The sequence below is a fragment of the Mesorhizobium sp. M0894 genome (assembly GCF_040319725.1).
Lineage (GTDB): Bacteria > Pseudomonadota > Alphaproteobacteria > Rhizobiales > Rhizobiaceae > Mesorhizobium.
On record NZ_JAMYOG010000001.1, the window covers coordinates 389,056 to 502,629 of the forward strand.

The 113,574-nt window shown below is 63.4% G+C and carries 104 protein-coding genes, 2 tRNA genes and 1 pseudogene (2 of these 107 cut by a window edge); 53 read left to right on the forward strand and 54 right to left on the reverse strand.

Features of this window, described 5'->3' with window-relative positions; translation table 11 throughout:
* A protein-coding gene (locus tag NKH91_RS01930; RefSeq protein WP_023720205.1) for a cation diffusion facilitator family transporter crosses the window boundary here: on the reverse strand, positions 1-700 show its 5' portion. The gene continues 284 nt to the left of window position 1, outside the view; the window shows 700 of its 984 coding nt (coding positions 1-700); it begins with the start codon at positions 698-700; the stop codon falls past the left edge of the window.
* Positions 701-713: 13 nt separating this feature from the next.
* Positions 714-1,400, reverse strand: coding sequence for a GNAT family N-acetyltransferase (locus NKH91_RS01935; RefSeq protein ID WP_023720204.1), 687 nt, complete (start codon positions 1,398-1,400; stop codon positions 714-716).
* 83 nt (positions 1,401-1,483) lie between these two features.
* Between NKH91_RS01935 and NKH91_RS01940 the strand changes: the two genes are divergently transcribed.
* Both NKH91_RS01940 and NKH91_RS01945 read left to right on the forward strand, forming a co-directional pair.
* Complete coding sequence (locus tag NKH91_RS01940) at positions 1,484-2,668, forward strand: pyridoxal phosphate-dependent aminotransferase (protein WP_023720203.1); 1,185 nt, start codon at positions 1,484-1,486, stop codon at positions 2,666-2,668.
* A 28-nt stretch (positions 2,669-2,696) separates the two neighbouring features.
* A complete protein-coding gene (locus tag NKH91_RS01945) occupies positions 2,697-3,077 on the forward strand; it encodes a YciI family protein (protein WP_023720202.1) in 381 nt (126 codons plus the stop codon).
* Positions 3,078-3,179: 102 nt separating this feature from the next.
* Here NKH91_RS01945 and NKH91_RS01950 read toward each other — a convergent pair whose 3' ends face one another.
* Positions 3,180-3,935, reverse strand: a complete 756-nt coding sequence (locus NKH91_RS01950) for an SDR family oxidoreductase (RefSeq protein ID WP_352845592.1) — start codon at positions 3,933-3,935, stop codon at positions 3,180-3,182.
* Between the two features lie 223 nt (positions 3,936-4,158).
* On the reverse strand, positions 4,159-4,905 hold the full coding sequence (locus NKH91_RS01955; RefSeq protein ID WP_352845590.1) for a tellurite resistance TerB family protein: 747 nt from the start codon (positions 4,903-4,905) through the stop codon (positions 4,159-4,161).
* Between the two features lie 277 nt (positions 4,906-5,182).
* On the opposite strand from NKH91_RS01955, the gene NKH91_RS01960 reads away from it, so the two are divergent.
* Positions 5,183-5,542 carry a YybH family protein gene (locus NKH91_RS01960; RefSeq protein WP_023720199.1) on the forward strand — a complete coding sequence of 120 codons (360 nt, stop codon included), beginning with the start codon at positions 5,183-5,185 and terminating at the stop codon, positions 5,540-5,542.
* Positions 5,543-5,564: 22 nt separating this feature from the next.
* Here the strand turns inward: NKH91_RS01960 and trhO are convergent, their stop codons facing one another.
* Complete coding sequence (gene trhO / locus NKH91_RS01965) at positions 5,565-6,485, reverse strand: oxygen-dependent tRNA uridine(34) hydroxylase TrhO (protein ID WP_352481954.1); 921 nt, start codon at positions 6,483-6,485, stop codon at positions 5,565-5,567.
* Between the two features lie 169 nt (positions 6,486-6,654).
* On the opposite strand from trhO, the gene NKH91_RS01970 reads away from it, so the two are divergent.
* Positions 6,655-7,293 (forward strand): 2-dehydro-3-deoxy-phosphogluconate aldolase, encoded by a 639-nt coding sequence (locus NKH91_RS01970; RefSeq protein ID WP_352481952.1) that lies wholly within the window; start codon positions 6,655-6,657, stop codon positions 7,291-7,293.
* Between the two features lie 42 nt (positions 7,294-7,335).
* Here the strand turns inward: NKH91_RS01970 and NKH91_RS01975 are convergent.
* The 3 genes from NKH91_RS01975 to NKH91_RS01985 form a co-directional block, all read right to left on the reverse strand.
* Positions 7,336-7,409 (reverse strand) — tRNA-Gln (locus NKH91_RS01975).
* A gap of 104 nt (positions 7,410-7,513) precedes the next feature.
* Positions 7,514-9,364: a peptidoglycan L,D-endopeptidase MepK gene (locus NKH91_RS01980; RefSeq protein WP_352884557.1), complete on the reverse strand. Its 1,851-nt coding sequence runs from the start codon at positions 9,362-9,364 to the stop codon at positions 7,514-7,516.
* 359 nt (positions 9,365-9,723) lie between these two features.
* The gene (locus NKH91_RS01985) at positions 9,724-11,286 is read right to left on the reverse strand and encodes a sigma-54-dependent transcriptional regulator (RefSeq protein ID WP_352845588.1); all 1,563 of its coding nucleotides are present in this window, start codon (positions 11,284-11,286) and stop codon (positions 9,724-9,726) included.
* 152 nt (positions 11,287-11,438) lie between these two features.
* On the opposite strand from NKH91_RS01985, the gene NKH91_RS01990 reads away from it, so the two are divergent.
* The 6 genes from NKH91_RS01990 to NKH91_RS02015 all read left to right on the forward strand — a co-directional run bounded on the left by NKH91_RS01990 (position 11,439) and on the right by NKH91_RS02015 (position 17,636).
* Entirely contained in the window at positions 11,439-13,274 is a 1,836-nt protein-coding gene (locus NKH91_RS01990) for a M3 family oligoendopeptidase (RefSeq protein ID WP_352845587.1), read from the forward strand.
* A gap of 391 nt (positions 13,275-13,665) precedes the next feature.
* Positions 13,666-14,475, forward strand: a complete 810-nt coding sequence (locus NKH91_RS01995) for a helix-hairpin-helix domain-containing protein (RefSeq protein WP_352884556.1) — start codon at positions 13,666-13,668, stop codon at positions 14,473-14,475.
* 158 nt (positions 14,476-14,633) lie between these two features.
* Complete coding sequence (locus NKH91_RS02000; RefSeq protein ID WP_031194349.1) at positions 14,634-15,785, forward strand: aminodeoxychorismate synthase component I; 1,152 nt, start codon at positions 14,634-14,636, stop codon at positions 15,783-15,785.
* Positions 15,734-16,396, forward strand: coding sequence for an aminotransferase class IV family protein (locus NKH91_RS02005; protein ID WP_352494712.1), 663 nt, complete (start codon positions 15,734-15,736; stop codon positions 16,394-16,396). The genes NKH91_RS02000 and NKH91_RS02005 overlap by 52 nt, the downstream gene beginning before the upstream one ends.
* A 17-nt stretch (positions 16,397-16,413) precedes the next feature.
* Positions 16,414-16,701, forward strand: a complete 288-nt coding sequence (locus NKH91_RS02010) for a YciI family protein (RefSeq protein ID WP_023720190.1) — start codon at positions 16,414-16,416, stop codon at positions 16,699-16,701.
* Positions 16,698-17,636 carry a heme-dependent oxidative N-demethylase family protein gene (locus tag NKH91_RS02015; RefSeq protein WP_352481946.1) on the forward strand — a complete coding sequence of 313 codons (939 nt, stop codon included), beginning with the start codon at positions 16,698-16,700 and terminating at the stop codon, positions 17,634-17,636. Before NKH91_RS02010 ends, NKH91_RS02015 begins: the two co-directional genes overlap by 4 nt.
* A 98-nt stretch (positions 17,637-17,734) precedes the next feature.
* Here the strand turns inward: NKH91_RS02015 and NKH91_RS02020 are convergent, their stop codons facing one another.
* Entirely contained in the window at positions 17,735-18,178 is a 444-nt protein-coding gene (locus NKH91_RS02020; RefSeq protein WP_031194347.1) for a DUF6640 family protein, read from the reverse strand.
* 15 nt (positions 18,179-18,193) lie between these two features.
* Entirely contained in the window at positions 18,194-18,520 is a 327-nt protein-coding gene (locus tag NKH91_RS02025) for a MoaF-related domain-containing protein (protein ID WP_156948115.1), read from the reverse strand.
* Positions 18,521-18,715: 195 nt separating this feature from the next.
* Here NKH91_RS02025 and NKH91_RS02030 point away from each other — a divergent pair, with 195 nt between their 5' ends.
* From NKH91_RS02030 to NKH91_RS02065, 8 genes are all read left to right on the forward strand, one after another.
* Entirely contained in the window at positions 18,716-19,765 is a 1,050-nt protein-coding gene (locus tag NKH91_RS02030) for a LacI family DNA-binding transcriptional regulator (protein WP_352494711.1), read from the forward strand.
* 158 nt (positions 19,766-19,923) lie between these two features.
* A complete protein-coding gene (locus NKH91_RS02035) occupies positions 19,924-21,162 on the forward strand; it encodes a hypothetical protein (protein WP_352845584.1) in 1,239 nt (412 codons plus the stop codon).
* Positions 21,163-21,284: 122 nt separating this feature from the next.
* Entirely contained in the window at positions 21,285-22,730 is a 1,446-nt protein-coding gene (locus NKH91_RS02040) for a homospermidine synthase (RefSeq protein WP_023720184.1), read from the forward strand.
* Between the two features lie 187 nt (positions 22,731-22,917).
* Positions 22,918-23,292: an outer membrane lipoprotein Omp10 gene (gene omp10, locus NKH91_RS02045; RefSeq protein ID WP_023720183.1), complete on the forward strand. Its 375-nt coding sequence runs from the start codon at positions 22,918-22,920 to the stop codon at positions 23,290-23,292.
* Positions 23,293-23,595: 303 nt separating this feature from the next.
* The gene (locus tag NKH91_RS02050; protein ID WP_352845583.1) at positions 23,596-25,731 is read left to right on the forward strand and encodes a 5'-nucleotidase C-terminal domain-containing protein; all 2,136 of its coding nucleotides are present in this window, start codon (positions 23,596-23,598) and stop codon (positions 25,729-25,731) included.
* 151 nt (positions 25,732-25,882) lie between these two features.
* Positions 25,883-26,947, forward strand: coding sequence for a ferrochelatase (gene hemH, locus NKH91_RS02055; RefSeq protein WP_352845582.1), 1,065 nt, complete (start codon positions 25,883-25,885; stop codon positions 26,945-26,947).
* A gap of 129 nt (positions 26,948-27,076) precedes the next feature.
* Positions 27,077-28,024 carry an SPFH domain-containing protein gene (locus tag NKH91_RS02060; RefSeq protein ID WP_352845580.1) on the forward strand — a complete coding sequence of 316 codons (948 nt, stop codon included), beginning with the start codon at positions 27,077-27,079 and terminating at the stop codon, positions 28,022-28,024.
* A 4-nt stretch (positions 28,025-28,028) separates the two neighbouring features.
* Complete coding sequence (locus NKH91_RS02065) at positions 28,029-28,493, forward strand: NfeD family protein (protein WP_023719097.1); 465 nt, start codon at positions 28,029-28,031, stop codon at positions 28,491-28,493.
* A 7-nt stretch (positions 28,494-28,500) separates the two neighbouring features.
* Here the strand turns inward: NKH91_RS02065 and NKH91_RS02070 are convergent, their stop codons facing one another.
* Positions 28,501-29,502 (reverse strand): KpsF/GutQ family sugar-phosphate isomerase, encoded by a 1,002-nt coding sequence (locus NKH91_RS02070; RefSeq protein WP_023719096.1) that lies wholly within the window; start codon positions 29,500-29,502, stop codon positions 28,501-28,503.
* Positions 29,503-29,652: 150 nt separating this feature from the next.
* Here NKH91_RS02070 and NKH91_RS02075 point away from each other — a divergent pair, with 150 nt between their 5' ends.
* Positions 29,653-31,404, forward strand: a complete 1,752-nt coding sequence (locus NKH91_RS02075) for an outer membrane beta-barrel protein (RefSeq protein WP_352845579.1) — start codon at positions 29,653-29,655, stop codon at positions 31,402-31,404.
* Positions 31,405-31,533: 129 nt separating this feature from the next.
* Here NKH91_RS02075 and galU read toward each other — a convergent pair whose 3' ends face one another.
* Positions 31,534-32,439: a UTP--glucose-1-phosphate uridylyltransferase GalU gene (gene galU / locus NKH91_RS02080; RefSeq protein WP_023719094.1), complete on the reverse strand. Its 906-nt coding sequence runs from the start codon at positions 32,437-32,439 to the stop codon at positions 31,534-31,536.
* A gap of 207 nt (positions 32,440-32,646) precedes the next feature.
* Here galU and NKH91_RS02085 point away from each other — a divergent pair, with 207 nt between their 5' ends.
* The gene (locus NKH91_RS02085) at positions 32,647-33,873 is read left to right on the forward strand and encodes a lytic murein transglycosylase (protein WP_023719093.1); all 1,227 of its coding nucleotides are present in this window, start codon (positions 32,647-32,649) and stop codon (positions 33,871-33,873) included.
* A 26-nt stretch (positions 33,874-33,899) separates the two neighbouring features.
* Positions 33,900-35,150, forward strand: coding sequence for an SGNH/GDSL hydrolase family protein (locus tag NKH91_RS02090; RefSeq protein WP_352950945.1), 1,251 nt, complete (start codon positions 33,900-33,902; stop codon positions 35,148-35,150).
* A gap of 36 nt (positions 35,151-35,186) precedes the next feature.
* Here NKH91_RS02090 and NKH91_RS02095 read toward each other — a convergent pair whose 3' ends face one another.
* Entirely contained in the window at positions 35,187-36,641 is a 1,455-nt protein-coding gene (locus NKH91_RS02095; protein WP_023719091.1) for a glutamate synthase subunit beta, read from the reverse strand.
* A gap of 143 nt (positions 36,642-36,784) precedes the next feature.
* Positions 36,785-41,515 (reverse strand): glutamate synthase large subunit, encoded by a 4,731-nt coding sequence (gene gltB / locus NKH91_RS02100; RefSeq protein ID WP_352845576.1) that lies wholly within the window; start codon positions 41,513-41,515, stop codon positions 36,785-36,787.
* 475 nt (positions 41,516-41,990) lie between these two features.
* Here gltB and NKH91_RS02105 point away from each other — a divergent pair, with 475 nt between their 5' ends.
* Positions 41,991-43,043, forward strand: coding sequence for a threonine aldolase family protein (locus NKH91_RS02105; RefSeq protein WP_352845575.1), 1,053 nt, complete (start codon positions 41,991-41,993; stop codon positions 43,041-43,043).
* A 93-nt stretch (positions 43,044-43,136) separates the two neighbouring features.
* Here NKH91_RS02105 and NKH91_RS02110 read toward each other — a convergent pair whose 3' ends face one another.
* The gene (locus NKH91_RS02110) at positions 43,137-43,601 is read right to left on the reverse strand and encodes an Hsp20 family protein (protein WP_023675381.1); all 465 of its coding nucleotides are present in this window, start codon (positions 43,599-43,601) and stop codon (positions 43,137-43,139) included.
* Positions 43,602-44,077: 476 nt separating this feature from the next.
* Between NKH91_RS02110 and NKH91_RS02115 the strand changes: the two genes are divergently transcribed.
* Together NKH91_RS02115 and NKH91_RS02120 are read left to right on the forward strand one after the other, a co-directional pair.
* Positions 44,078-45,052, forward strand: a complete 975-nt coding sequence (locus tag NKH91_RS02115) for an alpha/beta fold hydrolase (protein ID WP_352845573.1) — start codon at positions 44,078-44,080, stop codon at positions 45,050-45,052.
* Positions 45,053-45,196: 144 nt separating this feature from the next.
* Positions 45,197-45,655: a styrene oxide isomerase gene (locus NKH91_RS02120; protein WP_023719087.1), complete on the forward strand. Its 459-nt coding sequence runs from the start codon at positions 45,197-45,199 to the stop codon at positions 45,653-45,655.
* A 151-nt stretch (positions 45,656-45,806) separates the two neighbouring features.
* Here NKH91_RS02120 and hisN read toward each other — a convergent pair whose 3' ends face one another.
* Both hisN and NKH91_RS02130 read right to left on the reverse strand, forming a co-directional pair.
* Positions 45,807-46,580 carry a histidinol-phosphatase gene (hisN, locus tag NKH91_RS02125; RefSeq protein WP_352640187.1) on the reverse strand — a complete coding sequence of 258 codons (774 nt, stop codon included), beginning with the start codon at positions 46,578-46,580 and terminating at the stop codon, positions 45,807-45,809.
* Positions 46,581-46,938: 358 nt separating this feature from the next.
* A complete protein-coding gene (locus NKH91_RS02130) occupies positions 46,939-47,880 on the reverse strand; it encodes an N-formylglutamate amidohydrolase (protein WP_023719085.1) in 942 nt (313 codons plus the stop codon).
* A gap of 153 nt (positions 47,881-48,033) precedes the next feature.
* On the opposite strand from NKH91_RS02130, the gene cpdR reads away from it, so the two are divergent.
* Together cpdR and NKH91_RS02140 are read left to right on the forward strand one after the other, a co-directional pair.
* Positions 48,034-48,396, forward strand: coding sequence for a cell cycle two-component system response regulator CpdR (gene cpdR, locus NKH91_RS02135; protein WP_006199474.1), 363 nt, complete (start codon positions 48,034-48,036; stop codon positions 48,394-48,396).
* Positions 48,397-48,499: 103 nt separating this feature from the next.
* A tRNA-Val gene (locus NKH91_RS02140) sits at positions 48,500-48,574 on the forward strand.
* A gap of 92 nt (positions 48,575-48,666) precedes the next feature.
* Here NKH91_RS02140 and fcl read toward each other — a convergent pair.
* Together fcl and NKH91_RS02150 are read right to left on the reverse strand one after the other, a co-directional pair.
* Complete coding sequence (gene fcl, locus NKH91_RS02145; protein WP_352845572.1) at positions 48,667-49,629, reverse strand: GDP-L-fucose synthase; 963 nt, start codon at positions 49,627-49,629, stop codon at positions 48,667-48,669.
* Positions 49,630-49,792: 163 nt separating this feature from the next.
* A complete protein-coding gene (locus NKH91_RS02150) occupies positions 49,793-50,947 on the reverse strand; it encodes a dihydrodipicolinate synthase family protein (RefSeq protein ID WP_352845571.1) in 1,155 nt (384 codons plus the stop codon).
* Between the two features lie 244 nt (positions 50,948-51,191).
* Between NKH91_RS02150 and NKH91_RS02155 the strand changes: the two genes are divergently transcribed.
* From NKH91_RS02155 to NKH91_RS02215, 13 genes are all read left to right on the forward strand, one after another.
* Positions 51,192-52,247 carry a LacI family DNA-binding transcriptional regulator gene (locus tag NKH91_RS02155; RefSeq protein WP_352845570.1) on the forward strand — a complete coding sequence of 352 codons (1,056 nt, stop codon included), beginning with the start codon at positions 51,192-51,194 and terminating at the stop codon, positions 52,245-52,247.
* A complete protein-coding gene (locus tag NKH91_RS02160; RefSeq protein WP_352845569.1) occupies positions 52,244-53,260 on the forward strand; it encodes a Gfo/Idh/MocA family protein in 1,017 nt (338 codons plus the stop codon). Before NKH91_RS02155 ends, NKH91_RS02160 begins: the two co-directional genes overlap by 4 nt.
* Positions 53,257-54,858 carry an acyl CoA:acetate/3-ketoacid CoA transferase gene (locus tag NKH91_RS02165; protein ID WP_352845568.1) on the forward strand — a complete coding sequence of 534 codons (1,602 nt, stop codon included), beginning with the start codon at positions 53,257-53,259 and terminating at the stop codon, positions 54,856-54,858. Before NKH91_RS02160 ends, NKH91_RS02165 begins: the two co-directional genes overlap by 4 nt.
* Positions 54,851-55,627 (forward strand): enoyl-CoA hydratase/isomerase family protein, encoded by a 777-nt coding sequence (locus NKH91_RS02170; protein WP_352845567.1) that lies wholly within the window; start codon positions 54,851-54,853, stop codon positions 55,625-55,627. Before NKH91_RS02165 ends, NKH91_RS02170 begins: the two co-directional genes overlap by 8 nt.
* A 25-nt stretch (positions 55,628-55,652) precedes the next feature.
* Complete coding sequence (locus NKH91_RS02175) at positions 55,653-57,164, forward strand: aldehyde dehydrogenase family protein (RefSeq protein ID WP_352845566.1); 1,512 nt, start codon at positions 55,653-55,655, stop codon at positions 57,162-57,164.
* A gap of 59 nt (positions 57,165-57,223) precedes the next feature.
* Positions 57,224-58,477, forward strand: a complete 1,254-nt coding sequence (locus NKH91_RS02180) for an ABC transporter substrate-binding protein (RefSeq protein ID WP_352524643.1) — start codon at positions 57,224-57,226, stop codon at positions 58,475-58,477.
* 152 nt (positions 58,478-58,629) lie between these two features.
* Positions 58,630-59,589 (forward strand): carbohydrate ABC transporter permease, encoded by a 960-nt coding sequence (locus NKH91_RS02185; protein WP_352524644.1) that lies wholly within the window; start codon positions 58,630-58,632, stop codon positions 59,587-59,589.
* Positions 59,586-60,530 (forward strand): carbohydrate ABC transporter permease, encoded by a 945-nt coding sequence (locus NKH91_RS02190; protein WP_023719057.1) that lies wholly within the window; start codon positions 59,586-59,588, stop codon positions 60,528-60,530. Before NKH91_RS02185 ends, NKH91_RS02190 begins: the two co-directional genes overlap by 4 nt.
* A 4-nt stretch (positions 60,531-60,534) precedes the next feature.
* Positions 60,535-61,650, forward strand: a complete 1,116-nt coding sequence (locus NKH91_RS02195; RefSeq protein WP_352845565.1) for an ABC transporter ATP-binding protein — start codon at positions 60,535-60,537, stop codon at positions 61,648-61,650.
* A 5-nt stretch (positions 61,651-61,655) separates the two neighbouring features.
* Positions 61,656-63,170: a GMC oxidoreductase gene (locus NKH91_RS02200; protein WP_352481921.1), complete on the forward strand. Its 1,515-nt coding sequence runs from the start codon at positions 61,656-61,658 to the stop codon at positions 63,168-63,170.
* Positions 63,167-63,928: a 3-ketoacyl-ACP reductase gene (locus tag NKH91_RS02205; RefSeq protein WP_352856968.1), complete on the forward strand. Its 762-nt coding sequence runs from the start codon at positions 63,167-63,169 to the stop codon at positions 63,926-63,928. Before NKH91_RS02200 ends, NKH91_RS02205 begins: the two co-directional genes overlap by 4 nt.
* Positions 63,929-63,957: 29 nt before the next feature.
* Positions 63,958-65,586: a GMC family oxidoreductase gene (locus tag NKH91_RS02210; protein ID WP_352845562.1), complete on the forward strand. Its 1,629-nt coding sequence runs from the start codon at positions 63,958-63,960 to the stop codon at positions 65,584-65,586.
* Positions 65,587-65,596: 10 nt separating this feature from the next.
* Positions 65,597-65,908, forward strand: a complete 312-nt coding sequence (locus NKH91_RS02215; protein WP_352845560.1) for a Dabb family protein — start codon at positions 65,597-65,599, stop codon at positions 65,906-65,908.
* Here NKH91_RS02215 and NKH91_RS02220 read toward each other — a convergent pair whose 3' ends face one another.
* The 17 genes from NKH91_RS02220 to NKH91_RS02300 form a co-directional block, all read right to left on the reverse strand.
* Complete coding sequence (locus NKH91_RS02220; protein WP_352845559.1) at positions 65,909-66,754, reverse strand: EamA family transporter; 846 nt, start codon at positions 66,752-66,754, stop codon at positions 65,909-65,911.
* Between the two features lie 7 nt (positions 66,755-66,761).
* Entirely contained in the window at positions 66,762-67,676 is a 915-nt protein-coding gene (locus tag NKH91_RS02225) for an endonuclease/exonuclease/phosphatase family protein (RefSeq protein ID WP_352845557.1), read from the reverse strand.
* A gap of 89 nt (positions 67,677-67,765) precedes the next feature.
* On the reverse strand, positions 67,766-69,316 hold the full coding sequence (locus NKH91_RS02230) for a cation:proton antiporter (RefSeq protein ID WP_352845555.1): 1,551 nt from the start codon (positions 69,314-69,316) through the stop codon (positions 67,766-67,768).
* Positions 69,317-69,384: 68 nt separating this feature from the next.
* Positions 69,385-70,557 carry a glycosyltransferase family 4 protein gene (locus NKH91_RS02235; protein WP_023719048.1) on the reverse strand — a complete coding sequence of 391 codons (1,173 nt, stop codon included), beginning with the start codon at positions 70,555-70,557 and terminating at the stop codon, positions 69,385-69,387.
* 17 nt (positions 70,558-70,574) lie between these two features.
* Complete coding sequence (locus tag NKH91_RS02240) at positions 70,575-71,234, reverse strand: NAD-dependent epimerase/dehydratase family protein (protein ID WP_352845553.1); 660 nt, start codon at positions 71,232-71,234, stop codon at positions 70,575-70,577.
* 2 nt (positions 71,235-71,236) lie between these two features.
* Entirely contained in the window at positions 71,237-72,028 is a 792-nt protein-coding gene (locus NKH91_RS02245; RefSeq protein ID WP_352845551.1) for a class I SAM-dependent methyltransferase, read from the reverse strand.
* Positions 71,964-72,350 (reverse strand): class I SAM-dependent methyltransferase, encoded by a 387-nt coding sequence (locus NKH91_RS02250; RefSeq protein ID WP_352845550.1) that lies wholly within the window; start codon positions 72,348-72,350, stop codon positions 71,964-71,966. The genes NKH91_RS02245 and NKH91_RS02250 overlap by 65 nt, the downstream gene beginning before the upstream one ends.
* Before the next feature lie 342 nt (positions 72,351-72,692).
* The gene (locus NKH91_RS02255; protein ID WP_023675358.1) at positions 72,693-73,757 is read right to left on the reverse strand and encodes an ABC transporter ATP-binding protein; all 1,065 of its coding nucleotides are present in this window, start codon (positions 73,755-73,757) and stop codon (positions 72,693-72,695) included.
* A gap of 16 nt (positions 73,758-73,773) precedes the next feature.
* Complete coding sequence (locus NKH91_RS02260) at positions 73,774-74,565, reverse strand: ABC transporter permease (RefSeq protein ID WP_352845548.1); 792 nt, start codon at positions 74,563-74,565, stop codon at positions 73,774-73,776.
* The gene (locus NKH91_RS02265; protein ID WP_352845547.1) at positions 74,562-75,476 is read right to left on the reverse strand and encodes an ABC transporter permease; all 915 of its coding nucleotides are present in this window, start codon (positions 75,474-75,476) and stop codon (positions 74,562-74,564) included. The genes NKH91_RS02260 and NKH91_RS02265 overlap by 4 nt, the downstream gene beginning before the upstream one ends.
* A 64-nt stretch (positions 75,477-75,540) precedes the next feature.
* Positions 75,541-76,647 (reverse strand): ABC transporter substrate-binding protein, encoded by a 1,107-nt coding sequence (locus NKH91_RS02270; RefSeq protein WP_352845546.1) that lies wholly within the window; start codon positions 76,645-76,647, stop codon positions 75,541-75,543.
* Between the two features lie 243 nt (positions 76,648-76,890).
* Complete coding sequence (locus tag NKH91_RS02275) at positions 76,891-78,063, reverse strand: iron-containing alcohol dehydrogenase (RefSeq protein ID WP_023719041.1); 1,173 nt, start codon at positions 78,061-78,063, stop codon at positions 76,891-76,893.
* A gap of 38 nt (positions 78,064-78,101) precedes the next feature.
* Positions 78,102-78,593: a DUF2569 domain-containing protein gene (locus NKH91_RS02280; RefSeq protein WP_352845545.1), complete on the reverse strand. Its 492-nt coding sequence runs from the start codon at positions 78,591-78,593 to the stop codon at positions 78,102-78,104.
* Positions 78,594-78,635: 42 nt separating this feature from the next.
* Positions 78,636-80,024, reverse strand: coding sequence for an aldehyde dehydrogenase family protein (locus NKH91_RS02285; protein ID WP_352845544.1), 1,389 nt, complete (start codon positions 80,022-80,024; stop codon positions 78,636-78,638).
* A 137-nt stretch (positions 80,025-80,161) separates the two neighbouring features.
* Positions 80,162-81,532, reverse strand: a complete 1,371-nt coding sequence (locus NKH91_RS02290; protein ID WP_352845543.1) for a glutamine synthetase family protein — start codon at positions 81,530-81,532, stop codon at positions 80,162-80,164.
* A gap of 119 nt (positions 81,533-81,651) precedes the next feature.
* Positions 81,652-83,208, reverse strand: a complete 1,557-nt coding sequence (locus tag NKH91_RS02295) for an amino acid permease (protein ID WP_352845542.1) — start codon at positions 83,206-83,208, stop codon at positions 81,652-81,654.
* Between the two features lie 22 nt (positions 83,209-83,230).
* Positions 83,231-84,055, reverse strand: coding sequence for an N-formylglutamate amidohydrolase (locus tag NKH91_RS02300; RefSeq protein WP_352845541.1), 825 nt, complete (start codon positions 84,053-84,055; stop codon positions 83,231-83,233).
* A 145-nt stretch (positions 84,056-84,200) separates the two neighbouring features.
* Between NKH91_RS02300 and NKH91_RS02305 the strand changes: the two genes are divergently transcribed.
* Positions 84,201-85,028, forward strand: coding sequence for a MurR/RpiR family transcriptional regulator (locus NKH91_RS02305; RefSeq protein WP_023719035.1), 828 nt, complete (start codon positions 84,201-84,203; stop codon positions 85,026-85,028).
* 34 nt (positions 85,029-85,062) lie between these two features.
* Here the strand turns inward: NKH91_RS02305 and NKH91_RS02310 are convergent, their stop codons facing one another.
* Positions 85,063-85,206 (reverse strand): hypothetical protein, encoded by a 144-nt coding sequence (locus tag NKH91_RS02310; protein WP_352484631.1) that lies wholly within the window; start codon positions 85,204-85,206, stop codon positions 85,063-85,065.
* A 338-nt stretch (positions 85,207-85,544) separates the two neighbouring features.
* On the opposite strand from NKH91_RS02310, the gene NKH91_RS02315 reads away from it, so the two are divergent.
* A complete protein-coding gene (locus NKH91_RS02315; protein WP_352845540.1) occupies positions 85,545-86,360 on the forward strand; it encodes an SDR family oxidoreductase in 816 nt (271 codons plus the stop codon).
* Positions 86,361-86,399: 39 nt separating this feature from the next.
* Positions 86,400-86,894 (forward strand): MaoC family dehydratase, encoded by a 495-nt coding sequence (locus tag NKH91_RS02320; protein ID WP_352845730.1) that lies wholly within the window; start codon positions 86,400-86,402, stop codon positions 86,892-86,894.
* A gap of 27 nt (positions 86,895-86,921) precedes the next feature.
* Here NKH91_RS02320 and NKH91_RS02325 read toward each other — a convergent pair whose 3' ends face one another.
* Complete coding sequence (locus tag NKH91_RS02325) at positions 86,922-87,623, reverse strand: hypothetical protein (protein WP_352845539.1); 702 nt, start codon at positions 87,621-87,623, stop codon at positions 86,922-86,924.
* A gap of 198 nt (positions 87,624-87,821) precedes the next feature.
* On the opposite strand from NKH91_RS02325, the gene NKH91_RS02330 reads away from it, so the two are divergent.
* Positions 87,822-88,463, forward strand: coding sequence for a TetR/AcrR family transcriptional regulator (locus NKH91_RS02330; RefSeq protein ID WP_352845538.1), 642 nt, complete (start codon positions 87,822-87,824; stop codon positions 88,461-88,463).
* 184 nt (positions 88,464-88,647) lie between these two features.
* Positions 88,648-88,887, forward strand: a complete 240-nt coding sequence (locus tag NKH91_RS02335; protein WP_352845537.1) for a DUF680 domain-containing protein — start codon at positions 88,648-88,650, stop codon at positions 88,885-88,887.
* Between the two features lie 99 nt (positions 88,888-88,986).
* On the opposite strand, the gene NKH91_RS02340 is transcribed toward NKH91_RS02335, so the two are convergent.
* The 7 genes from NKH91_RS02340 to NKH91_RS02370 all read right to left on the reverse strand — a co-directional run bounded on the left by NKH91_RS02340 (position 88,987) and on the right by NKH91_RS02370 (position 95,678).
* Positions 88,987-89,211, reverse strand: a complete 225-nt coding sequence (locus NKH91_RS02340; RefSeq protein ID WP_352845535.1) for a hypothetical protein — start codon at positions 89,209-89,211, stop codon at positions 88,987-88,989.
* A 53-nt stretch (positions 89,212-89,264) separates the two neighbouring features.
* On the reverse strand, positions 89,265-89,843 hold the full coding sequence (locus tag NKH91_RS02345) for a sarcosine oxidase subunit gamma (RefSeq protein ID WP_352845533.1): 579 nt from the start codon (positions 89,841-89,843) through the stop codon (positions 89,265-89,267).
* Positions 89,836-92,829, reverse strand: a complete 2,994-nt coding sequence (locus NKH91_RS02350) for a sarcosine oxidase subunit alpha (protein WP_352845531.1) — start codon at positions 92,827-92,829, stop codon at positions 89,836-89,838. Before NKH91_RS02350 ends, NKH91_RS02345 begins: the two co-directional genes overlap by 8 nt.
* A complete protein-coding gene (locus NKH91_RS02355) occupies positions 92,826-93,122 on the reverse strand; it encodes a sarcosine oxidase subunit delta (RefSeq protein ID WP_352884547.1) in 297 nt (98 codons plus the stop codon). Before NKH91_RS02355 ends, NKH91_RS02350 begins: the two co-directional genes overlap by 4 nt.
* 8 nt (positions 93,123-93,130) lie before the next feature.
* On the reverse strand, positions 93,131-93,553 hold the full coding sequence (locus tag NKH91_RS02360) for a hypothetical protein (RefSeq protein WP_023719024.1): 423 nt from the start codon (positions 93,551-93,553) through the stop codon (positions 93,131-93,133).
* Positions 93,553-94,806: a sarcosine oxidase subunit beta gene (locus NKH91_RS02365; RefSeq protein ID WP_352494681.1), complete on the reverse strand. Its 1,254-nt coding sequence runs from the start codon at positions 94,804-94,806 to the stop codon at positions 93,553-93,555. The genes NKH91_RS02360 and NKH91_RS02365 overlap by 1 nt, the downstream gene beginning before the upstream one ends.
* 128 nt (positions 94,807-94,934) lie before the next feature.
* On the reverse strand, positions 94,935-95,678 hold the full coding sequence (locus NKH91_RS02370) for a hypothetical protein (protein ID WP_352845529.1): 744 nt from the start codon (positions 95,676-95,678) through the stop codon (positions 94,935-94,937).
* Positions 95,679-95,869: 191 nt separating this feature from the next.
* Between NKH91_RS02370 and NKH91_RS02375 the strand changes: the two genes are divergently transcribed.
* The 6 genes and pseudogenes from NKH91_RS02375 (at position 95,870) to NKH91_RS02400 (ending at position 101,164) form a co-directional block, all read left to right on the forward strand.
* On the forward strand, positions 95,870-96,628 hold the full coding sequence (locus NKH91_RS02375) for an SDR family oxidoreductase (protein ID WP_352494680.1): 759 nt from the start codon (positions 95,870-95,872) through the stop codon (positions 96,626-96,628).
* Between the two features lie 109 nt (positions 96,629-96,737).
* Entirely contained in the window at positions 96,738-97,136 is a 399-nt protein-coding gene (locus tag NKH91_RS02380) for an SET domain-containing protein (protein ID WP_352845527.1), read from the forward strand.
* Positions 97,137-97,400: 264 nt separating this feature from the next.
* Positions 97,401-97,673: a 30S ribosomal protein S21 gene (gene rpsU / locus NKH91_RS02385; RefSeq protein ID WP_023675331.1), complete on the forward strand. Its 273-nt coding sequence runs from the start codon at positions 97,401-97,403 to the stop codon at positions 97,671-97,673.
* Between the two features lie 161 nt (positions 97,674-97,834).
* Entirely contained in the window at positions 97,835-98,680 is an 846-nt protein-coding gene (locus NKH91_RS02390; protein ID WP_352791346.1) for a tetratricopeptide repeat protein, read from the forward strand.
* Positions 98,681-98,816: 136 nt separating this feature from the next.
* Positions 98,817-99,290 (forward strand): DUF992 domain-containing protein, encoded by a 474-nt coding sequence (locus NKH91_RS02395; RefSeq protein WP_023719019.1) that lies wholly within the window; start codon positions 98,817-98,819, stop codon positions 99,288-99,290.
* Between the two features lie 407 nt (positions 99,291-99,697).
* Positions 99,698-101,164 (forward strand): annotated as a pseudogene (locus tag NKH91_RS02400) (MFS transporter).
* An 18-nt stretch (positions 101,165-101,182) separates the two neighbouring features.
* On the opposite strand, the gene coaBC reads toward NKH91_RS02400, so the two are convergent.
* From coaBC to ubiE, 3 genes are all read right to left on the reverse strand, one after another.
* Positions 101,183-102,646, reverse strand: coding sequence for a bifunctional phosphopantothenoylcysteine decarboxylase/phosphopantothenate--cysteine ligase CoaBC (gene coaBC / locus NKH91_RS02405; RefSeq protein ID WP_352845525.1), 1,464 nt, complete (start codon positions 102,644-102,646; stop codon positions 101,183-101,185).
* A gap of 66 nt (positions 102,647-102,712) precedes the next feature.
* Entirely contained in the window at positions 102,713-104,287 is a 1,575-nt protein-coding gene (gene ubiB / locus NKH91_RS02410; RefSeq protein WP_352845523.1) for a 2-polyprenylphenol 6-hydroxylase, read from the reverse strand.
* A 70-nt stretch (positions 104,288-104,357) separates the two neighbouring features.
* Positions 104,358-105,134 (reverse strand): bifunctional demethylmenaquinone methyltransferase/2-methoxy-6-polyprenyl-1,4-benzoquinol methylase UbiE, encoded by a 777-nt coding sequence (gene ubiE / locus NKH91_RS02415; protein ID WP_352484649.1) that lies wholly within the window; start codon positions 105,132-105,134, stop codon positions 104,358-104,360.
* 167 nt (positions 105,135-105,301) lie between these two features.
* Here ubiE and NKH91_RS02420 point away from each other — a divergent pair, with 167 nt between their 5' ends.
* The 3 genes from NKH91_RS02420 (at position 105,302) to NKH91_RS02430 (ending at position 107,703) form a co-directional block, all read left to right on the forward strand.
* Positions 105,302-106,276 (forward strand): adenosine deaminase, encoded by a 975-nt coding sequence (locus NKH91_RS02420; protein WP_023719012.1) that lies wholly within the window; start codon positions 105,302-105,304, stop codon positions 106,274-106,276.
* A 136-nt stretch (positions 106,277-106,412) separates the two neighbouring features.
* Positions 106,413-107,042: a uracil phosphoribosyltransferase gene (gene upp / locus NKH91_RS02425; RefSeq protein WP_023675320.1), complete on the forward strand. Its 630-nt coding sequence runs from the start codon at positions 106,413-106,415 to the stop codon at positions 107,040-107,042.
* 100 nt (positions 107,043-107,142) lie between these two features.
* On the forward strand, positions 107,143-107,703 hold the full coding sequence (locus NKH91_RS02430; RefSeq protein WP_023719011.1) for a TIGR02281 family clan AA aspartic protease: 561 nt from the start codon (positions 107,143-107,145) through the stop codon (positions 107,701-107,703).
* Between the two features lie 3 nt (positions 107,704-107,706).
* Here the strand turns inward: NKH91_RS02430 and deoA are convergent, their stop codons facing one another.
* The 6 genes in view from deoA to NKH91_RS02460 are tightly spaced (at most 6 nt apart) and all read right to left on the reverse strand, a layout consistent with a single transcriptional unit that may run on beyond the window.
* Positions 107,707-109,023: a thymidine phosphorylase gene (gene deoA, locus NKH91_RS02435; RefSeq protein WP_352845521.1), complete on the reverse strand. Its 1,317-nt coding sequence runs from the start codon at positions 109,021-109,023 to the stop codon at positions 107,707-107,709.
* On the reverse strand, positions 109,023-109,841 hold the full coding sequence (locus tag NKH91_RS02440; RefSeq protein WP_352884545.1) for a purine-nucleoside phosphorylase: 819 nt from the start codon (positions 109,839-109,841) through the stop codon (positions 109,023-109,025). The genes deoA and NKH91_RS02440 overlap by 1 nt, the downstream gene beginning before the upstream one ends.
* Positions 109,838-110,230, reverse strand: a complete 393-nt coding sequence (cdd, locus tag NKH91_RS02445) for a cytidine deaminase (protein WP_023719008.1) — start codon at positions 110,228-110,230, stop codon at positions 109,838-109,840. Before cdd ends, NKH91_RS02440 begins: the two co-directional genes overlap by 4 nt.
* Positions 110,231-110,236: 6 nt before the next feature.
* A complete protein-coding gene (locus tag NKH91_RS02450) occupies positions 110,237-111,208 on the reverse strand; it encodes an ABC transporter permease (RefSeq protein WP_352484652.1) in 972 nt (323 codons plus the stop codon).
* 1 nt (position 111,209) lies between these two features.
* Positions 111,210-112,349, reverse strand: coding sequence for an ABC transporter permease (locus NKH91_RS02455; RefSeq protein WP_352484653.1), 1,140 nt, complete (start codon positions 112,347-112,349; stop codon positions 111,210-111,212).
* Positions 112,346-113,574, reverse strand: the 3' portion of a protein-coding gene (locus NKH91_RS02460) for an ABC transporter ATP-binding protein (RefSeq protein WP_352845519.1). The gene runs 304 nt beyond the window's last position; 1,229 of the gene's 1,533 nt are visible here — the last part of the coding sequence; its start codon lies off the right edge, out of view; its stop codon occupies positions 112,346-112,348. The genes NKH91_RS02455 and NKH91_RS02460 overlap by 4 nt, the downstream gene beginning before the upstream one ends.

A 113,574-nucleotide genomic window follows, 5' to 3' on the forward strand; every position in this document is an offset into this window, starting at 1 on the left:
CGATCAGGTCGCGGTCGAGGCTTGCCGGCACGCCTTCGAGCAGGACGTGGGCAGCCTCGCGCATCAGCGACCATGCCGTGGACAGGATCAGCAGCGCGACAAGGACCGATAGGATCGGATCAATAGGCGTCCAGCCCGTCGCCAGGATTATCAGCGCCGCGATGATCGCCGCGGCCGAGCCAAGCAGGTCGCCGAGCACGTGCAGGATGGCGCCGCGCATGTTCAAGCTGTCACGGTCGCCGCCATGCAGCACGAAGAAAGAGCCGATGTTGACCGCAAGGCCGGCAATCGCAACGACCAGCATCGGCCCACCGAGCACGGGCTCAGGCGTCAGCAAACGCCCCCAGGCCTCATAGACGATCCACAGCGCAATGGCGAAGATGGCGATGCCGTTGGTGTAGGCGACCAGTGTCTTGACCCGGCCGAAGCCGTAGGTGAGGCGCACGGTCCCCGGTCGGCTCGCAAGATGAAAGGCATACCAGGCAAGGCCGAGCGCAATGCAGTCGGCAAGCATGTGGCCGGCATCCGCCAGCAGCGCCAGCGATCCCGTCAGGAGACCGCCAAGCGCTTCGACGACCATGAAGCCGGCGGTCAGGCAAGCCGCGATCAGCACGCGCTTCTTGTCGGTCGAGCCATGCACATGCCCGGCACCGTGACTGTGGTCGTGGCCCTGCGCGGCATGGTCGTGGGTATGCGCCATCTATGAGCTCCTGCTACGCGCCAAACTCGGCGCGGAAATCCTCGAGCCGCCGCTTCTGCTGGCCATCGCTGTCGAAATTGGCCGGATCGAGCCACGCCTCATAGGCTCTGCGCAGATCAGGCCATTCCTTATCGATGATCGAATACCACGCGGTATCGCGGTTTTCGCCCTTGACCACAAGATGCTGACGGAAAACGCCCTCGAACTTGAAGCCGAAACGTTCCGCCGCGCGCTTCGACGGCTCGTTGCGATTGTTGCATTTCCATTCGTAGCGGCGGTAGCCAAGCTCGTCGAAGACGTACTTCATGAACAGGAACTGCGCTTCCGTCGCCGCCGGCTTGCGCGAGATCAGCGGTCCCCAATAGATGTTGCCGATCTCGATCACGCCATAGGCCGGATCGATGCGCATCAGCGTCTGGCGCCCGGCGACCTTGCCGCTGGCCTTGTCGATGACCGTGAAGAACAGCGGGTCATCGCTGGCTTCGGCCTTGTCCAGCCATGGCTGGAAGGCGGCGCGGGTCTGCGGCGGGTCGTCGAACAGCCAGGCGAAGCGGCCGCCGGCATCGACCACTGACGAGGCCTCGAACAGGCCGTCGCCGTGCTTTTCGGCGTTGAGCGGCTCCAGCCTGACAGTGCGCCCCTCCAGCAACTTGCGTTCGGGCCGCGGGCGCGGTTGCCAATTCTTGAGATTTTCCGACACCGAAAACTCCAATCCGTTTGACTTTTGCGGGCGGACGCTCACAAAAACGCACGCTCGCTGAAAGAACCACACGGACGGGAAAAATGCTCCACACGATTTCGGCCTTCGACCGCCTCGGCGAGGAAAATGCGTTCGCAGTGCTGGCGCGTGCCACTGCACTTGCCCACCAGGGCCGCGACATTGTCAATCTCGGCATCGGCCAGCCCGACTTCAAGACGCCGCAGCATATCGTCGAGGCCGCGATCAAGGCGCTACGCGATGGCCATCACGGCTATACGCCGGCCAACGGCCTGCTGGCGACGCGCGAAGCGGTGGTACGCCGCACGCTGGCCACCACCGGCGTCGAAGTCTCGCCGGAAGCGGTGATGATCCTGCCCGGCGGCAAGCCGACCATGTTCGCGGCGATCCTGATGTTTGGCGAGCCGGGTGCCGAAATTCTCTATCCCGATCCCGGCTTTCCGATCTACCGCTCGATGATCGAGTTCACCGGTGCTGCCCCCATCCCGGTGCCGATGCGCGAGGAGAACGGCTTTGCCTTTTCGGCCGCGGAGACCTTGGCGCTGATCACGCCGAAGACCAGGCTGCTGATCCTCAACTCGCCGGCCAATCCGACCGGCGGCGTCACACCGCGCGCCGAGATCGAGAAGCTGGTCAAGGGCCTGGAAGCGCACCCGGATGTCGCCATCCTTTCCGACGAGATCTACGACGTGATGACCTATGACGGCGAGACGCATTGTTCGCTGCTCGCTTTCCCCGAAATCCGCGACCGGCTGATCGTGCTCAACGGCTGGTCGAAGACCTGGGCAATGACCGGCTGGCGCATGGGCTGGTCGATCTGGCCGAACGGCGACAAGGGCGCGCATCTCTACGATAAGGTGCGCAAGCTGGCGGTCAATTGCTGGTCCTGCGTCAACGCGCCGAGCCAGTATGCCGGCATAGCCGCCATCGACGGCCCGCAGGACGATGTCGACACGATGATGCGCGCCTTCGACCGCCGCAGAAAGGTCGTGGTCGAGGGGTTGAATGCCTTGCCCGGTGTTTCCTGCATTACGCCGAAAGGCGCCTTCTATGCCTTCCCCAATGTTTCCAAGACCGGCTGGAAGGCCAAGAAGCTCGCCTCGGCGCTGCTCGAGGATGCCGGCGTGGCGCTGATCGGCGGCCCCGATTTCGGTATTCTCGGCGAAGGCTATGTCAGGCTATCCTACGCCAATTCCGAAGAGAACATCCTGCGCGCGCTGGAGCGGATCGAGACGTTTCTGACGAAGTGAGGCCACGATCGACGAAAGGAGACGCCAGATGTTCTATGCCATTCTAGCCTATCACGAGGAAGAAGCGATTACGGCGCTGACGCCGGAGCAGGATTCGGCGCTGATGACCGATCTTCTCCAGATCAACGATCGGCTTTACCGGCAAGGCACCCTCGGACCGGCGGCGCGGCTCGGCGCGACACAAGACGCCTGCACCTTGCGCGGGCCAGGCACCGGAATGGTTGTTGACGGCCCCTTCGCCGAGACCAAGGAACAATTGCTGGGACTCTATGTTGTCGACTGCGCCAACCGTGACGCCGCTGTCGACATTGCGCGCGACCTTCGCCGCGTCAATCCGACCGCCGTCTACGAAATCCGCCCGATTTCGCTGTATCTTCCCGGCGTGCCGCTTCCCGTCACGCGGCCCTAATGCATGTCGCGCAAAAGTGTGCAGCGGTTTGTGATAACGACATGCATAAACAAGAACCTAAAGCGCGTCGCATGAGGCCGGTCGAACGCGACCGGGCTGAGACTAGCCGCGGCCGACAAACGGCATCTTGGTCGCCATCACGGTCATGAACAGCACGTTGGCGTCGAGCGGCAGGCTGGCCATGTGAAGGACGGCATCGGCGACGCGCTCGACATCCATCACCGCTTCGGCGGCAATGGTGCCGTTGGCTTGCGGCACGCCGACCGTCATCGCTTGCGCCATGTCGGTCAGCGCGTTGCCGATGTCGATTTGACCGCAAGCAATGTCGAAGGGCCTGCCGTCCAGCGCCAGCGTCTTGGTCAGCCCGGTGATGGCGTGCTTGGTCGCCGTATAGGGCACCGAGCCCGGCCGTGGCGCATAGGCCGATACCGAGCCGTTGTTGATGATGCGGCCGCCCATCGGCTGCTGCCTGCGCATGGCGCCGAACGCGCCGCGAGCACACAGGAACGAGCCGGTGAGATTGACCCCGACGATGTCGTTCCACACCTCGACCGGGATATCGTCGATCAATGTCGATTTGTAGCTCGTGCCGGCATTGTTGAAGAGCAGGTCGACGCGCCCGAAGGCCGCTGCCACCGTCTCGAACAGATCGTCGACCTGATCGGCCTTGCTGATGTCGCAGGCGACCGCCAATGCCTTGGCCTGTGTCGGCCCGGCGGCGGCGATCGCATCCTCCAGCACCGGCTTGCGGCGACCGCAGAAGACCGTATTCCAGCCGGCCTTGAGCAGCGCCGTGGCGACGCTTTTGCCGATGCCCGTACCGGCGCCGGTGACGATGGCGGTTTTATAGTCGCTCATGGCTGTACTCCCTGAAAGGGATGAGGCATCGCAAATGACGGGAACCATGGCAAGCCGGCCCAAGGCCTGTGCTCGCAAAAAGGGCGGCCATTGGCGACCGCCCCTGATCCGAACCGGGCTTGGGAGGAGGAAAGCCGATCCGACTGCCTGAAATCATGCGCTCACCGGATTAACGAGAGCTAACGCGAATGCCGCCGAGCGCTCCGAGGCTCTCCCCTTCAAGCTACCAGCGCGAACCGTTCACCGGCTTGGCCGTGCTGCCCGCTGCCGGCACCTTCGCCGCCGTCACCGTCGCCTCGACATGGTCGACCAGCGCGTCCGGCAGGCCGAGGCGGCCAGCAAGCAGGTCGAGATAGCCGCGTTCGGCCCGCGTGTCCGGATCGATGGCAAGACGCGAGGCGGTGTAGAGTTCCAGCTTTTGCGCATCGGTCTTGGCGCCGGCGATCAGCACATCCAGATCGAGCGGCGCGTCCAGTTCCGACATCAGGAATTTCTCCGCTTCGGCGCCGACGCCGGCGAGGCTGAGCTTGCCGGCGATCTTCTGCCGCTCTTCGTCATCGACATGACCGTCGGCCTTCGCCGCCGAGATCATCGCCCTGACCAGCGTCAGCGTGAATTCGTCTTCGCCCTGCGGCGCTTGCGACGGATGGAAGGCGGTATCGGCCGGCGGCGGCAGCAATTCCGGTTCACCGGCGGCTTGCGTTTCGGCCGGCGCGTTGCCGCTCTTGTAGTTCTGGTAAGCCTTGTAGGCGAGGCCGCCGATCGCGGCCAGGCCGCCGAGCTTCACCGCCGCACCGGTGACCTGACGGCCTGGGCCGGTTCCGAGCAGCACCGCGGCCAGCGCACCGGCGGCAAGCGGATTGTCCTTGGCCATCTGCACCGCCTGCCCCGCCTTGTCACGGACGGTCGATCCGGTACCGGGAACTTGCGAGCCGAGCAGGTCGTCGAGGAGCTTCTTGGGATCGAACATCTATGCCTCCAGAATTGGCCCGGCCGAAGGTGCGCGGGCAGGTTTGCACGTCGAAGACCTAGGTCCCGCAGTTTGACATTACAATGACGCGGTGCATCCTTTTGCCCGCTGCCACGCGTGACCTCGCACCGACATCTGCTGGGACTTCACACGGAAATCAAACTGCTTCAGCCTCCTTCCGCACCCTAAAAACATGCAGTGCTGTGGACCTTGGAAGTGTCGAAACCAGCCCCGACTTCGAGTAATGTCGCGGCATGTCGCTTGCGAGGAGCCTGGCATGACCGATGAGACTGACCGCCAGCCGGCACGCGATCCCCAGGAACTGGAGCGCCTGCTGATTTCACGGCAATGGGTCGGAGACATTGACGGCATGGCCGCGCTTTTTGAGCCGCATGCAGTCATCGACAGCGGTGGCGGACAACTGACGTTCGGCCGCGAAGCCATCCAAACGCTGTTCGCGGAGATCACCGCAACCGGCCGAAAATTTCAGTCCGGAGATCAGCGTCCGGCTGTCATCAATGGCGACCTCGCGCTCACCTCGACCCGGCTTCCCGACGGCACGATCACCACCGAGGTCGCACGCCGGCAGAACGACGGGACATGGCTGTGGGTCATCGATCGCTTCTCTGTTGCTTAACGTGAAGTTGCTTGACGTGAAGCTAACTTCCGATGTGACGATCGCCGCGCGCTTGCGCCAGCTCGACCTGGCGCTGGCGCTCGGCATAGCGGGCGCGATCCTCCTCCGAGCGGGCATCGAAGCAATGCGGGCATGAAACGCCGGTTGCATATTCCAGCGACAGCCGGTCTTCTGCGGCTAGCGGATGCCGGCAGGCGCGGCAGAGTTCGGCCTCGCCTTCGACCAACCCGTGCGATACCGAAACGCGCTCGTCGAACACGAAGCATTCGCCTTGCCAGAGGCTCTGTTCGGCGGGCACGTCTTCGAGATACTTCAGAATGCCGCCCTTGAGGTGGAAAACGTCCTCGAAGCCAAGCGACTTCACATAGGCCGTCGCCTTCTCGCAGCGTATGCCGCCGGTGCAGAACATGGCGACCTTGCGCCCCTCGAGCTCATGCCGATGCTGCTCGACCCAGGCCGGGAATTCGCGAAAGCTGGCAGTGGCGGGATCGACAGCGCCCTTGAAGGTGCCGAGCGATACCTCGTAGGCGTTGCGCGTATCGATGACGATGGTGCCTGCATCCGAGATCAATGCGTTCCAGTCGGCCGGCGCGACATAGGTGCCTGCACCTGCCGCCGGGTCGATATTGTCCACGCCCATGGTGACGATCTCGCGCTTCAACCGCACCTTCATGCGGTGGAACGGCATCGCTGCGGCGCTGCTGTATTTGATCTCGAGGCCGGCGAGACCTTCGATGGATTCGAGATGACCGATGAGCGCCGCGATTGCCGCTTCACTGCCGGCGACCGTGCCGTTGATGCCCTCACGCGCCAAAAGCAGCGTGCCTTTGATGCCGCGTGCGCAGCAGAAGGCGGCGAGCGGCGCGCGCAGCGCCTCGAAGGTGTCGAGCCGGGCGAAGCGGTAAAGCGCGGCAACACGGAAGGCTTGGCCGGACAGTGTCATCTCCAAGCCACTAAACGCTCACGACAGCCGGATCAAGGCAGAGCCGGGAGCGGTCTGCCCGCGACGGGTTTCGAACACCACGCGTGACATCGCGACACGCCGCGTTTCGTGGACAGAAAAACCGCCTTCTGCTAACCGGTCGACTTGATCAACAGAGGAGAGACGACGAATGCCCAGCACGACCGAAAAGCTCCTGTCGCTCCTCAACGGCCAGCCGGTCATACCGGTGCTGAAGATCGCCAATCCCGCCGACGCGGTGCCGCTGGCCCGGGCGTTGGCCCGCGGCGGCCTGCCGGCGATCGAGATTACGCTGCGCACCGCCGACGCGCTGGAGGCGATCCGCCGGGTGGCGGGCGAGGTCGAAGACGCCGTCGTCGGCGCCGGCACCATCCTGGACGCCCGCCAGTTCGGCGAGGCGGCGGCCGCCGGTTCGAAGTTCATCGTCAGCCCCGGCATCACCCGCGAGCTTCTCGCGGCAGCCAAGGACAGCGAAGTGCCGTTGCTGCCCGGTGCCATCACGCCGGGAGAGGTCATGGCCGCGCGCGAAGCCGGCCTGCGCTTTCTGAAATTCTTCCCGGCCGAACAGTCGGGCGGCATCGCCTCGCTCAAGGCCTTCGCCTCGCCGCTCGCCGACGTGAAATTCTGCCCGACCGGCGGTATCACCGGCCAGAATGCCGCCGACTATCTCAGCCTGCCCAACGTCATCTGCGTCGGCGGTTCCTGGGTGGCGCCGGACGATCTGGTCAAGGCCGGCAAATGGGACGAGATCGAAGCCTTGGCGCGCGCCGCGAGCAAGCTCGGGCGCTAGCATCGCCGCCGATCTGGCCTGCTGCCGATCTGGTTCGCCGGCTGGTTCCCGCTCATGGGCTCGAACCACGATTCACGCCTTCAAAGGGCGCTGTCCTACCATTAGACGAAGCGGGAGAATGCTGACCTTGGTTAGCATCCCGGCACGAAGGAAGCCAGTGCCGGCGGTGGCGGCAGCCGCGCCGGTTGCCAGCGCGGCCTCTACGATATTTGCCCAGCTGTTATTCGGTCTGGAAGCGGGCCACCGACATGAACTTGACGGCCTTGCCGGTGAACCGGTTGGCGTCGGCCATCTCGTTGCCCGGCTGGAAGCCGACGGTATAGACCTCGCTCGGTGCCGTACGGACGAAGTCGTAAGCATAGCGCGGCGCCGTTGTCGCGTCTGAAACGGTCGCGACATACTCGCCGCTGTGCAGCGCCCAACGGGCAGCCTGCGGCGCGGCAGCGACCACCACCGGCTTGGGGCCGGGTTTCAGGTCGCGGGCGGTGGCCCTGGGTTCCTTGCGTGTGGTCTTCACGCCCGCGCCGATGACGGCCGTCGGGTCGGAGCCGGCCGGGCGGGCAACGATGGCCTTGCGCGGCGACGCCCCGTCGCTCGATGCGTCGTCACTCGCCGGTTCCTCGAACACCGGTGCTTGCTCGGAAAGCGAAGCGACTTTGTATTCGTCGGTCGCGCTGACCCGTTCCAGAACGGCCTTGACCTCGTCGGGCTGCGAACTGTCGGGCCGCGCCGACGGCAATACCGAGAATGCATCGGTGGCGGTGTTGCTCCGCTCGGCCGCACTCGCGAGCGCCAGCAATACTTGCTTGTCCTGCGGCGCAAGACCAGCCGACGAAAGATCGGCCGGCAGCGAATGATCGGGCCGCCAACTCGGCACGGGAATGTTGTTTGTCGCGACCTGCACCGGGCCGGCCGTAGCCGACGCGTCTGCCATGCCGAACGGAACACTTGCCGACGCCACACTTGCCGGCGCTTGCGCGGTTGCCACCGCCTGTTCGGTGGATGCAGTCGCATCCGCCACGCCGAACGGAACGTTTTCAGGCGGCTGGGCACCGATGTCGGCCTTCGGGCGCGGAGCAAAATCGGGCAGCGGAATGCTGCGCGCCGGCAATGCCGCGATGATCGTCTCCGGCGTGTCGTTCTCCGGTTCAGGCGCAGGCGCCGGAGCATCGGCGACTTCCGGAATCTCGGCACGCTTGGCATCTCGAGGCGCCACGATGGCGATGCCAGGCAGATTGCTGCTCTTGGCCGACGGCGCTGGCTTCACGTTACGGGGCTTTGGCGCTGGCTCGGCCATCGCCACATCGGCGCTGTCGTCCGCCTCGTCGTCGCCGCCGCCGAAGAAGGCTGCCAGGAAGCCGCGGGATTTTTTGCCACCGCCGCTTGCGCTGGCCAGTTCGATGGCCGGCGCGCCGGCGCCCTTACGGGCCTTGTAGGAGGCGAGCGCCTGTTGATAACCGGGCAGCGGCTTGCCGTCGCTCGGCACATGCAGCGTCTTGCCGTTGGGGAACACGCGCGCCAGTTCCTGGCGGCTGATGCCGGGCCAGTGGCGCACATTGCCGACATCCATGTGCACGAAGGGCGAGCCGGAGCTGGGATAATAGCCGACGCCGCCGCCCTGCATCCTGAGGCCGATGTCGCGCAGCTTCTTCAGCGGCACACCGGGAATGTAGAAATCCATCGCCCTGCCGAGCATGTGCTGGCTCTTCTCGGCGACGCCCCTACTGCGGCTGCGCAGCATCGAATTCGTCGACGGCGAACGATAACCGCAGACGACCTGGATATAGTCGGTGGCGCCGCTCTCCCGATAGGCTTCCCAGACCAGGTCCAGCAGGCGCGGATCCATCTTGGTCGGCTCGTTGCGACGCCAGTCGCGCAGGATGATGTTGATCTTTCGCAAGCCCGCTTGATCGTAGCGGCCGTTGCGCTTGTAGACGATCTCCGCCTTTTCATGCGTGTGGAGATGATAGAGCTTCAGCGAACGTGTCTCGGCGCCGGCGCCGGTTGCCGCCGCTGCAAGGAACCCGACGGCAACAATCACCGCTGCCAGCCATCTCGGCCAGACGCTCATGTGATAATGCCGCCCGTTTTTGTGTCGTTCGATTCTGTTCAAATCAAAAGGCCTTGCAGGCTGCCGTTTTGTCCCCGGATTTGACCAAACGGATGCGTTAGATGTGCATCCGAATATCGATCCTAATGGTTAATCATCGCTTATTGAAGCCGAAATGCGGTAACACCGTGGCGATATCCCGCCAAAAATATTGCGCAGGATATCTTGGTAAACCGCTGGTTTAGATCATGTTTTGGCGCCAGCTCGAAACACGATCTGTTACCGTCCGCCTTAATACGTGAACATTGCGGCGAACACGTCATTACGAGACTCAGTTGCCTGGAATGATGTCCGGATGAGAACCGGCTTGGCCCTGTGACTCAGGAAGCGAGCCTCTCGACACGGCCGGTCTCCGGGTCGATGCCGTATTCCTTGAGCTTGCGGTAGAGCGTCGACCGGCCGATGCCGAGGCGGCGGGCGACCTCGCTCATCTGGCCGTTGTAGTGGTCGATGGCGAGCTTGATCATTTCGAGCTCGACATCGGCCAGCGCACGCACATTGCCGCGCTCGTCGAGCGCCCGCAGCGTGCCGAAGCGGGGTCTGGCCGGCGCGTCGGGCTCGGCCGCGGCGGCGCCGACGGCGGCCGGGACGTTATCACGCGGCAGGCTGCCCGAAGCCAATCCGGAAGCTGGCCACCCTGAAGCTGGCCCCCCTGAAGCTGGCGAGGCGATATCCGCATCGAGATTGACTGTGCCCTCGACCTGCGCCCGGATCTGCGGGAACTCTTCTTCGGTCAGCATGTCGCCCTCGGCGAGCACCGAAGCCCGGAAGACGGCATTTTCGAGCTGCCTTATATTGCCCGGCCAGTCATAGGCCTGCAGCATGGCGAGCGCCGCAGCCGAGATGCCTCGCAGACGGTGTCGCGGATCGGCGGGCGCCATCTTCTCCATGAAGTGCTCGACCAGATGGGGAATGTCGTCGCGACGGTCGCGCAATGGCGGCACGAAGATCGGATAGACGTTCAGACGATAGAACAGATCCTCGCGGAACTTGCCGTCCTTTACCTGCTGCAGCAGGTTGCGATGGGTTGCCGAGATCAGCCTGATGTCGACCCTGACGGTCGAGCGCCCGCCTACCGGATCGACCTCGCCGTCCTGTACGGCGCGCAACAGCTTGACCTGCACGTCGAGCGGCAGGTCGCCGATTTCGTCGAGGAACAGCGTGCCCGAATGCGCTTCGACGAACTTGCCGGTGTGTTTTTCGGTGGCGCCGGTGAACGAGCCCTTTTCGTGACCGAACAGGATCGATTCGACCAGATTGTCGGGGATGGCGCCGCAATTGACGGTGACGAAGGGTTTCGAGCGGCGGTCGCCGCTGCCCTGGATGGCGCGCGCCACCAGTTCCTTGCCGACGCCGGATTCACCCTCGATCAGGATCGGAATGTTGGACGCCGCCGCCTTGCGGCCGAGCCGGATCACCCGATCCATCGCCGGACTGTGAGTGATCATGTCCTTGAACGTCAGATGGCCGCCGCGCTGCCGTGACGAGCGCTTCACTTCGCCTTCGAGCGCTTCGACCTTGAGGGCGTTGCCGATCGACGCCTGCAGCCTGTCGGGAGAGGCCGGCTTGACGACGAAGTCGAAGGCGCCGTGACGCATTGCCGAAACGACGGTTTCGATGCCGCCCTGGGCGGTCTGCACGATGACGGGAATGTGGATGCCGCGCTCGCGCATTGCCTTCAGCACGCCGATGCCATCGAGGCCCGGCATCATCAGGTCGAGGATGACCACCGAGACGTCGCGCGCATTGGGCCCGTCGACAACATCGAGACCGGCCTCGCCGCCATCGGCGACGATCGCGGTGTGGCCGAATTTCGTCACCGCCGCCTCGAGCAGCCTGCGCTGCACCGGATCGTCATCGACTATGAGTATGGAAGCTGCCATGACTGATCCGACCGTGCCCGCCCGAGAATGCGCCCTATGGATCATCTTGGCACAGGGTTCTAAATAAGCTTTCAAAAAACCCGGTGAATGAATTCCTTAGGATTTGACCGGCTTCTCGTTTCCTCGAATTTTCGTGTTTGGAAGGATCGGCAATGCGCATGGTTTTTGCTCGAAAGCTGGCGGCGGCGTCCGGTCAGGGCGTGGCGGAGCTTGGCGACCTGCCGGAATGGAATCTGGCCGATCTCTATTCGGGCATGGAAGCGCCCGAGTTGAAGCGCGACATCGCCAAGGCCGCCGCCGATGCCATCGCCTTCGAGAGCCGTTGGAAAGGCACGCTCGCCGCCGAGGCCGGGCGTGGCAGCGCCGGCAGGCTGGGCGAGGCGCTCCAGGCCTATGAAGCGCTGGAGGAGCTGATCGGCCGGATCGTCTCCTATGCCGGGCTTGTCTATGCCGGCAACACGTCGGATCCGCAGCGCGCCAAGCTCTATGGCGACATCCAGGAAAAGATGACCGATGCCAGCGCGCACCTGCTGTTTTTCGCGCTCGAGCTGAACCTCATCGACGATGGCGCGATCGAAAACGCACTCGCCGCCGATCCGGCCTTCGCCCACTACCGGCCCTGGGTGCTCGATCTGCGCAAGGACAAGCCCTATCAGCTCGAAGACCGCATCGAGCAACTCTTCCACGAAAAGTCGATCACCGGGCGCGGGGCCTGGAACCGCCTGTTCGACGAGACGATGACCGATTTGCGCTTCGGCGTCGACGGCGAGGAGTTGACGCTTGAGCCGGCGCTCAATCGCCTGCAGGACGCCGACGGCGAGGTGCGCCGCCGGGCGTCCGAAGCGCTGGCCGCAACTTTCCGCAAGAATTTGCGCGTCTTCACGCTGATTACCAACACGCTGGCCAAGGACAAGGAGATCTCCGACCGCTGGCGGGGCTTCGAGGACATTGCCGATTCCCGCCATCTCGCCAACCGCGTCGAACGCAGCGTGGTGGACGCACTCGCCGCGGCGGTTCGCGACGCCTATCCGCGCCTGTCGCATCGCTATTATGCGATGAAGGCGCGCTGGCTCGGCATGGACGTGATGAACCATTGGGACCGAAACGCGCCCCTGCCGGAGACCCCGCAGGCGGTCATCGGCTGGGACGAGGCCAAGAACACCGTGCTTTCCGCCTATCAGCGCTTTTCACCCGACATGGCGGAGATCGCCAGAACTTTCTTCGACCGCAACTGGATCGATGCACCGGTGAGACCCGGCAAGTCGCCTGGTGCCTTCGCCCATCCGACCGTGCCTTCGGCGCATCCTTATGTGTTGCTCAACTACATGGGCAAGCCGCGCGACGTGATGACGCTGGCGCACGAGCTCGGCCACGGCGTGCACCAGGTGCTGGCCGGCGGCCAGGGCGCCCTGATGGCGTCGACGCCGCTGACGCTGGCCGAAACCGCATCGGTGTTCGGCGAAATGCTGACCTTTCGCTCGCTGCTCGAGCAGACCACCGACAAGCGCGAACGCAAGGCCATGCTCGCCCAGAAGGTCGAGGACATGATCAACACGGTCGTGCGCCAGGTCGCCTTCTACGAGTTCGAGCGCAAGGTGCATGCCGAGCGCAAGAGCGGCGAATTGACCTCCGACAAGCTCGGCCAATTCTGGCTGGAAGTGCAGGCGGAAAGCCTCGGGCCGGCGATCAAGCTACGCGAGGGGTACGAGGTTTTCTGGACCTATATCCCGCACTTCATCCACTCGCCTTTCTACGTCTATGCCTATGCATTCGGCGATTGCCTGGTGAACTCGCTCTACGCGGTCTACCAGAACGCCGAGCGCGGCTTTCAGGAGAAATATTTTGCCATGCTGCGCGCCGGCGGCACCAAGCATCATTCCGAGCTTCTGGCGCCGTTCGGCCTTGACGCGGCCGACCCTGCCTTCTGGCAGATCGGGCTTGGTGTGATCAGCGGACTGATCGACGAGCTGGAAGCACTGGACAAGTGATGCGCAACACTGGGTGATGCGCAACACCGGGTGACCGGGTTTTCCAGAACAGTTTAGCTGCAATGCATATTGGCGATGGTTCTATTCTTGTCTTGGATATTTGTTCTTAAATAACTTTCCATGGAAGTTTTCCGTTAGATTCCCGTAAGCTGTATGATAGCGTCCGCCCTCAAGCTCAGCCGGGCACGAATGGATCCGGTCGGAAAGTCCCGACCGGTCATGGCGCGTCGGCGGATGCGACAACGGTTGTTGGCCAGGGGCAAACCGGTCGCCGACAGCTCGATCGAAGCCGGCTGTTCTGCAAATTGCGGAACCACCATCGAATGGTCCTTCGCCGAGGTCATGGCTCCACAGGCCAGGGCGGACGGATCGGACTGGAGAGAGAAAGACAATGGGCACTTTTTTCTACATGCTCCTGGCGTTCCTGGTAGGTGTGTTGGTTGGCTGGTTCATTTGGGGACGCCTGCGTGGCGAACTCGACAGTTTGCGCGGCGATCTCGACCGCACGCGCAGCGAACGCGACAGATTGCGGGCCGATAGCGACCGTCTGACCGGTGAGTTGGATGCATGCGGCCGCGCCCGCGCCGACCTCGAGCGGCGGCTGGGCGAGGCGCCGGCCGCCAAGGCGCCAGCCGCGAAGGCGGCAACAGCCAAGGCGCCAGCCGCCAAGGCCGGCGCGACCAAGGCGGCGATGCAGGCACCGTCAACCCTGATGTCGACATCCGCGCCGGCCAAACCGGCGCCGAAGAAATCTGCAACGGCCAAGGCTGCGACCGCGCCACGCGCAAGTGCGGCGAAAACGGCAACGCCGAAGCCGGCTGCATCGAAAGCGAGCGCCGCACCCAAGACTGCGCCAGCGGCAAAAAAGACTGCGCCAGCGGCAAGCAAGGCTGCGCCGGCGGCAAAGAAAGCCGCGACCGGCAACGCAACGACCGCAGCGGCGGGCAAAGCCAACGATCTGCGTCGCCTGATCGGCATCGGCCCGACCAACGAGCGGCTGCTCAAAGGGCTTGGGGTCACGACCTATGCCCAGATCGCCGCCTGGACGCCCGACGATGTCAGGCGGATCGAGGCGACGTTGAATTTCGACGGCCGCATCGAACGTGAACGCTGGATCGAGCAGGCGAAACTGCTTGCCGCCGGCGACGAAAAGGAATTTGCGCGCCGCTTCCCGACCGCGGGGGAAGCCAGCAACACCTGATCCATCGCAAGGCGGCATTTGGAACAAGGCGGCGCTCTCAGGCGCCGCTTTTGTTTTTGCCCCGCCGCGCCTTTGCGTCTTGAGACGCCGTTCCCTCGATTGCGCACGGTCGAGCCCCCATATAGATCGATCGCTGGTGACCGCAGCATCCGAGCCTTATGTCCCTGCCCCTGCCCTTTGCAATTTTCCGGAACGACGAGACCGCGCGTCAGCTCGTTTTCGACCGGCCGGCCGAGATCATCTCGGCGCATGGCGAGGCGGACTTTTTGCCGGCGCTTGAAGCCGCGCAGGCTGCACATGATGGCGGCAAATGGCTGGCCGGCTATTTCTCCTACGAGGCCGGCTACCTGCTCGAGCCCAAGCTCGTTCCGCTGCTGCCAGCCGGCCGCCGCGCCCCGCTTTTCTGCCTCGGCGTGTTCGACCCGCCGGTCGAAGAGACGGTCGCGCCAGGCGATCTGCCGGCTAGCAACGGCCCAATCTTCGACCCCAAGGCAGCCTGGTCCTCGGACGACTACGCCAAACGCTTTGCCAGGCTGCATGACCACATCCGCAAGGGCGACTGCTACCAGGGCAATCTGACCTTTCCGGTCCACGCGCAATGGTCGGGCGATCCGCTGGACGCCTTCAACGCGCTGACCGAACGCCAGCCGGTGAAGTATGGGGCGCTGGTCGCGCTTGGCGATCCGATCGTCTTGTCGCGTTCGCCGGAACTGTTCTTCGAGGTCGACGCGGAAGGGATGATCGAGACGCATCCGATGAAAGGCACTGCGCCGCGCGGCGCCACCAAGGCGGAGGACGATCGCCTGAAAGCGTTCTTGCGCAACGACGAGAAGAACCAGGCCGAGAACCGGATGATCGTCGATCTCCTGCGCAACGACATCTCACTGATCAGCGAGGTTGGCACGCTCGATGTGCCGGAGCTTTTCCGCATCGAGAGCTACCCGACGGTCCACCAGATGGTGAGCCGCGTGCGGGCGAAACTTTTGCCCGGCCTCGCCATCCGCCAGATTTTCGCCGCGCTGTTCCCCTGCGGTTCGATCACCGGCGCGCCGAAGATCCGTGCCATGGAGATCCTGCGCGAGCTGGAAGGTGGCCCGCGCGATGTCTATTGCGGCGCCATAGGCTGGATCGCCCCCGGCGGCCGGATGCGCTTTTCGGTGGCGATCCGCACCATCTCGCTCTTTGCCAATGGCGAGGCAGTCTACAATGTCGGCGGTGGCGTCGTCTTCGATTCGACAGCCGAAGAGGAGTACCAGGAGTGTCTGCTGAAAGCCCGTTTCGCGACGGGAACACTGCCGATCTCGAACTGATCGAAACAATGCGCTGGGAACCCGGCTCGGGTTTCCTCCGTTTCGACCGCCATCTCGCGCGGCTTTACGGCTCGGCAGACGAACTCGGCTTCGGCTGCGACCCGCAACGGGTCGGTGAAGCGCTGATGAATGCGGTCGGCCGCCAGCACATTGCGTTGCGCACTCGCCTCGTCCTGTCGCGCAAGGGCGATGTAGCGGTTTCGGTGCAGCCCTACGCGCCGCTCGCCGCAGACAAGGTCTGGACCGTGCAGCTGGCGCGCGTGCGGCTTGATTCGAGCGATATGCTGCTGCGCCACAAGACCAGCCGCCGACAAATCTATACGCGCGCCCGCGCCGAATATCTCGCCGGCCGGGCCGACGAGGTGCTGCTCGCCAATGAGCGCGGCGAAATCTGCGAGGGCACGATCACCAATGTCTTTGCCGAATTCGGCGACGGCGTGCTGGCCACGCCGCGGCTCGATTGCGGCCTGCTGCCTGGCGTCCTGCGCGGCGAACTGCTGGATCAAGGCCGCGCCCGCGAAGCAATCTACACATGGAGCGAACTGAAATCGGCCAAGGCGCTGTTCGTCGGCAACTCGCTGCGCGGATTGATCCCGGCGCGGCTGGGCTGAAGCATCGGGAGACAACAATGTTCGTGGTTTCGCTGAAGTATACGGTGCCGCTGACCGAGATCGACAGCCTGCAGCAAGCGCATGTCGAGTGGCTGAAGGCCTGTTATGCGGAAGGCATTTTTGTCGCCTCCGGGCCGAAGCGGCCGAGGACCGGCGGCATCATCATCGCGCGCGGTCCACGCGACGTGCTCGATGCCAGACTGGCGGACGATCCCTTCGCCAAGGCAGGCGCCGCCGATTACGAAATCACCGAATTCACGGCGAGAATGGCCGCTGCCGCACTGGAAGCCTACAAAGAAGCATGAGTTTCCGCCCACCGACCCACACACCCTATGACGGCTCGTCGAAACTGTTCACCATCGGGCTGAAGCCGCTCAATCTAGATAGATGGATCGAGATCGACGAATATCTGCTGCCCTATCTTGCCGAGAAACGCCGGCTTTATGCCGAAATTCCAGACAAGGTTTTTGTCGAGGAGCAAGCCACACGCGACGCCCAACGCGAAGTGCTCGATCTGCTCGGTGCGCATCTGGCGGCGAACTTTCCTGGGACCCACAGGCGTACCGACAACGGGATCGTGGTGATCGGCGGCACCGACAGTCTTGTAGGCTCAGGCACCGCAGCTTCTTTCAGCGATGCGCCGCTTGTCGCGGCCTCGTTGCTCGTCCAGGAGGATTTGATCCTGATGCGCCGCGACGAGAGCGGCTGGCGTCTGGCGGCCGGCTCGCTCTGCTTCCCCTCGTCATGGTCGCTGACCGAAAAATTCGGCAAGCCGCTGCAGCAGATCCACGCGCCGGTACCGGGTTTCGGTCCAGGCACACGCCCGGCCGATCTCATCAACCGCATGTTCGACGGCCTCCAGGGCCAAGCCGTCGAGCGCTACAACTGGTCGATCCAGGCGGGCGACGCGCTCTACCATCCGCTCTCCAATGTCGAACGCATCGACCGCGCCAGCAGTCGCCCGTCGAGATTCCCGGACGGTGACATCGACGCCCATGCCTTTATCCGCGTCGAGCGGCAGACGCTGAGAAAGCTCCCCGTTTCGGGCGACGTACTCTTCACCATCCGCATCCATCTCGACCCGCTCGCCGTGCTGGAGCGCCACCGCGACCGTGCGGCGCTCGCAGCGTCCTTGGCCGAACAACTTCTGGCGCTGGACGAGGCCCAGCTCGACTACAAGGGGATGACCGCCGATCGTGACCGGCTGGTCGCGTGGCTTAGGGCGCTGGCGCTGTCCTAGAGCAGTTCATCGTTTCACGGAAACGCCGAACCGCTCCACCTCTTTGCTCTTGCGCAATTCCGGACGGAAAGCCGTCTCACACTTTTCCCGGAATTGCCCTAAATCGCAGCCAGGCCCAGCAGCAGGATCGCCGACATCGCGGTAAAGACGGTGACGTTGACATCCCACCGCCAGCCCGCCGGTCCAAACGGCGGCCGGAACGGCGGGTAGCCGTTCTCGTCATACAGCACGCCACCATAGATCGGCCGCGAGAGCATGGCCGCGAAGAATGCCCCATACATGGCCGCGGCCAATCCGCCGGCGAGATAGAGCCGCTCGGCTTCGAGTTGCCCCTTGATCCAGATGAGTCCGAGGGCAATCAGCGCCACCCCGGTATAGCTCAGCACCTGCCAGACGACGTGAAACCGGGCATGGGGAGTCCACAGTGGATTGGTGGCGTGGGTGGCGTTCAAGTCGGCTTTGATCGTCGCTACACCGTAACCCACGGTCGCGACGCTCAGCAGAATTCGAGCAAGCAGATGACTGTCATAAGCGAGTTCCATCGCATTTTCCTCCCCTCACGCCGGAACGGCTTGAATGGCGCCCTGAGCACAGAAGAGCTGCCCATCGGCCAGCCGCGCATAATTATGGACGATCCGGTTCTCGTGATCCTGCAACTGCACAATGAAGTTGCCGCTCTGCTCCGTCCAACTCGCGAGCACGAGATTCGGACGCACGCTGGTCAGGCCGACCTTGACCACCTCGTCGATTTCAGTGGTCCCGATCGACGCCTGGATATGCAATTCCTGCGGCGAAAGAAACGTCAGCCGCGGTACGAAGGGGCCGAAAACGCAGTCGAAAGTCTTGCCTACGAGCGAGGCTGGAAAAGCATCGGTTTCTGCCATCATCCTCTCCTTGGGCATTGGCCGCTGCGACCATGCCATGTGACGATTCTCGGTGTCTCAGTCGCAGAAACACCCTCAGTATATGCTCTTGGAGCGCTCCAAGGAGCACGATCCCCCTATTTTGGTTTTGAGTCAATAAAATTCTTGGAGCGCTCCAAAAAATGGTCTACCTCAGGGAAAACGAGTGAACCGCCAATGCCCACCCTAGCCGATGTCGGCAAGGCTGCCGGAGTTTCCCGGGGGACTGTCTCCAACGTCTTCAACCGGCCGGAGCTGGTCAGGCCCGAATTGCGCGAGCGCGTCGAAGCGGCCGCGCGAGCGCTCGGGTTTGGCGGCCCCGATCCGAAAGGACGATTGCTGCGGGACGGCAAGTTCAATGCCATCGGGTTCATGCCGCCTGGCGCCTACGCCATCTCCGAAGTGATGAGAAGCCCATACGGCCGCGAGCTGGTGCTCGGCGTTTCGCTCGCCTGCGACGAGGCTGGAACGACGCTCAGCCTTGTAAACGGCACCGACAACACGCGCTTCGCCAGCATCCGCGATGCCCTGGTTGACGGCTTTATCCTTGGTCACAGCGCCGACATTGGTCTCATAATTTCGGTCCAGAGACGCCGTCTGCCCTTCGTCATTCTCGAAAGCGACGCAGGTCCCGACATCAATTCGATAAAGATCGACGGCAGGAGTGGCGCGGTTGCTGCCGTCCGGCACTTGACCGGGCTGGGGCACCGGCATTTTGCCATCCTTTCGGTGCGCCGGTCTCCCGGCCCGCCGATTGTCCACATGCCCGGAAAGGCAACGCGCCCGCTTCTGGCCGGCTTCCCGCTCGACGATGAAAGGCTCGACGGTTTCAAACAGGGTTTGGCGGAGGCGAATTTGTCGATCGACGATGTCCCGATCATCGAGACGATCCCGGGCGAGCCATCTGCCGGAGCAGTGGTGTTCGACAGGGCGCCTGAAGCAACCGCGATCCTGACCATGTCGGACTGGCAGGCGATCACGATCCTGGACGAGGCGGTTCGCCGCGGCATAGACGTGCCGGGCCACGTGTCGGTCGTCGGCTTCGATGGCACCGCTGAATCCGCACGCACCACGCCTCCGATGACCACTGTCGCACAAGACGTGATCGGAAAAGGCCGGCTTGCCGCCCGAATGGTCCTTGACAATGAAGCCCCCCGCCAAGTCGTTCTGCCGGTAGAACTGGTGGTTCGAGCCTCCACAGCCGCGCCGAGGACAAAAACCCGCTGAAACGGGCGGATGCGCCATCCGCACCAGGGGCGGCGCTCGCCGCGTCTTTTCGCTGAGCAGCCTCAGGTGCGGGACGAGGCACAACTTGACTATAAGGGCCTGACAGCCGACCGTGACTGCTGGCGCAAGACAGCTGTAACTTGCGGCTTGGGGGAAAAATGATCCAGCATCTTAGCAGGCCGGTCACGTTAATGGCCGCGATCCTGGTACTGTCGACAGCAGCCGAGGCGGAGCCGGTGACTTATGCCGGCAAGCTTGGAAAGAGCGATATCGTCGTCGAATTCACCGGCGACCCCGCCGCGCCCGGCGGCCCGCTGGCCGGCCGCTATTTCTACCGCTCGAAGGGCGTCGACATCCCGCTGCAGGCCTGGTCTCAAAAGGGCAGCAAGTTCGAACTGGCCGAGGAGGAGGCATGCGGCGCCGACAATTGCGATGACGGAAAGGCTGCGCCGATTGCCGCCGTCTGGCGCCTGGCCTCATCCAGTAACGGCAAAACCCTTGAAGGCAGCTGGAACGGAAAGAGCGCGCTGCCGCTCAGATTGGAACGGGTCGCAAGTCGGCAGGTGACCGAGAACGAGCCCAGCAGCCCGCTCGATCTCTACGATTTCAGCTTCATGAAGTTCTTCGGCAATGACACGCCGCTCACCATGGAAACGTCCCCTTATGACTATCTGCGGGTGGACACTCAGCTCGATAACGGCAAGACGACTGGTTGGCCGGACGCAACCTACCGCTATGTCGTCGACCCCCGCACCAAATTTGCCACGCCGCGCATTGTCGAACTGTCCGGCGACATTCCAATCGAGGCCGCGAACGCTCTGCTGCAAGACAGGCACTGGCGCGCCAACATCGGCGCACTGGGCTGCGTGGCGGCGCAATATGCCGGTTTCAACGAAGGCGGGCCGATTGACGGTGTGAACGGCGGCACACTCGGTGGCTATGAGGACAGCACATTCGAAGTGACCTCGCTGACTCCGCGGCTGATGAGCTGGCGGGAGTCCGGCAGCATCTTCTGCGGCGGAGCGCATCCGACCAACTATTCGGACGCCTACATCATGGATGTGCGGCGCGGCGTCCTGCTCGGCCTTCAGGACATTTTCTTGGATACGATAGATGGCAAGCCCGGTCCTTCCCTCGCCTCCTTCGTCAAGCAGCGGCGCAAGAAACCGAGCGATCAGACCGATATTGATCACGAAGCCGAATGCGGCATCGACGATCTGATCGACGAAAATTTGGCTGCCAGCCTCTGGCGCGAGGGCGACAAGCAGGTTCTGGTGTTCGGGCTCCAGACCCTGCCGCATGCCATCCAGGCCTGCGCCGACGATTTGCTGGAACTGCCGATCTCCGAGGCACGTGCCCTCTTCAAGCCGGAGTTTGCAAGTCTGGTCGAGCCGTAGCCGGGATGGCGCGGCGTAACGCCGGCCGTCCGATTTTCGCTTTATTGTGACAATGATCTATGGTTTGTCGCGCCGCGGCCAAGCCGCTGTTCCGAAGCGTTTTTTGAGGGAGTAATCGATAAATGGTGAATGAAAACTGGCCCGTTTACGGTGAGATCACCGGCCCTGTGGTGATGATCGGCTTCGGCTCGATCGGACGGGGAACGCTGCCGCTGATCGAGCGCCATTTCAAATTCGACAAGTCGCGCATGACGGTCATCGACCCGCGCGACACCGACCGCAAATTGCTCGACGAGCGCGGCATCACCTTCATGCAGGACGCAGTGACCAAGAAGAACTACAAGAAGCTGCTGACACCGCTTTTGACCAATGGCGGCGGCCAGGGCTTTTGCGTCAACCTGTCGGTCGACACTTCCTCGCTCGAACTCATGAAGCTCTGCCGCAAGCTTGGCGTCCTCTATATCGACACGGTGGTCGAGCCCTGGCTCGGCTTTTATTTCGACGAAAAGGCCGACAATGCCTCACGCACCAACTATGCGCTGCGCGAGACGGTGCGTACTGAAATCGCGAAGAACCCAGGCGGCACCACGGCGATCTCGTGCTGCGGCGCCAATCCGGGCATGGTCTCGTGGTTCGTCAAGCAGGCGCTGGTCAACCTCGCCACAGATCTTGGCCTCGATTTCTCGGAGCCCGCGCAGCACGATCGCGAAGGCTGGGCCAGGCTGATGAAGAAAGCCGGCGTCAAGGGCATCCATATCGCCGAGCGCGACACCCAGCGCACCAAGAAACCCAAGCCGATGAACGTGTTCTGGAACACCTGGTCGGTCGAAGGCTTCATTTCGGAAGGCCTGCAGCCGGCCGAGCTCGGTTGGGGCACGCATGAGACGTGGATGCCGAAGAACGCCAAAAAACACAAGAACGGCTCGAAGGCCGCGATCTTTCTGGAGCAGCCCGGCGCCAACACGCGCGTGCGCACATGGTGCCCGACGCCCGGTCAGCAATACGGCTTCCTGGTGACGCATAATGAGGCGATTTCAATTGCCGATTTCTTCACCTTGCGCGGCAAGAAGGGCAAGGTGCAGTACCGGCCGACCTGCCATTACGCCTATCATCCCTGCAACGACGCCGTGCTGTCACTGCACGAGATGTTCGGTGCCGCCGGCGAGGCTCAGCCCGTGCATCACGTGCTCGACGAAAACGAACTGGTCGATGGCATCGACGAACTCGGCGTGCTGCTCTACGGTCACGCCAAGAACGCCTACTGGTACGGCTCGCAGTTGTCGCTGGCCGAGGCGCGCAAGCTGGCGCCCTACCAGAACGCCACCGGCATGCAGGTCACGTCGGCGGTGCTGGCCGGCATGGTTTGGGCGCTGGAAAATCCCGAGGCCGGCATCGTCGAAGCCGACGAGATGGATTACAAGCGCTGCCTCGACGTGCAGAACCCATATCTCGGGCCGGTCAGGAGCTATTATACCGACTGGACACCGCTCGACAATCGACCTGGTCTGTTTTCCGAGGACCTCGACACCAAAGACCCGTGGCAATTCCGCAACATCCTCGTTCGATAGCAGCGTTGCGTCGACACTCCGCCAGCTTGCAATCGCCCGGAAATCGGGCGATTGAAGAGGAGCGGCCTAGAGCGACGTGCGTCCATTTGGACGCACAAAGTACGCTCTAGCACTTTGAATGTGAGCATCGTGCTTTCCGAAAATCGGATCGATTTTCGGGCCGATGCGAGAGGAGAGGATTTTGAAGATGACGATCGCGCAAAGACTGCTTTCGGCTGGCATTGCCGCGGCCGCTACGGTCGCGTTGGCGGCCTGCACCACAACCGGCCCAGGCGAGCCGCCGGTGATCACGGCCAAAGGGGTTGAAGGCTCCTGGATCGACGCGCAGGGCACGGGCTTGTCCACCTTCAAGGGCGGCAGCTTCGCGACCGTCGCAACCGACACCGGCCAGAAGCTTGCCGATGGCAGCTACACCATGACCGGCGGCACCTCGGTCGAGATCCATGGCACTTCGCTGATCCGCCAGACGCCGATCAGCTTCAACTGCCTGATGGTCTCCACAAGCCAGCTCAATTGCACCAGCGCGAGCGGGCAGAATTTTGTGCTGACCAGGCGCACCTGAAATCCGATTCCGAATTGACTTTGCAAAAGGGCGGCGGCTTCAAGCCGCCGCTTTTTACGCCGGCAAAGCCTTTTTACGCCGGCAAAGCTGATGCCGATTTCCGCTTGCATCGACTGAAACGCGATGTGAACATGGCCCGAGAGGGCTGTTACATCCCAGTCAAACAAGAGCTTTAAACGCGTCTGCGCATGACCCCGAAAATCGGAGTCGATTTTCGGAAAGGATCATGCGCAAAATAAAATTGGTACTTTGCGCGTCCCAAATGACGCGCGGCGCTGTACTCAAGTTATCCGGGAGACGAGAATGAAGAAGATCGCTGCCATCGCCGCGCTGTCGGCATCGGCGCTTGGCCTGTCGGCAGGCGTATCCTTTGCCGACTACACGCTGAACATCCTGCACATCAACGACTGGCACAGCCGCATCGAGAGCAACAACAAGTATGAATCGACCTGCTCGGCCGAGGAGGAGACCAAGGGCGAATGCGTCGGCGGCGCCGGCCGCCTGGTCACCGCGATCGCGCAGGAGCGCAAGAAGCTGCAAGGCCAGAACGTGCTGCTGCTCAGCGCCGGCGACAATTTCCAGGGCTCGCTCTTCTACACGACCTACAAGGGCAAGACCGAAGGCGAATTCCTCAACCAGATGAAATTCGATGCCGAGGTGGTCGGCAACCATGAGTTCGACGATGGCGAGTCGGCGCTGGCGCCGTTCCTCGACATGATCCAGTTTCCGGTGCTCGGCGCCAATGTGAAGGCCAATGCGCAATCCAAGCTCGGCGACCGCGTCAAGCCGTCGATCGTGGTCGAGGTCGGCGGCCAGAAGATCGGCATCGTCGGCGCGGTCACCAACGACACGCCGGAGCTTGCCACGCCTGGCCCGAACATCGCCATCGAGGACGACGTCAAGTCGATCACCGCCGAGGTCGAGAAACTGAAGCGAGAGGGCGTCAACAAGATCATCGCGGTCACCCATATCGGCTACAAGCGAGAACGCGACGTGATCGCCAAGATCCCGGGCGTCGACGTGGTGGTCGGCGGCCACAGCCACTCGCTGCTGTCCAACACCGACCCCAAGGCGGAAGGCCCTTATCCGACGATGGTCGACAATCCGGACGGCTACAAAGTGCCGGTCGTGCAGGCGGCGTCCTATTCGAAATATCTCGGCGAGTTCAAGGTCGTCTTCGACGACAATGGCGTCGTCAAAGAGGCAAGCGGCGATCCCATTCATCTCGACAAATCGATCACGCCCGACCCCGCCGTGCTTGCCCGCATCAAGGAACTCGGCGCCCCGATCGAGGCTTTGAAGAACAAGGAAGTCGCCGAGACCACCAAGGCGATCGACGGCAGCCGCGAAAACTGCCGCGCCCGCGAATGCGAGATGGGCAATCTGGTCTCCGACGCCGTCCTCGACCGGGTCAAGGGCCAAGGTGTCGAGATCGTCATCTCGAATGGCGGCGGCTTGCGCGCCTCGATCGACCAAGGCACCGTCACCATGGGCGAGGTTCTCACTGTGCTGCCGTTTCAGAACACGCTGGCGACCTTCCAGATCACCGGCAAGGATCTGGTTGCCGGCCTCGAAAGCGGCCTCAGCCAGGTCGAGGACGGCGCCGGGCGCTTCCCGCAGGTTGCCGGCCTGAAATATGCGTTCGACAAATCGGCGCCGCCTAATGGACGCGTCAAATCGGTCGAGGTCATGGAAGGCGGCGCCTGGACGCCGATCAAACCGGACAAGGACTATCTGGTCGCCACCAACAACTATGTCCGCCAGGGCGGTGACGGCTACAAGGTATTCGCCGAGAAGGCCAAGAACGCCTATGATTACGGCCCGGGGCTGGAACAGGTCGTCGCCGATTACCTCGGCGCGCACCGGCCCTATACGCCGAAGCTCGACGGCCGCATCACCGAGATCGCCGCGACCGGAGCCCCGGCCGCGGAACCAGCCAACCCGGCCGAACCGCCAAAACCTGCTGAGGCAGCGCCGATAAAGCCTGCTGAGCCGGCAATGCCCGAAATGCCGGCCGGCTCCGGCGACATTTCCAAAACACCACCGGCCGTCCCGGCTGAAACCGCGCCGGCGGCCCCCGCACCCGCCGAGCCGGCCCAGCCGGCGGCACCTGCGGCTCCGGCCACACCGGCTCCGGCGACCCCTGCTCCGGCTGTGCCGGCCAAACCGGCCGAGACGGCGCCTGCCCCGATTCAGCCGGCCCCGAGTCAGCCAGCCCCAAGTGAGCCGGCAAAACCTGCCGAGCCCGCCAAGCCGGCTGAGCCGGCACCGGCCGAAAGCAGCCATGTAATCGTCGCCGGCGATACCTATTGGGATCTCGCGGTGAAGGCCTATGGCGACGGCACCAAATGGAAAATGATCTTCGATGCCAACAAAGCCTACGAGCCACGCCGGCTGCCGGTCGGCGCAACCTTGACTATCCCGGCGGCCTCGAAGTAATCCGGCCGCAGGAACGCAATGCACCCGCCCGGCAAACCGGGCGGGTGCTGCATTTCTGGGATAAGGTGCGGCCAGACGCTGCATTTGAAAACCGGCGCGGCATCGCTACCTTCGCCGCGGCACCGCTGGTTTCGCGGTGTTGGAGAACCCCATGACGCTTGCCAACCCTGCTGAAAGCAAAGCCGAAACGACCGCCGGCGCGCTCCCGGCAGGACACCCTCCGGTCGGGACAGGCAAGGTCGGTGTCATGCTGATCAATCTCGGCACCCCGGACGGCACCGACTTCAAGCCGATGTGGCGCTATCTCAGGGAATTCCTGTCCGATCCGCGCGTCATCGAACTCAACAAGGCGGTCTGGTATCCGATCCTCTACGGCCTGGTCCTCACCACCCGGCCGAAGAAGTCGGGCGCCAACTATGCCAGGATATGGAACCGGGAGCGCAACGAGTCGCCGCTGCGCACCTATACCCGTGCCCAGTCCGAGAAACTCGGGCTTGCGCTCGGCGATTTATCCCATGTGATCGTCGATTGGGCGATGCGCTACGGCAACCCTTCGACCGAGAGCGTGGCCAACAGACTGGTCGAGCAAGGCTGCGACCGCATCCTGTCTTTCCCGCTCTATCCGCAATATTCGGCGACGACGACTGCGACCGCCAACGACCAGTTGTTTCGCGCGCTGATGAAGATGCGCCGCGCCCCGGCCATTCGCAGCGTGCCCCCCTATTACAACGAGCCGGCCTATATCGAGGGGCTCGCCCGTTCGATCGAAGGGCATCTGGCGAGCCTCGACTTCGATCCGGAAATCGTCATCGCCTCCTATCACGGTATTCCGAAATCCTACTCCGACAAGGGCGATCCCTACCAGGCGCATTGCCTGGAGACGACGCGGCTGCTGCGCGAAAAGCTCGGCTGGGATGAGAACAAGCTGATTACCACCTTCCAGTCGCGCTTCGGCGCGCAGGAATGGCTGCAGCCCTACACCGACAAGACGGTCGAAAGACTGGGACGCGAAGGCGTGAAATCGATCGCCATCGTCAATCCGGGCTTTTCCGTCGACTGCATCGAGACGCTGGACGAGATCGGCAGGGAAGCGGCCGAGACCTTCCACCATGCCGGCGGCGAAAAGTTCGCACACATCCCTTGCCTCAACGACAGTGCAGAGGGCATGGCGGTGATCGAGGCAATGGTGCGGCGCGAGCTGTCCGGCTGGGCCTGAATGGATCCCGCAGTCCATGCACCCGCAATCCGAGATCACCTGATTGTAACATTGCTGAAACACACTTAAGTGTTTGGTGGAATCGGCCGCGTGGCAATGTCCAACATGGCCTTTGAGGGGAGAGCCAAAATGGGTTTCAGTGGTTTCGATATCGCGCTTCTTGTTCTTGTCGCCCTTGTCGTGCTGGTGCTTTTCAAGGGCATCCGGACAATTCCGCAAGGCTATAATTATACCGTCGAACGCTTTGGCCGTTACACCAGGACATTGAGCCCGGGCCTCAACCTCATCGTGCCCTTCGTCGACCGTATCGGCGCCAAGATGAACATGATGGAGCAGGTGCTCGACGTTCCGACCCAGGAGATCATCACCCGCGACAACGCCACCGTGGCCGTCGACGGCGTTGCCTTCTATCAGGTGCTCAACGCGGCGCAGGCCGCCTACCAGGTCGCCGGCCTGCAGAACGCTATCCTCAATTTGACGATGACCAACATCCGCACCGTGATGGGCTCGATGGACCTCGACGAGCTGTTGTCGAACCGCGACGCCATCAACGAGCGCCTGCTGCGCGTCGTTGATGAGGCCGCGCACCCCTGGGGTATCAAGATCACCCGCGTCGAGATCAAGGACATCAACCCGCCGGCCAATCTCGTCGAATCGATGGGCCGCCAGATGATGGCCGAGCGCAACAAGCGCGCCCAGATCCTCGCCGCCGAAGGCCTCAAACAATCGCAGATCCTGGAGGCCGAGGGCCGCAAGGAAGCCGCCTTCCGCGATGCCGAGGCGCGCGAGCGCTCGGCCGAGGCTGAAGCACGCGCCACGCAGGTAGTGTCGGAGGCGATTTCCAAGGGTGACGTGCAGGCGCTCAACTACTTTGTCGCGCTGAAATACACCGAAGCGCTGACCAGGATCGGTGCAGCGACAAACAGCAAACTCGTGCTGATGCCGATAGAGGCTTCCTCACTGATCGGCACGCTCGGCGGCATTGGTGAAATCGCCAGGGAAGTTTTCAAGGGCGAAGGCACCGCCAGTCCAGCACGACAGGCCCGCCCGCCCGTGGTTCGTCCCAGCGAGACGTGAGGCCATGTTCGATCGCATCATTTCCGAACTCGGTCCGTGGAGCTGGATGGTCCTCGGCTTCGTCCTGCTGGTGATGGAGGTCGTCGCGCCGGGCATTTTCATGCTGTGGATCGGCATTGCCGCGCTGTTGATCGGCGTCGTCTCGCTGCTCATCTGGGACGCCGGTTTCTGGAGCTGGCAGGTCCAGGTCCTCGCCTTCCTCGCACTGTCGCTGGTCTCGGCCTATGTCGGCAAGCGGCTGGTGGGCGGGCGGCATGAGGAAACCGACCAGCCGCTGCTCAACCGGCGCGGCGCGCAGATGGTCGGCCGGACGGCGACCCTTGCCGAGCCGATCAAGGATGGGCGCGGCCGCATCAAGCTCGGCGACACGTTGTGGCGCGTCTCCGGCCCTGACCTGCCGGCCGGCACGCAGGTGCGCGTGACCGGTGCTGCCGACACCGATCTGGAACTGACGGTCGAGGCAGTCTAGAAGCCCGCTAGGCAGCACCGATGCGCAGCAGGTCGTGCAGATGGACGAGCCCGATCGGCCGCCTGCCTTCGACCACCATCAGGCTGGTAATGGCAGAATCGTTGATCGTCTGCAGCGCCGTCGCAACCAGTGTGTCGGGCGCCGCCATTTTTGGCTCTCTGGTCATCACCTGATCCACGCTCATGGCCAGAAGATCGCTGCCGATATGGCGCCTGATGTCGCCATCGGTGATGATGCCGATCAGCTTGCCGTCCGCCGAAGTGACCGCCACGCAGCCAAACCCCTTGCGCGACAATTCGAGGATCGCCTCGCGCATGCCGGTGCCGGACGACACCAGAGGCAGCCTGTCGCCGACATGCATGATCTCGCGGATCTGCGTCAGGTTGGCTCCGAGCTGGCCGCCGGGATGGAACGTGCGGAAATGGTCCGGGGTGAAGCCGCGCGCCTCGAGCAACGCGATGGCCAGCGCATCGCCCATCACCATTTGCAGCAGCGTCGAGGTCGTCGGCGCAAGGCCGTGCGGACAGGCTTCCGGGGCTCGCGGCAGCAGAAGCACCACGTCGGCCGCACGCGCCAGAGCCGATTTTTCGCCGGCGGTGACCGCGACCAGCGGGATCGAGAAGCGCCTGGAATAGGCGATGATGCCCTTGAGCTCGAGGCTTTCCCCCGACCACGACAGGGCGATGATGGCGTCGTTCCGAGCGATCATGCCGAGGTCGCCGTGATTGGCTTCGGCAGGGTGGACGAAGAAGGCCGGCGTGCCGGTCGAAGCGAGCGTTGCGGCGATCTTCGAGCCGATATGGCCGCTTTTGCCGACCCCGGTGACGATGACGCGGCCATCGATCTGCGACACCATGTCGACCGCCCGTGCGAACGGCTCGGCCAGCCCGTTTTCGAGCGCGTCTGCCAGTGCCGCGACGCCGGCCTGCTCTGTCGCCACCGTTCTCAGCGCCGAGGCAATCGCGGCCTGCTCGTCGAGCGGCTTCCTGTCTGGGGATTTCACGTCCATGGACGATGCGATTAGCGCTTCGGCGCGCGCCTGTCCAACGGAATTGCCGCCCAGAACACCTTGGCGGGCGATCCCTCAACGCTCCGTTAACCATCCCCATTTACGGTTTCGTAAGTATGGCGCGCGTGCGCCGCGCAAGCAGTGGTGCCGATGTCCGGGTTTCAGCCTCAAAACAAAATAGGACGAAAGGGCAACGCGGTTTGCGCTTTGCTGCTGGCAACCAGTGTCCTTGCGTTGTCGCGTCCGGCACTGCTTTGCGCCCAGGAAATCGAGCTGCGCGGTGAGGTTTCGGAATCGACAATCCTGGACGACCAGCAGTACAGGATCAGGCAGTTGGGCATGGCTGCTGCAACCGCCAACGACGATACGCCGCTGCCTACCTATCGTCCGGCCAGCCCGGGGGCCTTGCCTGACGACGGCACGGGCGAGGCGGCGGCCACAACCGGCGGCACTTTCGATCCACCAGCGGCCAGCGACGACCCGTTTGCCGACCCTGCTCCGCCGCCACGACGGCGGCCGAGCGCAACGCAACGCGCCGTCGAAGAAGGCAAGGCCAAAGATGAGGCCGTGGACAACAAGAAGAGCAAGAGAGGCGCCACTGCGACTGCAGCGACGCCGACGACCGACGACACCGACACCGCCGCCATAGACGAGCAGGATACGGCCAACCGCCGTGCGGTGACCATCGATTCCGCCGAAAGGCTCAAGCTCGACCCCGGCGCCGAGCGCACCGAAGCCATCGAAGGCCAGGACAAGAAGAACGAGGACGACCCGTTCGCCGCCACCGGCATCCAGCTCGGCTCCTTCGTGATCCGGCCGACGCTCGAGCAAGGCCTGACGTATTCAACAAACGCCGATTCGAGCAGCCTCGGCAAGCCGGCATTGCTGTCGGAAACGACGCTGCGCTTCAACGCCGTCTCCGACTGGCGGGAGAATTCGGCGACGATTGAGGGCTATGGCATCTTCCGCGAGACGTTGTCCGGCTATGACGTTCACGAGGCGCAAGGCCGCGTCGACGGCACGCTCAACATCGATCTCGACAATGATCTGCGCGCCATCGCCAAACTTGGCTACGAGGCCGTGCCCGAATCGGCCTCGGCGCCGGACGCCATCGTCGGCGCCGTTGGGCAGCCGGTGCGCCAGACCGTGAGCGGCAGCCTCGCCGTCGAGAAGGATGCGGGAAAGATGCGCTTCGCGCTGACCGGCGCGGTCGAGCACGACATCTTTGGTGACGCCAAGCTTTCGTCGGGGGGATCGCTGTCGCAGAAGGGCCGCGACTCGACGCTCTATACGGCCATTTTGCGCACCGGCTACGAGATCTCGCCTGCCATCACTCCGTTCACCGAAATCGAGGTCGGCCGGCGCGCTTATGATTTGCGCGTCGATCCAAACGGCTTCCAGCGCTCCTCGACGCGGCTTGGCGCACGGGCCGGCGTCGAGCTCGATCTCCGCGAGAAGCTTACCGGCGAGTTCTCGGTCGGCTGGCTGCGCGAAGCTATCGACGACAACGCCCTGCCGGCGATTTCGGGCGCGACGGTTAATGCCGATCTCAAATGGTCGCCGGAACGCGGCACCACGATCGGCCTCACCGCACAGACGACCGCCGAGAACACGACGAACGCGGGCGAAAGCGGCGACATGCTCTATTCCGGCAGCCTCACCGGCGAGCGGCAAATCCGCGCCAACCTGACCGGAAATGCCGCTCTCGGCGTTGAATGGCGCGACTATACCGGCTCCGACGATCATGATTTGACGCTGAGCGCCGAGGCTGGGCTGACATGGTGGCTGAACCGCTATGCCGGGCTCACCACCCGCGTCAGGACTGAAAAACTGACCAGCAACCTGGTTGGACGCGACTACACGGCCAACAGTATCTTCGTCGGCTTGAAGTTGCAGCGCTAATGCATGTCGCGCAAAAGTGTGCAGCGGTTTTGCGATAACGACATGCATAAAACAAGAACCTAAAGCGCATGGCATAAGACTGGTCGAATGCGGCGCGCTTTAGCCAGTCAGCGCGAACCGGTGTTGAAGCTAGAAGGCTACGCCGCGGCGTTCTGACGGCGCGAGTTCGTCGAGAAGTGTGCGAATGACACCGGCCATGCTTGCATTCATGTCGCTGCGCCACAGTGCGAAGGCAACATTGGCCTCGACGAAGCCTTCGGGCGAGCCGCAGTCGAACGTCCGCCCGCGGTAGTGGTAGCCGTAGAAGGGCTGTTGCTTCTGCAGCTTCAGCATTGCATCGGTGAGCTGGATCTCGTTGCCGGCGCCTTTTTCCTGGCCTTCGAGTATCTTGAATATCTCCGGCTGCAGGATATAGCGCCCGTTGATGAAGAGATTCGACGGCGCGGTGCCGGTCTTCGGCTTTTCCACCATGCCGGTGATGCTGAAACCGTGATGGGCGTCCTCGCCCCGGCCGACAATGCCGTATTTATGCGCCTCGGCGGGATCGCATTCCTGCACGGCGACGATGTTGTTGCCGGTCTCGGCGTAAAGCTCGACCATGTCCTTCATGCAGCTTTTTTCCGACTGCATGATCATGTCGGGCAACAGCAGCGCAAAGGGCTCGTCGCCGACAAGCTCGCGCGCGCACCAGACGGCGTGGCCAAGGCCGAGCGGCACCTGCTGGCGGGTGAAGCTGGTCTGCCCCGGCGCCGGCTGCAGCCGCTGCAAGCGGGCGAGCTGATCATCCTTGCCGCGCTGCGCAAGCGTGTCGTAGAGCTCGAACTGGACATCGAAGTGATCCTCGATAACCGCCTTGTTGCGGCCGGTCACGAAGATGAAATGCTCGATCCCGGCTTCGCGCGCCTCATCGACCACATACTGGATGACCGGCCTGTCGACGACCGTCAGCATTTCCTTGGGAATGGCCTTGGTGGCGGGGAGAAAGCGCGTGCCGAGACCGGCAACCGGGAATACTGCCTTGCGAACTCTCTTCATGTGCCAATTATCCATTTGCATGCCGGTTCGGCAATCCCGATTCGAGACATTTTCATGCCGAAATCGAGCATTACTGAACGACGGGACAGAAATCTCAGCTGGTAAAGCGTCGACGCATCTTTTCATCCCGGACGGCACCTATGGTAAACCAAATGCTAACCGGGTTCGGCGATGAATAGTCTTCCTGAGATAAAGAAGGAGGAAAAGATGTCCGTTCGCAACGTCGCAAGGCGCTTCACCAGCGTCCTGACGGCCGCCAGCCTCTCGCTTGCCTTGCTCATGCCCAGCGGGCCGGCTTTTGCCGATGCCGGCTTCCGCCAATGGGTCGCCAGCTTCCGTGCTACCGCCGTGGCGAGCGGCGTTTCCGGCTCCGTCTACGACCAGGCATTCAAGGGCATCAGCGATGCTGATCCGATGGTGCTGGAAAAGGCCCGTACTCAACCCGAATTCACCGCACCCGCCTGGGATTATTTCGACAACCGCGTCCATGACCAGTCGGTCGCCGTCGGCCAGCAGATGGCAAGGAAATGGAAGCCGTGGCTGGACAGGATCGAGGCAAGATACGGCGTCGACCGCTACATCCTGCTGGCCATCTGGTCGATGGAGTCGAACTACGGCGAAACCCTCAAGCGCGATGACATCATGCGCAATGTCGTGCGCTCGCTGGCGACGCTTGGTTATGCCGACCCGAAGCGCGCGAAATTTGCCCGCACCCAGCTGATCGCGGCGCTGAAGATCCTGCAGACCGGCGACATCGACGAAAGCCATCTCAGCGGCTCTTGGGCCGGCGCGATGGGTCATACCCAGTTCATCCCCACCAGCTACCTGTCCTATGCGGTCGATATGGACGGCAACGGCAAGCGCGACATCTGGAATTCGATTCCCGACGCACTGGCGACAGCCGCCAATTTGCTGAGGAAGAACGGCTGGCAGGCAGGCAAGACCTGGGGTTATGAGGTCAGCCTTCCGGACGGCAAGAAGCTGCCCGGGGGCTCGAAGTCGCTGTCGCAATGGCAGGCGCTTGGCGTCACCCGTGCCAACGGCAAGCCATTCAAGAACGGTGGGGACAAGGCGACGTTGAAGCTGCCCGGTGGCCGGGGCGGGCCGGCTTTCCTGATGATCAAGAATTTCTCGGTCATCAAGCGCTACAACAATGCCGACAAATATGCGCTCGCCGTGGGCCTTCTTGCCGACGAAATCGCCGGCTATGGCGGGCTTGTGCAGGACTGGAAGCGACCGTTTACCAAGCTCTCCTTCGAGGAAAGGCAGGAGCTTCAGAAGCGACTTTCCGAGCACGGCTATTACGACGGCAAGTTCGATGGCAAGATCGGTGACGGATCGAAAACCGCCATCATGGCCTTCCAGGCAAAGGCCGGCTTGACCCAGGACGGGTATCCGAGCAAGGAAGTGCTCAAATGGCTCAGGCAAAACTAGAGCCGGTTACGGGATGGAGAGGGTGATTGGTTTCGGCTGCGCGCATCCGGTTGATCGTTCGTCGCGTGCCGATCCTCGTTCTGGCGATCGTCGTTCTGGCAGTCGGCGCGGCCAGCGCCTTTCATACCTCAGCCATGGCGCAGGAGCCGGAAAGTCGTGGCTGGTCGCTGCGCGACCTGTTGTTTCCGCGCAGAAGCGAGCGGTTTGAGCAGCCGCCGCCCGAATTCCCGAGAGAATTCCAGAGAACAAAGCCCAGACCCAAGCTGAGGAACCCCCGGTCCGTTCGCCGGCCGGCGCCGGCCGAGCCGACAACCCCGGTGGCCGAGAAGGCGCCCGATGCGCGCGTCGTTCTGGTGGTCGGCGATTTCATGGCGTCTGGACTGGCTGAGGGGCTCGACGCCGCCTTTGCCGAAAACACCGGCGTCAGGATTGTCGTCCGCGCCAACGGCTCGTCCGGCTTCGTGCGCGACGATGTCTACAACTGGCCCGAACAGGTCAAGTCGCTGATCGCTGCCGAAAAACCGGCAGCCGTCGTCGTCATGCTCGGATCGAACGACCGTCAGCAGATGCGCGTCGGCGATGTGCGTGAGCAGCCGCGATCCGAAAACTGGACCAAGGAGTACGAGCGCCGGACCGAAGCGCTCGGCAAAGCCATCGCTTCAGCCAAGGTGCCGTATCTGTGGGTTGGAATGCCGGCCTTCCGGGTCTCGAAAATGACCTCCGACATGCTGGCCTTCAACGACATCTACCGCTCGTCCGCCGAAAGCCACGGCGGCGAATTCGTCGATGTCTGGGACGGGTTCGTCGACGAGAACGGCGCCTTTATCACCAGCGGACCGGACATAAACGGCCAATCGGTGCGCCTGCGCTCCGACGACGGCATCAACATGTCGAAGGCCGGCAGGCGCAAGCTCGCCTTCTACACCGAAAAGCCGCTGATGAAGATCCTTGGGCTGGCCGCTCCGGGAAGCGTGGTCACAGCTTCTGCCCCGGCCGGCGCTCCCGTCGAGGCGCCGGCACCTGCTGCCGCACCGATAGCCGCCGATCGCACTGTGCCGATGCTGCTCAGCGATCCGGCGCTGGACGGCGGCTCGGAACTTCTCGGCGCCGCCCCGCCGGCAAAGGCGGACAAGAATTTGCCCGGCGAAAAGCTGATCGTCGAGGGCAAGGCGACCGACGCCTCGCCCGGCCGCGCCGACGATTTCTCGTGGCCGCCCAAGATACAACCTGCGACTGCGGCTGCTGCATCCGACACGACGACGGCGATCCGGCAGTAAAACTGGCGACTCTTTCTGTAGAGTTTCGGAACGGACTCAGCGCGGCAGCACGCTCGATCCCATCAGAGACTCATCGATGGCGCGCGCCGCCTGGCGGCCCTCGCGGATTGCCCAGACGACCAGCGACTGGCCGCGCCGCACGTCGCCAGCCGCATAGAGCCTTTCGACGCTGGTTCTGTAATCGCGGTCATTGGCCTCGACGTTCTTCGAACGGCGGCTGTCGGTGACGATCGTCATCTGCCCGTCGAGTTCCGACACCGGCCCTCGAGCGGCTGGCCCGGCAAAGCCGATGGCGATGAACGCGAGATCGGCGCGGATGACGAATTCGGTGCCGGCGATCGGCTTGCGCTTTTCGTCGACCTCGCAGCATTTGACCCCGGTCAGCTGGCCGTCTTCGCCGATGAATTCAAGCGTCGCCACCTGGAATTCGCGCTCGGCGCCTTCGGCCTGCGAGGACGAGGTGCGCATCTTGGTCGCCCAGTAGGGCCAGACCGATAGCTTGTCTTCCTTTTCCGGCGGCTGCGGCCGGATGTCGAGCTGGGTGACGCGCACCGCGCCCTGGCGGAAGGCGGTACCGACGCAGTCGGAGGCAGTGTCGCCGCCGCCGACGACGACGACATGCTGGCCGCCGGCGACGATCGGGCGCGACGGCCATGCCACCGACTGGATCGGCTCGCCGCCGATGCGCTTGTTCTGCTGCACCAGATACGGCATCGCGTCGTGCACGCCGTCGAGATCGTCGCCCGGGATGTTGGCCGGGCGCGGCGTTTCGGAACCGCCGCAATAGAGCACCGCGTCGTATTCGGCGAGCAGTTCGGCGACCGGCTTGTCGACGCCGACATTGACGCCACAATGGAAGCTGACGCCCTCGCCCTGCATCTGCTCGATGCGCCGGTCGATATAATGCTTCTCGATCTTGAAATCGGGGATGCCGTAACGCATCAGCCCGCCCGGCCGGCTCTCGCGCTCATAGACGTGAACGTCATGGCCGGCGCGGCCAAGTTGCTGGGCGGCCGCCATGCCGGCCGGCCCCGAGCCGATGATCGCGACGCGCTTGCCGGTCTTCCGTTCCGGCGGATAGGGCCGGATATGGCCGGTTTCGTAGGCTTTGTCGGCAATCGCCTGCTCGATCGTCTTGATGGCGACCGGAATGTCCTCGAGGTTCAGCGTGCAGGCTTCCTCGCAAGGTGCCGGACAGATGCGGCCGGTGAATTCCGGAAAATTGTTGGTCGAATGCAGGTTGCGGATCGCGTTGTCCCAGTCGCCATTGTAGACGAGGTCGTTCCAGTCCGGGATCTGGTTGTGGATCGGGCAGCCGGTCGGTCCATGGCAATACGGAATGCCGCAATCCATGCAGCGCGCCGCCTGTTTCTCGACCTCCTTATCCGACATCGGCAGCGTGAACTCGCGGAAATGCCGGATGCGGTCGGAAGCCGGCTGGTACTTGTGCACCTGCCGATCGATCTCGAGAAACCCTGTTACCTTGCCCATAGTCCAGTCCCTGCTGTCCGGAAGGCACGCCTGGCGACGCACCCGTTAACCTCATAAGGCAGCCGTGGCAACCTTCAGTCCGAGGTCAGGATTGTTGATGAAGATGGTTGCCGGGACGCATGGCTTCCCGGCAATTTCCAAATCTATTCCGCCGCCACGTTCATGCGCATACGTTCCATCTCGATCAGCGCGCGGCGGTATTCGACCGGCATGATCTTCCGGAATTTCGGCCGGAAAATCGCCCAATCGTCGAGGATTTCGCGACCTCGTACCGAGCCCGTGTAGTGGACGTGGTTGGAGATCAACTGGTAGAGCCGCTCCTCGTCATGGCTGGTCATATCGCCGGATACGTCGACACGGCCCTTGTGGTCGAGATCGCCGCCATGGTGGAGCAGCTTTTCCATCAGGTCGTCCTCTTCCGGAACCGGCTCCAGCTCGACCATCGCCATGTTGCAGCGTTCGGCGAAATCGCCCGCCTCGTCGAGCACATAGGCGACGCCGCCCGACATGCCGGCGGCGAAGTTGCGACCGGTCTGGCCGATGACGACGACGATACCGCCGGTCATGTATTCGCAACCATGGTCGCCGACGCCTTCAACGACGGCGGCGACGCCCGAATTGCGCACGGCAAAACGCTCGCCGGCGACGCCGCAGAAATAGGCCTCGCCCTCGGTCGCGCCGTAGAGCACGGTATTGCCGACAATAATGGACTCGGCAGCAACGATCTTCGTATTCTCCGGCGGACGGATGACGATGCGGCCGCCCGACAGGCCCTTGCCGACATAGTCGTTGGCCGCGCCTACCAGTTCGAACGAGACGCCGCGCGCCAGGAAGGCGGCGAAGGACTGGCCGGCCGTGCCGGTGAGCTTGACCGAGATCGTGTCCTCCCGCAGGCCCTTGTGCTTGAAGCGCTTTGCCACTTCACCCGACAGCATGGCGCCGGTCGAACGGTCGACGTTGCGGATCGGCAGTTCGATGCTGACTGGCTGCCTGGCTTCGAGCGCCGGCTTTGCCAGTTCGATCAGCTTGCGGTCGAGCACGTCGTCGATCGGATGCTTCTGCCGCTCGGTCCAGTGCACCGCCTCGTGCGGCGCATCCGGCTTGTAGAACATCTTGCTGAAGTCGAGCCCGCGCGCCTTCCAGTGCTGGATCAGCTCGCGCTTTTCCAGAAGGTCGGTGTCGCCGATGATCTGGTCGAGATGGGTGTAGCCCATCTCGGCGAGCAGCGCCCGCACCTCTTCCGCCACATAGAAGAAGAAGTTGATGACGTGCTCGGGCGTGCCCTTGAAGCGCTTGCGCAGTACCGGGTCCTGCGTCGCGACGCCGACCGGGCAGGTGTTGAGATGGCACTTGCGCATCATGATGCAGCCGGCCGCGATCAACGGCGCGGTCGAGAAACCGAACTCGTCGGCGCCGAGCAGCGCGCCGATGACAACGTCCCGCCCGGTGCGCAGGCCGCCATCGACCTGCAGCGCGACGCGCGACCTGAGGCCGTTGAGCACCAGCGTCTGGTGCGTCTCGGCAAGGCCCATTTCCCACGGACTGCCGGCATGCTTGAGCGAGGTCAGCGGTGAAGCGCCAGTGCCGCCGTCATAGCCTGATATGGTGATGTGATCGGCACGCGCCTTGGCGACGCCGGCCGCAACCGTGCCGACACCGACTTCCGACACCAGCTTGACCGATACGTCCGCCGCCGGATTGACGTTCTTTAGGTCGTAGATGAGCTGCGCCAGATCCTCGATCGAATAGATATCGTGATGCGGCGGCGGCGAGATCAGGCCGACGCCCGGCGTCGAATGCCTGACTTTGGCGATGGTCGCGTCGACCTTGTGGCCCGGCAACTGGCCGCCCTCGCCGGGCTTTGCCCCTTGCGCGACCTTGATCTGCATCATGTCGGAATTGACAAGATACTCCGCCGTGACGCCAAAGCGTCCCGAGGCGACCTGCTTGATCGCCGAGCGTTCGGGGTTCTTGCCGCCGCCCGGCAGTGGCAGATAGCGGTCGGCCTCTTCGCCGCCCTCGCCGGTGTTCGACTTGCCGCCGATGGCGTTCATGGCGCGCGCCAGCGTCGTGTGCGCTTCCCTGGAGATCGAGCCGAAGGACATCGCCCCGGTCGAGAACCGCTTGACGATGTCGGCCGCCGGCATGACCTCGTCGAGCGAAACCTTCTTGCGCCCAGTTTCTTCCGCGAGCCTGATCTTGAACAGGCCGCGAATGGTCTGGGCACGGGCCGTCTCGCTGTCGATCTGGGCGGAATAGTCCTTGAACGTTTCCCACGAGCCCTGGCGCACGGCGTGCTGCAAGGTGGCCACCGCATCCGGCGACCAGATGTGTGCTTCACCGCGCATGCGGAACACGTATTCGCCGCCCACCTCGAGGCTGTTGCGCAGCACCGGGTCGTTGCCGAAACCATCGGTATGGCGGCTGAGCGTCTCGGCCGCGATCTCGTCCAGTCCGACGCCCTCGATCAGTGTCGCGGTGCCGGTGAAGTATTGCTGCACGAAATCGGTCTTCAGCCCGATGGCGTCGAAGATCTGCGCGCCGCAATAGGACTGGTAGGTCGAGATGCCCATCTTGGACATCACCTTGAGGATGCCCTTGCCGATCGACTTGATGTAGCGGGAGACCACTTCGTAGGCGTCCACCTCTTTCGGCAGTTCGCCACGCTTGTGCATATCGAGCAGCGTGTCGAAGGCAAGATAAGGGTTGATCGCCTCGGCGCCATAGCCGGCAAGGCAGCAGAAATGATGCACTTCGCGCGGCTCGCCGGATTCCACGACCAGCCCGACCGAAGTGCGCAATCCCTTGCGGATCAGGTGGTGGTGCACCGCGGCTGTCGCCAGAAGCGCCGGGATGGCGATCCGGTCCGGCCCGACCTGGCGGTCGGACAGGATGATGATGTTGTAGCCGCCGGCGACCGCCGCCTCCGCCCGCTCACACAAGCGGTCGATGGCACCCTGCATGCCCGCTGCGCCCTCGTTCGAGCCATAGGTAATGTCGATCGTCTTGGTGTCGAACCGGTCCTCGGTGTGGCCGATGGAGCGGATCTTTTCGAGATCGCCATTGGTCAGGATCGGCTGGCGCACCTCGAGCCGCTTGCGGCGCGAATTGCCAACCAGGTCGAAGATGTTGGGCCGCGGCCCGATGAAGGACACCAGGCTCATCACCAACTCCTCGCGGATTGGGTCGATCGGCGGGTTGGTGACCTGAGCAAAGTTCTGCTTGAAATAGGTGTAGAGCAGCTTCGACTTGTCCGACATCGCCGAGATCGGCGTGTCGGTGCCCATCGATCCCACGGCTTCCTGGCCGGTGGTCGCCATCGGCGACATCAACAGCTTGGTGTCTTCCTGGCTGTAGCCGAACGCCTGCTGGCGATCGAGCAGGCTGACATCCCTGCGCAATTCGCGCGGCTCGACCGGCTTCAGGTCTTCGAGGATGAGCTGCGTGTTGGCAAGCCAGCTCTTGTACGGATGCCTGGTCGCAATCTCCGACTTGAGCTCCTCGTCAGAGACGATGCGGCCCTTCTCGAGGTCGATCAGAAGCATACGGCCGGGCTGCAGCCGCCACTTCTTGACAATCCTCTCCTCCGGCACCGGCAGCACGCCGGCTTCCGAGGCCATGATGACGCGGTCATCGTCGGTGACGATGTAGCGTGCCGGGCGCAGACCGTTGCGGTCGAGCGTGGCGCCGATCTGGCGGCCGTCGGTAAAGACCACCGCCGCCGGTCCGTCCCACGGCTCCATCAGCGCGGCATGGTATTCATAGAAAGCCTTGCGGTCGGCATCCATGAGCTTGTTGCCGGCCCAGGCTTCCGGGATCAGCATCATCATGGCGTGGCTGAGGCTGTACCCGCCCTGGAACAGGAACTCGAGCGCATTGTCGAAGCAGGCGGTGTCTGACTGGCCGTCGTAGGAGATTGGCCAAAGCTTCGAGATGTTGTTGCCGAACAGTTCGGAATCGACGGACGCCTGTCGCGCCGCCATCCAGTTGTTGTTGCCGCGCACGGTGTTGATCTCGCCATTGTGTGCGACCATGCGGTAGGGATGCGCCAGCTTCCACGACGGGAACGTGTTGGTCGAGAAGCGCTGGTGGACCAGGATCAGCGCGGTTTCGAAGCGCGGATCGGTGAGGTCCTTGTAATAGGCGCCGACCTGGTAGGCCAGGAACATGCCCTTGTAGACGATGGTGCGCGCCGACAGCGACACGCAGTAGGAACCGATGTCCTTGTTGTCGTTCTCGGCGTAGATGCGGCCCGATATCACCTTGCGCAACAGATAGAGCCTGGCCTCGTACTCCTCGTCGTCAAGAATGTCGGCTGTACGGCCGATGAATATCTGACGATGGAACGGCTCGGACGCCACGATATCAGGCGCCGTCGACAAGGACGAATTGTCGACGGGCACATCACGGAAACCGATGAGCGGAAGCCCCTCGGACTGCGCCGATTCGGCAATGATGTCCTCGATGTGAGCACGAAGTGCTGCATCCTGCGGCATGAACCAGTGTCCGACACCGTACTGACCGGCCGGCGGCAGTTCGATGCCCTGGGCTGCCATCTCTTCGCGGAAGAAACGGTCTGGAAGCTGCACCAGCACGCCGGCGCCATCGCCGGCCAGCGGATCGGCGCCGACGGCCCCGCGATGCGTCAGGTTTTCGAGCACGGCAAGGCCGTCAGTGACGATCTGATGCGACTTCACGCCCTTCATGTTGACGATGAAGCCGACGCCGCAGGCATCATGCTCGTTGCGCGGATCATAGAGGCCGTGCGCGGCATAGCCGGTGTTGGTTCGCCCAATATTGGTCAGGGACGGATTTTTGACGACTGCCGCTTTCGTCTGCGCGGCCTTCGTCGCAGATGGCGTCATGTCCGTCATCGTCCTGTCCTCCGTTCCGTCCCTTTCGGGCGCTGGTTTCCGTCGGGAAGCGCGTGGCTCCCCTTTCAATCTTGCGGCACGTCTGGCGAAATTCTTGCCGACCGTGCGGCTTTCCGCATGGTTCGCATATGGTATTCGTACAGGCCAGAGCCAGGCTGTCTAGCTGTCGCTCGCGGCAATGGCCGTAGAGGCGCAATCATATGCCAATGCGGCCAGTTTTGTGCGACAAAATAAGACAGCACTACTGTCCTAAATTTTTATGACAGAAATCTTGAGCGCATACAAGACCGATTCACAAAATTATTGGAACGTTGGCGACAGAAAATTGCGCGGAACGCGGCGACAGCGTAACCTTCAGTCGCTGCATCTACGGTCTGGCTTTCGCTGGCTTTAGCGGATTTTCGGCATCTGCCACTTGCGGCCGGCATGCGAAAGCGGCCAAGCTCGCACCAATTTTCCCAGCATAGGCAGACGCATGATTTTCGCTTCCGACAATTGGGCAGGCGCCCATCCCCGTATCGCTGCCGGCCTGTCGGCCCATACCGACGGCTTCTCCACCGCCTATGGCGACGGTGTCCTCGACAAGGCCGTTTACCAGCGCTTCAGTGAAATCTTCGAATGCGAGGTCGCGGTGTTTTTCGTGGCCACCGGCACCGCTGCCAATTCGCTGTCGCTGACTACCTATAACAAGCCAGGCGGCATTTCCTTCTGCCATCGCGAATCGCATGTCATCGAGGACGAATGCGGTGCACCGGAATATTTCACCGGCGGTTCGCGGCTTTATACAATCGACGGCGCACTCGGCAAGATCGATGCCGGCGATCTGGAACGGGCAGTGGACCGTTTCGCACCCGAAAACGTCCATTCCGGGCGGCCTATGGCGGTTTCGATCACCCAATCGACCGAGGTCGGCACCGTGTACACGCTGAACGAAATCGCCAGGATTTCGGCGATTGCAAAGCAGCACGGATTGCCGCTGCACATGGACGGGGCCCGCTTTGCCAATGCGCTCGTCGCGCTGGGAACGACGCCGGCGGAAATGACCTGGAAGCACGGCGTCGACATCCTTTCCTTCGGCGGCACCAAGAATGGCTGCTGGTGCGCCGAGGCGATCGTGCTGTTCGACCTCGAGCGAGCCAAGGAATTGGCGTTTTTGCGCAAGCGCGCCGCCCAACTGTTCTCGAAATCGCGCTTCATCGCTGCGCAATTCGATGCTTATTTCAGGGGTGGGCTATGGCTCGACACGGCACGGCACGCCAATGCCATGGCGGCACGGCTTGCTGCGGCGATCGAGGATTCCCCTTCAGCGCAGCTGGCCTGGCTGCCGCAGGCAAACGAGGTCTTCGCGGTCATGAAAAAGACCGAGGCCGAAAGAGTGCAAGCGGCAGGCGCGGTGTTCCACGACTGGCATAGGCCGCTCGGCTACGACAACCATGTCGGCGAGGACGAAGCCCTCTATCGCTTCGTTACCAGCTTCGCGACCACGGCCGACGAGGTCGACCGTTTCGGCTACCTGCTCGCCGGATAGCAAGTCTTACCACCAGCAAAAAGCGGCGGCGCATTTGCTGCACCGCCCCTTTTTCCCGGGGAGTTGGCGTCCCGGGGAGTTTAGCTGCCCGATTTAGGCGGCGGTCTTGGCCTCGATCTGCTTGGCCTTGGCCGGAGCCGAGGTGATCGCGATCTTGCGCGGCTTCAGCTCTTCGGGGATGTTGCGCTTGAGGTCGACAAAAAGCAGGCCGTTCTTCAGCGCGGCGCCGACAACCTCGACGTGATCGGCAAGCTGGAAGCGGCGCTCGAAGGCTCGGCTGGCGATACCGCGATAGAGCAGTTCGGAGCCTTCGCCATTGCCTTCCTCCTTGCGCTCACCCTTCACGGTCAGCACATTGCGGTGAGCTTCGATCGAAATCTCATCTTCCGAGAAGCCGGCCACAGCCATCGAGATGCGATAGGCATCCTCGCCGGTGCGCTCGATGTTGTAAGGCGGGTAGGTCTGGCCTTCCGGCTGCGCAAGCGAATCGAGCATGGTGAACAGCCGGTCAAAACCGACGGTCGAACGGTAGAGCGGGGAAAAATCAACGTGACGCATGGTGTGTTCTCCTGTTGAGCAACAAGGTTTGCGTATGGCCGGTGCGAAACCCGTGACGGCGTTCCGGATGGGCCAGCGGCCCCGACATTGGCGGCCGCATGACAAATTTGGGAAGCGGACGACGGCATTTCAAGATTTGCCCGCGTCCGAACCGCATCGGCCCCTGATCACGTCCCGATGCCGATGAACGGCAGATGAACCGTGGCTTCGGCGAGCGTTCACCCAGACGGCATTAAAATTGTTCTCGAGATCAGAAACAGGTCGCCTGAGAAGGCGACACGACGAGGCCGAACCGGGTGTAACGTCCCTTCCTCCCGGGTCGACAGAGGCCGGAAGCACGCCCTACGCTGCTTCCGGCCTTACTTGTTCGCTGCCTGGGTCGACGTCCCCGGCGTCCCGAATTCCTTTGCTTTTGGCGCATGGGCGTTTATGCCTGACTTGCGCCCACGCCGTCACCGACGCCAAGCAAACACCGTATGACCGATCTGTTCCCCCAGCCCTCCCTGTTCTACGAAACTCCAGGCAATCCGCTGCCGGAAAACGCGGCCGGCGGCTTCTTCACCACGCGCGACGGCAAGAAGATCCGCTATGGGCTGTTTGCCGCGGTTGCCCGCCCGATGAAGGGCACCGTCGTCGTCCTGACCGGCCGCAACGAGTGCATCGAGAAGTATTTCGAGACCATTCGCAACCTTGCCGACCGGGGTTTTGGCGTGGCGACCCTCGACTGGCGCGGCCAAGGCGCTTCCGACCGGATGATCGGCGATCGCCAGCGCGGCTACGTCCGAAGCTTTTTCGACTATACCGGCGATCTCGAGCAGTTCTTCGAAGAGATCGTGCTGCCCGATTGCCGGGGACCCTACTACATACTGGCCCATTCGGCCGGGGCGGTGATTGCGCTGCTCGCCGCACCCTCAATGGCGAACCGCGTACGTCGCATGGTGCTGATCGCACCATTCTTCACCGTGCCTGACCTCCCGGTTTCGGTAAAAACCGTTCGCGGCATCTGTTCGCTGTTCTGCCTTCTCGGCCTTGGCCGGCTCTATGCCGCATGGGGGCCGCGGCCGAAGGAATCGGTGCCCTTCGCCATAAACAAGCTGACCAGCGACCCGGAACGCTATCGGCGCAACACGCTGATCTACGAAACCTATCCGCAGCTGGCGCTCGGCGGACCGACGATCTGCTGGCTGAAGGCGGCCACGGAGGCGTCCTTGATCGTCAGCGACCCGGATTTCATGGCCAAGATCCAGGTGCCCTTGCTGATGATCGCCGCCGGCGCCGACCAGGTCGTCTCGACCAGGGCAGCCGAAGCCTATGCAAGACGTCTGCGCGTCGGCTCGCTAGTGATGATCGACGGCGCTCGCCACGAGATCCTGCAGGAGGCCGACCTCTATCGCGAGCAACTGCTTGCGGCATTCGATGCTTTCATCCCAGGAACCGGCGACGCTGTTTAACCGCTTCGCCAGCGCCCGGCAACAAAGCCTGCGCGGGTTGCTTGCCCGGCGCAGCTTGCCCCTTATTCCCGTTCAGGCATCGAGCGCTAGGTAGCGGCCAAAGAGATTGGAGGCAATTCGGCAGAGACCGGGAGAAAAACGACCATGAACGCATCGAACACGCTGTCACGTCAGGGGCATCGGCTACTGCAGATTGGCGTCGCGCTGCTGCTGTTTTCGTCATTCGAAGGGTTTGCAATACCGTACCTCGCCGCACCGCGGCTCGGACTGTCCGCGCACACGCTCAGCGCCCTGGAGGGCGTTCTCTTGCTGGCGCTAGGCCTCACATGGTCTAGGCTCAATCTCGGCGCGGCGATGTCGCGGATTGCGTTCTGGCTGCTGATCTATTCGGCTTTGGCGATCCTGGCCGCCTACGTGATCGCCAGCGCCTGGGGGGCCGGCAACGAGACAATGCCGTTGGCGGCCGGAGCCTTCCACGGAAGTGCCTTTCAGGAAACAGTCATCAAAGGCGTGGCGTATTCGTCTGCGCCGACCGGCCTCATCTCTTTCGTGCTCATTTTGTGGGGCCTGCGTCTCTCGGACGCTTGGCCTGCCGATAGCTAATGCATGTCCCGCAAAAGTGCGCAGCGGTTTTGCGATAACGACATCCAAACGAGCGCGTCTCCCATGAGTCGATTCAAACCCGACGCGCTTTAGAACCGTACCACGGTTTCCGTCGGATTTGCGCAAAACAGACGCTTGGGTATACGGATCCTCAGCCGCGCAGCGCCGCCATCGCTGCTGCGTGCAGCTCCGGCGTCGCCGCCGCCAGGATGTCGCCGCCCTTTTCCGCCGGTCCGCCCTCGAAAGTGGTGACGACGCCGCCTGCCTTCTCGATGATCGGGATAAGCGCAACGATGTCGTAGGGCTTCAATCCCGGATCGGCGACGATATCGACGCTGCCTGCCGCCACCATGGCGAAGGCATAGCAGTCGGTGCCGTAGCGGGCGAGCTGGACCTGTTGCTCGAACAAGTCGTAGCGCAAGCGCGCGTCTCCCTTGAACAGCGCCGGCGTGGTGGTGAACAGCGTCGCCTCGGCGAGGTTCGTGGTCTTGCGCGTCGTGAGTCTTCGCGGGCCACCGGGACCTTCATAATGCGAGCCGGAAGCGTTGGCGTAGAACAGCTCGCCGGTGAAGGGCTGCGACATCAGGCCGGCGACGGCATCGCCGTCGACCGTCAGCCCGACCAGCGTGCCCCACACCGGCAGGCCGGAAATGAAGGCGCGTGTGCCGTCGATCGGATCGATCACCCAGACATGCCGGCTGGAGATGTTTTCGCTGCCATGCTCCTCGCCGAGAATGCCGTGATCGGGGTATTGCGCTGATATCAGCGCCCGGATCGCGCGCTCGGCCTCACGGTCGGCCTCCGTGACCGGGTCGAAGCTGCCGTGCTCCTTGTTGGCGACCGCCCCCTGGCTGCGGAAGCGCGGCAAGGTCTCGGCTGCGGCGGCACGCGCAATGCGCCGCATGAAATCGATGCTGATGTCCAACTGATTCTCCCGCTCCAGCATGTTTGAGATGCCGGTTTGCCTACGGATTTGTGCCGAAACAAGGGCGTTTTGTACCGAAACAAGGGCATTCGGAGCCTTTCGCACGACGCCAACTGTTGCTCGAATGCAACGCAGTCATCATGGAAATGCAATTTCCACTTCACAGTGAATTAAAAAAGCCGGAACGTGCCTTGACATTTGTGCAGCGCACAATACGTTTGTTCTCGGACAGGGGTTCCTGTCCATGCCCTCCTTGGGCGTTTCCTCCCTAGACTTCGACCGTGTCGTGCAAACGATGCGGTCTTTTTTTACGCTTTTTACGCTGCCACATGAGCGGCGAATGCCGCGATTCCGACTGCTATTCGGCGGCCAGCGGCAGATCGACGAAATGATGATCCGGCATTGCCATCAACTCGGCCGAAAACCGCGCCAGGTCGTCGGCCAACGCGTCGAAACCAGCTGATCTCTGGAACGTCCGCTCATTCATGTAGAGCCCGCGATTGACCTCGATCTGCAGCGCATGCAGATGGCGCACCGGGCGGCCATAGTGCTCCGTGATGAAGCCTCCGGCATAGGGCTTGTTGTGGGCGACGCTGTAGCCCATGCCGGTGAGCAGGCCGATCGCCGTCTCGGTCAACGCCGCCGCGGCGGAGATGCCGAACCGGTCGCCGACGATGAAATCCGGCCGCAATCCGCTGTCGCCAACTCTTATGCTTGCCGGCATCGAGTGGCAGTCTATTAGCACGGCATAACCGAAGCGCGCATGGGTTCTGGTCAAAAGCCGTTTCAGCGTCTCGTGATAGGGTTTGTAGACCGCTTCGATGCGCGCCACGGCTTCGGCCAGCGGCAAGCGGCCGGAGTAGATGTCGAGCCCCTCGCCTACCAGCTTGGGCACGGTACCGAGCCCGCCGGCCACCCGCGCCGAGCGGATGTTGCAGAAGGACGGCACCGGTTCGGCGAACATGCGAGGGTCGAGTTCCCACGGCTCCCGGTTGACGTCGAGATAGGCGCGCGGGAAGTTTGCCGCCAGCATCGGCGCCCCGAGCGCGACGGCACCGCCGAACAATTCCTCGACATAGCAGTCCTCGGAGCGGCGGATGGCGTTGCGGTCCAGCTTGGCCATCGCCATGAACCGGTCCGGATAGTAGCGGCCGCTATGCGGCGAGTTGAAGAGGAAGGGAACGCGCTGTTCGGCGCCCGATCGGATTTCGAAGGGTGGAACGACCGAAAAATCCTCGGCTGCCGTTTTCAATTTGAACGAACCCGGAAATACCAATGCATCATGACAGGAAAGTGCCACCTCGCCGCCCGCATGTCCAGCCGCCGAAGCGCTAGCCAAATCAGGATTGTGCGCCCAACGTTCACTTGATGTTTACCGTCACCTCCTCATATACAGCATGGTTAACGGGCTTGCCGCACGGCATTGTCGGTTGGGTGATTCGGACGGGACAAGATGGCACGCATTCTGCTGGCGGAAGACGACGACGACATGCGCCGGTTCCTCGTCAAGGCGCTGGAGCGCGCCGGCTATCAGGTCAGCGATTTCGACAATGGCGCCAGCGCCTATGAGCGGCTGCGCGAGGAACCTTTTTCGCTGCTTTTGACCGACATCGTCATGCCCGAGATGGATGGCATCGAGCTCGCCCGCCGCGCCACCGAGATCGACCCCGATCTCAAGGTGATGTTCATCACCGGCTTCGCCGCCGTCGCGCTGAACCCCGATTCGAAAGCGCCGAAAGACGCCAAGGTGCTGTCGAAGCCGTTCCACCTGCGCGACCTCGTCAACGAAGTCGAAAAGATGTTGCAGGCCGCCTGACGCGCTTTTTGTCGCGTCTTGACCGACGCGGCAAGCCAGCCATTCTTTCCCTTTCCCGCTATTGACGCGCTGAACCAAAAATGGTGTATGCGCGGCTTCGGATGGGCGTGTAGCTCAGCGGGAGAGCACTGCATTGACATTGCAGGGGTCACAGGTTCAATCCCTGTCACGCCCACCATCCAGACAATCCCTCAATCGGCCGTCGGTGTTTTCATCGGCTGACGTTCTCGGCCTGATCCGATCCTGACGCCGAGCTCGCCAATACCGGCCTCAGGCCGCGCCGAGGCGAAGATCGCCAGTCTCGACGTGCTCCAGAAACCAGGCATAGGTCTGTTCCAATCCGCTGCGCAACGAGTAGCGCGGACGCCAGCCGGTGGCGAACAGGCGCGACACGTCCATCAGCTTGCGCGGCGTGCCGTCCGGCTTTGTCGGATCGAATGTGATCGTGGCATCGGCGCCGGCGACCGACACGATGGTGCGGGCAAGGTCGGCAATGGTGATGTCTTCCCCAGAGCCGACATTGATGTGGCTGTCGCCGGCATAATTCTTCAACAGCCAGACCAGGGCGTCGGCGGCGTCGTCGACATGCAGGAATTCGCGCATCGGCGTGCCCGATCCCCACACCTCCAGGCTCTTGCGGCCGGCGCGCCTGGCCTCGTGCGCCTTGCGCATCAGAGCGGGCACGACATGGCTGGAATTGAGGTCGAAATTGTCGCCCGGGCCGTAGAGATTGGTCGGCATCGCCGAGATGTATTCGACACCGTATTGGCGCCGGTAGGCCTGGCACAGTTTCAGTCCGGCGATCTTGGCGATCGCATACCATTCGTTGGTGGGTTCGAGCGGGCCGCTCAGCAAGGCGTCCTCGGAGATCGGCTGCGCCGCGAATTTGGGATAGATGCAGGATGAACCGAGAAACAGCAGCTTCTGCACCTCGTTACGGAAGGCGCTGTCGATGACATTGTTCTGCATGACGAGGTTGTCCTGCAGAAAATCGACCGGAAGCCTGTCGTTGGCCAGGATACCGCCGACCTTGGCCGCTGCCATCACCACTGCATCCGGCTTGCGGTCGGCCATCCAGCGCCGCACCCCGGCCTGGTCGAGAAGATCGAGCTCGGCGCGCGAGGCGGTCAGGACCTCGCAATCCTCGTCGGCCAATCTGCGCAGGATGGCCGAGCCGACCATGCCGCGATGCCCGGCGACAAAAACGCGCTTGCCCTGAAGGTCGAAGGTCATCAACTCACCCCAATGCAGAACGGCAGCTTTGCCAGTGGCCGGCGGAGCGCCGGATCGGCTTCTCTGTTGCCGGACGCATACCGCATACAGATTTATCCAGACAAGCCAAATCGCAAAACCACCCAAACCAGGCGTTTGGATCAGACGCTGTAACGTCTAGCGATCAGACACCCGCTACTGCGCAGAGGCTTGTCATTCTGGCGATGGCGAGTTCCGGCTCGGCCAGCAACCCCGCCTGATCGGCAAGGCGAAAGACATCGGCATAGTGACGGATGCCGCGCGCCGATTGCATGCCGCCGATCATCGAAAAGTGCTCCTGATGGCCGTTAAGCCATGCCATGAAAACGATGCCGGCCTTGTAATATTCGGTCGGCGCCTCGAAGATCTTGCGCGACAGCGGTACTGTCGGGACCATCAGCGCGTCATAGCCGGCGCGGTCGCCGTCGGCCAGCTTTGCCAGCGCCGCATTGGCGACGGGCGCGATGGCATCGAAAATGCCGAGCAGCGCGTGCGAATGCCTGTCGCCGTCGCCGGCGATCAGCTCGGGGTAGTTGAAGTCGTCGCCAGTGAACATCACCACGCCCTCGGGCAGCCGGTCCCTGAGCGCGATCTCCTTGCCGGCATCGAGCAGCGATATCTTTATGCCTTCGACCTTGCCGGCATGGCGTTCGATGATCGCGATCACCGTCTCGAGCGCAGTTTCGAAATCGCTGCTGCCCCAGTAGCCTTTCAGGGCCGGGTCGAACATATCGCCCAGCCAGTGCAGGATGACCTTGCCGGAGGACTGGGACAGGATCCGGTCGTAGACACTGACATAATCGTCGGGCCCTTTGGCGACCGCCGCCAGTGCACGGCTGGCCATCATGATCGCCTTGCCGCCAAGTCCTTCGATGAAGCCGAGCTGCTCTTCATAGGCCGCGATGACATCGGCGAGCGTGCTCGCGGCGCCCGGCGCCAGATGGTCGGTGCCGACGCCCGACGCGAGATCGGCGCCGTCGACGCTGCGCGCCTCGGCGATCGAGCGGCGGATTAATTCCCTGGCATTTGCCCAGTCGAAACCCATGCCGCGCTGCGAGGTGTCCATCGCTTCGGCGACGCGAAAGCCGAGCCGCCAAAGGTGGCGGCGAAACGCCATCGTCTTGTCCCAGTCGACTGCCGGCCGGGACCACGGATCGGTCATCGCCACAGGATCGGCGACCACATGGGCGGCGGCATAGGCGATGCGCGAGAACCGCGCGCCGGCCGCAGGCTGCACCGGCTGGCCGACAAGCCGGTAGCGGATGCGGCCGCCGCCTTCCCCTGGCAAGGTGATGTCCATGGCTCTCTCCCTTCCCAGCGCCTATTAAATGGAACGTTCCAATAAATCAAGATGCTTTGCCGCTCCGCCGTGCGCCGGTCGAATTGCGGCAGCGCAACAGCACAAAGCCATATACTCCTTGGCAATTGGGCGCCATGAGCCGCATTTTCACGGATTCGCAAAAACGCGATTGACTCAAATCCATAGGAGCGATTAGATCGTTCCAATAAATCGCATTAGGAAACCATCGGGAGGACAGATCTGGATGGCCAGCCGGGCCAAGGCAACGATACTCGACATAGCCCGTGAGGCGGGCGTGTCCAAATCGACGGTTTCGCTGGTGCTGCAAGGCAGCGGGCTGATCCGGCCTGAAACTGCGCTCAAGGTTCGCAAGGCGATCGAGGACGTCGGCTACGTCTACAACCGCGGCGCCGCCAATCTGCGCAAGGCCCATTCCAATGTCATCGGCATGGTCATCAACGATCTCACCAATCCGTTCTTCGCCGAACTGGCGGTCGGCATGGAGCGCGTCTTCCAGTCGGCCGGCGTCGTGCCTTTCATCGCCAATACGGCTGAAAACCCGGTGCGCCAGGAAGAGGTTTTGAAATCGCTGATGGAGCAGGGTGTCGCCGGGCTCGTCGTGTCTCCCGCGCGCGGCACCACGCCCGGCGCGTTCCGCCGCCTTGAGACCGCGGGCGTTCCGGTTGTCTTCGTCATGCGCCGCCTCCCCGAAAGCCGCATCCCGGTGATCACGCCCGACAATCATCGCGGCGCCTATCTCGCTACCGCCCATCTGATCGGTAAGGGCCACCGCCGGCTGGCCTTCTTCGGCGGTTCGTCCGACCTTGTCGTCTATCACGAGCGGCTGGGCGGCTTTCGCGAGGCCTGTGAAGCGCTCGGCATCGCACCGGCCGACAGGCTGGTCTTCGAGGGCGAAACCAGCCGCAAGGGCGGCATTGCCTGCCTGGAAACCGCGCTCGCCATGGCCGCGCCGCCGACTGCAGCCCTTTGCTTCAACGATGCGGTCGCCTTCGGCGTCTTGCTGGCGCTACGCAAGCGCGGTCTGGAGCCTGGCGCGGACTTTGCCGTCGTCGGCTTCGACGACGTCGCCGAGGCCGAGCACTATATGCCGGCGCTGACCAGCGTGTCGGTGAACACCGCCGGCCTCGGCGAGCGCGCCGCCCATGTCGTGCTGAAGATGATCCAATCGCGCACCACGCGCGCCGAGGATCATATCGGCGCCGTCAACCTCGTGGTCAGGGAAAGCTGCGGCCCCGATCGCAAGGAGCATAGCTGCGCAGGAATAGGAGACGCGGCATGACCGTCAGTTGGGGGCTGATCGGCGCCAGCATGATCGCAAGACAGTTCATGATCGGCGCCATCCGCGCGCAGCCGGACGGCGAGATCGCCGCAGTGATGAGCTCCAGCCCGGAGCGCGCCGGCACCTATGCCAGCGAAAACCGTATTCAGGCGGCGGTCACGACGCTGGACGCCCTGCTCAAATCCGATATCGACGCCGTCTACATCTCGACCACCAACGAATTGCATCTCGAACAGGCACTCGCCGCCCTCGAGGCGGGAAAGCATGTGCTGTGCGAAAAGCCGCTGGCGCTGACCAGTGCCGACGCCCGCAAGATCGTCGCGGCGGCCAGGGCCGCCGGCGTCGTGCTCGGCACCAATCACCATTTGCGCAATGCCGGCTCGCATCGGGCGATGCGCGCAACGATCGCTGCCGGCCGCATTGGCAGGCCGATCGCCGCGCGCGTCTTCCACTCTGTCTATCTGCCGGAAAACCTGCAGGGCTGGCGCATCACCAGGCCGGACGCCGGCGGCGGCGTGGTGCTCGACATCACCGTCCACGATGCCGATACGCTGCGCTTCGTGCTCGGCGACGATCCAGTCGGGATCTCGGCCTTCACACAATCGGCCGGCATGGCCGCCGGCGGGCTGGAAGACGGCGCCATGTGCCTCTGGCGCTTCGCATCGGGCGTCATCGCCCAGTCGCATGAGGGCTTCACCACCAAGTTCGCCGGGACCGGCTTCGAGGTGCATGGCACCGAAGGCTCGCTGATCGGCAGGGACGTGATGACGCAGAAGCCAGTCGGCTCTGTGTTGCTGCGAACGGCACAGGGCGAGGAGGAATTGAGCTTCGATCGCGAAGACCTCTATGCCCGTTCGCTGCGCCAATTCCACGCGGCGATCCGCGGCGAGGGCCAGCCTTCCGCCACCGGCGAGGACGGCGTCTGGTCGCTGACCGCGGCCGAAGCGGCATTGCAGTCGGCCAGGTCCGGCAAGGCCGTTGCCATCGACCCGAAGCTCGGGAGTGCTGGGTGAGCAAGCTCGTCTCCGCGACTGAGGCTGCCGGCCTGATCAAGGATGGTATGGTCGTTTCCGTGTCATCGTCGAGCGGCCTCGGCTGTCCGGACGCGGTGCTGGCCGCCATCGGCGAGCGCTTCGACGCGGATGGGCATCCCAAGGATATCACGACGCTGCACCCGATCGCCGCCGGCGACATGTACGGCATCAAGGGCATTGATCATCTCGCCAAGCCCGGCTTGTTGAAGCGCACTTTGTGCGGCTCCTATCCATCCGGGCCGTCCTCGTCCGAACCGCCGCAGATCTGGAAGATGATCGGCGACAATTCGGTCGCCGCCTATAACGTGCCGTCCGGCATCCTGTTCGACATGCATCGCGAGGCCGCCGCCAAGCGCCCCGGGGTGCTGACCAAGGTCGGGCTCGACACCTTCGCCGACCCGCGCCACCAAGGCTGCGCCATGAATGCCGCCGCCAGCGAGCCGATCGTTTCCGTGCAGCAGTTCGATGGCGAGGAGTGGCTCTATTTCCGCTCGATCGTGCCGCAGGTCGCGATCATCCGCGCCACCACCGCCGACGAGCGCGGCAACCTCACCTATGAGCATGAAGGCGCCTATCTCGGCGGCCTCGAACAGGCGCTGGCCGCTCGCAACAATGGCGGCATCGTCATCGCGCAGGTCAAGCGCGTCGTCGAGAACGGCACGCTGAAGCCGCACGATGTGCGTGTGCCCGGTGTGCTGGTCGATCATATCGTGGTGGCGCCCGACCAGTTTCAGACGACGCTGACGCCCTACGATCCGGCCATCTCCGGCGAGATCTTCCGGCCACTGTCGAGCTTTCGCAACGCTGAAATGAACGTCCAGAAGGTCATTGCCCGCCGCGTCGCCATGGAGCTTGCCGACGGCATGGCCGTCAATATCGGCTTCGGCATCTCGGCCAATGTGCCGCGCATCCTGCTCGAGGAAGGCCAGCACGGCAAGGTCACCTGGGTCATCGAACAGGGCGCGGTTGGCGGCGTGCCGCTGCTCGACTTCAAGTTCGGCTGCTCGTCGAACGCCGACGCTTTCATGCCCTCGCCGCACCAGTTCATCTATTTTCAGGCTGGCGGCTTCGACGCCTCGCTGCTGTCCTTCCTGCAGATCGACCGCCACGGCTCTGTCAATGTCTCGAAGCTTTCGGCGCGGCCGCATGTCACCGCCGGCGCCGGCGGCTTCGTCGACATCACCGCGCGGGCGAAGAAGATCGTCTTTTCCGGTTTCTTCAATGCCGGTGGCAAACTCTCATTGGCCGATGGCGGCATCCGCATCGACCAGGAGGGCAAGGTCAAGAAAGTCGTCGGCGAGGTCGAGCACATCTCCTTCTCGGGCAAGCGTGCCGTCGCCCAAGGGCAGGACATCACCTACATCACCGAGCGCTGCGTGATGAAGCTGACGCCGGCAGGGCTGATGGTCACCGAGCTGGCGCCGGGCATCGACCTTGAACGCGATGTGCTGGCGCAGGCCGAGATCCCGCTTGCTGTCGCCAACGACCTCAAAGTGACGCCGGACGCGCTCTACCACGACCGACCGATCGGCCTGTTGCTTAATAGCGGCGCCTCGCTTGGGGGCGCACATGGCTGAGCGTCTAGTAACCTTTGAAACTGACGGCGCCATCGGCATTGTCACGCTGCGCCGGCCGGAGAAATTCAACGCGCTCGACATTCCGATGCTGCGGGCGCTGGAAGCAGCACTCGACGAGGCCGAGGCGGCGGATGGCGTCCGCGTCGTGCTGGTCTGCGGCGAAGGCAAGGGCTTCTGCGCCGGCGGCGATGTCGAAGCATGGGCAGAAATGAGCGCTGTCGACTTCCAGGTGCAATGGGTGCGCTACGGCCACCGCGTCTTCGACCGGCTGGCGCGGCTGCGGCAGCCGACGATCGCCGTGCTTGCCGGCCATGCGCTGGGCGGTGGGCTGGAACTGGCGGCTGCATGCGACTTCCGCGTGGCAGAAACACAGGTGAAGCTGGGTTTCCCCGAGACCTCGATCGGCGTCGTTCCCGGCTGGTCCGGCACACAGCGCGCCGTGCGCCGCTTCGGTGCACAGGCGGTGCGGCGGATGGCGCTTGGCGGCGAGGTGTTTCTGGCAACCGATGCGATGGCGTGGGGGATTGTCGACCGGGCGGTCGAGACCGGCAAGGCGTTCGCGGACGCCAAGGCCTGGGCCGGCAAGATCGCCGAGCGCGGGCCGCTGGCAACCGAAGCCGCCAAGCTGATGATTGCCATCGCCGAAGGCGAAGAGAGTGCCGCCGCGACCGAAGCGCTGGCCAGCGGCTTCGTTGCGCTGACGAGCGATCTCAGGGCCGGCGTCGAGGCTTTCAAAGCCAAGCAGAAACCGGCGTTTTCAAGATCATAGAATGCGAGCGGAACCTGGAAATCACATGAACGCGCCTCTTAACATCACCATGCCCGCCGAGGCAGCCGCAGCGCCGAAAAGCTACCGACTGCTGATCGGCGGCAAGTTCGTCGGCGCCCAGGACGGCCGCACGCTGGAGCGCAGCAGCCCCGGCCACGGCTTCACCGTTTCGCGCTATGCGCAAGCCGGCGCGGCGGACGTCGAGGCGGCGGTACAGGCCGCGCACAAGGCCTTCGAGACCGGCCCGTGGCCGCGCATGAAAGCCGCCGAGCGCGCCGCGATCCTGCTCAAGACGGCTGGCCTGATCGAGGCGCGACTGGACGAGATTGCCCGGCTCGACGCGCTGGAATCCGGCAAGCCGATTGCCCAGGCGCGCGGCGAGATCGGCGGCGCCATCGACATCTGGCGCTATGCTGCGGCACTCGCCCGCACGCTTCACGGCGAAAGCTACGCCAATCTCGGCGATGCCATGCTCGGTGTCGTGCTGCGCGAACCGATCGGCGTCGTCTCGATCATCACGCCGTGGAATTTCCCGTTCCTTATCGTCAGCCAGAAACTGCCCTTCGCGCTCGCCGCCGGCTGCACGGCGGTGGTCAAGCCGAGCGAGATGACCTCGGCCTCGACCTTCGTGCTCGGCGAGATCCTGATGCAGGCCGGCTTGCCCGATGGCGTCGTGAACATCCTTGCCGGGCTGGGCGCCGATGTCGGCGCACCGATGGTCAGCCATCCGCTGGTCGAAATGGTGTCGTTCACCGGCTCCACCCGCGTCGGCAAGATGACCATGGCGTCTGCCGCCAACTCGCTGAAGAAAGTCTCGATGGAGCTCGGCGGCAAGAACGGCCAGATCGTCTTTCCCGATGCCGACCTCGAAGCCGCCGCCGACGCGGCGGTATTCGGCGGCTTCTTCAACGCCGGCGAATGCTGCAATGCCGGCAGCCGGCTGATCGTCCATGAGGCGATCGCCGACGAGTTCCTCGGCGCAGTAAAGGCGCTGACTGCCAAGGTGACCGTCGGCGACCCGCTCGACGATCGCACCAAGGTCGGCGCGATGATCTCCGCCGACCATGTGGCCAAGGTCACCGGCTACGTGACGGCAGCGGAAAACGAGGGCAGCCGGATCTATAGCGGCGGCAAGCAGCTTGCTTCGAGCGCCGGCCAGTATCTTGATCCGACCATCGTTCGCGACGTCACCGAAGACATGGCCATTGCGCGCGAGGAAGTGTTCGGTCCGGTGCTCTCGGTGCTGACTTTTGAATCGATTGAAAGGGCGTTGCACATCGCCAACAACACGCCCTATGGTCTGTCGGCGGGCGTGTGGAGCGCCAGCATCGATACCTGCATGTCGGTGGCGCGGAATGTGCGTTCGGGAACCGTTTGGGTGAACACGTTCATGGAGGGTTATCCCGAGCTGCCTTTCGGCGGCTACAAGCAGTCCGGTCTCGGACGCGAACTCGGCAAGCGCGCCGTCGAGGATTATACCGAGGAAAAGACAATCCAGTTTCATCGCGGCCAGCGCACCGGATGGTGGGTCGGCTGAGTTGGGAAGAACCCGGTGGGCATCCGCCGGTCGTGTAAGTTCAACAAGGGAGGAAGTACATGTTGCGCAAACTGCTTATCGGGACGGCTCTCGCATCGGGCGTTGCGTTCGCGGCCCATGCCGAGGACGTCAAGGAAGTCCAGATGCTGCATTGGTGGACGTCGGGCGGCGAAGCTGCCGCTCTGAACGTGCTCAAGCAGGATCTGGCCAAGGAAGGCTTTGCCTGGAAGGACGTGCCGGTGGCCGGCGGTGGCGGTGACCCCGCAATGGTTGCGCTGAAGGCAATGGTGGCTGCAGGCAATCCGCCGACCGCCTCGCAGATGCTCGGCTACACCGCGCTCGACTATGCGGCGGCCGGCAAGATGGGCGATATCACCGCTATCGCCGTCAAGGAGGGCTGGGACAAGGCTGTTCCCGCGGCGCTGCAGAAGTTTACCGTCTATGACGGCAAATGGGTCGCGGTGCCTGTCAACGTCCATTCGGTCAACTGGTTGTGGATCAACAAGGCTGTGATGGACAAGATCGGCGGCACCGAGCCGAAGACCTTCGACGACCTTATTGCGCTGCTCGACAAGGCCAAGGCGGCCGGCGTCATTCCGCTCGCCCTCGGTGGCCAGAACTGGCAGGAAGCCACCATGTTCGACTCGGTCGTGCTGTCGACCGGCGGACCTGAGTTCTACAAGAAGGCCTTCAACGACCTCGACGACGCATCGCTCAAGTCCGACACGATGAAGAAGTCGTTCGACAACCTCGCCAAGCTGGTCACCTATGTCGACCCGAACTTCTCGGGCCGCGACTGGAACCTCGCCACCGCCATGGTCATCAAGGGGGATGCCCTGGTTCAAGTCATGGGCGACTGGGCCAAAGGCGAGTTCCACGCCGCCAACAAGATCCCGGGTACCGATTTCCTGTGCTACCGCTTCCCGGGCACCGACGGCAGCGTCGTCTACAATTCCGACGTGTTCGGCATGTTCGACGTATCTGACGACCGCAAGGCCGCCCAAGCCGCACTTGCCACCGCCACTTTGTCGAAGAGCTTCCAGTCGGCCTTCAACGTCGTCAAGGGCTCGGTTCCGGCCCGCACCGACGTACCGGACACCGACTTCGACGCCTGCGGCAAGAAGGGCATCGCCGACCTTAAGGCCGCCAACGAGAAGGGCACGTTGTTCGGTTCGCTGGCCCAGGGCTATGGCGCCCCGCCCGCGATCGCCAATGCCTACAAGGATGTCGTGACCAAGTTCGTCCACGGCCAGATCAAGACCTCGGACGAGGCCGTGACCGAACTGGTCAAGGCGATCGACGACGCCAGGTAAGGCCACGCACGAAAAAGACCTTCCCCGCTCCGGCGGGGAAGGTTCCAATCCGCAGATATGGTCGACCACGCGGTCGATCAAAACCCCGTCTGCACCGGGCCGTCTTCCCGCTTGGCGGTGAAAGCACGGACGACCCAGAACGGGAGGAGTTCATGAGTACGGTTGCGACAAGCCAGATCAAGCTGACGCCGGAGCACAATGCTCGTCCGCGCGCCTCGGTGCGTTCGCGCCTGCAGGATGCGCTGCCGAAGATCGTGCTGGCGCCGAGTTTCGCCATCACCATCGTCTTCGTCTACGGCTTCATCCTGTGGACGATCTATCTGTCCTTCACCAATTCCAAGACCTTCCCGTCCTATGCCATCACCGGCCCGCGCGCCTACCAGCGGCTGTGGCGTTGGACCTTCGACATCGACCCGCCATCGAGCTGGTACACGTCGATCACCAATATGGGCATTTTCGGCTTTCTCTACATCTTCATCTGCCTGGCGCTCGGCCTGTTCCTGGCCATCCTGCTTGATCAGAAGATCCGCGGCGAAGGCATGTTGCGGCCGATCTATCTCTACCCCATGGCACTGTCCTTCATCGTCACCGGCGTTGCCTGGAAATGGTTTCTCGACCCCGGCCTCGGCCTCGAGCAGACGTTGCACCAGTGGGGCTGGACGAGCTTCCATTTCGACTGGATCAAGAACAAGGATTTCGTCATCTACACGGTGGTCATCGCCGGCGTCTGGCAGGCTTCGGGCTTTATCATGGCGATGTTCCTGGCCGGCCTGCGCGGGATCGACGGCGAGATCATGAAGGCGGCGCAGATCGACGGCGCCACCACCTTCCAGCTCTACCGCCGCATCGTCATTCCGCTGCTGCGGCCGATCTTCCTTTCGGCGTTGATCGTGCTCGCGCATCTCGCCATCAAGTCCTACGATCTGGTCGTCGCGCTGACCAGCGGCGGGCCGGGCGGCTCGGCCTGGCTGCCGTCGAACTTCATGTATGAGTACACCTTCAAGCGCAACGAAATGGCCGTCGGCTCGGCCAGCGCCGTGATCATGCTGATGACCATCACCGCGATCATCGTTCCCTATCTCTATTCCGAGCTCCGGGAGAAGCCGCGATGAGCGCCGTGGCCACTCCTGCTCGCCAGAACACTGGCGGTATCCGCGCCAGGACGGTCAACCGCATCGTCATCTACGGGCTGCTGGCGCTGTTCGCGCTGTTCTACCTGATGCCGCTATTCGTCATGCTGGTGACCTCGTTCAAGACCATGGACGAAATCCAGAACGGCAACATGCTGGCGCTGCCGCAAGCGCCGACTTTCGCACCCTGGATAAGGGCGTGGAGCGAGGTCTGCTCGGGTCTCACCTGCGTCGGCATGAAGGGTTATTTCTGGAACTCGATCAAGATGGTGGTTCCAGCGGTCGTCATCTCGACCCTGCTCGGCGCGCTCAACGGCTATGTGCTGACGAAGTGGCGCTTTCGCGGGGCGACGCTGGTGTTCGGGCTGATGCTGTTTGCCTGCTTCATCCCGTTCCAATCGGTTCTCTTGCCGATGGCAACGATCCTCGGCAGCTTCGGCCGGTTCGGCGTCAAGCTGCAGAACGCGACCGGCCTCACCTTCGGCTTCGGCAATCCGACGGTGAACCTGGTGTTCGTCCACGTCGTCTACGGCATCGGCTTCACCACCCTGTTCTTCCGCAATTACTACGAAGCGTTTCCGAATGAATTGGTGAAGGCGGCGCAGATCGACGGCGCCAGCTTCTTCCAGATCTTCCGGCGCATCATGCTGCCCAACTCGCTGCCGATCATCGTGGTGACGGTGATCTACCAGTTCACCAATATCTGGAACGACTTCCTCTTTGCCTCCGCCTATGCCGGCTCCGGCGACGTGATGCCGATGACCGTGGCGCTGAACAACGTCGTCAACACCTCGACCGGCGTCGTCGAATACAACGTCAACATGGCGGCGGCGATGATCGCCGCGCTGCCGACGCTCCTCGTCTATGTGCTCGCCGGCCGCTATTTCGTGCGCGGCCTGATGGCCGGCGCCGTCAAAGGATAATCGCATGGCTTTTCTGGAAATTGACGCGTTGAAGAAGCGTTTCGGAGCGGTCGAGATCCTGAAAGGCATCGATCTCGACCTCGAAAAGGGCGGCTTCCTCGTGCTGGTCGGGCCCTCCGGTTGCGGCAAGTCCACGCTGCTCAACACCATTGCCGGCCTGGAGACCATCACCGAAGGCGAAATCCGCGTCGACGGACGCACGATCAACGATCTCCACCCCTCCAAGCGCGACATCGCGATGGTCTTCCAGAGCTACGCGCTCTATCCGAACATGACGGTCGCCGGCAATATCGCCTTCGGCATGGAGATGCGCGGCGTGCCGGCCGACGAGCGCCAGAAGGCCATCGACAAGGTGGCGAAGGTCCTGCAGATCGGCCATTTGCTGAAGCGCAAGCCAAGCCAGCTTTCCGGCGGCCAGCGCCAGCGCGTCGCCATGGGCCGGGCACTGGTGCGCGATCCAAAGCTGTTCCTGTTCGACGAGCCTTTGTCCAACCTCGACGCCAAGCTGCGCGTCGACATGCGCATCGAGATCAAGCGCCTGCACGCCACCACCGGCACCACCATCGTCTACGTCACGCACGACCAGATCGAGGCGATGACGCTGGCCACCAAGATCGCGGTGATGCGCGACGGCGAGGTGCAGCAGTTCGGTACGCCGGCCGAAATCTATAACAATCCGGTCAACCTGTTTGTTGCTGACTTCATGGGCTCGCCGGCGATGAACCTGATCCCGGCGACGATCGGCAGCAACGGCAGCGGCTTCTCCGTCGTCATGGAGCGCGAGGCGCGCCAGCCGATCTCGCTGCCGCTGGCCAATGCGCCGGCCGGCCTGTCGGCGTTCCAGGGAAAACCGATCATCTTCGGCGTCCGCCCGGAAGCACTGACCGATCCCGAAGGGGCCGAACGCAACGCCTCGAACATCGCCCGCGCCGACTGTCACATCGAGGTCATCGAGCCGGCCGGCTCGGATACGTTCGCGGTCACCAATCTCGGCGGCAAGGCGGTGGTGGCGCGGCTGCGCGCCGACGCCAACATCCAGCCCGGCACGGTCACGCCGCTCGCCTTCAACCTGACCAAGGCGGTGTTCTTCGATCCGGCGACCGAGAGACGCATCGTCTGACGGCCATGACAAATCCAGATATCGTCATCATCGGCTCCGGCATAGGCGGCGCCACGATCGCTTCCGGCCTTGCCGGCGGTGGCGCCTCGATCCTGATGCTGGAGCGCGGCGAACCGCTGCCGGCGACGCCGCATACACGCGACACCCGCGCCATCTTCGTCGATGGCCACTACCGGCCGAAGGAGATGTGGCTCGAGGCCGGGGGTGCCGCGTTCAACCCCGGCAATTACTACTATGTCGGCGGCAATTCGAAATTCTACGGCGCGGTGCTGATCCGCTACCGCAGGCAAGACTTTTCGGAGATGGAGCACTATGGCGGCATCTCGCCGGCCTGGCCGTTTTCCTATGAGGAATTCGAACCTTGGTATTCCAGGGCCGAGCAGCTTTTTCGCGTGCGTGGTGCGCTCGGCGAAGACCCGACCGAGCCGTTCCACTCGACGCCCTACCCTTTCGGCCCGGTACCCGACGAGCCGCCTATCGCGCGTGCGCGCGCCGAGTTGAAGAGCCTGGGCCTGCATCCGGCATCGCTGCCGCTCGGCGTCGACATCGAAGCCTGGCTGAAAGACGGCAGCACGCCGTGGGATGCGTTTCCCAACACCGGCGCCGGCAAGGTCGACGCGCAAACGGGGCCGCTGGCGTCGGCCCTTGCCGACCAGAACATCAAGCTCGAGACCGGCGCGCATGTCGAACATCTCGAAGCATCGCCGGACGCCAGGACGATCGCCGCCGTCCATTATCGACAGAACGGTACGCTGAAGAGCGTCGCGCCGAAGCTGGTCATCCTGTCGGCCGGCGCGGTCAATTCCGCCGCCATCCTGCTGCGTTCGCCTTCCCCCAACGGCAAAGGCGGCGGCAAAGGCCTGGCCAACCGCTCCGACCAGGTCGGCCGCAACTTCATGAACCACAATTCGAGCGCCATGCTGGCGATCGATCCGCGCCGCCGGAACAAATCCGTCTACCAGAAGACGCTGATGCTGAACGACTATTATCTGTCCGACGGCAAGGGCGGCAAGCCGCTCGGCAATGTCCAACTCCTCGGCAAGATCGACGGCAACATCCTCAAGGCCAATGTCAGGCGCGCGCCCAAATTCGCGCTCGATTTCATGGCCGGCCGCGCCGTCGACTGGTATCTGATGTGCGAGGACCTGCCCGATCCCGAGAGCCGCATCATGGTCGACGGCAAGGACATCGTCATGCAGTGGCGGCGCTCCAACATGCAGTCGCTCGACGGGCTGACTAAGGTGATGCGCGAGAATTTCCGCGCCTGCGGCTATCCGATCGTTCTGTCGCGGCCGTTCGACAAGCGCACGCCCTCGCACCAGTGCGGCACGGTGAAGATGGGCAATGACCCGGCGACCTCGCCGCTCGACCCATTCTGCCGCTCCTTCGACCACAGCAATTTGTTCGTCGTCGATGCCGGCTTCCTGCCGAATTCGGCCGCCGTCAATCCGGCGCTGTCGATCGCCGCACAGGCGCTGCGCGTCGCCGACCACATCCGCAAGACGGAGCTCGCAACATGAGCCGCCCGGCAGCGATCGTCACCGGCGGTGCGCGCGGCATCGGCCTTGCCTGCGCCGAGGCGCTGGCCAGCGCCGGCTTCGATATTCTGGTCGCCGACCTTGCCAACGAAGCTGCCGACGGGCTCGCCGCCGACATCACCGGGCGCGGCGCGAAGTTCGCCTATGTCAGCGGCGACATCGCCGACCTCGACGGCCATGCAGCGCTGATCGATGCCGCGACAAGCGCCTTCGGCCGCATCGACTGCCTGGTCAACAATGCTGGCATCGGCACCGTCCTGCGCGGCGACCTGCTTGAACTCAAGCCGGAAAATTTCGACCGGGTGCTCAGCATCAATCTGCGCGGCACCGTATTCCTCAGCCAGGCCGTTGCCAAAGCGATGCTCGACCTGCCGAGCGATGGTGCGAGGTCGATCATCACCATCACTTCGGTCAGTGCCGCCATGGCCTCGCCGGAACGCTCCGATTACTGCATTTCCAAGGCCGGGCTTTCGATGTGGGTGAAGAACCTGGCGCTGCGGCTTGCCGCCGAAAACATCGCCGTGTTCGAAGTGCGGCCGGGCATCATCCGCACCGACATGACCGCGGGTGTCACCGCCAAATATGACGGATTGATCGACGGCGGCCTGGTGCCGGCAATGCGCTGGGGCGAGAGCAAGGATATCGGTGCCGCCGTGGCGGCGCTCGCCGGGGGCAAGCTCGGCTTTTCGACCGGCTCGGTCATCAATGTCGACGGCGCGCTGTCCGTGCCGAGGCTATGAACAGGTGACGCCATGATCGACTACATCCCATGACTGACTACATAATTGTCGGCGCCGGCCCGGCCGGCTGCGTACTCGCCAATCGGCTGAGCGAAGATCCGTCGCATCAGGTGCTGCTGCTCGAAGCCGGCGGCAAGGACTGGCATCCCTTGATCCACATGCCGGCCGGTTTTGCCAAGATGACCAAGGGCATCGCCGCCTGGGGCTGGTCGACGGTGCCGCAAAAGTACATGAACGATCGCGTCTTCCGGTACACGCAGGCCAAGGTGATCGGCGGCGGCTCTTCGATCAACGCCCAGATCTACACGCGCGGCAACGCCCGCGACTACGATGCCTGGGAGAAGGAAGAAGGCCTTGCCGGTTGGGGCTATCGCGACGTGCTGCCCTATTTCAAGCGCGCCGAGAACAACCAGCGCTATGCCAACGATTTTCACGGCGACCAGGGCCCGCTCGGCGTATCGAACCCGATCGCGCCGCTGCCGATCTGCGAGGCCTATTTCCGTGCCGGACAAGAGATGGGCATTCCCTTTAATCCCGACTTCAACGGCGCCAGCCAGGAGGGCGTCGGCTACTACCAATTGACGCAGAAGGACGCAAAACGCTCCTCCGCCTCGGTCGCCTATCTCAGGCCGATCCGCGAGCGCAAGAATCTCACCATCAGGACCGGCGTTCTGGTGACACGCATCGTCGTCGACAAAGGCCGCGCTGTCGGCGTCGAGATCGTCGACAAGCCGGGCGGCCAGCCAACGATCCTGCACGCCGAACGCGAGGTGATCGTCTCGTCCGGCGCCATCGGCTCGCCGAAGCTTCTGATGCAGTCGGGCATCGGCCCGGCCGACCATCTGAAGGCGGTCGGCGTGACGCTGGTGCACGATTTGCCCGGCGTCGGCTCCAATCTGCAGGATCATCTCGACCTGTTCGTCATCGCCGAATGCACCGGCAACCACACCTATGACAACTACGCCAAGCTGCACTGGACGGCGTGGGCCGGCCTGCAGTATCTTCTCCTGAAGAAGGGCCCCGTGGCCTCCAGCCTGTTCGAGACCGGCGGCTTCTGGTACGCCGATCCGACCGCCGCCTCTCCCGATATCCAGCTGCATCTCGGCCTCGGCTCCGGCATCGAGGCCGGCGTCGAGAAGCTGAACAATCCGGGCGTGACACTGAACTCGGCCTTCCTGCGCCCGCGCTCGCGCGGCACGGTGCGGCTGAACAGTGCCGACCCGGCCGACCGCCCGCTGATCGATCCGAACTATTGGTCCGATCCCTATGACCGCGACATGTCGATCAAGGGGCTGAGGCTGGCGCGCGAGATCATGCGGCAGAAGGCGCTGCAGCCCTACGTGCTGCGCGAGGTACTACCGGGACCCGACCTGCAGACCGGCGACGAACTGTTCGACTACGCCTGCCGCAGTTCCAAGACCGACCACCACCCGGTCGGCACCTGCCGCATGGGCCACGATGCGATGAGCGTGGTAACGCCCGATCTCAAGCTGCGCGGCATCGAGGGCTTGCGCGTCTGCGACGCCTCGATGATGCCGCGCATCCCCTCCTCCAACACCAACGCGCCGACGATCATGGTAGGCGAAAAGGGCGCCGATCTGATCCTTGGCCGGGAGCCGCTGCCGCCGGCGGTGTTTTCCACCAACCGAGCGGCATGAGGGACAAAGAATGATCAGGCACTGTGTTTTCGTCAGATTCCGCAACGATGTCGCCACCGCCGAGCGCGCGGCAATCCATGGCGATCTCGAAGCGTTGCGGCCGGTGATCGACGGCATGGGCAAGGTCGAGTTCAGCGCCAACACCAGCCCAGAACCCTTCGCCCGCGGCTTCACGCACGGCTTCACCATCGACTTTCGCGATGCGGCGGCACGCGATGCCTATCTGGAGCATGAAGCGCACCAGCGAGCCGGCGCGAGACTGGTCGCGGCGCTCGAAGGTGGCACGGACGGGCTGATAGTGTGCGACCTGGAGATCGCGTGACTATCCCAGTCTCAGCGCAACGACGCCGGCGACGATGCTAAGCACCGCAGCACCTCGCCATGCCGTCATCTTCTCGCCGAGCGCGAACACCGAGATCATCATGGCGAACAGGATCGATGTTTCGCGCAGCGACGCCACCGAGGCGATCGGCGCCTTGGTCATCGCCCACATCACGATCCAGTAGGCGCCGCCGCTGAGCACGCCGGTATAGATTCCCGCCTTCCAGTCGCGCGCCAGCTCCGGCAGCGCCCGTGGGCCGCGAAAGACGACGCACAGCACCAGCGCCCACAGCGCGTCGCAGACGAACAGCCAGGCCGCATAACTCGACGCGGTGGCGGCGAGCCGCGCGCCGCTGCCGTCCGACAGCGTATAGCTGGCGATGAAGATCGATGTGCCCACCGCGAAGCCGACGGCGCGCAGGTTCAACTTCTCCAGATGCGCGCCGCCGCGAAACGACAGCACCAGCGTGCCCGCCGACAACAAGACGATGCCGACGATAGCGAGCGGCGCCGGCATCTCGGCCACAACCACAATGCCCCCCAAAGCAGCCAATAGCGGCGCGGTGCCGCGCGCCAGCGGATAGGTCTGGGCGAAATCGCCGGCCTTGTAGGCACCGATCAGGAACGTCCTGTAGCCCATGTGGAAGACAACCGAGGCGAGGATGTATGGCCACACTTCCGGCTTCGGCACCTCGACGAAAGGCAACGTCACCAGCGCGGCGGCACCCATGCCGGTCGTCATCAGCGTAATCGACAGGAAACGGTCGAGATGGACCTTGACCAGCGCGTTCCAGATCGCATGCATGGCCGCAGCGGCAAGCACCGCGAAAAAGACAAACAGGCTCATCGGCGGCTCATCCGCCGCCGATCCCGGTGGCTACCGGCGTTTCCATGTCGATATCGACCCAGAGCGGAAAATGATCGGAGGCGATTTGGCCGACATCGGCACTGACCGAACGCACGCGCCCGGCAAACATGCCGCCGACGAAGCAATGGTCGAGCCGGCGCTTTGCCACTCTGCCGTCGATGGTCTTCACATGGGTGTGGAAATCCGCCGTCGGTTCCATGGCGACGGCGGCAGCATCGACAAAACCGTCGAGATAGGCGGCACCGCGATGATAGGGCGCGCTGCCGGCGATGCGGCGGTACTCGGCGCTGCCCGGCTCCATGTTGAAGTCGCCCATCCAGATCGCCGCCAGCGGGTTTTCCGGCTCCTGTTCGCCATTGCTCCAGTTGCGCGCCGGCTCATCGTCGGCGCCGCTCCATGGTCCGCCCTCGGACGGCGCCCGGTCATGCTCGGCGAGCAGGTATTCGATCTGCTCCAGCCGCTCCTCGGCCGCGATATGCGCCAGATGCAGCGAGAAGAACCGCACCGGGCCGGTGGGGGTGCGGATCATGCACTCAAGTGCGGCATTCCGGGTGTTGAGCGGCCGCAGCGTGCGCCTGAGCGGCAGCGTGTGCAGCCGCGACCAGACGATCGGCAGCTTCGACAAAAGCATGGTGCCGAATTGCCGCCGGCGGTTGACGACGCGGCCTTCACGCCGTTGGCTGGCATCTATGTCGAAGGCCGGGCCATAGGCCCAATGATAGTCGGGCAGCAATTGCGAAAGAAGTTCCGGCTGGTCGTCCTCGTTGCTGCGCAACCAGTGCCGCTCCACTTCCTGCAAGGCGATGATGTCGGCGCCGGCAACGACCTTGGCGCAGCGCGCCAGATCGTAGCGGCCATCGCTGCCGAAGCCGTACTGGATGTTGTAGCTGACCAGCTTCATTGCTTATCCGGCTCAGTTTCCTGCTGGCAGTAGCCGTTCGCTGACAGCCTTGCAATGTGCAGCCGGGCGGAGGGAGCTTGGGCCAGATGCTAAGTGGTCAGCGGCTGGAACCGACCGGGCGGGGATGCTGCCAGTTCCGACCAGTCGATTTCTTCCTCGAGGCGGTGGTAGGCTTCGTCGCCGATCGTTCCGTCGATGCGCAAACGCTCCAGCGCATCGCGCTGGCTCTTGATGGCATAAAGACGCAATCTGTCATACTCGGTCGCGGCTTGGGCATCCTCCGGGTTTTCGGCGATGGCGCGCTGCGCCGCATATTGCTCGCGCACCGCCCCTGCCGCACTCGATGTCTTGCCGCTCAGCACGTCCAGCGCCGCCTGCATGATGGCGACGCGCGCCTGCGCGACCTCCCGGTCGACGGTCTGGTCGGGGTCGAAATTGAGCAGAAGCAGCAACGGCTTCAGGCTGACGCCTTGCAGCACCAGCGTGCCGAGCACGACAGTGAAAGCGGCGAGCACGATCGGGTCGCGGCCGGGAAAATCGGCCGGCAAGGCGAAGGCTGCCGCAAGCGTCACCAGGCCGCGCATGCCGCACCAGCCGATGAGCACGCCGCCGCGAAATGTCGGAGCGTCTCTCCGCCTGTCCTCATCGCCCAGACGTGCCAGCCTTCTGAGGATCGCGCCACAGCCCAGCACCCAGACCAGCCGCGAGACGATGACGACAGCCAGCACGGCTGCGGCGAAGATGAATGCTTCGACCTGCCCCTGCTCAGCAAGGCGGCCGACGATCAACCGTGCCTGAAGTCCCATCAGAACGAAGGCCAATACATTGAGCACGAACACCGCCGTCTCCCAGACCGAGTAGGAACTGACACGATTCCTTGCCGGCATGCGGCGCGGCGACGTACGTGCGATCGTCATGGCATAGACGACGATCGTGATGATGGCGGAAAGCCCTATCCTGTCGGCCAGGATCCAGACGCCGAACGTTGAGGCGAATTGCACCACGGTGCCGCTCGCCGGGTCGTCGATGCGGCCGAGTATCGCGAGAGACAACCGGCCGAGCACATAGCCTGCGGCAAGGCTGCCGACCGTCGACAGCAGGATCATTGGTACGGCACTGCTCAACAGGATGGAGCCGGCGGCTGCGGAAACCGACATCCTGTAGATCAACAGCGCCGTGGCGTCGTTGAGCAGGCTCTCGCCTTCCAGGATGGCGGTGATGCGGTGCGGCACCTTGAACTGTCCGAGCACGGCCGCGGCTGCGACGGCATCGGGCGGCGCCACGATCGCCCCAAGTGCTATGGCCGCGGCAATGGGCAGGCCTGCCATCGTCCAACCGACAAATGCCACGGTCACGGTGGTAAAGATGACGGCGCCGAGCGCCAGCAGGATGAGCGAAACCTTGTAGCGGTTGAGATCGCGCAGCGACGTGTCATAGGCCGCGTCGAGCAGCACCGGCGCGATGAACAGAGCGAGCGCCAGCTCCGGGTCGATCTCGATGGTCGGTGCAAACGGCAGGAAGGCTATGCCGGCGCCGGCCAGCGCCAGCAACGAAGGATAGGGAATCTGCAGACGCCGTGACAACGCCGTCAGGGCGACCGCGGCCAGGAGAAGAACAAGGGTCAGTTCAAAAAGCGCCATGCCCAGTTATAACCGTGAAAAGCGACCGACGGCAGGGGCCTGGACGGTTCGATCATGACTGAGGGCGGTCAGCGAACTGCGGCGGCGCGCTGGAATGCTCCAAGAAGCGCGTCCGCATACATCTGGCGACGCGCCGCATGATCGGCACGCAGCTTTTCGGCCTTTTCATGCGTTCGCGCCGGTCCCTGAGACATGGTGACCATGGCGGACGCTAACGCCACGGCATCGTCGACCGGAAAGAACGTCGCGTTTGGCGCCTGCTCCCGATGAAGGCTGATATCCGAGAGGAGCATCCGTGTGCCGAGCGCCTTGGCTTCCTCGACCGTGGTTGACCAGCCCTCGAACAGCGAAGGATTGATGAGAGCATCGGAAGCAGCGTTGAGGCCGAACACATCCTCGTAAGGCACAAGGCCCAGATGACGGAAATGACCCGACACGCCGGCCTCCCTGGCGCTAGCCAGCAACTGGTCGAAATGTCGGGGATTGCGCGGGTCTTCGGTTCGCCCGGTCAAGATCACGGGGGCAACCTTATCAAGCCCGCCATTTGCCGATATGTGCGCCAATGCTTTGATCACAAGCCCATGGTTCTTGTGCGACCAGAACTGGTTCGGTAGGTAGAAATAACGCTGCGGCAGTTCATACCGTGCGATCACCTCCGCCTGCCTTGCTATATGCGGGGCCGGATCAAGATCGATTGCAAACCGAACGACCGCCGTCTTGCCGCGTGCTGCGGGATAATACGTCTCGCAGTCCCGCCTGGCGTCATCGCTCGACAACAGGATGATGCGTTTGCCGGACGTCTGCAGACGGTATCCCAAATCGCGACGCCACCACATGGAGCGCGAGAACAGGTGTGGCAAGTGTCGGTGCTGGAAGTCAGGAATCCACGATACGACAGAAATCGGAAAACGGTTGCCGTAGAACTGCGCCGGCTCGAACACCACGTCGACGCCTTCGTGGCTTAGTATCCGTGCCGCATCGGCGTCGCTGCCGCTGGCCAGCGCCCGGATGGCGTTGCGACCGCGGCCAAAATCAGCAACCTTCGCATCGACGATCGGCGGCGCGGCCAGGAAAGCATCCATCGATGTGCCGATCTTTTCTGCCTGCGCCGGAGTTAAGAACAGCTTGGCCTGCAACTTCCCGGCCAATTCGCTGGAAATAACGCCGAGCATGTTGCGCAGGTAGGTCTCCCCACCTGACCAGTTGCCTCGGCCGATGAGCGTGAAGCCCGCGGTAATCATCTTCGCCCCTCGATGCCTCAGCCTGCCTTTTTGAAAGGAAACCCGCGCACGATATCGGCCACGGCGGCTGGAAGTTCGATCTTGGCGGACCAGCCAACTCGATTTCCGATCTTGTCCACCTTGGCCAGTTGCGTTGCGCGGTCGACCCTGCGTAAGCGCGCCTTGTCCTCGACGATCTCGATATCGACCTTCATCGCCGCTCCGATCAGGCGAACAAGCTCCTCCACCGATGCGTCCCTGCCGGAACCGATATTCATGACATCGAAACTCGCCTCACCGGTGTCGCCGGCCAAAGCCGCCACCCCGGCAGCGGTATCCTCCGCATGGATGTAGTCGCGCCGCGGTTTCAGATTGCCCAATGCGATCCTGGCCTGGCCCTTGGCATTGTAGAGCTGGTTGAGAATATCGGGAATGAGAAGCGCATTGGGGTCGTCATGGCCGATGGTGTTGAAGATGCGCGCCACACGCCCCCTCCCGCCGGTCCTGTCGGCCCAGAAACGAAGCTGGCTTTCATTGGTCAGCTTGGACAGAGCATAGTTGTCGCAAGGCCAGGTCCTGGTCGCATCCTCGTCGAGCGGGGCATCGACCCAGTCGTACACCGCGCCGCTGGACGCCAGCACGACCGTTCCGACACCAGCCTTTTCAGCAGCATCGAGGACGATCTCGGTGCCGACCACGTTCAGAGCACCATGAGGGAAAAGCCGCCCAGCAGCAGCGCGCTGGTAGCGGGGGCAACGCTGCCTATCAGTTTGCGCACTGGATTGAGCAATTTGGTGCGCAGAGGCCTCGTGGAAACGTTGGCCTCGCCCGCCACGTCGGTAAAGTGCCAATCGACTACCGTGTAACCCGTGTCCTCAAGCGTCGCAAGCGCGGTCTCGCGCGTGAAATAATGGAGATGCCCCACCTTCTGACGTGCGTGCATGTAAGCTCGCCGAACCAGTCCCTGGACGTGAAGGTCCAAAGGAATATGAAAAACGTGATAGCGGCCGTGCGGGCGCAGTGCCCGCAAAAAGCCCATATAGTCTTCGACATGTTCGAAGACGTCGATCAGCATGACAAGGTCATGCACTGACTTGGTCGCCAGAAAATCCTCGTGGTGGAAGATCGCGCCAGACGCCTTTTGCAGCGGCCAGAGTTTTGCTGCGTCTTCGGAAATATCGTATCCATGAATAGGTCTGCCCGGATATTTCGCGGCCAATTTGCCGACGATGCCGCCGCTGCCGCAGCCGACCTCGACGGCGTCGCGCCAGACAACATTGTTGCGCTCCAGGATGTTTGCGATCTCGCGCGCCTTCCAGGCTGTATCGGCCAGATGCCAGTCAGGATTGTTGGCAAGGTACTGACTGTCCGAGTAGATGTCAGCCGCGGTATCAGTGACTGTTATCGGCCGCGCTTCTTCGACCCCTTTAGCCGACATCACGATCTTCCTTTTCACAAATGAACGATACCAGGTGACCGGCTTCGACGACATCAATGCGCGTACCGGTGTTTCTGGCGGGCGCCCGAATCGCATCAGTTCCGGTCAACGCGCTAGGGTCCGGCTCAACCGCCGTGACCTGCCATCCATCGGCCGCCGACGCAAGAGACAGGATTCCATTGCCCACCCCGAGATCAAAGGCTCGCCCAAGCTGCTTCGGCAAATTGCGGCGCAACTCGGCACTTCCATGATGGCGGCGCGCCGGCATCGATTTCAGTTGATGGAAATACGCTGCGCGCGCCAAGTCGGCCTGTTCCGGATGACCAGGCAACCTGCGCACAGCGTCTTCAGAGTCCAGGAAATTGCTGGAGCCCATCAGCCAAAATGTCCCAAACTGCAGGTCACAAAACCGGCTGCAGACAATTCCAATTCAAGGATCAATCTTCACTCCCCAGCGGGTTTCCCTTGGCGGTCTGCTTGTCTCTTTTGACGTATGAGATTGACCGCGATTGCAACATTCCCTGACTAAATGTGGAGCACAGGAAATCACACCGTCGCGACCTCCGTATATTCGTCCGATCGACAATTGTCACGCTACCAAGCTTGGGTCTGAGCAGATCCGGTTCTTTTGCTCGCGCCGAGGCAAATCCGCCTGTCTATTGGCGGATCGCCTGAAGGCGATCCCAGGAAAATGTGGAACAGTTTTTCCAGAACTGCCTCAATGCAGCACAAGCATGTCGCCGGACGAGAACGAAATCTCGGCCTTTTCGCCGACGGCAGGCGGCGGCGTTGCCGGGCTGTTGAATGTGTCTAGCGAGACCGTGCTGCCGCCGATGCCGACGCGCACCCGGATCACCGAACCGAGGAAATGCACCTCGGCGATTTCACCCGAAAGGCTGGAGTCGCGGCCGGGGTGGCGGCCGAGCGAGATCGCCTCGGGCCGCAACGCCAGCGACAGCGTGTCCCCGGACTTCGAGCCGTTGAGCTTGCCCTTAAGCGAGACCTCTTGCGAGTTGACGCGCACCTTGCCCGAAGCCGCGTCGGTGACCGTGCCTTCCAGCACGTTCAGCGTGCCGACGAAATTGGCGACGAATTTGGTTGCCGGCCGGTTGTAGATCTCGAACGGCGTGCCGACTTGCTCGGCCTTGCCGCCATACATCACAGCGATGCGGTCGGAGATCGACAGCGCCTCTTCCTGGTCGTGGGTGACGAAGATGGTGGTGATGCCGAGCTTCTTCTGGATCGAGCGGATTTCCTCGCGCAGCGACACGCGCACCTTGGCGTCGAGCGCCGACAGCGGCTCGTCGAGCAGCAGCAGTTTTGGCTTGGGCGCAATCGCCCGCGCCAGCGCGATGCGCTGCTGCTGGCCGCCGGAAAGCTGGTAGGGATAGCGGTCGCCCATCTGCGGCAGCTTGATGATGTCGAGCATTTCAGCAACGCGCCTGTCGGCATCGGCCTTCGGCATGCCGGCGACCTTCAGCCCGAAGCCGATATTCTGCGCCACCGTGAGGTTCGGAAACAACGCATAGGCCTGGAACACCATGCCGACATTGCGCTGATTGGGTTTCAGCCGGGTGATGTCCTTGCCGGCCACAACGATCTTGCCGGCGGACGGCTCCTCGAAACCGGCGACCATGCGCAGCACCGTCGTCTTGCCGCAGCCCGATGGCCCAAGGAAAGAGACGAATTCGCCCGGCTCGACGTCGAGGTTGAAATCCTGCACCACGGTGATGGGGCCGAAGGATTTTCGCACATGCTGGATTGAGAGGAATGGCTCGGTCATGGCTTTTTCCTTCGGGTCAGTTTGGGCGGTTCGCCGATCGCGGCGCGAAGCGCGACAGGATCTGGATCAGCGACATGCAGCCCCAGGTGATGGCGAAGGCGATGATGGCAAGCGCCGCCGGCTCGTAGGCGCGGTTGGCGCCGACGTTCTGCAGATAGGGTCCGAAGGCAGGCCGGTTGAGCAGGCTGGCCATGGTGAATTCACCGATGACGATGGCGAAGGTCAGGAAGGCGCCCGACAGCACCGCGATCAGCACGTTGGGCAGGATGACCCGGGTGATGATCGTGCCCCAGCCGGCGCCGAGGATCTGCGCCGCCTCGGTCAGTGTCCGCACGTCGATGGTGCGAAGGCCGGTGTCGACCGCGCGATACATATAGGGCAGCGCCAGTGTCGCATAACCGATGACCAGCAAGGCATTGGCTCCTGTGTCGCTGGCCAGGAACGGCAGCGGCGAGTTCGACCCGTACATTCTGATGTAGCCGAAGACGATAACGATGGCTGGGATGACCAGCGGCAACAGCGTGATGAACTCGACGATTGGCCTGAGTTGCGGCAGCCGCAGACGAATCCAGTACGCCGCCGGCACCACCACCAGCACGCCAAGGACGATGGTGAAGATGGCAGCGACCACCGAATAGATGAAGGTCGCTTGGAAGCGGGGATCGCCGAGCACGACCTGATAGGCATCGAAGGAATACGCACCGCGCCGCATGCGCATGGAGAATTCCACGGTCGCGATAAGCGGAATGAAGAAATAGGCCGCGCCCAGCGCGAAGACGATCCAGGCCCAGAATCTGCCGGACTTCATTTGAGCCACCTCTCAGAGCGCGTCCGGAACCAGATGTAGAAGACATTGGCCAGCCCGGTGATGACGATCATGCCGAAGGCGATGGCGTAGCCGAGATGGGCATTGTGCAGCACGTCACCGCGGATCTGCGCGTAGAGCAGGATAGGGACGATGTTAAGCGAGGAGCCGGTCAGAGCGTAAGCGGTGGCGATGGCACCGAAGGCGTTGGCGAACAAGAGGATGACGGTGCCGAGGAAGCTTGGCCAGATCACCGGAATGACGACCATGCGCCAGAACTGCGCCTGGGTCGCGCCAAGCGTTGCCGCCGCTTCGCCCCATTCCTTCTTCAGCCCATCGATCGCCGGCACGATGATCACCACCATCAGCGGGATCTGGAAATAGACATAGGTCAGCGTCAGGCCCCAGAACGACAGGATGTTGAAACCATGGGCATAAATGTTGAAGCCGACCAAGACGTTGAGCAGCACCGTGGCGAGCCCAAGCCGGCCGAGCGTCGCGAGAAAGGCGAAGGCCAGCGGCACGCCGGCGAAATTGGAGGCCACGCCGGAGAAGGTCAGTGTCGCCGAGCGTATCCACTCCGGTAGCCCGCCGCGCACGATGGCGATGGCAATGGCAAGCCCCGCGAAAGCACCGATCAGCGACGAGGCAAGGCTGACCTTGATTGAGATCCAATAGGCGGCAACGATCGACGGCTGCGCCAAGGCCGCAATGTTTTCGAAAGTGAATTCGCCGGCATCGTTCCGGAATGCGCCCAGCATCAGATAGAGCGTCGGCAGGATCAGGAACATGATGGCGAAGACGAAGAAAGGCGCAACGCCAAGCCATTGCGTCGGCAGCCTCATGCTGCGGGCGTCGGCAGGAGGCGCGGTCTTCCCGGCAACAGCGTGATCGGACAACGAGATATCGGTCATGCGCCGGCTACCGTCCTGGAGGTATGCCGGGCGGCGATCTAAGCCGCCCGGCTGGTCTCAAGTTTTACTTGACGTTGGCGCCGACGACGGCATCCCAGTTCTTGGTGATGGCTTCCTTGGCCTTGCCCTGCTCGTCGAGCGTCGGGAACACCGCGGCTGCATAGGACTCGGCCGGCGGCAGCTTGGCCATTACGTCAGCCGGGAGCTTGCCGTTCTTGGCGAGGTCGTTGAAGCGGATCGGGTGACAATAGCCCTTCAGCCAGCCGATCTGGCCTTCGTCGGAATAGAGATATTCCAGCCATAGCTTGGCAGCGTTCGGGTGCGGAGCGTAGGCACTGATCGCCTGAACATAGACGCCGGCGACGACGCCGGTCTTCGGCACGACGACGTCGACCGGCGGATTGCCCTTCAGCGTATCGCGGCCGGCAAGCGCGTTATAATCCCAGGTCACCAGGATTGGCGTCTGACCTTGGGCAAGCGTCGCGGGCTTGCCGATGACCGGCACGAAATTGCCGGCGGCGTTGAGCTTCTTGAAGAAGTCGAGACCAGCCGTGCCGGCGGCTTCGCCGGCAGCCGCACCGCCGGAAAGGCCGGCGGCATAGACGGCCTGGATGGCTTGGTTCGAAGCGCGCGGGTCACCGGCGAGCGCCACGGTATTGGCGAATTCCGGCTTCAGCAAGTCGGCCCAGTCGGCCGGCGCTTCCTTGACTAGGTCCTTGTTCACCAGGAATGAAAGCACGCCGTAATAGTCGCCGGTCCAGAAGCCGTCGGCGTCCTTGGCGCTGTCCGGGATCGAGTCCCAGGTCGATACTTTATAAGCCTGGATCAGGCCATCCTTCTTTGCGGTCGGACCGAAGCTCAGGCCGACGTCGATAACGTCGGGCGCCTGCGGGCCCTTGTTGTCCTTGTTGGCCTTGATCGCCTCGACCTCGTCGCCGGAGCCGGCATCGGGGTTGAGTTCGTTGATGGTGAGTTCCGGATATTTCGCCTTGAAGCCGTCGATGACCGCGCCGTAGCCGCACCAGTCATGGGGCAGCGCGATGACCGTGAGCTGGCCTTCAGCCTTGGCTGCGGCGACCAGTTCATCCATGGACTGGGCCGACGAGATGGCAGAGGTCGCCATCAGGGCGACGGCCGAAAGGGAAAGCAGTTTTCCCGTGAATTTGAACATGTGTTCTCTCCGTTGAACTGACGCCGTTGGACGCCTGCGATGCGGTATCGTTTTCGTGTGACAGCCAGATGAAAGCTTTGTGAAAGCGACGCCCTGCAGTACGAAAAAGTAAACTCTTTTTAACCGGCTGTAGCAATCGCTACGCCGTTATTTTTCCGGCTAACTAATTTCGGCCTTGCCTTTCATCCTTTCCCCCTTTTCTTCGCCTCTTTTCCCAAGCGGATTTCCAATGCGGAAGTTGTCTTAGACGGCCCCGGCGATGGCATTTTCGAGCAGCGTCAGCGCCGCCTTCTTGGTCAGCTTGACCGGGTTGCCGCCGGCGGTCGGATCGACCACCGCCATGTCGGCGATCAGGCCCTTGCGCTTCTTGTCCATGTCGAGCCCCTTGATCAGGCCGGGCAGCGCGTGCGGCACCTTGAGCTCCTTGCGCAGCTTGACGATCGCCTTGGCAAAGCCGTCGAAACCGCCCTTGATGCCGCAATAGGCGGCGAGCCGGGCGATGCGCGGCTCGATCGCCTCGCGATTGAAGGCCAGCACATAGGGCATGAACACTGCGTTGGTCATGCCGTGGTGGGTGTCGTAGAGCGCGCCGATCGGATGCGACAGCGAATGAATGGCCCCAAGGCCCTTTTGGAAGGCGGCCGCGCCCATCGCAGCGGCGCTCATCATATTGGCGCGGGCGACCAGATCCTTGCCGTTGGCATAGGCTTTCGGCAGGTTTTCGAAGACCAGCCTGATGCCTTCCACGGCGATGCCGTCGGCCATCGGGTGATAGCCCGGCGCGCAATAGGCTTCGAGGCAGTGGGCGAGCGCATCCATACCGGTGCCGGCGGTGATGAAACCGGGCATGCCGACCGACAGTTCCGGATCGGCAATGACGATCGCAGGCAAAAGTTTCGGATGGAAGATGACCTTCTTGGTGTGGGTCGCTTCATTGGTGATGACGCCGGCGCGGCCGACCTCCGAGCCGGTGCCGGCCGTGGTCGGCACCGCGATGATCGGCGCGATCGCATCGGCATCGGCGCGCGTCCACCAGTCGCCGACATCCTCGAAATCCCAGACCGGCCGCGTCTGCCCGGCCTGGAAGGCGATCAGCTTGCCGAGGTCGAGTGCCGAGCCGCCGCCAAAGGCGATGACGCCGTCATGCTTGCCCTTCTTGAACACGGCGATGCCGGCGGTCAGGTTGGAATCGACCGGGTTCGGCTTGACCTCGGAAAACACGCCATACGGCACCTTGGCGTCGTCGAGGATCTTCAGCGTCGAGGCCACCACCGGCAGCTTGGCCAGTCCCGGGTCGGTGACGAACAGCGGCCGCTTGATGCCGGTCGCCGCCAGCACCTCCGGCAGTTCCTTGATGCGTCCGGCGCCGAAGCGGACGGTCGTCGGGTAATTCCATTTGGAAACGAGTTTTGTCATTTCGACCTTCTTGACTGCTTTCATGCTCTCGGATGTTGTTAATTCACAAAGGTATTGGCCACACGGTCTGACCGCATCATGTACGGAATCCAGATGGCTGCGGCCCAGACCGAACGGTAAATGTCGCGCATCGTTTCTTTATCGAACGCATCGTCCAGCGATGGAAAGCTGTCGGGAAAAGCCAGATACCCGGCCCATGAATCGACAACGGAATATATCGGCATCGCGAATGCCCAAATCATGTACCAGCGGGGGAATATCTGCCAGCGCTTGAACATGAAGAACAATAATAGGGCCGGGGCCGTAAGGTTTAGTATGCCGGATATCACCAATTCGGCAACAATCAGCACACCTTGGGACAAACTGAAGGCCTGCCAGTTCTGTAACATGCCGAGATAGTCGGTATTGTGCAATTGTACCAACCCTAGTATCGGGGTGAGCATCAACCCGAGCATCGGCAGGACAAGCCAGCCGCCGATACCCTCGGGACCTTCACGATCCGGCAGCGCCGATTGTTGCGTATCCGCCATTACTCCCTCTCAACAGCGATCGTTGGCTTGCCGATCGCCACCTTAGATCACCTCGCGCAGATGGTATGATTTCGGCCTGGTCAGATTGTCGTAGCCGATGGCCGACAGTGCCGCACCCTTGCCGGTGTCCTTGACGCCGGTCCAGACCAGCGCCGGATCGAGATAGTCGCAGCGGTTCATGAACACGGTGCCGGTCTCGACGCGGTCGCCGATCGCCGCCGCATGGTCCGTGTCGCGCGTCCAGATCGAGGCCGTCAGCCCATAGGGGCTGTCGTTCATCAGCGCGATCGCCTCCTCATCGTTGCGCACCTTCATGATACCCACGATCGGGCCAAAGCTTTCCTCGCGCATCACGCTCATCTGGTGGTCGACCTGGGTAAGCACTTCCGGCGCCAGATAGGGCGAGCCTTGCCTGTCGTTAGCCACCTTCGTGTCGATGTGCGCCTTGGCGCCCTTGCGTAGCGCCTCCGCCTTTTGCTCGCGGATCAGGTCGGCGAAGCGCGCCTGCGCCATCGGCCCCATGGTGGTCGCCTGGTCGAGTGGATTGCCGACGACGTAGTTCCTGGTCTCGGCGATGAAGCCTTCGACGAATTCGTCGTAGACCTTCTCGTGGACATAGACGCGCTCGATGCCGCAGCAGCACTGGCCGGAATTGAAGAAGGCGCCGTCGACCAGATTGGCAACGGCATGGTCCATCTTGGCGTCCGGCAGCACATAGGCCGGATCCTTGCCGCCAAGCTCGAGGCCGAGCGTCATGAAGGTGCCCGCCGCCGCCTTTTCGATGGCGCGGCCGCCGGCGACCGAGCCGGTAAAGTTGACATGGTCGATCTTGCCGGAGCCGAGCAGCCTTTCGGTCTGCGCATGGTTCAGAACGAGGTTCTGGAACAGGCCCTTGGGCAGGCCGGCTCCGTCGAACGCCTGCTGAAACCGTTCGCCGACCAACAATGTCTGTGCCGCGTGCTTGAGGATGACGGCGCTGCCCGCCATCAGCGCGGGCACGATCGTGTTGACGGCAGTGAGATAGGGATAGTTCCACGGCGCGATCACCATGACCACGCCGAGCGGCACCTTCTTCACATAGCGGCGAAAGCTGTCCTTCGGGTTGGAGGCCATGACCGGCTTCAGTGCCGCCTCGGCGATCTCGACCATGTAGCTGACGCGTTCCCTGACGCCGCCGAACTCACCGCCATAGCGCACCGGCCGGCCCATCTGCCAGGCGATCTCCGGCACGATCTCGTCGCTCATGGCGACCAGCGCTTCCAGCATGGCAAGCATGTACTTGCCGCGCTCGACGACCGGCGTCTGCGCCCACTTCTCCTGCGCCGCCTTGGCGCGCTCGACCGCGGCACCGATCGCCTGGTCCGTGGCCAGAGGCCGTTCGGCATAGATCGAACCGTCGATGGGGGATTTTATCTTGACCGTTTCGGTCATGCCTTGGGTCCTCGCATTCTACAATAATTCTCGTTGGTCACGCCGCTCTGGAAGGGACGAAACACCGGCGTTGGCCCCGTTCTTCACAGCGAGCGGGTAAAGGTGAGGGACGGGCGGCGCCGACATTGCCAGGTCATTTAATACCGCTCGAACCCCCTGTGCAGTTCCCAGTCCGTAATCCGGCGGTCGTATTCGAACTGTTCCCAGTGTGCCGTGTGGACGTAGTGTTCCAGCACATCGTCGCCGAGTGCCTGCCTCAGCATCTTCGATTCCACCAGCGTCGCGGTAGCGTCGCGCAATGTCTTTGGAATTTCAGGCAACTGCGAGGCCTGGTAGGCGTCGCCGACGAAGGGCTTCTGCAGTTCAAGCTTTTCATCGATGCCGGCAAGCCCGGCCGCGATCAGCGCGGCGAAAGCCAGATAGGGGTTCAAATCGGCACCGCCGATGCGGCATTCCATGCGGATGCCCTTGGTGCCCTCGCCGCAAAGACGGAAACCGGCGGTGCGGTTGTCCTCGCTCCACATGATCTTGGTCGGCGCAAAGGTGCCGGCCTGGAAGCGCTTGTAGGAGTTGATGTAGGGCGCCAGGAACCAGGTGAATTCCTTGGCATATTTGAGCTGGCCGGCCGCCCATTGCTGGCCGAGTGTCGACAGCGTCCACTCAGCATTTTTGTCGTAGAACAACGGCGTCTTGCCGTCGGCGCTCCATAGCGAATTGTGGATGTGGCTGGAATTGCCGGCGAGCCCGTAATTGTACTTGGCCATGAACGAGATCGCCTTGCCTTCGGACTCGGCGATTTCCTTCGCGCCGTTCTTCAGGATGACGTGGCGATCGGCCATGTCGAGCGCCTCGGCATAGCGAACATTGATCTCTTCCTGGCCGGGACCCCACTCGCCCTTCGAATTCTCGATCGGGATGCCGGCCGCCTCCATCTCGTTGCGCAGCCGGCGCATGACGCCCTCTTCCTTGGTGGTGATGCCGATCTGGTAGTCGCCGATATAGGGCGATGCCGTCTCGAGGCCTTGCCAGTGCTTTCTGCGGGCGGAATCGTAGGTCTCGCTGAACAGATAAAATTCGAGCTCGGACGCGAAATAGCCGATATAGCCGCGTTCCTGCAGCCGCTTGACCTGCTTCTTCAGCATGGCGCGCGGCGAATGCGCCAGGTCGTCATGGGTATGGTGGTCGAGCACGTCGCAGATCACCAGCGCCGTCTTCTCCAGCCACGGAACGCGCCGCAGCGTCGCAAGGTCCGGCTTCATGACGAAATCGCCATAACCCTTCGACCAGCTCGCCGCCTTGTAGCCGGGCACCGGTTCCATATCGATGTCGGCGGCCAACAGATAGTTGCAGCCATGCGTCTCGTCATGCGCGGAATCGACGAAATACCGGGCCAGGAACCGCTTGCCCGCAAGCCGCCCCTGCATGTCGACGATGCAGGCCAGCACGGTGTCGACCTCGCCGCTGGAGACCGCTTGCTTCAACTGATCGAACGAGAAATTTCCGGCCATTCTTACGGCACTCCAGCGCTAGTCGTTTTGGGCTCGTCACTTTGACGATGTGGAAAGTCACTTTGAAGATGTGGGAAGCTATGGCCGGCAAGGCGCCGGCCATGGCTGGAGGACTGGCCTCAGTGGCCGGTTTCGCCGACGGCCTGTTCCGCAGCCTTGATCGCTGCCTGACGCGCCGCGATAATGTCGCCGAGCGGCGGACCCTGGAAGCGGTTGCGCTCGAAGGCAAACCAGACGATTGCCGTCAGGATGAAGAAGCCGACGGTGATGTAGAGCGCCCAGTCGTTCGGCGGCTGGATGCCGATGACGAAGATCAGGAGCATCGACAGGATCGAAAGCACGCCGAACAGCATGAAGATGGCGCGCCCCATGTTCCACGGTCCCATCTTGTCCCATTTCGGCGTTCCCCAGGCCAGCATGCCGAGCACGATCGGCACGGTGAAGGAGAGGAACAGGAAGATGACGGTGCACGACACGACGATGGTGTAGGCCGAGGTGCCGGCGACTGAAACCAGCGTCGAGCCCCAGACGAACAGGACGGACAGGATCGATGCCGTCCAGATCGCAGCTACCGGCGTGCGGTAGGTCGGGCTGACCTTGGCCAGTGCCGAGGAACCCGGCAGGCCGCCGTCACGCGAGAAGGCGAAGATCATACGCGAGGCGGAGGTGACGGTGGCGAGGCCGCAAAGCAGCTGTGCCAGGAAGACGACGAGGTAGACGAACTCCTTGACGCCGGGGCTGACGCGCTGGTCGAAGGCCCAGAAGAACACGTTCCAGCCCTGCTTGGCCGCATCGTCCATATTCGGGATCATCAGCACGAAGGCTGCGAGGAACAGATAGCCGAAGACGGCCGACCAGATTACCGACATCACCATGGCGCGTGGCACGGAGCTCGCCGCCTTGATGGTCTCCTCGGAGGTATGCGCCGACGCGTCGTAGCCGGTGATCGTATAGATCGGCAGCAGCAGGCCAAGTGCGAATACCCAGGCATTGGATACGGACGGCCAGACACCAGCGCCGGCATCGCCGGAATAATTGTGGAAGGTGAACAGCCGGCTGAAATCCCAGGTTTCGGCCGAGATCAGGCAGACGAGCGCGATGAGGATCGAGCCGAAGAAGATCAGATAGCCCGAGAAGTCGGTCAGCTTGGCCGTCAGCTTGATGCCTAGATGGTTGATCAGTGCCTGGGCACCGGTGATGACGACCAGGAAGATCATCTGGTTGGTCAGCGTGCCCTCGATCCCGAGCGCCGGTCCGAAGGCGCCGAGGAAAAACGTCCAGGTGCCGACATTGATGGCGCCGAGCACTGTGATCAGGCCGAGCAGGTTGAGCCAGGCCGTCACCCAGCCGGTGCCACGATTGCCGAGGATCGAGCCCCAGTGATAGAGGCCTCCGGCAGTCGGATAGGCCGAGCTGATCTGCGACATGGCGACGGCAAAGGTCAGCGAGACGAAGCAGCCGACCAGCCAGCCGATGCCGATTCCGATGCCGCCGGACCCAGAGGTTGCCTGCGCCAGCGAGTTGATGCCGCCGGACAGGATGCAGATGATCGAGAAGGAAACCGCGAAATTCGAAAAGCGGCTGAGGCGCCGCTCCAGTTCCTGGGCATAGCCCATGTTGTGGAGAACCTTTACGTCCTCTGCCTTGTCAACTTCAGTATAGCCCGGTGCTGCCATTTTTTAGTCCCCTTTTGGTTTCTTAGCTGGCCGATTGAACTGACTTTCCGACTGCGCTTGGTCTGGAGGCCTTGGCCGCTTCGGGCTCCAGATTGAGAAAAATACCCGTGAGCAGATCCGCCCATTTCCGCTGCCCGGCTGCGCCGGAGATCTCGTCGTTGCGGATTTCGATCATTGCGCAGGGCAGCCCGCGCGAGCGGGCATGGCGTTCCAGCGTGAAATAGACGCGGTCGGCCGGCGAATAGGGTTCGTTGACGCCGACGGTGACGCCGGCGAGCCGCTGCAGCGCCGCGATCAGCGGCGCCGCCAGCCGGCGGTCCTCGTCGTGGATAACGCCGATATGCCAGGGCCGGCTGCTGCCCTTGTAGACCGGGGTGAAAGAATGGACCGAGACCAGCCGCGTCTCCCGTCCGGCCGCCAGGCGCTCGTCGATGATCGTCGCGATCCGGTCGTGGAACGGCCGCCAAGCGAGCGCGATGCGCGCCTCCCGCTGATCGGCCGAAAGCCCCTGATTGGCCGGGACCACGGTTTTTTCGCTGGCGCTGACCGTCACTATCAGGTCCGGTGCATCGAGCGGGCGGTTGCAGTCGATGACGAGCCGCGAAATGCAGGTTTCGACCAGCGTCGCATCGAGTGCCTCGGCCATGCGGCGCGCCACCGGCAAGGCGCCGGGATCCCAGGCGATGTGGCGGGAAAGCTCCTCGGCGGCAAGTCCGAGCGTTCCGAATTCCGGCGGCAGGAAATTGGAGGCGTGGTCGCAGGTCAGCACGAAAGGGCTCAATCCGCCGGGGTTCGTCACCCTTACGGTTTCAGGCGATGCAAGGCTGGCGGGCCGTGCTGTCTCCATTGTCTGCCGTCCCCGGGGAGCGCTGTACCGTATGTTACGTATTTTGCCTCATTGCGTCCCTACGGATGATTTCATACAGTTTGGCCGGCTTTGTCAAACGCGATTTCGATAATGCGGTAACGGCCCGGCCAGGGTGGGGAAAAACATGGTTTCCAGCATTGCCGAACTGATCTCCGACCGCATCGGCACCATGCCGGCCGGCGAGCGGCGCGCAGCGCAAACGCTGATCGCCAGCTATCCGCTGATCGGGCTGAAGACGGTCGCCGAATTCTCGGCTGCCGCCGGCGTATCGTCGCCGACGATCCTGCGTTTCGTCGCCCGGCTCGGCTTCCAGAACTATCCGGAATTCCAGTCGGCGCTGCAAGACGAACTGGCGGCGCAATTGCAGTCGCCGGCCTCGCGCACGCTCAATCCGCCATCGCCGGGCAGCAGCGCCGTGTCGCCGATGCTGGAAGCGACGCTGGACAATATGCGCGAGACCTTCCGGCACCTTTCGGATAAGCAGCTTGCCGACATCGTCGCCAAGCTGGCCGACCGGCGCGGCAAGACATTCCTGATCGGTGGCCGCTTCACCGACCCGCTGGCGCGCTACATGGCCGCCCACCTCGCCATCATCCAGCCCAACGTTTTTCACCTCGGCGGGCAGGAAAGCGTCTGGCGCGACCGGCTGATCGACATGGGTAAACGCGACGTGCTGGTGATCTTCGACATCAGGCGCTACCAGGACAGCCTTGTCCGCTTCGCCGAGACGGCCAACCAGCGTGGCGTGCAGATCGTGCTGTTTACCGACCAGTGGCTGTCGCCGATCGCCCGCTTCGCCCGCCACGTCATCGCCGGGCGCACCGCCGTGCCTTCGGCCTGGGACTCATCCGCCGCCCTTTTCGTCGTCGTCGAAACGCTGATCGGCGCCGTCACAAGGCAGCTCGAGGCCGACGGCACCAAACGCATCCGCGAGTTGGAAAGCCTACGGTAGAGCGGCCCTTCGGGCGAACGGTCTTCGTTGGGGTCTAGTCAACCAAAAGGCTGACCATCTGCAGGATCAGGATCAGCAAAAAGACGCCAAAGACAGACGCAAAGACCGCTGCCAACAGGACGATGCGTTGTTTCTTACCCACAGCTCCCTCGGGAAGGCATAGCTCCCCCACGATCACGAACGTCAGTCCTGCCTATCGCTCGGCTACCGTCCCAAGTCCTCAAGATCCGCCTGCGGCTTGGGCGGAGGAGTAATGACGACTTGCTTCACGCGCGAAATGAACCGCTGGCCAAGGTGCTCGCTTAGGGGGACGGCTGCATCATTCATCCGACCCATGTCACGGCCGAATGACCACCTTGCCGCTGGGGCTTAACCATTTCAGCCGCAAAGCGTGCCCTCGCCCCAGTCCAGATACTTTACCCGTGGCAAGGGTGATCGAAGTTCGGCTAGCCTTGGCGACGCGAAGCCGCTCCTTGACCCACCATCAAACAGCGGTGAACTGCGCGGAGGAATTCGATGAACTATCTGGACGAGCTGTTCTCAGTCGCCGGCAAGACGGCGCTGGTCACCGGCGCCGCGACCGGCATCGGCCGCATGGCGGCGACCGCTCTGGTCAGGGCCGGCGCCACTGTGATGATCGCCTCGCGCAAGGGCGAGGATTGCGCCAAGGTAGCGGGCGAGTTGAACGGGCTTGGCGCATCCGGCCGGGCCGAGGGTTTCGCCGGCGACGTCGCGAGCGAGGCCGGCATTGCAGCGCTTGTCGCCGAGGTCAGGGCGCGGACCGAACGGCTGCACATACTGGTCAACAATGCCGGCATCTCCTGGGGCGCGCCGCTGGAAAGCTTTCCCTATCATGCCTGGGCCAAGGTGTTCGGCGTCAACGTCACTGCGGTCTTCCATGTGACGCGCGAATTGCTGCCTCTGCTCGAGGCCGCTGCCAGCGAGGCCGACCCGGCCCGGGTAATCAATCTGGGATCGGTGATGGGCACGCAGCCGTTGGCCGAAGACGCTTACTCCTACTCGGCCTCGAAGGCTGCGGTTCACCACCTGACACGCATCCTGGCGATCGAGTTGGCCGCCCGCCGCATCACCGTCAACGCCTTTGCGCCCGGCCCTTTCCAGAGCCGGATGACGGCCTTCGCCACCGGCACCGAAGACCAGGCAAGACATGTCGGCAACCATGTTCCGATCGGCCGCATCGGCGCACCGGATGACATTGCCGGCGCAACGCTCTATTTGTGCAGCCGTGCCGGCAGCTATGTCACCGGCGCCATCCTGCCGATCGATGGCGGGCAGTCGGTGCAACACGGGCTGACATTGTTCAAGGAATGAGACGCACGCCATCCGGCGAGTGAAATGCCGGGGGTGAAGATGGAGGACATCAGCGTGGAACCGATCAGTCTCGATGTGCTTCTGGCCAACGTCGGCAAGGAAGTCGGCGTGTCGCCATGGCGGGTGGTCACGCAGCGGATGATCGACCAGTTCGCCGATGCCACCGACGACCATCAGTTCATCCATTGCGATCCGGAGCGCGCCAGCCGCGAGACGCCGTTTGGCGGCACCATCGCGCACGGGTTCCTGTCGCTTTCGCTGTTGTCGGCGATGACCTTCGAAACCATGCCGCCGCTGGAAAACAGCAAGATGGGCGTCAATCACGGCTTCGATTCGCTGCGCTTCCTGGCGCCGGTGAAAACCGGCTCGCGCATCCGCGCCCGCTTCGTGCTCGCCGACGTCAAGGTCAGGCCGTCGGGCTGGGTGCAGACTGCGCACGACGTGACGATCGAGATCGAGGGCTCGAAAAAGCCGGCGCTGACCGCGCGCTGGCTGACCCTGACGCTGATCGAACGCCAACCGGAGGCGGTCTGACTGGCATCCAAGCCTGGGAACCTAAATCTATTTGGCTTCGGCCGCGACGTACTTCATGTGGCGGCTGACCTGCAGCGCAATGTAGACGACCAGTGAGCAACCGATTGGGAACACGATCTCGTTGAGGCCGGTTGCGATAGCCTGTGGCAGTGCCAGAGCAGCGTCGTTCGCCGCGGCCGTCTCAATCGTCAGCACCGTGATGCCGCCACCGAATACCGCGCCTATCAGGGCGCCTGCCAGCGCGAAATGGAGCGGACGGGGTTCTTCCTTCGATGCCAGCGACGCCAGTATCCAGCCGAGCAGCCCGTATTCTATGGCCCGCAGCACACCGAGCGTCGTGAGCGAGAGAACGGCCGGCTTTGCCGCCGCATCGAGCGCGCTGACCATGACCTTTTGCGTCCCCTTGGCGATGCCCATGGCGAGCGGCGCCGAGATCGCGGCGATCAGGCCGCCGAGCGAGGCTCGCACCTTGGCGAGCGCCGTGCCGAGGCTGACGCCGGCGCAGACGAAGAACGACCAGGTCACGCCTTGCGCCAGTTCGATCAGGATCAGCGTCGTCGCCGGGTAGGAACCTGCCGCAAATCTGACGGTCAGAATGAGAGCCTCCATGGCGAAGCCGAGCGCGATCGCCAGCCATGCGACCATGACGACGCGCCTGAGCGCCATCCTGGCGCGATGGGAAAGCGGGTTCACGTCCGGCACGCCGGACGAAAGCTCAGTCAGGGCCATGTTGGCCTCCCAGATCACAATTCTTGCAGAGCCGGGAATTAGCGTTTGTCTGTAACAGTCCGATGTTGCCGGCTTTATTGCCGGGTTACAGCGTTTTGTGACGTCGAGCTTCTGCTTCGTGCCACCCTTGCCCGACGCCGTACAGCGTATATATGCTGCATCCAGCCATCAGTCATTTAAGGTAAGGCAGTCGAACAATTGCAGCTAAGCGTCCAGGAGCGCCGCGAAAAACAAAAGGCCGAACTGCGTTCCGAACTTGTCGACGCCGCGCACAAGCTTGTCCAGGAAGAAGGCTATGACGGCCTCACCATCCGCAAGCTCGCCAAGCGCGTCGGCTATGCGCCGATGTCGGTCTATTCCTATTTCGCCGACAAGCAGGACATCCTGTTCGCGTTGGCCGAAAACGCCTTCGAGACCCTGGCCAGGCGCATCGCAAATCATACGGCCGACGACCCGATCGAGGCGCTCAAGGCGGTGCTGGTCGAATATGCCGCCTTCGGGCTCGAGAATCCCAACGAATACCGCACCGTCTTCATGACCGAAAAAGTCAGGCCGCCGGCCGGCAAGACGTTCGCCGAAATGCAGAGCGGCAACCCGGCGATGAAAGTGCTGATCGAGAGGGTCGAGGCCTGCGTTGCCGCCGGCAGGCTCAAGGGCGATCCGCGCGCCATCGCCACCATGCTGTGGGCGGTCGGCCACGGCGCCATCTCGCTGCTGATCACCTTCCCGTTCTACCCGTTCGGCGACCAGACGACGTTCATCACACGGATCGGCGACATCATGCTCGAAGCCATCGCCGCGCACGAGATTGCGCCGCTCGGCCCGCCGGTCAACTGCTGAGGAGCGGCGCTCCTCCCGATCTGTAGAATCTTTCTCCGAACGATCCGCGCTCCGGCGCCAAGCGTTCGCCAATTCCTGCGCTCAATTTCTCCGTACATGTACGATTTTACTTGAACTCCCTAAATCCTGGGCGTATCTGTACGCAATACCGTACATGTACGAATGCTGGAACCGGAGACAGATCATGAAGAAGGCAATTCTCACGCTCGCCGCCCTGCTGGCGCTCTCTGGCGCGGCATTTGCCGGCAGCAGTCAGCCAGCCAAGCAAGAAGCGGCCTGCATCGACACCAAGACCGATGTGAAGCTCGATTGCGCGCCGACCGGATCGCTTGAAAACGCCGATGCCGCGACCCACAAGGCCGGCAGCAAGGGCCCGAGGCTCGGCATCGGCATCGACCCGTGGATCGTGCCCAGCAGCTTCTGAGCCGACCGGCGATAATATGCGGCGATGAACCGAAAGGGCGGCAGGAATTTCCGCCCGCCCATCTTGCCGGCCTCAGCCCTGCTTATCGCGCCGTGCAGATCACTTCTTACGCTTCTGTCCCGCCACCCTCTTCGCCTTGCCGGGTCTTGCCGGCGCGCCAGGAATGGCCGTTCCGGTGATCGACACCGGATCGCTGGCCGGGAATGTATCCTCGAGGCCTTCCTCGAGTTCCTCTTCAATATCCGTCTCAGTGCGCTGCTCGTGTTCGAAAGAGCGCACGGCCGGCGTCTTGGCCGGCGACTTCGGCGCGGAGTTCGACGGCATTTGCATTCTCCCTCGGCTCGCTGTCGCAGAGCGGCCGGGCGCGGCGAACATTGCTATGCTGCCGCGTCGCGCGCTGCCTCCGACAGAAAAGTAAAGACATAGTCGGAGAAGGAACGCCAGCATTCGACGCGGAACGCGTCGGCCGCCGTGCGCAACAGCACGATCTCGACCTTGCCAAGAATGGTGCGCGACGCCGCCCCGACCGGAAAGGCGTCGAGCGACAGATCCTGCGGGCAGCCGGCATTGATCGTCGCCGCGGCCGCCGGACCGGTGACCGATATCGCGACATTGCGGTGCGAGATGCCAACCGCCGAATGCAGCGCGGAAATCTTGGCGCAATCGGCGAGTGGATCTTTGCCGCTCTCATCGATGACCAGCCATTCGTCCGGCCCGAGCCACAAGGCGGTGCGTCCAACCTTTGCCGCCGAGGTTTTCGGCCTTTGCGGCAGGGCGACCCCGAGTGCTTTCGAAAGTGCCGCGATCGAGGCGTCCGGCGCGCGCAGCGATATGCGTTCGGCCGGCGGCAGCACGGCAAGTGTGACGGCGGTGGCGGAAAGCGACTGGCCGGCGAGAGCCGGACGGCGTTCGACCGACGGCCCGGCGACGGCGGTTTTCACAGCGGCCTTAGCCATTGAGGCGCTCCCCCTTCTCGTCGAAGAACACCATACCGGTAACCTCCACCTCAATCACCCCGTTCGGCATCGGTACATAGAGCGTCTTGCCTATGCAATCGCGGCCGCCGGCAACCAGCCCCAGTGCGATCGAGCGGCCGCAATTTTGCGACCAATAGCTCGACGTGACATGGCCGATCATCTTCATCGGGATTGCCTGCTTCGGGTCCGCGACGATCTGCGCTCCCTCCTGCAGCACCACCTTGGCATCCCTGGTCTTCAGGCCGACAAGCTGCTTGCGGCCCTTGGCGACCAGATCCGGCCGCGCCATGCCGCGAATGCCGACGAAGTCGGCCTTCTTCTTGCCGACCGCCCAGTCGAGCCCGGCGTCGTTCGGCGTCACCGTGCCGTCGGTATCCTGGCCGACGATGATGTAGCCCTTTTCGGCGCGCAGCACATGCATCGACTCGGTGCCGTAGGCACAGGCGCCATGCTTCTGGCCCTCGGCCCATAGCGCTTCCCAGACCGCCTCGCCGTAATCGGCCGGCACATTGACCTCGAAGCCGCGCTCGCCGCTGAACGACATGCGAAACAGCCTGGTCGGTACGCCGCAGATCCGGCCTTCGCGCACCGACATATGCGGCAGCGCCTCATCCGACATGTCGATGCCCTCGACCAGCGATGCGATGATGTCGCGAGACTTCGGCCCCTGCACGGCAATGACCGCCCACTGCTCGGTGATCGAGGTCAGCCAGACGTTGAGATGCGGGAACTCGGTTTGGAGATAGTCCTCCATATGGTTCATGACGCGCGGCGCGCCGCCGGTCGTCGTCGTCACGTGGAAACGGTCCGCAGCGAGTCTTCCCACCACGCCATCGTCATAGATGAAACCGTCCTCGCGCAGCATGATGCCGTAGCGGCAGCGGCCGGGCTCGAGCTTCTCCCATGGATTGGTGTAGAGCAGTTCCATGAATTTGGCCGCATCCGGCCCGACCACCTCGATCTTGCCCAGCGTTGACGCGTCGAACAGGCCGGCCGTCTTGCGCACCGTGACGCATTCGCGGTCGACGGCCGCATGTATGTCCTCGCCCGGCTTCGGGAAATACCAGGCGCGCTTCCACTGGCCGACATCCTCGAACATCGCGCCTTGACGCTCTGCCCAGGGATGGATCGCCGTCTTGCGGGTCGGGTCGAACAGGGGACCCCGCGCATGCCCGACGATCGAGCCGAACGTCACCGGCGTATAGGGCGCACGGAACGTCGTCAGCCCGACCTGCGGGATCGGCTTGCCCAACGTCTCGGCGGCAACCGCCAGGCCGTGCATGTTGGAGGTCTTGCCCTGGTCGGTCGCCATGCCGTTGGTGGTGAAGCGCTTGACGTGCTCGATCGAGCGCATGCCCTCATGCACCGCCTGGCGGATGTCCTTGGCGGTGACGTCGTTCTGGAAGTCGACGAACGCCTTTACCGTCGTATCCGCCCCGGCGCCGGGCGCCGCACCCAGCATGCCGCGCGACCAGCTCTCGCTGACATCGACTTTCGGCTTGGTGCCCTTGGCTGGCTTGCTGCCGGCTTCCTTGGCCGCCTTGGCGCCCGCTGCATAGGCCTCGTCGATCGTCGCCGACAGCCCGTCCGTGCCATTGCAGGCGCCGACCGAGACGCAATCCTGTGCATAAATGCCGGGCACGAAGCGCTTGGTCTCGTCGTTGAAGGCAACCTTGCCGCGCGATTGCGAGAACAGATGCACCGACGGCGTCCAGCCGGCCGACATCAGGATTGCGTCGACCGGCATGGTGCGCTCGCCGCCGCCATTCTTCGGTTGCACGGTCATCGACGACACGCGCAATTTGCCGCCGGCGCGGATCACCGCGCGGCCGAAATTGATCTCGATGCCGAGCGCCCTCGCCTCGTCGATCACCGGCCCGGTCGGATTGTCGCGCAGATCGACGATCGCCGCCACGTTGATGCCGGCCTTCTTCAGGTCGATCGCCGCCGCATAGGCGGAATCGTTCGCCGTATAGACGCCGATATTCCTGCCGACCGCGACGCCGTAATGGTTGAGATAGGTGCGCGCCGCCGACGCCAGCATGACGCCGGGACGGTCGTTGTCGGCAAACACCATGTGGCGCTCGATGGCGCCGGTCGCCAACACCACGCGTTTGGCGCGAACCTGCCACAGCCGCTCGCGCGGCAGGTCGCGGCCGGGGCTCTGCAGATGGTCGCTGACGCGCTCAACCAGTCCGACGAAATTCTGCGCGTAATAGCCGAAGGCCGTGGTGCGCGGCAGTACGCGGACATTGTCCATCGCGCTCAACTTGGCGAGAGCGGATTGCGCCCAGGAAAAGCCGTCCTGGCCTTCGATCTTCGCCCCGCTCTCGAAGCGAAGGCTGCCGCCGAATTCCGCCTGCTCGTCGGCAAGGATGACGCGCACGCCGGTTTCGGCGGCAGCCAATGCCGCGGCAATACCCGCCGCACCACCGCCAAGCACCAGCACCTCGCAATGGGCGAAGCGCGCCGAATAATGGTCGGGATCCGGCTGGTCGGGGGCGACGCCGAGACCGGCCGCGGCCCGGATCTTAGGCTCGTAGAGGTTCTTCCACGCAGCCTTCGGCCACATGAAGGTCTTGTAGTAGAAGCCGGCCGAAAGCATCGGCGAGGCGATGCTGCTGACCGCACCGATGTCGAAGGCGAGCGACGGCCAGCGGTTCTGCGACTGTGCCGTCAGCCCGTCATAGAGTTCCTGTACCGTGGCGCGGACGTTCGGCGTCTTGCGTGCCGCGTCGCGCTTGATCTCGACCAGCGCGTTCGGCTCTTCGGCGCCGGCCGACAGGAAGCCGCGCGGCCGGTGGTATTTGAACGAGCGGCCGACGAGATGGACGCCATTGGCAAGCAGCGCCGAGGCCAGCGTGTCGCCCTCGATGCCGGTATAGGGGCGGCCGTCGAAGCTGAAGCCAGCTATCTTTGCCTGCTTGAGCCGCCCGGCGCCGGCAATGCGGAACGTCGCGCTCATTTGGCGGCTCCCGGCAGCTTCGCCGGCTTTGGCTCGCCGGCCTTGTAGGTCATCAGGAACCTGTCGCTGACGGTGTCGCGCACGGCGTTGAAGAACCGCGCGCAGCCATGCATGTGCCGCCACCGCTCATAGATGATCCCCTTGGGATTGGAGCGGATGAAGAAGAACTTTTCGAAGTCGTCGTCGCTCTCGCCGGCGATGTCTGGGGAACGCGCAATATGCGCCTCACCGGCGTTGCGGAATTCGAGCTCGGGACGCTCTTCCTCGCAATAGGGGCAGCGGATGAGAAGCATGGTTGGTCCTACAGTTCGCCGTGGCCGACGCGAGCGCCGGCAGGTTGGTCGCAAAGCCTCTGACCCATCGTGACGAAAGGCGCGACGAGCCGGATGCGCTCCTCGATGCTTGCCGCAGGGCGAAACAGAGCGCGATTGGCCATGTTGCCGATGGTCAGTTGGATTGGATCGGTGGTGACGATGACGCCGCGCGGTTGGAAAGGCTCGTCCGGATCCAGATCGGAAGGACGGGCCTCGAAGAAGAAGACGATCTTTCGCCCGCCGCTCCAGACGCAGGTCAGCATGCCGTCATCGATGGAAAACGGCCAGTCGGCCTCGTTCCCGGCGCGACTGATCGGCTGCGTGCGCACCTCGTCCGGTGACGGAAAATGAAACAGGCCTTGCTCGCCGGCGAGCATCAGCGGCATGGCGACGGCCATCTCGGTCATCATCAGTGCGCCACCGCCGCCGCCGCCGCCTCGTCGATGAGGCGGCCGGTGCGGAAGCGCTCGATGGTGAAGGGTGCGTTGATCGGGTGCGGATCGTCCCTGGCGATCGTATGGGCAAAGACGTGGCCCGAACCCGGCGTCGCCTTGAAGCCGCCCGTGCCCCAGCCGCAATTGACGTAGAGGCCGGGCACCGGCGTCTTGGCCAGGATCGGCGAACGGTCCGGCGTCACGTCGACAATGCCGCCCCATGAGCGCAGCATCTTCATGCGGGTGAAGATCGGGAACATCTCGCAGATCGCGTCGAGCGTGTGCTGCAGGATGTGCAGCCCGCCGGTCTGCGAATAGGAGACATATTGGTCGGTGCCGGCGCCGATGACCAGCTCGCCCTTGTCGGATTGCGAGATATAGGCATGCACCGTGTTCGACATCACCACGCAAGGCACCACCGGCTTGACCGGCTCCGACACCAGCGCCTGCAGCGGATAGCTTTCCAGCGGCATGCGCACGCCGGCCATGTTCATGATCACCGAGGAGTGGCCGGCGGCGACCACGCCGACCTTCCTGGCGCCAATGAAGCCGCGCGTCGTCTCGACACCGGTAACCGCGCCGTTCGGCGCCCGTTTGACGCCGGTGACCTCGCAATTCTGGATGATGTGGACGCCGCGCGCCGAGGCGCCGCGCGCATAGCCCCAGGCGACAGCATCGTGCCGCGCCGTGCCGCCACGGCGCTGCAGCGCGGCACCCATCACGGGATAACGGGCATCGCGCGAAATGTTGAGCGGCGGGCAGAATTCCTTGGCCTGTTCCGGCGTCAGCCATTCATTGTCGATGCCGTTCAGCCGGTTAGCATGGACGTGGCGCTTCAGCACCTGAATGTCGTGGATGTTATGGGCGAGCATCATGACGCCGCGCGGCGAATACATGACGTTGTAGTTGAGCTCCTGGCTGAGCCCGTCCCACAGCTTCAGCGCATGGTCGTAGATGCCGGCGCTCTCGTCATAGAGATAGTTCGAGCGGATGATGGTGGTATTGCGGCCGGTATTGCCGCCGCCGAGCCAGCCTTTTTCCAATACCGCGACGTTGGTGATGCCATGCACGGTGGCGAGGTAATAGGCTGTGGCCAGGCCGTGGCCGCCGGCGCCGACGATGACGACGTCATACTCCTTCTTCGGCTCCGGCGAGGACCACTGTTCCTCCCAGCCCTTGTGGCCGCGCATGGCCTCGCGGGCGATAGCGAATACCGAGTATTTCTTCAACGTTGCAGGCCTCGCAAATGGCGGCCGGGCAGATCAGCCAACCCCGGCGCGCGAGCTGTATCACTAGCGAAACCGCACTGCCAGCCTTGCACTGTTTGCGACGGCGCTTGCCGTTTTGCGCCGTGCCTTCAACGGCCGCTGTTCTGAGTTTCGCCTTTTGACGTTTCAGACGAAGCACGCTTGAAGATGGACGGCCCGATTGCATAGGTCGGCCGCAAATAACCCTCACGGCAATCGCTGGCGATTTTACGAACTTCCGCGTCGTCCGACTGCTCCGCCATGGCCACGAAGCGCTCGATGATCACGTCGCGTGGCCTGATAGCCACTGCCGCTGCAAAGCGCCGCAACACCGCATCCGGATCCTCGAGCAGTCGCCGCCGGTCCTTGGCGCTCGGCATGAAATACCTGCCGTAAGCGTTAACCAGCATCGCGAAAGCAGGGTCTGGACGCAGTGCGGCGGCATTTTCCACCCCGAGCCGCAACTGCCAGCGCTGCGCAAAGCAGATGAACTTGACGACGGACCACCGAACGCCCGCATGCTCATCATCCAGTCGCAGCATCACGCGACCTAGAAAGGCGCCATCTGCAGGTGTGGTACAACTTCTGAGCGTTTGGATCGCATCGAAGCGTATCGTTGAACTTTTGCTGTCGAGCAGGTTGGCTATTTCCGCCACTACACAATTCAGCTCGAAGCCCAACCTAAAGACCGTTTCGACCGTTATAAAGACGGCCGCGGCCTGGGTCTGGACATTGCTGGACACCAACAATTGCCGCAGGTTTTCGAGCGGAAAACCCTTGAGGAATTCCGAACGAAGCGCATTCGCCAATTCGCCGTCGCCCTCGTAGCCGGGCTCCAGCAACTTGCTCATCATGTCTTGGGGGGTCATTGCAAATGGGTGGCGCGTCCACCCGCGATTTTGGATGAGGACCCGTAGCTTGGTGGCCAGCGGGCGTCAAGAAGCGCTGTTGAAAACAGCGCAGGTATCGGGTGGCTCGCGCCGCCCTGATTTGCGACCAAGGATCCCGATTGCCGGCAAGGGCCGGCGCGAAAAAGGATGCAAAAATGTTCGCACTTGCCAACAAAGTTGCCATCGTCACCGGCGCCAGCTCCGGCATCGGCCGCGCCACGGCCAAGGTGTTTGCGGAGGAAGGCGCCAAGGTGGTCGTCGCAGCCCGCCGCCAGGCGGAGCTCGATGCGCTGGTTGCCGAAATCGAAGACGCCGACGGCACCGCCGTCGCTCTTGCCGGCGATGTCCGCGACGAAGCCTACGCAAAAGCCCTCGTCGACCTGGCGGTCGGGAAATTCGGCGGGCTCGACATCGCCTTCAACAATGCCGGCTCGGTCGGTAGGATGGGGCCGGTTTCGGAGCTGTCGCTGGAGGGCTGGCGCGAGACGCTCGATACCAATCTGACCAGCGCCTTTCTCGGCGCGAAATACCAGGTGCCGGCGATGATCGATCGCGGCGGCGGCTCGCTGATCTTCACCTCCACCTTCGTCGGCCACACCGTCGGCATGCCGGGCATGACCAGCTATGCCGCAAGCAAGGCCGGACTGATCGGGTTGACGCAGGTGCTGGCCGCCGAATATGGCGCCAAGGGCATTCGAGTCAACGCGCTGCTGCCGGGCGGCACCGACACGCCTTCGGCGACGTTCAAGACACCTGAATCGCGAGCCTTCGTCGAAAACCTGCATGCCTTGAAGCGCGTCGCCGAGCCTGAGGAGATCGCCCGCTCGGCGCTCTACCTGGCGTCCGACGCATCGAGCTTCACCACCGGCGCGGCGCTGTTCGCCGACGGCGGCGTCTCGATCACCCGGACGTGAGGGTTCGGAGGGCGCAACGCATGCCCGCCAGCCGAAATGTCGCGAACCGGCCCTTGATTTTTTCGGCGATTTGACGATTCCGTCTTCTCCTCGAAGACGGGTTGGAAACATGTTGCTGATCAGGACCTATATCGCTGCAAGCGCAATCGAAGGCGTCGGTGTGTTTGCCGCCGAGCCGATCCGGAAAGGCGCGCAGATCTGGCGGCTCGATCCGGACTTCGACCGGCTGATCCCGAGGGAAAAATACGAGACGGCGCCGCCGCACCTCAAGGAATTGCTCGACAGATATGCCTATCCCAGCCCGGACCGGCCGGGCTTCATGGTCTATGAGGTCGACAATGGCCGCTTCATGAACCATGCCGACAAGCCGAACACCGATTTTTCGCAATATGGCGGGGCCACCGCGATCCGCAATATCGCCGCCGGCGAGGAGATAACCTGCGACTACGGCGAGTTCTTCGAGGGTTTCGAGCAGCTCCACCTGGCCACGGCCCTGGCCACGGCATAGCGGCGTCTATCTGACCCAAGGCGAATTTTGTTCTTGCTTTGTGCCGGCAGCTATGCTACTAAATTACGCATGGTGCTGATTCACACCAGAGACCCGCCGCCGAGGCGGGTTTTCGTTTCGGGATCGGCACCGCCTCTCAATCGGCTGTGGACAGCGCCCCTTGATTCTGCTATCAGCCGCCCCAATTCGTGGTGTAACGCGCCGCGGAGGCTTGTGGCTATGGCCGCTTGCCTGTTGATTTCAAACCGAAAGACAGGATTGCACGTGCAGGTACTCGTCCGCGACAACAATGTTGATCAGGCGCTTCGCGCGCTCAAGAAAAAGATGCAGCGTGAAGGCATCTTCCGCGAAATGAAGATGCGCGGACATTACGAGAAGCCTTCCGAGAAGCGCGCCCGTGAAAAGGCGGAAGCCGTGCGCCGCGCCCGCAAGCTGGCCCGCAAGCGCGCCCAGCGCGAAGGCCTTCTGCCGATGACGCCACGTCCGGTCGCGGCCGGTGCTGCCGGCGCCGGTGCTCCGCGTCCGCCGCGGTTCTGACGTCAATTTTTCGTCCTTTTCCAAGGATATCCAAGGTGGCGCGATGCGGAATCGCCGCCACCTTTTTGTTGTGATTTCGACCCGGTCCGAGAGGACCGGTTGGGAGAGATGCCGGTTCGGAGGGGGAACGGACCAGACGGCGCAGTAAGGACAGGGCAGACATGGACGCAATCACCGTAGAGCGCAGAACCGCGTGGCGCGGCCTCGCCCTGACGGCAGCCCTGCTCTCCGGGTTGACGCTTGCCGGCTGCCAGAGCGTTCCGACCGGCGAGTTCAACAACATCGACAAGGCGCAAGCCTCGACCGAGAACATTTCCTCGCTGTCGGCGGTGATCCAGCGCAACCCGCAGGATCCGGAAGCCTACAATGTGCGCGGCTCGGCCTATGGCCGCGGCGGCCAGTACCAGGCAGCGCTGAAGGACTTCAACACTGCCATCCAGCTCAATCCGAATTTCTACCAGGCCTATTCCAACCGGGCGCTCATCCAGCGCTTCCTCGGTGATCAGGCAAGCGCGCTGGCCGACTACAACCGCTCGATCCAGATCAATTCCAACTACGACGCCGCCTATATCGGCCGCGGCAATCTCTACCGCAAGGCAGGCCGGGTCCAGGAGGCGTTCAACGATTTCCAGAAAGCGATCCAGCTCGACACGACCGACGCGCGCGCCTATCACAATCGCGGCCTGATCTACCAGAGCCAGGGCCAGCACGCCTTTGCCATCGAGGATTTCTCGACCGCCATTTCGCTGGCGCCGGATGCTTCCGAGCCTTACAACGGACGCGGCCTCTCCTACCTTGCCATGAACGACGAGGACAATGCCTTCGCCGACTTCAACATGGCCATCAAGCTCGACGGCAAGAACGCCGAGGCCTGGTCCAACCAGGCGCTGATCTACGAGCGGCGCGGCGACAAGGTCAGGGCCGCGAAGTCCTACCGCGAGGCAGTGCACCTCAATCCGAACTACCAACCGGCCAAGGACGGTCTGGCCCGCACCAGCGCCGGTTGACCGGGCCGGTTTATCGGGCCTCCGTTTCCGCACTCCGACAACCCTGCGTTTAGCCTTGCCTTGCTGGCGCCAAGTTTTCGGCGGAACGCTCGGCGTGGTCAGCCGTTGTTCAAAGCCATTTGGAAAGGACCCTCCCATGATCAAGCAACTTGCCTGTGCCGCCGCACTCGCCACGACCGTCGTTGCCGCTCCCGCCAGCGCCGGCAAGCTCCAGCTCGGCGTGCTCGACTGCACCATCGACGGTGGCACGGCCTATCTGGTCACCTCCAACAAGGGTGTTTCCTGTGTCTTTCGTCCGCATCGTGGCGGCCCACCCGAAGTCTATACCGGGGTAATTTCCAAGCTCGGCGTCGACGTCGGCCGGACGCATCAGGGCCAACTGGCATGGGCGGTTCTGGCGGCAACCCGCAACCACGATGAAGGCGATCTTGCCGGCAGCTACTATGGCGTGAATGCCGAGGCGAGCGTGGTCACCGGTGGCGGCGCCAACCTTTTGGTCGGCGGCCTCGGCAGCGCCTTTTCGCTGCAGCCGCTCAGTGTCCAGGCGCAGACCGGCGTCAATCTGGCGGTCGCCGTCACTTCGCTGGACTTGATCCATTCGTTCAAATAGCGGCGTAGCATGGCTCCCCGAGCAGCCGGGCAGCGTAGGTGTCGGCCTGCGAATAGCTGCCGAAAGCTCATGGATTCCGGCAGGCCCGCTCCGCAGAGGATGGGCCGCCCTGATGTTCAAAGTTGCAGCGCTCGAAGATCACGGCATGGATCCTAGGATCCATGCCGTTACCGTGACCGAAGATTGCGGCGATCCAATATTGCTTACATCTTCGGCCTGACTAAGATCTCGACATCTCGTGACTGTCTCGCGCCGCATGATCTTTGGCATCCGCCGCGCTAACGGCGATCAAAAAACCGCTTGAGCTCAACCGCAGTTGAGGTTTTACAAACCGCACGCGAACAAGGCGTGCATCGCGCCTGAAGTGCCAAAGATGCTCTGGCTCGGCAGGGAATTCGGGGGTGGACTTGACCAAAACAAGCACAAACAGGGTCGACTGGCGTGCGCTGTGGGCGAGCGGCGATCTGGCGCGCTTCTGCTTCATCAGCCTCGGCATCCTGTTGCACGCCACCAACGAAACGATGGTGGCAACGGTCATGCCGGCCATGGTCGGCGAGCTCGCCGGCGTGTAGCTGGTCGGCTGGTCGCTGGCGATCTACGAGCTCGGCGCCATCGTCGCAGGTGCTGCCGCCGGACGGCTGGTGAGCTATGTCGCGCTGCGCACCAACATGACGGCCGCCGCCCTGCTCTATGCCGCCGGCGCGCTGGTCTGCGCCACCGCGCCTTCGATGCCGCTGTTCCTCTCCGGCCGCCTGATCGAAGGGCTTGGCGGTGGCGCGCTGGTGTCGCTGGCCTTCGCCTCGGTCGAGCGGCTGTTTGCCCGCGCGATCTGGCCGCAGCTTTTCGGCGTTATGTCGGCGATCTGGGGCGTCGCCGCCTTCAGCGGGCCGGTGCTCGGCGCGGTCATGACCGAATTGCTGTCCTGGCGCTGGGCCTTCGGCGTCTTCACCCTCGGCGGCATGGCCATGGCGCTGGCAAGCTTCCTCGTGCTCGATACACCTAAAGCAACAAGGCCGCAGGCGACCGGCGGGTCGGCGCCGCCCTTCCCGTTTGCGGCACTTGGCTGTCTTGCCGTCAGCGTCGTGCTGATCGCCACCGCCGGCGTCGACATCGCCCTGCTGCGCTCGTCGCTGCTGCTCACCCTCGGCATGATCGGCCTGGCGCTGTTCGTCTATATCGACGCGCTGAAGCCGCGCTCGCGCCTGTTCCCGTCGCGGCTGTTTTCATGGCGCTCGCCGGTCGGCGCGGGCATGACCATGGTCGCGGCGTTTTCGGTGGCGACCTGCTCGTTTGCGGTCTACGGGCCACTGCTCCTGACCAGCCTGCACGGCATTCCGATCCTCACCACCGGCTACATCATCGCCGCCGAATCGATCGCCTGGTCGATCCTGTCGATCCTCGTCGCCAATGCCCCGCCGGAGCGCGAGCGGCTGATCATCGTCGGCGGGGCGCTGATGATCGCCACGGGCGTCGCGGGTTTCGCCTATACGGTGCCGGCGGGCTCGATCCCGTTGATCCTGCTTTGTGCCTTGCTGCAAGGCGGCGGTTTCGGCATCGCCTGGCCGTTTGTCACGCGTGTCATCGTGGCATCGGCCAAGGAAGGCGAGCAGACGATCGCCTCGGCCGCCGTGCCGACCATGCAGCGCATCGGCTATGCCGTGGGTGCGGCACTGACCGGCATCGTCGCCAACGCCAGCGGCTTTTCCGAAGGCCTGAACCGCGAGGCCGCGGCAAATGTCGCCGCCTGGCTGTTCCTCGCCTTCATCCCGCTCGGCATCCTGGGATGCCTTGCCGCCTTGCGGATTTCGGGCGCGAGCGACGCCGCGCGGCTGGCGAAGCTGCCAATCTCCCCCACGAGAGGTGAGATCGGCTAAACACCCGAGGGGAGATCGCTAAACCACGACCGTCTTCAGCCGGCCGGCGATCAGTGCCGCGAGCCGCGTCGCCACCTCTTCCTTGCTCATCTCCGGCCATTCCTCGACGCCGGCCTTCGAGACGATCCGCACCTTGTTGCGGTCGCCGCCCATCACGCCCGGGGAACCATCTTCATGCGAGACATCATTGGCGACGATAAGATCGGCACCCTTTTTCGCAAGCTTGGCCTCGGCATTCCTGACCAGGTCCTGCGTCTCCGCGGCGAAACCGACCACCAGCATCGGCCGCCTTTTGTGATGCCCGACACCGGCAAGAATATCGGGATTTTCCACCATCTGCAGCGCCGGCGGCCCCTCGCCCGCCACCTTCTTGATCTTTTCCCCGGCCGAACTTTGAGTGCGCCAGTCGGCGACAGCCGCGACGAACACTGCCGCGTCGGCCGGCAGCAGCTGTTCGACCGCATCCTTCATCTCGACGGCCGTTTCGACATGCAGCGTGGCGACGCCGGCCGGATCCGCAATGCCGACCGGACCGGAGACGAGACGCACGTCGGCGCCGAGCCTGGCCAGCGCCGCCGCGATGGCATGGCCCTGCTTGCCCGACGAACGGTTGGCGATGTAGCGGACCGGGTCAATCGGTTCATGCGTCGGCCCGGAAGTGACAATGATCTTCCTGCCCGCCAGCGGCTTTGGCCGACTGTCGAGCAGCGCCTCGATCGCGGCGACGATCTCCAGCGGCTCGGCCATGCGGCCCTCGCCCGCCTCGTTGCTTTCGGCCATCTCGCCCTTCGCCGGGCCGACGAATGCGACGCCGTCCTTACCCAGCATCGAGCGGTTGCGCCGGACCGCCGGGTGCGTCCACATTTTCGGGTTCATAGCCGGAGCCATCAAAACCTGCTTGTCGGTTGCGATGAGCACCGTCGAGGCAAGGTCGTTGGCGTGGCCGTTGGCGAGCTTTGCCATCAGGTCGGCGGTGGCCGGCGCCACGACCACAAGGTCGGCCTCGCGCGAAAGCCGGATGTGGCCGATGTCGTGCTCGTCCTGCCGGTCGAACAGCTCGGTGAAGACATGATGGGCGGACAACGCTCCGGCCGACAGCGTGGTGACGAATTGCTGCGCCGCGGCGGTCATCACCACGCGCACCGAAGCACCGCGCTCGCGCAGCCGGCGGATCAGGTCGAGCGCTTTGTAGGCGGCGATACCGCCGCCGATGATCAGCAGGATGCGCTTGCCGGAGAGGACACCTCGCGCGACTTGGCTGGGGACCGCGACCACCGGAGCTGCAGGATTCTGCAAGCTTGTCAGTTCGCGCAACGTTTTCTCGATCTGGTCGATGCGGCCGGACGAACCGAGTTGACCTTCGACCGCTGCGCGGATCATGACCCGCGCCTGGTCTTCCATCGACCGGCCATTCTCCGCAGCCAATCGGCGCAGCATATCCTTGACCTCGTGATCAAGGTTGCGGATGGTGATGCTGGCCATGTGATTGCACTTTGCCCGAGATCGCTGCAAGCAATGATATCAATGCGATCAATCGGGAACAAGCCGCTAAAGCAGCTTCCAGGCGATGTACACCAGCGTCAATGCGATTACCCACAGCGCCAGCCGGCCGGAGCGGGTGTAGCGCGCCTCGGCCTTGCCGATCGCGTGCGCGGTCCTTTCGTCGAAGCGCAGGCCGTGTTCGGCCATCAGGTCGATCTCGCGCGACAGCCGCTCGGTGCGGGCGGCGAGGTCCGGCGCCTGGCGGGCCAGCGCCAGCAGCGCGTTGGCGCCGTCGCGCGCATCGGCCAGCAAAGCGCGCGGGCCGAGATTGCGGGCAATCCAGCCGCTGACCACAGGTTCCGACGTCTTCCACATGTTGAAGGCCGGGTCGAGGGTGCGGGCGACGCCCTCGACAACGACCATGGTCTTCTGCAGCAGCACCAGCTCGGATCGCGTCGCCATGTCGAAGAGCTCGGTCACCTCGAACAGCAGCGTCAGCAGCTTGGCCATCGAGATGGTCTCGGCCGGCTGGCCGTGGATCGGTTCACCGATCGCCCGGATCGCCTGGGCGAAAGCTGCGACATTGTGCTGGCGCGGCACGTAGCCAGCCTCGAAATGCACCTCGGCGACGCGCTGGTAATCGCGCGTGATGAAGCCGTAGAGGATTTCAGCGAGGAACCGGCGCTCCTTCCTGCCGAGCCGGCCGGCAATGCCGAGGTCGACGGCGACGATGGTGCCGTCGGCCTCGACGAACAGGTTGCCCGGATGCATGTCGGCGTGGAAAAAACCGTCACGCAGCGTATGGCGCAGGAACGACTGGACCAGATTGGCGGCGATCGCCTTCAGGTCGTGGCCGGCGGCGGTCAGGCCGACAATATCGTTCATCTTGATGCCGTCGACCCACTCCATGGTCAGCACATCGCGGCCGGTGCGCTCCCAGTCGACCGACGGCACGCGAAAGCCGGGATCGTCCTTGGTGTTTTCGGCGAGCTCCGAAAAAGCCGCCGCCTCCAGCCTCAAATCCATTTCGATCTTGGTGGTCTGGGCCAGCGTCTCGGTCACCTCGACCGGCCGCAGCCGGCGCGACGACGGGATGTATTTTTCCTGCAGCCGGGCGGCGAGGAAATAGCTCTCGAGATCGCGAAAGAAGCGGCGGCGCACGCCCGGCCGGATGACCTTCACCGCCACCCGGGTAACGACGCTGTCCTGCAGGGTTTCGGCGGTATGGACCTGGGCGATCGAGGCGGCGGCGACGGCCTCGCCAAAACTGGCATAGAGCTCGCCGACCTTGCGTCCGAGCGAGGCCTCTATTGCCGCTATGGCTTCGGCCTTCGGAAATGTCTGCATCTTGTCCTGCAGCATGGCGAGATCGAGCGCTATGTCGTTGCCGACGACGTCCGGCCGCGTCGCCAGGAACTGGCCCAGCTTGACGTAGGATGGGCCGAGCCGCACGACCGCCTTGGCCAGCCGGTCGCCGCGCTCGTAGGCAAGCGCACGGCGACGGGTGAACAGCCGGGCCATGCGCCAGCCGAACTTCGGCAGGCCGAAGAGTTCGTCGCCGGGCAACGCCGCGATGACACCCTCGCGGACCAGCACCCAGCCGGCCCGCACGAGCCTGAAACCAGCGCCTATGCTGCTCATGGCTGGCTTTGCCTTGCCGGTTTCCTGAACTGGCGAAAGGCACGTCGGGCTATGAAAATGCGGGCCAGCCTCAAAGCTTCCAGCCCGAATGAAGCGCGGCGATGCCGCCGGAATAGTTGCGGAATGAGGCGCGCTCGAAGCCCGCGCGCGAGATCATCGCCGCGAAATTCTGCTGGTTGGGAAATTTGCGGATCGATTCGACCAGATAGGAGTAGGGCTCGCCGTCGCCGGTCACCGCCTTGCCGATCCGCGGGATGGCGTTGAACGACCATGCCTCATAGACCTTGTCGAGCAGCGGCATCTCGACCTCGGAAAATTCAAGGCAGAGAAAGCGCCCGCCAGGCTTCAGCGCGCGATAGGCTTCGGCAAGCGCCACATCGATGCGCGGCACGTTGCGGATGCCGAAAGCAATGGTGTAGGCATCGAAAGTAGCGTCGGCAAAAGGCAGTTCCTCGGCATTGGCCTCGACGAAATCGGTATTTGCCGACAGGCCCTTTTTCTCGGCTCGGTCGCGGCCGACGGCGAGCATCGAGCCGTTGATGTCGAGAACCGTTGCATGGGCGTGCCTGGCGCTCGCCTCGACGATGCGGAAGGCGACGTCGCCGGTGCCGCCGGCAACGTCGAGAACGCGCCAGCCCGGCCGCTTCGGTGGATTGAGCCAGGCGACCATGGCGTCCTTCCACAACCGATGCAACCCGGCCGACATCAGGTCGTTCATCAGGTCGTACCGGTTCGCCACCTTGTGGAAAACATCATTGACCAGGGGCTGCTTGTCGCCTGGCCCTACCCGCTTGAAACCATAGGAGGTTTCCATGCCGCCCGCAGCCGTGGTTCTTTCAACCGACATCGTTTTGATCCGCCATAAAATCGGCGGGACCATAGCCGATCGATGGTGCGGGCGCTATTGTTTAAGGCGCGGTGTTCGGCCGCGCTTCGAAGCAGGTTCCGGAAAAGCGTCGCACGGTTTTCCGACAAGAACCTGCGTCATAAGAAAAAGCCTGACGGGATAATTGAATGCCTTTGAAAGCAGAACTGCACTGCCACATCGAAGGGGCAGCGGCGCCTGAACTCGTCCTCCGCCAGGCCGAGAAATACGGCAGGGATGCCTCGCCCTACATCCGGGACGGCTCCTTCGCCTGGCACGATTTCACCTCCTTCCTCGCCGCCTACGACTTCTCCTCCGACCTGTTCCGCACCGAAGAAGATTATGCGCGGCTGGCCGATCACTACCTGACCAGCCTCGCCCGCGACGGCGCCATCTATTCCGAGGTTTTCACCTCGCCCGACCATGCCGGCAAGGCCGGGCTGTCGCCGAAGGCCTATACCGATGCGCTCGGCGAAGGCATGGCCCGCGCCAAGGCGAAGACCGGCATCGAAGGCCGCATGATCGTCACCGGCGTGCGCAATTTCGGTGTCGAATCGATCGAGCGGGCGGCGCGTTTCGCCGCCCGCAGCGGGCATCCGCTGGTCACCGGCTTCGGCGTCGCCGGCGACGAGCGGATTGGCGATTTGGAAGATTATGTCAGGGCCTTCGAGATCGCCCGCGAGGCCGGCCTCGGCATCACCGTGCACGCAGGCGAATTGATGGGCTGGGAGAGCGTCGAGGCGGCACTCGACCATATCCGCCCCTCTCGCATCGGCCACGGCGTGCGCGCCATCGAGAACCCCGATCTCGTGCGGCGCATCGCCGACGAAGGCGTCGTGCTCGAATGCTGCCCCGGCTCCAACATCGCCCTGAAAATCTTCGACAGCTTCGCCAACCATCCCTTTCCTGCTTTGAGGGCGGCGGGCTGCAAGGTGACGCTCAACTCCGACGACCCACCCTATTTCTGGACCTCGCTGAAGCGCGAATACGACATCGCCGCCGAACATTTTGCGATGGATGACAAGGCGCTCACCGCCGTCACCAGGACGGCCATCGAGGCAGCTTTCGTCGACAGGAAGACCAGGGCGGCGCTGCTGGGCAGGCTCGGCGCCAAGGGCAGGTGAATGGTGAATTGCGAGCCTGGCGCTTCGGTCCGTCAACCGCGAGTTTTTCCGCGCAACCAAGGACTCGCAAACCAGTTCACTATTCACTATTCACCATACACCATTCACTATTCACCTGCGCAGTTCGGAGAACACCATGAAGGGCGTCACCGTCGTCGACCATCCGCTTGTCCAGCACAAGCTGACCATCATGCGCAAGAAGGAAACCTCGACGGCCGGGTTCCGGCGGCTGCTGCGCGAGATCTCGCTACTGCTCGGCTATGAGGTCACCCGCAACCTCGAACTGACCACGACGACGATCGAGACGCCGATCGAGACGATGGAGGCGCCGACGCTGGAGGGCAAGAAACTCGTCTTCGCCTCCGTGCTGCGCGCCGGCAACGGCTTGCTCGAAGGCCTGCTCGATCTGGTGCCGGCGGCGCGTGTCGCCCATATCGGCCTCTACCGCGACCATGAGACGCTGGAAGCGGTCGAATATTTCTTCAAGGCGCCGGGCGACCTCGCCGACCGGCTGGTGATCGTCGTCGATCCGATGCTGGCGACCGCCAATTCGGCGATCGCGGCGATCGACAAGCTGAAAGGCCGCGGCGCCACCAACATCCGCTTCCTCTGCCTGTTGGCGGCACCAGAGGGCCTCGAGCGTTTTACCCAGGCGCATCCCGATGTTCCGGTCTTCACCGCTTCCATCGACCGCCAACTCAACGAAAAGGGCTACATCATGCCCGGCCTCGGCGATGCCGGCGACCGTATGTACGGCACCAAATAGGTCCGTTTACCGATTGTTTACGCAAACGGCTGGTTTCCGCATTCGTTAAAGCGGCAAACACCTTGTCGGACTAAGGATCGGCAACCACAAAGGCCGGTCCATGCTGCGCAAGCTTCTCATCCTTGGCGTGTTTGCCGGAACGTCGGCATCGCTGCCGATCGTCTATCAGTCGAATCCACAGACGATCGAGCGGCTGTTGAAATCCGCCATCGGAGCCAAGCCGGCCGACACCCAAACCGACCTGAACCTCGCCGCCGTCCCGGACAGGCCGGCGACGCCGCAGCCGCTCGGCCGCAAGGTCGTCGTCACCGCGGACGCGCGCGGGCATTTCATGTCGGTCTTCAAGTTGAACGGCCGCCAGATCGAAGGCATGATCGATACCGGTGCGACGCTCGTCGCCATCAACAGCTCGACCGCGCGCAGGATCGGCATCTCGCTCAATTCGACCGACTTCAGCCATCAGGTCAACACCGCCAACGGTGCGATCAAGGCCGCCGTGGTGACGATCGACCGCCTGCAGATCGGCAGGATCACCGTCGAGGGCGTCGAGGCCGTCGTACTCGACGACAGGGCGCTGCACACCAACCTGATCGGCATGAGCTTTCTGCAGCGGCTCGAAAAATATCAGGTCGAAGACGGCACGCTGCTGCTGGTTCAGTGACTATCAGCGCGGCAGGATCCGCCGGATGACGGTTTTCTCCGCGGCCGGTTTGGAAGTCCCGATCGTATAGGCCGAAAGCACGGCGGCCGCGGCCGCCTCGGCATCCCCGGCATTGCGGGCATGGACCAGCGCCAGCGCCTCGCCGGTCCGCACTTCAGCGCCGACCGGCAGCAGCCTGGTGACGCCGACGGCGTGATCGATCCTGTCGTCCGGCCGCGTCCGCCCGCCGCCAAGCCCGACCACGGCAAGCCCGATCTCGCGGGTTGCTATGCCGGTGACAAAGCCGTTCGCGCTCGCCTTGACGGCGAATTCCGTTGCCGCTTTCGGCAGATATTTTTCCGGATTCTCGATGAAATCGGCGGGACCGCCAAGTGCCGCCACCATGCGCGCGAAGATGGCAGCGGCGCGACCGCCGGCCAGCGTCTCGGCGGCGCGACGCAGGCCGTCCTGGTTGGACGGCACCAGGCCTGCCGATTGCAGCATCTCGGCGGCCAGCGCCAGCGTCACTTCCTCCAGCCGCCGGTCGCGGAAGCGGCCGGTGAGGAAGTCGACGGCGTTGCGCAGCTCGACCGCATTGCCGGCAGCGGACGCCAGCGGCTCGTTCATGCCGGTGACCAGCGCCGAGGCCCTAAGGCCGGCGCCATTGGCGACGTCGACCAGGCTGTTGGCCAGCACCGTTGCATCGCGCGATTTCTCCATGAAAGCGCCGTTGCCGACCTTGACGTCGAGCACCAGCGAATTGATGCCGGCCGCCAGCTTCTTCGACAGGATCGAAGCGGTGATCAGCGGCACCGATTCCACCGTTCCCGTCACATCGCGGATGGCGTAGAGCCTGGCGTCGGCGGGTGCGAGGTCGGCGGTCTGGCCGATGATGGCGCAGCCGGTTTCGAGCACGGTCTTGCGGAAGCGTGCAACATCCGGCTGGCTGATGTAGCCGGGGATGGCATCCATCTTGTCCAGCGTGCCGCCGGTATGGCCGAGGCCCCTGCCGGAAATCATCGGCACATAGGCGCCGCAGGCAGCGACGATCGGTGCCAGCATCAAGGAGACATTGTCGCCGACGCCGCCCGTCGAATGCTTGTCGGTGACCGGGCCGGGCAGATCCGACCAGTCGAGCACATCGCCGGAATCGCGCATCGCCATAGTCAGCGCCACCACCTCGTCGCGGCTCATGCCGTTGAAGAACACCGCCATGGCGAAGGCGCCGACCTGCGCGTCGGTAACGGTGCGGGCGGTCAGGCCCTCGATGAAAGCCGATATCTCCTCAGCCGAGAGTTTTTGACCGTCGCGCTTGCGGCGGATGATTTCCTGGGGAAGCATCAGGCGTCTACCCTGTGCTCCGGAAGCCCGTCCTGAAAAACACGCTGCAGAATGGTCGCCAGCCGCGCGCCGCCGACCGGCGCCATGTCCTTGGTCTCCTGGTGCGACAGCTCGGCTCCGGTCATGCCGGCGGCAAGGTTGGTGACGACCGAACAGGCTGCGACGCGCAGCCCGAGGAAGCGGGCGAGAACGACCTCCGGCACCGTCGACATGCCGACCGCGTTGGCGCCCATGATGCGAGCCATGCGGATCTCGGCCGGCGTCTCGAAGCATGGGCCGGAGAACCACATGTAGACGCCCTTGTGCAGCCTGGTACCGGTGGCCTTCGCGGCTTGCTCGATGGCGGAGCGGAGACCGGCGTCGTATGCTTCGGTCAGGCCGACGAAGCGGCGGTCGCTCGGCTCGCCGATCAGCGGGTTGGAGCCTGAGAAATTGATGTGGTCGGTGATCAGCATCACCGAGCCCGGGCCCATCCCGGGATCGACCGAACCGGCGGCGTTGGTGAGGATCAGCCTGGAGATGCCGAGGCCGGCGAGCACCTCGAGTGCAGGCCGCATCGCCGCCGCGTTGCCGTGCTCGTAATAGTGTGCGCGACCGGACAGCATCAGCACCGGCGTGCCGGCAAAGAGCCCCGCCACCACCTCGCCGGCATGGCCGCTGACGCCGCTTCTGGGGAAGCCCTGCAAGTCGGCATAGGAAATGCGCACCGCATCCTCGACCTTGTCGACAAGCCCGCCAAGCCCCGATCCCAGCACCAGCGCAGTGGTCGGCGCCAGCCCGTCCAGCCTTTCGACGAGGTGATCGAGTGCTTCCTTCATTTCAACACATCGCCCTGGAAGCCGTATGGCAGCAACTCGCCCATGGTCACGGTCTCGACCACGCCGCTATCATCGCAGAGATAGAACTTCGTTTCCGGCCGGCAGAATTCAGCCAGCCGCTGCCGGCAGCCGCCGCAGGGCGAGCATTTTGCCACGCGTTCGGCGATCACGGCGATTTCCGTAATCTTGCCGCCGCCACCCATGATGTAGTGGCCGAGCGCGGTGGTTTCGGCGCACCAGCCCTCCGGATAGGACGCGATCTCGACATTGGCGCCGGTGAAGACACGGCCGTCCTCGGTGCGCAACGCCGCGCCGACCGGAAATTTCGAATAGGGCGCATAGGCCTTGGCCATGGCGGCTTTCGCCGCTTCGAACAGATCACGAGCCATGATAAATCAGCGTTCCTTGACATAAGGCACGCCGCCGGCACGCGGCGGGATTGCCTTGCCGATGAAGCCTGCAAGCAGGATGACGGTCAGCACATAGGGCAGCGCCTGCATGAATTGCACCGGCACCTTGCCGATCAGCGGCAGCGGCGTGCCTTGCAGGCGGATCGACGCCGCGTCGAGGAAGCCGAACAGCAGGCAGGCGAACATGGCGTTGACCGGTTTCCATTTGGCGAAGATCAGCGCGGCCAGCGCGATGTAGCCCTTGCCGGCGGTCATGTCCTTCACGAAGCCGCCATTCTGCACCATCGACAGGTAGGCACCTGCAATGCCGGTGAGCACGCCGGTGCAGATCAGCGCCCGATAGCGCAGCCAGGCGACCGATATGCCGGCGGTATCGACCGCGGCCGGGTTCTCGCCGACGGCGCGCAGGCGCAAGCCGAAGCGGGTGCGGAACAGCACCCACCAGGTGAACGGCACGGCCAGGAAGGCGAGATAGACCAGCACTGAGTGGCCGGAGATGAGTTCCGAATAGATCGGCCCGAGGATCGGCATGCTCCTGAGCGCATCCGCGCCCGGCCAGATGATTGTCTCGAAGCGCTCGCCGGCGGCCAGCGCCGGCGTGCGCCCGCCTTGCTGGAACCAGGCCTGGCCGAGCATGATCGTCGATCCGGCGGCAATGAAATTGATCGCGACACCGGAAACGATCTGGTTGCCGCGGTGGGTGATCGAGGCAAAGCCATGGATCAGCGCGAAGGCGACCGAAATGAGGATGGCCATGCCGAGGCCGAGATAGGCCGAGTGGAAGACCGAGGCGGCGGCGGCACCGGCGAAGGCCCCAACCAGCATCTTGCCTTCGAGCCCGATGTCGAAGACGCCGGCCCGCTCTGAATAGAGGCCGGCGAGGCAGGCGAGCAGCAAGGGGACCGACAGACGGATGGTCGAGTCCAGGACCTGTACGATGGCGTTGAAGAAATCCATCTCAGGCGCCCTTCCCCTTGACCGCTTCCATGCCGACCGATCTCGGGCTGAGCGAGGCGAACAGCGCCTGGACATAGGGCCGGAACATATGCTCGAGCGCGCCGGCGAACAGGATGACCAGGCCCTGGATGATGACGATCATGTCGCGGCTGATCGCCGGCATCTCGAAGGCGAGCTCGGCGCCGCCCTGGTAGAGCATGCCGAACAGGATTGCGGCAAGCACGATGCCGACCGGGTGCAGTCGCCCCATCAGCGCCACCGCGATGCCGACGAAACCGGCGCCCGAAACGAATTCGAGCGCGACATTGTGCTGGTCGCCCATCGTCGGGTTGAGCGCCATCATGCCGGCCAGCGCGCCCGAGATCATCATCGCAATGATGATGATGCGGATTTCCGAAATCCCGGCATAGCGCGCCGCTTTCGGGCTGTGGCCGTAGGTACGCATCTCGTAGCCGAGCTTGGTGCGCCAGATCAGGACCCACACCAGAAAGGCCATGGCCAGCGCCAGCAGCGAGCTGACGTTGAACGGCGCCGAACGGATTTTGGCGCCGAACAATTCGATGATCCAGTTGAGCTTCGGCAATTGTGCGCCTTCGAGGAAGGTGCGCGTCTGCGGCGCCATCGAGCCGGGCGGCTTCAGCATGCCCACCAGCGCATAGACCATGACGCTGGCGGCGATGAAATTGAACATGATGGTGGTGATGACGATGTGCGAGCCGCGCTTGGCCTGCAGATAGGCCGGGATCAGCGCCCACAGCGCGCCCATCGCCGCGGCGGCGATAATGGCGATCGGGAAGGTCAGCCACCAAGGCAGCACGCTGTCGAAGGCCAGGCAAACGATGCCGATGCCGAGACCGGCGATATAGCCTTGGCCCTCGCCACCGATGTTGAACAGGCCGCAATGCGCCGCAACCGCCACCGACAGCCCGCTGAAGATGAAGGTGGTGGCATAGAAAAGCGTGAACGCGATGCCTTGGCCGCGACCGAAGGCACCCTCGACCAGGATGACCGCAGCACGCAGCGGGTTCTCGCCGACCAATATGACGACGAAACCGGCAACGACGAAGGCGACGAACAGATTGATCAGCGGGATCAGTACATAATCGGCCCAGGCCGGCAGCTTGGCATAGGGAGTGCTCATTCCGCGGCCTCCCGGTGCTCGACGCCGGCCATCAGCAGGCCGAGTTCGCCCTCGGTCGCGTCGGGGCCGCGCTCGCCGACGATGCGGCCGGCAAACATCACCAGAATGCGGTCGGAAAGCGAGCGGATCTCGTCGAGCTCGACCGAAACCACCAGCACCGCCTTGCCCTGGTCGCGCATCGCGATTAGGCGCTTGTGGATGAATTCGATGGCGCCGACATCGACGCCGCGCGTCGGCTGGCCGACGATCAGCACGCCGGGATCCTGCTCCATTTCCCGCGCCAGCACGATCTTCTGCTGGTTGCCGCCGGAGAAATTGGCGGTCTTGAGGCGGCAGTCCGCCGGTCGGATGTCGTATTTGACGATCTTGTCCCTGGCATCGTTACGGATGGCGTCGATGTCGAGAAACGGCCCCTTCAGATAGCGCTCGTCGTCCTGGTAGCCGAGGATCGAATTCTCGTTCTCCTCGAAGGCCAGCACCAGGCCGACATGATGGCGGTCCTCCGGCACATGGGCAAGGCCGCGCTCGCGCAGTTCACCGGGATCGGCGGCGCCGGTGAGGTCGATCGGCTTGCCGTCCAACGTCACCGAACCCGAAACGGCGCGCCTGATGCCGGAAATCGCCTCGAGCAGTTCGGATTGCCCGTTGCCGGCGACGCCGGCAATGCCGACGATCTCGCCGGCACGGATATCGAAGGAGACGTCGTCGACCATGGTGACGCCGCGGGAATCCTTGACCGTCAGGTTCTTGACCGCGAGCTTGACGCCGCCGGCCTTCGCCTCGCCTTTCTCGACGCGCAGCAGCACGCGCCGGCCGACCATCAGCTCGGCCAGCTCCTCGACCGTGGTCTTCCTGGTTTCGCGTGTCGCCACCATGGTGCCCTGGCGCATCACCGAGACCGTGTCGGTGATCGCCATGATCTCGCGCAGCTTGTGGGTGATCAGCACGATCGTCTTGCCCTGCTCCTTCAACTGCCTGAGGATGCGGAACAGATGGTCGGCTTCGGCCGGCGTCAGCACGCCGGTCGGCTCGTCGAGGATCAGGATCTCGGCGCCGCGATAGAGCGCCTTGAGGATTTCGACGCGCTGCTGCAGGCCGACCGGCAACTCCTCGATGATCGCGTCCGGATCGACTTCGAGCCCGTATTCGCGCTCGAGCCGCTCCAACTCGGAACGCGCCTTGGCGATGCTTTTCTTCAGCAGCGCATCGCTTTCGGCGCCGAGAA

Coding starts and splice junctions, on each gene's coding strand:
- NKH91_RS02230 (WP_352845555.1), bottom strand. CDS start 69,316: ATGGCGCTTTTTGAACTGACCCTTGTTCTTCTCCTGGCCGCGGTCGCC.
- NKH91_RS01955 (WP_352845590.1), bottom strand. CDS start 4,905: ATGTTCGATCCCAAGAAGCTCCTCGACGACCTGCTCGGCTCGCAAGTT.
- NKH91_RS02275 (WP_023719041.1), bottom strand. CDS start 78,063: ATGACAAAACTCGTTTCCAAATGGAATTACCCGACGACCGTCCGCTTC.
- NKH91_RS02065 (WP_023719097.1), top strand. CDS start 28,029: ATGTTCGATCGCATCATTTCCGAACTCGGTCCGTGGAGCTGGATGGTC.
- NKH91_RS02335 (WP_352845537.1), top strand. CDS start 88,648: ATGAAGAAGGCAATTCTCACGCTCGCCGCCCTGCTGGCGCTCTCTGGC.
- NKH91_RS02450 (WP_352484652.1), bottom strand. CDS start 111,208: ATGGATTTCTTCAACGCCATCGTACAGGTCCTGGACTCGACCATCCGT.
- NKH91_RS02370 (WP_352845529.1), bottom strand. CDS start 95,678: ATGATGAGCAAGTTGCTGGAGCCCGGCTACGAGGGCGACGGCGAATTG.
- NKH91_RS02325 (WP_352845539.1), bottom strand. CDS start 87,623: ATGGCCCTGACTGAGCTTTCGTCCGGCGTGCCGGACGTGAACCCGCTT.
- NKH91_RS02430 (WP_023719011.1), top strand. CDS start 107,143: ATGCTGCGCAAGCTTCTCATCCTTGGCGTGTTTGCCGGAACGTCGGCA.
- NKH91_RS02070 (WP_023719096.1), bottom strand. CDS start 29,502: ATGGACGTGAAATCCCCAGACAGGAAGCCGCTCGACGAGCAGGCCGCG.
- NKH91_RS01995 (WP_352884556.1), top strand. CDS start 13,666: ATGGGCACTTTTTTCTACATGCTCCTGGCGTTCCTGGTAGGTGTGTTG.
- NKH91_RS02035 (WP_352845584.1), top strand. CDS start 19,924: ATGATCCAGCATCTTAGCAGGCCGGTCACGTTAATGGCCGCGATCCTG.
- NKH91_RS02150 (WP_352845571.1), bottom strand. CDS start 50,947: ATGGACATCACCTTGCCAGGGGAAGGCGGCGGCCGCATCCGCTACCGG.
- omp10 (WP_023720183.1), top strand. CDS start 22,918: ATGACGATCGCGCAAAGACTGCTTTCGGCTGGCATTGCCGCGGCCGCT.
- NKH91_RS02295 (WP_352845542.1), bottom strand. CDS start 83,208: ATGGCAGCACCGGGCTATACTGAAGTTGACAAGGCAGAGGACGTAAAG.
- NKH91_RS02280 (WP_352845545.1), bottom strand. CDS start 78,593: ATGGCGGATACGCAACAATCGGCGCTGCCGGATCGTGAAGGTCCCGAG.
- NKH91_RS02120 (WP_023719087.1), top strand. CDS start 45,197: ATGAACGCATCGAACACGCTGTCACGTCAGGGGCATCGGCTACTGCAG.
- NKH91_RS01990 (WP_352845587.1), top strand. CDS start 11,439: ATGCGCATGGTTTTTGCTCGAAAGCTGGCGGCGGCGTCCGGTCAGGGC.
- NKH91_RS02060 (WP_352845580.1), top strand. CDS start 27,077: ATGGGTTTCAGTGGTTTCGATATCGCGCTTCTTGTTCTTGTCGCCCTT.
- NKH91_RS02040 (WP_023720184.1), top strand. CDS start 21,285: ATGGTGAATGAAAACTGGCCCGTTTACGGTGAGATCACCGGCCCTGTG.
- NKH91_RS02290 (WP_352845543.1), bottom strand. CDS start 81,532: ATGGCCGGAAATTTCTCGTTCGATCAGTTGAAGCAAGCGGTCTCCAGC.
- ubiE (WP_352484649.1), bottom strand. CDS start 105,134: ATGTCGGTTGAAAGAACCACGGCTGCGGGCGGCATGGAAACCTCCTAT.
- NKH91_RS02260 (WP_352845548.1), bottom strand. CDS start 74,565: ATGAAGTCCGGCAGATTCTGGGCCTGGATCGTCTTCGCGCTGGGCGCG.
- NKH91_RS02205 (WP_352856968.1), top strand. CDS start 63,167: ATGAGCCGCCCGGCAGCGATCGTCACCGGCGGTGCGCGCGGCATCGGC.
- NKH91_RS02300 (WP_352845541.1), bottom strand. CDS start 84,055: ATGGAGACAGCACGGCCCGCCAGCCTTGCATCGCCTGAAACCGTAAGG.
- NKH91_RS02285 (WP_352845544.1), bottom strand. CDS start 80,024: ATGACCGAAACGGTCAAGATAAAATCCCCCATCGACGGTTCGATCTAT.
- NKH91_RS02175 (WP_352845566.1), top strand. CDS start 55,653: ATGAACGCGCCTCTTAACATCACCATGCCCGCCGAGGCAGCCGCAGCG.
- NKH91_RS02235 (WP_023719048.1), bottom strand. CDS start 70,557: ATGATTACCGCGGGCTTCACGCTCATCGGCCGAGGCAACTGGTCAGGT.
- NKH91_RS02000 (WP_031194349.1), top strand. CDS start 14,634: ATGTCCCTGCCCCTGCCCTTTGCAATTTTCCGGAACGACGAGACCGCG.
- NKH91_RS02115 (WP_352845573.1), top strand. CDS start 44,078: ATGACCGATCTGTTCCCCCAGCCCTCCCTGTTCTACGAAACTCCAGGC.
- NKH91_RS02245 (WP_352845551.1), bottom strand. CDS start 72,028: ATGTCGTCGAAGCCGGTCACCTGGTATCGTTCATTTGTGAAAAGGAAG.
- NKH91_RS01985 (WP_352845588.1), bottom strand. CDS start 11,286: ATGGCAGCTTCCATACTCATAGTCGATGACGATCCGGTGCAGCGCAGG.
- NKH91_RS02455 (WP_352484653.1), bottom strand. CDS start 112,349: ATGAGCACTCCCTATGCCAAGCTGCCGGCCTGGGCCGATTATGTACTG.
- ubiB (WP_352845523.1), bottom strand. CDS start 104,287: ATGAGCAGCATAGGCGCTGGTTTCAGGCTCGTGCGGGCCGGCTGGGTG.
- NKH91_RS02315 (WP_352845540.1), top strand. CDS start 85,545: ATGAACTATCTGGACGAGCTGTTCTCAGTCGCCGGCAAGACGGCGCTG.
- NKH91_RS01980 (WP_352884557.1), bottom strand. CDS start 9,364: ATGAGCGTCTGGCCGAGATGGCTGGCAGCGGTGATTGTTGCCGTCGGG.
- cdd (WP_023719008.1), bottom strand. CDS start 110,230: ATGGCTCGTGATCTGTTCGAAGCGGCGAAAGCCGCCATGGCCAAGGCC.
- coaBC (WP_352845525.1), bottom strand. CDS start 102,646: ATGGCCAGCATCACCATCCGCAACCTTGATCACGAGGTCAAGGATATG.
- NKH91_RS02025 (WP_156948115.1), bottom strand. CDS start 18,520: ATGGCAGAAACCGATGCTTTTCCAGCCTCGCTCGTAGGCAAGACTTTC.
- NKH91_RS02210 (WP_352845562.1), top strand. CDS start 63,958: ATGACTGACTACATAATTGTCGGCGCCGGCCCGGCCGGCTGCGTACTC.
- upp (WP_023675320.1), top strand. CDS start 106,413: ATGAAGGGCGTCACCGTCGTCGACCATCCGCTTGTCCAGCACAAGCTG.
- NKH91_RS02085 (WP_023719093.1), top strand. CDS start 32,647: ATGTCCGTTCGCAACGTCGCAAGGCGCTTCACCAGCGTCCTGACGGCC.
- NKH91_RS01960 (WP_023720199.1), top strand. CDS start 5,183: ATGACCGATGAGACTGACCGCCAGCCGGCACGCGATCCCCAGGAACTG.
- NKH91_RS01950 (WP_352845592.1), bottom strand. CDS start 3,935: ATGAGCGACTATAAAACCGCCATCGTCACCGGCGCCGGTACGGGCATC.
- cpdR (WP_006199474.1), top strand. CDS start 48,034: ATGGCACGCATTCTGCTGGCGGAAGACGACGACGACATGCGCCGGTTC.
- NKH91_RS02360 (WP_023719024.1), bottom strand. CDS start 93,553: ATGATGACCGAGATGGCCGTCGCCATGCCGCTGATGCTCGCCGGCGAG.
- NKH91_RS01945 (WP_023720202.1), top strand. CDS start 2,697: ATGTTCTATGCCATTCTAGCCTATCACGAGGAAGAAGCGATTACGGCG.
- hemH (WP_352845582.1), top strand. CDS start 25,883: ATGACGCTTGCCAACCCTGCTGAAAGCAAAGCCGAAACGACCGCCGGC.
- NKH91_RS02195 (WP_352845565.1), top strand. CDS start 60,535: ATGGCTTTTCTGGAAATTGACGCGTTGAAGAAGCGTTTCGGAGCGGTC.
- NKH91_RS02340 (WP_352845535.1), bottom strand. CDS start 89,211: ATGCCGTCGAACTCCGCGCCGAAGTCGCCGGCCAAGACGCCGGCCGTG.
- NKH91_RS02395 (WP_023719019.1), top strand. CDS start 98,817: ATGATCAAGCAACTTGCCTGTGCCGCCGCACTCGCCACGACCGTCGTT.
- NKH91_RS02050 (WP_352845583.1), top strand. CDS start 23,596: ATGAAGAAGATCGCTGCCATCGCCGCGCTGTCGGCATCGGCGCTTGGC.
- NKH91_RS02010 (WP_023720190.1), top strand. CDS start 16,414: ATGTTCGTGGTTTCGCTGAAGTATACGGTGCCGCTGACCGAGATCGAC.
- NKH91_RS02250 (WP_352845550.1), bottom strand. CDS start 72,350: ATGGGCTCCAGCAATTTCCTGGACTCTGAAGACGCTGTGCGCAGGTTG.
- NKH91_RS02375 (WP_352494680.1), top strand. CDS start 95,870: ATGTTCGCACTTGCCAACAAAGTTGCCATCGTCACCGGCGCCAGCTCC.
- NKH91_RS02215 (WP_352845560.1), top strand. CDS start 65,597: ATGATCAGGCACTGTGTTTTCGTCAGATTCCGCAACGATGTCGCCACC.
- NKH91_RS02380 (WP_352845527.1), top strand. CDS start 96,738: ATGTTGCTGATCAGGACCTATATCGCTGCAAGCGCAATCGAAGGCGTC.
- NKH91_RS02185 (WP_352524644.1), top strand. CDS start 58,630: ATGAGTACGGTTGCGACAAGCCAGATCAAGCTGACGCCGGAGCACAAT.
- deoA (WP_352845521.1), bottom strand. CDS start 109,023: ATGCTTCCCCAGGAAATCATCCGCCGCAAGCGCGACGGTCAAAAACTC.
- NKH91_RS02015 (WP_352481946.1), top strand. CDS start 16,698: ATGAGTTTCCGCCCACCGACCCACACACCCTATGACGGCTCGTCGAAA.
- NKH91_RS02225 (WP_352845557.1), bottom strand. CDS start 67,676: ATGAAGCTGGTCAGCTACAACATCCAGTACGGCTTCGGCAGCGATGGC.
- NKH91_RS02110 (WP_023675381.1), bottom strand. CDS start 43,601: ATGCGTCACGTTGATTTTTCCCCGCTCTACCGTTCGACCGTCGGTTTT.
- NKH91_RS02180 (WP_352524643.1), top strand. CDS start 57,224: ATGTTGCGCAAACTGCTTATCGGGACGGCTCTCGCATCGGGCGTTGCG.
- NKH91_RS02200 (WP_352481921.1), top strand. CDS start 61,656: ATGACAAATCCAGATATCGTCATCATCGGCTCCGGCATAGGCGGCGCC.
- NKH91_RS02265 (WP_352845547.1), bottom strand. CDS start 75,476: ATGACCGATATCTCGTTGTCCGATCACGCTGTTGCCGGGAAGACCGCG.
- NKH91_RS02390 (WP_352791346.1), top strand. CDS start 97,835: ATGGACGCAATCACCGTAGAGCGCAGAACCGCGTGGCGCGGCCTCGCC.
- NKH91_RS02350 (WP_352845531.1), bottom strand. CDS start 92,829: ATGAGCGCGACGTTCCGCATTGCCGGCGCCGGGCGGCTCAAGCAGGCA.
- NKH91_RS02105 (WP_352845575.1), top strand. CDS start 41,991: ATGATTTTCGCTTCCGACAATTGGGCAGGCGCCCATCCCCGTATCGCT.
- NKH91_RS02420 (WP_023719012.1), top strand. CDS start 105,302: ATGCCTTTGAAAGCAGAACTGCACTGCCACATCGAAGGGGCAGCGGCG.
- NKH91_RS02075 (WP_352845579.1), top strand. CDS start 29,653: ATGTCCGGGTTTCAGCCTCAAAACAAAATAGGACGAAAGGGCAACGCG.
- NKH91_RS02345 (WP_352845533.1), bottom strand. CDS start 89,843: ATGGCTAAGGCCGCTGTGAAAACCGCCGTCGCCGGGCCGTCGGTCGAA.
- NKH91_RS02305 (WP_023719035.1), top strand. CDS start 84,201: ATGGTTTCCAGCATTGCCGAACTGATCTCCGACCGCATCGGCACCATG.
- NKH91_RS02270 (WP_352845546.1), bottom strand. CDS start 76,647: ATGTTCAAATTCACGGGAAAACTGCTTTCCCTTTCGGCCGTCGCCCTG.
- NKH91_RS02020 (WP_031194347.1), bottom strand. CDS start 18,178: ATGGAACTCGCTTATGACAGTCATCTGCTTGCTCGAATTCTGCTGAGC.
- NKH91_RS02155 (WP_352845570.1), top strand. CDS start 51,192: ATGGCCAGCCGGGCCAAGGCAACGATACTCGACATAGCCCGTGAGGCG.
- gltB (WP_352845576.1), bottom strand. CDS start 41,515: ATGACGGACATGACGCCATCTGCGACGAAGGCCGCGCAGACGAAAGCG.
- NKH91_RS02030 (WP_352494711.1), top strand. CDS start 18,716: ATGCCCACCCTAGCCGATGTCGGCAAGGCTGCCGGAGTTTCCCGGGGG.
- NKH91_RS01970 (WP_352481952.1), top strand. CDS start 6,655: ATGCCCAGCACGACCGAAAAGCTCCTGTCGCTCCTCAACGGCCAGCCG.
- NKH91_RS02160 (WP_352845569.1), top strand. CDS start 52,244: ATGACCGTCAGTTGGGGGCTGATCGGCGCCAGCATGATCGCAAGACAG.
- trhO (WP_352481954.1), bottom strand. CDS start 6,485: ATGACACTGTCCGGCCAAGCCTTCCGTGTTGCCGCGCTTTACCGCTTC.
- fcl (WP_352845572.1), bottom strand. CDS start 49,629: ATGACCTTCGACCTTCAGGGCAAGCGCGTTTTTGTCGCCGGGCATCGC.
- NKH91_RS02440 (WP_352884545.1), bottom strand. CDS start 109,841: ATGAAGGAAGCACTCGATCACCTCGTCGAAAGGCTGGACGGGCTGGCG.
- galU (WP_023719094.1), bottom strand. CDS start 32,439: ATGAAGAGAGTTCGCAAGGCAGTATTCCCGGTTGCCGGTCTCGGCACG.
- NKH91_RS02355 (WP_352884547.1), bottom strand. CDS start 93,122: ATGCTTCTCATCCGCTGCCCCTATTGCGAGGAAGAGCGTCCCGAGCTC.
- NKH91_RS01940 (WP_023720203.1), top strand. CDS start 1,484: ATGCTCCACACGATTTCGGCCTTCGACCGCCTCGGCGAGGAAAATGCG.
- NKH91_RS02255 (WP_023675358.1), bottom strand. CDS start 73,757: ATGACCGAGCCATTCCTCTCAATCCAGCATGTGCGAAAATCCTTCGGC.
- NKH91_RS02095 (WP_023719091.1), bottom strand. CDS start 36,641: ATGGGCAAGGTAACAGGGTTTCTCGAGATCGATCGGCAGGTGCACAAG.
- NKH91_RS02220 (WP_352845559.1), bottom strand. CDS start 66,754: ATGAGCCTGTTTGTCTTTTTCGCGGTGCTTGCCGCTGCGGCCATGCAT.
- NKH91_RS02170 (WP_352845567.1), top strand. CDS start 54,851: ATGGCTGAGCGTCTAGTAACCTTTGAAACTGACGGCGCCATCGGCATT.
- NKH91_RS02320 (WP_352845730.1), top strand. CDS start 86,400: ATGGAGGACATCAGCGTGGAACCGATCAGTCTCGATGTGCTTCTGGCC.
- NKH91_RS02190 (WP_023719057.1), top strand. CDS start 59,586: ATGAGCGCCGTGGCCACTCCTGCTCGCCAGAACACTGGCGGTATCCGC.